Raw genomic sequence first — 83231 nt, 5'->3', positions numbered from 1 at the left:
GAGCGCGGTAAGGAACAGGGGATCGCCTCCGGCGGTGACCACCCGCAGCGTCGTGGTGAGCCACAGATCGCGGTGGGTTGCGAGCCACCGTGCCGCGGGTTGGTCGATTCCCGCGATGCCGTCGCCCTCGAGCACGTCGTCGAGGACCTCGGTGAAGCCCACCGCGAGAGCCGCCACCACGACGAACCCCAGGAGCAGCGCCACACCGGCGACCTCGTCCGCGGGCAACCGGGCGGCCAACGGCCATCCCCTCGCGCTGACCCGGTCGCGCGCCCAGGTCAGTGCCCGGCCGATCACCTCGGCACCGGACACCCGCGCCCACAGTCGGCGCAGCGCAAGCCCGCACCGCCCGACCCAGATCGCCGCCCCCGTGAGCAGCACCAGAACCACCACGGTGCCGGCGCTGACCACGCCGAAGCCGGGTTGACCCATACCTATTGGCTACAGGAGGTAGCGGTAGGCCGGCGAGCCCGGCTCGAGGGCCTCGACGTGAATTTCCGTCGCCCGCATCCGCGCCATCAGCCCGTCCAGACCCGCGGCCGATCCCAGTTCGATCCCGACCAGCGCCTCACCGGTCTCCCGGTTGTTGCGCTTGACGTACTCGAACAGCGTGATGTCGTCGTTGGGGCCGAGCACCTCGTCGAGGAACCGGCGCAGGGCGCCGGGCTCCTGCGGGAAGTCCACCAGGAAGTAGTGCTTGAGGCCGAGGTGCACCAGCGAGCGCTCCAGCACCTCGCCGTAGCGCGACACGTCGTTGTTGCCGCCCGAGATGAGGCATACCACCGTGGACCCGGGCTCGACGTTCGCCTCCAGCAGGCCCGCGACCGACAGCGCGCCCGCCGGCTCGGCGATGATGCCCTCGTTCTGATACAGGTCCAGCATTGCCGTGCACACCGCGCCCTCGTCGACCGCGGTGATCGACACCATGTCACCGGCGGCGGCCAGCGCGGCATAGGTCAGGGTCCCCGCCCGTTCCACCGCGGCGCCGTCGACGAACTGGTCGACGTGGTTCAGCGTCACCGGCTCGCCGGCGGCCAGCGCGGCCATCATGGCCGCGGCGCCGGCGGGCTCGACGCCGAGGACCGCGGTGTTCGTCGTCCGTTCGGCCAGGTAGGTGGTGATGCCGGAGATGCAGCCGCCGCCACCCACCGGGACCACGACCAGGTCGGGCTCCTCGTCGAGTTGGTCGAGGAGCTCCAGCGCGATGGTGCCCTGCCCAGCCATGGTGCGCGGGTCGTCGTAGGGCGGCACCAGCGTGGCGCCGGTGCGTCGGACGTCGTCGAGCGCCGCCTCGGCGGCCAGGTCGTAGGTCGACCCACCCACGATCAGCTCGATGAACTCCCCGCCGTGGTAGCGGATTCGGTCGCGCTTTTGTTTGGGGGTCTTGGCCGGCACGTAGACGCGGCCGTGCACCCCGAGCGCGCGGCAGGCGTAGGCGAAGCCCTGCGCGTGGTTGCCCGCCGACGAGCACACGACGCCGGCGTCCAGCTCCTCCGCGGAGAGCTGCACCAGCAGGTTGTACGCGCCGCGCAGCTTGTAGGAGCGCACCACCTGCAGGTCTTCGCGCTTGAGGTAGACCTGCGCGCCGGTGATCGCCGACAGCCGATCGCTCGGCTGCAGCGGGGTGGGCGTGACCACCGGGGCGATTCGCTGCGCCGCCGCGTCAATGTCGGCCGCGGACAGCGGCGACCTGCTCGGGCTCTGGCTCAGTTCAGCGGACACCGATCAATGGTCCCATGCCGCCCTCAGCTGACCGGCGTGAGCACGAACACCGGGATCTGGCGGTCGGTCTTTTTCTGGTACTCGGCGTAGTCGGGCCACGCCTCGACGGCACGCTCCCACCAGGTGGCCTTCTCGTCGCCGAAAACCTCGCGGGCGTCGTAATCGCGGGTGACGGCGCCGTCCTGCAGCTCGACGCGAGGGTTTTTCTTGATGTTGTGGTACCAAACGGGGTGCTTCGGGGCCCCGCCCAGCGAGGCGACGACGGCATACTCGCCGTCGTGCTCGACGCGCATGAGCGGGGTCTTGCGGATTTTGCCGGTCTTGGCCCCGACCGTGGTCAGCAGGATGATGGGTTTCCCCTTCATGTCCGCGGCCTCGGTTCCGCCGGACGCGGCGTATTTGTCGGCTTGTTCGCGCGACCAATCCCAGGGGCTCGGCGCGTATTCACCTGTAAGCGGCATGGCAAGAACCCTACTCCCGTTGCAGGTCAGGCACTTTGGGAGATGTCAACTGTTTATTCCCCCCAAGCGACGTCGTTTTCAAAGCCACACAGACTGGGAGCATGCACCTTCACTTGAGCTTTGGTTCGGCCGCCAACCAGAGTCCATCAGGGCTCGCGGCCTGGTAAACCGCCTCTACCCCGGTTATCGAGGCAACTGCCACAAACGGAACCTAAAGAAGACTGTCCAAAGCTGTGACGGTGCGTTCCACCGTGTCGATCGCGTCTGACGCATCAGCATCTGACAGAGCTAGGTATGTGGATACGGCGCTTGGATCCATATCGCACCGGTGGGCTATCTGATTCCGGCGACGGACGACAACGCTCAACGCAATCTTCGCGGGCTCCGCACCGCTCTGTCCAAAGGCGGATGACCAGATCGCCCCGATACCGACCATCGCGAATGCCTTCGCGATGTCATCCGGCTTTTGAAAAGTTTCCATGCTCAAGCGCTCGTTTACGAGAACCTTCGATCTCATCTGCAACTCAAGAGTGTTCGGCGCTGAGATGAGATCACTAACCGCGCCGAAGTGTAGGCCCACCTTTGTGTTGCTACCCCCAGGCCGGACGCCCATCACGATTTCGACGGCCCGGTCCAGAACAACGTCGTGGACATAGGCGTCGAGCGCCGCAACGGCCTGTACGAGCGCAGCGCGATACACGTCCGTCAAGTCGAGGGGTGTGAGGCCGGACAGCGCTTGGCCCAATCCAACCAGTTCCCGTGCCCGTGAAATATTGGCAGCGAACTGAGCGAATCGAGGCGTCGCCATCGGGGAGCTAGACCTCAGACTCGGTCAGTGACTCCACGCGCTTTGCAAGCTCTGTAAAGGTCTCGCGGAAGCTGTCAATATTGGCTTCCTGGTTTCCCCACAACTTTCCCGCGCGACCTACTTCTGCCTGCGTCAAAGTGAAGACTGGCTTCCTCTCCTGCTGAGAGTGAGCGATCAGGGTGTTGAAGTCGGGAATTTCGGCCAGAACGAAATGATCGTCCATACCAACGTCTCGGTACGCCTGCTCCGGCAGCATGGCCCCAGCCCCTTCGAGCGCCGGCACCAAGGTGTCCGAGATCGCGTCATTCAATTTATCGAAGTACTTCTGAAACGCCTTCGTAGGCTTACCGCTCTTTAAGCGAAACCGCTGCACTACGACACCGAGAAACTTGAGATTGGGGGCAACGAACGGGTAATCAGCGTCGGCGAGCACCTCCAAGTTTGCCGCGCGCTCCGCCCAATTGATCCATCTAGGCACGACACGCGAAAGCGAGTCGATCGCCATCACAGAAAACACGTCGGGGCTGCAGGGCACCATAAAATAGTCCGCGGTTGCTACTAAATTCTGATTTACCGCGCCCAAACCAGGGCTGAGGTCGAGGATCACGCAATCAGCGTCGTACTTGTCCGCCGTCAGCCTAAAAAGGTGCCGGAAGCTCCCCGGTTGATTGCGAAGCCCTTGAAGCGACTCGGATAACTGCTGCGCAATACCAAGCGACGTTTCGTCCTCGGCAAGAGCTACGTGGCCCGGAATTTAGAATAGACCTTCTCGCCCAGGGACTTCGATGCAGTCGACAGCAGCGAGGGGCTTCGGTTGGGACTTGAACGCTGGTTCCAGAGCATCTTTCAGGTTTCGGCCAGGATTACTCTTGTAAAAGTCATCAAGCGCATCTTCACCGCTCAGGTCCAAGACCATACCGGTCAGATTGCACTGAGGGTCCGCATCGACCAGGATTACCTTCCTGCCTTGGGAGGCCAACATCCACCCCAAGTTGAAGCAGGTGGTCGTCTTGCTCACGCCGCCCTTGTTGTTGAACATTGCGATAGTCGTAGCCATCAGTCCCCAATCGCGCGTTTCCATCTTTTGGGCCGGCCTAGCCTAGCCGAATAGGCCGACACTAAAGGTGAGTTCGGAGTCGTGTCCTCGCGCGATTCGAACCTAAAGCCGAAGACTCCGCTCGAAGTTTGCACCCCTTACGCGACCTCGATTCACTCCCAGGGCGACGGTGCGTATTCACCTGTAAGAGGCATGTCACCGACTCTACGGCGCGGCACCCGTCAGGTAGCGCGCGAGCACCGGTCGCAGCCACGCGGTCAGCGTCGCGTCGTCCATCCCGACCAGCGCCGGCACCCCGACGACGTAGCGGGCCATCGCGATGCCCAGCACCTGCGAGCCCACCATCGCGGCCCGCTCGGCGGCGCGGTCGGGAGTGACGGCGGCCAGCGCCGGGGCCACCTGCTCGGCGAACACCTCCAGCAGCGCGTCGGCCGCGGCGCGATTGGTCGCGGCCGCGCGCAGCAGCGGCAGGAAGGATCCGTCCGGGTCCCACACCTTGACCAGCAGCGGCACCAGCAGGTCCGCCATCCGCTCGGGTTCGACACCGGAGAGGTCGGGAAAGGTGACCTCGAGCCGCGAGACCTCGGCGAAAAGGTCGGCCTTGCTGCCGAAGTAATGCATGACTAGCGCGGGATCGAAGCCGGCCTCCGACGCGATCGAGCGGATGGTGGTCCGCTCGAAGCCGCGGGCGGCGAACTGCGCCCGCGCGGCGCTCAGGATCGTCGCACGGGTGGCCTGCCCGTCGCGGGTCTTCGTTGGCATGGCGAAATTGTATTCAACAACTGTTGACACCGCCAGCACGCGCGCCTAGCGTTGAGTTCAACAACTGTTGAAATCGATTCGTGGGGAGCCCGCCATGACCGTGACCGTCATCCAGATTGGGCTCGATCCCGATGTGATCGATTACTCGGCACCGGATTTCGCCCAGTTCCCGGGTCTGTCCAGGGACACGCTGCGGGCCGCCAACGACGACAACGTCGCGGCGTTGCGCGCGGCCGGCTACGACGTTGACAACTGCCTCGTCGACTTCGGCACGACGGGCGCCGAAAAAGCCCGCCGATGGCTGGCAGCCAAGCGCTACGACGCGGTGCTGATCGGGGCCGGGATCCGCCTGGTCGCGAGCAACACGCTGCTTTTCGAGTCGATCGTCAACGCCGCCCACGCGACGCAGCCCGGCTGCCGCTTCGTGTTCAACCGTGCGGCGGTGTCGACGCCCGGCGACGTCCGCCGCTGGTACCCCGAGCCGGAAGGAGCGGCGCGATGAACCACGTCGACGTCCTGGTGGTTGGCGCGGGTCCCACGGGCCTGACCGCCGCGGGCGACCTAGCCCGCGCCGGGCGATCGGTCGCCGTGCTGGAGCGCTGGCCAAGCGAAAACCCCTCCAGCCGCGCGTTCGCCACCATGGCCCGGACGCTGGAAGTGCTCGACGCGCGCGGCGTGGCCGACGAGGTGCTCGCGCTCGGGCACCGCGCGCCGGGCGTGCGGCTGTTCGCCGGCGCCCACATCGACCTGACCCATCTCGACTCGCCGTACCCGTTCGTGCTGGTCACCCCGCAGAGCAACGTCGATGCGGCCTTGCGCCGATACGCGCTGGCCGAGGGGGCCGACCTGCGCCGCGGCATCGAGGTGATCGCGCTCGACCAGGACACCGACGGCGTCACCGTGACCGCCCGTCCCAAGGACGACGACGATCCCGCGCATCGGCAGACCTGGCGGTCGCGGTATGTGATCGGCGCCGACGGTGCGCACAGCACCGTTCGAAGGTTGGTGGGGGCAGACTTTCCCGGCAAGACGGTGCTGACGTCGATCGTGCTGGCCGATGTCAGGCTGGCCGACGGACCCTCCGACGGCGGCCTGACCGTCGGAGCCACCGGGGACGTCCTGGGGTTCCTGGCGCCCTACGGCCGAGCGGACGGCGCGTGGTATCGGGCCATGGTGTGGGACCGCGACCACCAAGTGCCCGACACCGAGCCCGTCGACGACGGCGAGATCGTCGACGTCCTCGCCCGGGCCATGCACACCGATTTCGGCGTGGTCGACATCGGCTGGAAGTCCCGATTCCATTGCGACGAAAGGCAAGTCGAGCAATACCGGCACGGCCGGGTGTTCTTGGCCGGTGACGCCGCACACGTCCACTCCCCGATGGGCGGTCAGGGCATGAACACCGGGATCCAGGACGCCGCGAACTTGGCGTGGAAGCTCGATGCGGTGCTGGGCGGCGCCGACGATGGGCTGCTGGACACCTACCATGACGAACGCCACCCGATCGGCAGACGGGTGCTGATCCAGTCCGGGCTGATAGCCCGCGCGGTCACGCTGCACCCGCGACCCGCCCGGTGGCTGCGTAACCTGTTGGCGCCCAAACTACTTCGCATTCCCGCGGTCCGGGACCTGGTGGCCGGCAGCTTCGCGGGCACCACACTGCGTTACGGCCGGCGCGGGCCGGTCGGCACCCGCGCCACCCAGATACCGCTGGTCGAGGGGCGGTTGACCGGACTGCAGCGCACCGGCGGGTTCGTGCTCGTGCGCGAACGCGGCGCGGCGCCGGTCGAGGCGCCCGGAATGCTGCAGGCCGAGCGAGCCGACGACGGCCCGGCCGTGCTGGTGCGCCCCGACGGGTACATCGCCTGGGCGGGAGCTTCGGCCGAGGCCCCGGTCCCGGCTACCGCGACCCGGCCAGCTCAGCGATCGCGTTGACCCGCCGCACGGCCGTGGCGATCTCGTCGGCGAATTCGCGGCGCCGCTGGGCGATCGTGGGGTCCTCAAAGCCGTCGACCAGCTCGCGGTGGCGGGCCAATCGCAGCGCGGTCTTGAACAGCTCCATCGACCTCGATTCGGCGTTGGCGATCCGGCGCTGCAGCTCCCACTGCTTGCCCACCTCGAGACACTCGGTGAGAAAGACGTCCTCGTCGAACGATTCGTCGTCGTAGGCGGCCAGCCGGTCGGCGACGATGTGGTACGCGTCCAGGAACGGGCGCAACACCAGGTGCGCCAGCAGCAGGTCGGCCTTTTCCAGCAACCCGCGCACGTCCGCGGCGCGGGCGGACTTGCTGGTGTCCTCCACCCGCCCGATCAGGCGCACCTCGTCGGCCAGTTCCTTCTCGAACTGCGCACGCGCCGAGAACAAGAACTCGAATTTCAGCAACTCGCGCAGGCTCAGCGCAGCGTCGCGAACGCTCGCCGGTGACACCAAGCCGTCGACAGAAGTCTCGGCGTCCTCGGTCGCGGCCAGCAACGCGGTCTCGGCGATGGCGCGATCGACCAGGATGTGGATGGCGGTGTTGCGGTAAAACGCCGCGACCAGGTGCTGGTCGGCCCCGATGCCCCAGACCGGTTCCGTGCCGGCGTCGTAGACGCTGACCACCCCGGAGGCGACGAGCTGATGCAGCGTCCAGCGGATCGTCGAGCGGTTCGTCAGGTCGGCGGCGCCGGCCACCGTCCAGTTCCGCGCCGCGATGTAGCTCGCCAGCGGACGCACGGTGGCCAGCACCTCGCTCACGGACAACGACCGGTCCGCACCCAGCAGCGCGAGGCTGACCACGGCGGTCGGGGTGACCGGGGTCGCGCGGTTGATCCGGTGCTCGACGTCGAGTGCGATGCGCTCGATCTCGGTCCCGGCGCCGGACGCCTCGGCGCGCAACTCCTCCAGGCGCTTGCGCAGCGGCAGCGGTTCGCCGAAGTCGAGGTAGGCGCGCCCCAGGCGCTCGCCCTGTTGACGCGCCAGCCGGACCAGGAACCGGAAGTCCTCCGGCCGTTTGGCCGCACCGTAGGCCTCGGCGGTCATCGCCTCCACCTCGTGCAGCTGGTCGTACACGATCGAGGTCGGCACCAAATAGACCTCGGGACCGTCGATTTCGTCGACGGCGTCGCTGATGTAGCGCAGGATCCCGTACACCGGGGGCCGCAACTTGCCGGTCCGGGTCCGGCCCCCTTCGATCGACCACGTCAGGTTGGCGTGGTTTTGCACCAGCTGGGCGGCGTAGGCGCGCAACACGAACCGGTACACCGGAATGTCCTTGGTCTGACGCCGGATGAAGATCGTTCCCGTGCGCTTGGCCCAGGCGCCCATCGGGAAGAAGTTCAGGTTCGCGCCACCGAAGGTGAGCGCGGGCGAGAGCCGGTTGGCCTGGATCGACTCGGGCAGCAGCAGGCCGTCCAGGTAGGAGCGATGCGAAAAGGCAAACGCCAGAGTCGCTTTGCGGTCCAGCTTGCGCAGCTGCGCGATCTGATCCTCGTCGACCAGGATGTCGTAGGCCCGCATCAACCAGCAGCTGAAGCTGCGCCAGGCCTTGACGGCCCGCTCGTCCAGCGAGGGCGCCATCTCGCGCAGGTAGCCGGCCGCCTCAGCGCGCACGTCGTCGCGGTCGCGTCCGAGTTCCTCCGCCAACTTGGTCAGCCGCTCGTCATACCATGGGGCCGCGAGCAGCTCGACCACCTCGTCGGGATCGGTCGGCAACGCCGTCGTCGATTCGTCCACTATTCCGGTGCGCTGCAGCAGCTTTCGCACCCCCGTGCGTCCGATTTCGCGCGCTGACACCGCCGGTCCCCCTCTCACGCCGGCTGCGCGGTCGCGGCTTCGGCGGGCTCGTGCACTTCGGGATGCAGGTCGGGAGAATAGAGTTCCTCGATCTCGCCCGCGTACTTCGCCATGATCGGCTTGCGCTTGAGCTTCATCGTGAGCGTGATCTCGTCCCCGCCCGGCTCCCACAGGGTGGGCAGCACCCGGAAGCGCTTGATCTGTTCCACCCGAGACAGTTTGGCGTTGCCCTCGGCCACGCCCGCGGCGATCTGGGCGATGACGTCCGGATGGTTCGCCAACGCGGACGGAGACGCATCGTCCAGCCCATGCTGGGCCGCGTAGGGGCCGACCGAGTCGGCGTCAAAGACCATCAGTGCGGCGTTGTACGGTCGGCCGTCCCCGATCGTGATCATCACGCCGACCATCGGGCAGGCGGCCAGGACGGTGTTCTCGATGTTGGCCGGCGACATGTTCTTTCCGGCCGCATTGATGATCAACTCCTTCTTGCGGTCGACCACCCGCATAAACCCGTCGGCGTCGACCTCGAAGATGTCACCGGTGTGCAGCCAACCGTCCTCGTCGATCGCTTCGGCGGTCTTGGCGGGTTCCTTTCGGTAGCCCTTCATCACCAGCGGGCCGCGGACCAGGAACTCGCCGTCGTCGGCGATCTTGCCCTCCAGGCCGGGAAGCAACTTGCCGACCGTGCCGAGCCGGGCGTCGCGCGGATTGCTCACGGTCGCCACGCAACTCAGCTCCGACATGCCCCAGACCTCGGCGATCGGAATGCCGATGCTGAGGAAGAAGGCCAGCGTCTCGATGGGAATCGGCGCCGCACCGGACACCGCCCAGCGGAGTTCCCCGAAGCCCAGCCGCTCCCGCAGCTTTGACAACACCAGTTCGTCGGCCTTGGTCCACTCGGCGGCCAGTTCGTCCGGCATCTCCTCGCCGGCCACCAGGGCCGCGGCCCGGCGGGCGGCCACCGACATCGCCCACTGCAACGCCTGCCGCTTGACCTCGTCGGTCTCGTGGCTGACGGCGAATTCGATTGCGGCCTTGAGCTTTTCCCAAACGCGCGGCACCGCGCCCCACACGGTGGGCCGCACGTCGGGTAGCGCGGCGGCGATCGCGCGCGCGTCGGAGACTACGGTGACCTGGGTGCCGTTCACCTCCAGGCCGTACAGCGCCATTACCCGGTCGGCGATGTGCGCCGTCGGGAGGAACGACGTGCCGCGGTCGCCGAATTGGGTCGGCAGTACCGAGTTGAGGGCGAACATCTCGAACAGCAGATTGGCGTGCGTCATCTCCACGCCCTTGGGGTTCCCGGTGGTCCCGGACGTGTAGATGAGCGTGACGACGTCGTCGGGTTGCACCGCGCGCCAGGTGGATTCGAAATCGAAATCCGCGCGCGCGGCGGCATACAGGTCGTCGAGCGAGATGGTGCCCGGCGGCGAACCGTCGATGCAGACGATGTGCTCGATGGGGGCGCCGCTGGCGCGAATGCGGTCGACGTACTGCTCCTCGCAGATCGCGACCTTGGTGCCGGCGTTGTCGAACAGGTAGGTCAGCTGCTCGGCGGGCAGCGTGTTGTACACCGAAAACGAAACGGCGCCAAGGTGTTGGGCGCCGATCTCCAATGGGTAGAACTCGACCCGGTTGGCCATCATCAGCGACACCGTGTCGCCCGGCCCCACCCCCAGTCCCGCCAGGCCGGCCGCGACCTTGCGCACCTGCTCCGCGAGCTCGCGCCAGGTCAGCGTCTGGGTCTCGCCGGGGGTCCTCAGCGCGACGGCATCCGGCTCGATCGTCGCGGTGCGCTGGAACGCCTCACAGAGGGTGGCCGGGCCTTCGGTTGTCGTCATTCGGTGAGCGTACGTCCGTGGCCAATGGCGCGGAACACATCACCGGGCATCCGGTCGCCAGAGCTGCACCGTGCTCGTCGCGCCGCCGGGCAATTCGAGCAGTTCGATGGGGGTGCCGTCGGGATCGTAGATGAAGAACATCCGCACCCCGCCGATGTCGACGGGCGGCTCGGCCCGGACGTCGGGATGGTGGCGCCGGACGGTGTCGTAGGTGGCGTCGAGATCGTCGACCCGGAACGACATGTTCGTGTAGCCCAGGTGCGGGCCGCTCGGGGACTCGGGCACGTCCCCCAACGACAGCAGCTCGACCATGGCGGCACCGATCAGGCCGCCGATCATGCGACCCTGCTGCGCCGCCCCGCCGGTCACCGAGTCCAATCCGGCGCCGGCCAGCTCGACGTCGAACACGACGTCCATGCCCAGCACCGCGGTGTAGAACTCGCGCGACGCCTCGATGTCGGAGACGCCGACGCAGATGTGGGAGAAGTTCTGCACGGCGATCGGGTGCGAGTGGGTCATTGCGGCTCCTCCTAGATCGCGTACGGCACCGGCGGCGCGGTGTGAATCCCGCAGGTGCAGGCGTCGATCGAGGGGCACGTGCAGCGCATCCCCCACTCGATGACGGCGCGAGCGCGGGCCAGCGACTCCAGCTGCGCGTCGATCTCGGCCAGCTTGGCCTCGGCCAGGGCCCGGCTGGCGGGCCGCCCGGGTGCGTCGTCGGCGAACAGCAGCTGGATCTCTTCCAGCGCAAATCCGGCGGACTTGCACAGGCGGATCACCTCGAGCCGCGCCAGCACCGAATCGTCGTAGCGGCGCTGGCCACCCAGCCGCGCCGGCGCCGAAACCAGGCCGATCTGCTCGTAATAGCGCAGCGTGGTGGCCGCCACCCCCGCCCGGCGCGCCACCTCCCCGATCGTCAGGCTTGGGGCCATCGCCGCCTCCCGAAACTCGATGCTTGACTTAGAGCTAACTCTAAGTCGTTGACTGGGGGCATGCATACTCCAGCGCTCGACGAGCTGAGCCACGCTCGCTACCTCCTGCTCCGGTCCTTCCGCCGCGACGGAACGCCGGTCGACACCCCGATCTGGTTCGGGCTGGACGGCGAGGGGCTGGTGTTCCGGACCAAGGTGGGGCCGAAGACCCGGCGGCTGGCGGCGCGCCGCGACGTCGAACTCGCCGCCTGCGACTACCGGGGCCGCGTGCGCCCGGGCGCGTCGACGCTGGCCGGCCGGGCGACGATCCTGTCGGGCGCGGACGCCGAGCGGGCCAACCGCGTCCTGCACAAGCGCTATGGCTGGCAGTGGAACGTCGTCCCGCTGATCAAGATTCCGGGCGTGACCAACGTCCACCAGGGCCTGTCGCTCCGCGAAAAGCTGCACCGCGCCCGCGACCGTCGCGTGTGGGCCGACAGCGCGATCGTGCGGGTGGAGCTGCCATGACCGCCACGAAGGCCGGGGTGCCCGACCCGGTCCGCTCCCCCACCGTCCTCCAATGCTGCAGCGCCGCAGCCGGACTCGTCCGGGGCATGGTGCGGCCCCGGCGCCCCGACGCGCGGTTCATGCGCAGCATCGCCGACGCGGGATTGCCGAATCCCCGCCGCACCGTGTCGGTGACCGCGCTACCCCAGGTGCCGCGCCCGGTGCCGACGCCCGCGATCGTCGAGGGCGCGTTTCGCCCCGCGCGCGTGGACAACTCGCTGACGTCGTTCGTCGTGACCCACCCGGAGGCCACCTTCATCGTCGATCCCGCCGTCTGCACCGACGTCGAGCGAAGGGCGATCGCCCAACTGCCCGCGGTGCTGCGTGTCGCGGTCAAGCCGCCCGCGGACACCATGCCCACCGTGACGGCGCTCGCGCGGCTGCCCGAAACGCCGCGACTGGATTTCGCCTTGCCCACCCACGCGCATTGGGACCACGTGTCGGGGCTGCTGGACATGCCGGGCCTTCCGGTGCGCCTGCACCGCAAGGAATTCCAGTGGATCAGCGGCGGCCCTGTCGCGCCGGTGGGCGGGGTGCGGGATTCGCTGCGCGATCGGCCCCTCACCGAATACGACCTGGACGGTCCGTCGGTGCTGACGTTCGCCGCGAGCCACGACCTCTTCGGCGACAACTCCGTCCTGCTGGTGGACTTGGCCGGCCACACCCCGGGCAGCGTCGGCGTGCTCGCCCACACCGCCCGGGGCTGGATCCTGATCGCCGGCGACGCCGCCTGGCACCAACTGCAAATCGAGAAGGTCCGCCAAAAGTCAAGCTACCCCGGCGCTTTGGTCGACGTGGATCGCGACGAGACCTTCCAGACGCTGCAGCGGCTGCACCTGGCGCGCCGGGCGGTGACGATCATCCCGACCCACGACCACCAGGCGGCGCTGAGGTTGTCGTGATCGCTGCGAACATAGCGTGCCGGCGCGGGCGGATGCGAGAGCATGTTGCTCGAGGCACTTATTGGACGCGGACCGAGGAAACATCGACGGTGATGATCGCGAGGCGTTGGTCGGCGGTGCCATCGTCGCCGCGCCGGTAGATGCGGCGGCGGGTTGGGAAGACGAAGTCGTCGAACGTCTTGTAGTCGTCGGCGTAGTGCGCGACGGGAGCATTGCCGGTCGCATCGGCGGCGTAGTCCATCCGTCGCAGCATGAAGTGTTCGTCGTAGTAGAAAACCTGATCGGGATTGTGGTTGGGCATGTTCGGCGGAAAGTGCACGGCGAGGCGCCGCCACGTTTCGTCCCCTTCGCGCCACGGCTGGATTTCGCTGGCCTGCACGCCGGGGTAGGTGAGGCTGAACGGCTGGGTGAAGTAGTTCCAGTTTGCAGCGCTGGTGAAGTAAGCGATTTGGATCGCGTCCCACTTGGTGGTCTGCAGGTCAAACGGCGGAAAGCTCGGCCGCGGGTCGGTGCGCTCGTCAACGACCTCGCCGCCGGTGGCTCGAATGGCGAGCAATTCTGGTTCCACGTCGAACACTGCACACTGATCAGGCCCGGGAAAAGGTGTGGTCGTGATGTGTTCGCGGTGGGCATCCATCGAGATCGTGAGCGTGGGCGCCAGGTCCGGCCAGCCCCGGGGGGCCCAAAACGGCCCTCCGACCGCGATCTCGGCGGTGACCGTGTCGACGTGGTCCCAGTTCGCCAGCCCGCCGTGGGCGTCCAGCACACTGTCGAGAAGTTCGCTGCTCATAGGTGTCTCCTTGACGATTGAGGGGTGTTACACGGGCGTGGGAATGGATCGCTTGATGAGATCGGCGACCTCGTTGGGTTGATCCCATTGCGGCCAGTGAGATGCGCGGTCGATCAGGTGCAGTTCCGAGTTCGTGAATAGAGCGCAGATGTGTTGTGCCACATCAGGGGTCAGGTTCGGATCATCGCGGCCGAATATCACCGACACCGGCACTTGGACGGTCTGCAGCCGGGCCGATGCGATCACGGCGTCCTGCCGGTCCAGGGCCGCGGGAAGACCGCCGGTCCATGACCGGATTTCGGCGAGCGCATCCGGCTGGCTGTCGTCGCCGAAAAACTGCGGCACGATCGAGCTGACGCCGATGCCGTCGGGGGGAAGGCTCCTATCGATGCCGAAGCGACGGCCGGTGTAGGCCAACAGCCACAGCCGCTGGTCGGGGTCGTCAACGAGAGCGTCGGTCAACGGCGTCAACGCGGGATCGGCCATCAGAGCGATCATTTCGGGTAACCGGAGATTCGGCTGCCGCCCGTAATACGTGTTCAGCAACACCAGCCGGGCGACGCGTTCCGGGTGGCCCAACGCGAATTCGATGGCTTCGGGTCCCGATGCGTCGTGTCCGACCAGCACCGCCTGCTCGAGTTGCAGGGCGTCGCAGAGGGCCAGGAGCTCTTCTTGACGGCTGATGGCGCTCGATTTTTTAGAATCGCGCCGGCTTGATCGCCCGTAGCCGATCCAGTCGAACGTCACCACTCGCTGCGGGTCGAGTGGACCGATGAGCCGGTTGTAGATACGTGAATCGTCGGGAAATCCGTGCATCGCGACGATCGCCGGAGCGCGGCCCGGATGGTCGCGCACAAACAATTGAGTGCCGTCGTAATCGAGGAATCGTTCGGTCGATTCAGCCATGATGCCGGCCTTGCTCGAGTTCGGCGGGCACCGGCAGCCTGAGCAGCGACAGCAACTCGGCGAGCTTGGCGTCGAGCAGCCGGCCCACCTCGGTGATGCGGGGATCTCCAAAGCTGGCGAACCGTGTCGAGGGTTGGTCGATGCTGAAATGGGTTGCGCCGGAAGAATCCTCATAGATGGCGGTGCGCAGCGGCGCATAGAGCATGACCGCGGGATTGTGGCGATACATCGTCTCCACCACCACGTTATTGCCCATCATGTAGGTCATCACTCGGGTCGTGTGCCCCAGTAGCCGCATCATCGGTGTGGGATCCAAGGACCAAAACCGGGCAAACGTATGCGGTGTGCGCTTTGCCGTGTAGCGCACCACTTCGTCCAGGTCACCCTTTTTCAGCAGGGCCCTCAGTTCGTCCGACCCGATATCGGGGACAAGTGCCTCGTACCGTCGGCACAGATCGTCAAAGCCGCTGTCGCAGTCGACCACCAGGCGATTCACCTGGTGAGTGACGATGCGGGTGCCGGCGCGGCTGGCAACAGACGGCGTCACGGTTCCCTCCCAAATTTGGATCGGTCACCCTCAACACGGTGGGTAGCTGGACATAATTTTAAACTTTATAGACTAGTTAATCAAGTACTAAGTTGAGAAACAGTTCTTCTGCTGGTAGAAACGCTTTGTGGGCGCCCGCAAGAGCTACCGCCAGAACTGCCCGATCGCCAGGAGCCTCGACATGCTCGGTGAGCGCTGGACGCTGCTCATCCTGCGTGAGTTGCTCGCCGGGCCACGCCGCTACAGCGATCTGCGCGCCGAACTGCCGGGCATTGCGACCAACCTGCTGGCCGAGCGACTCAAGGAACTGGAAAAAGCGGGGTTGGTGGATCGCGCCGAGTTCCCGCCGCCGATTGCGCGCACGGTCTACACGCTCAGCGACGCCGGCTGGCAGCGGGTGCTACCTGTCCTGCAGAGCCTCGCCCGGTTCGGCCTGGATCGCCTTGACTGCGTGGACGGTGGCCCGGTCTCGCCGCTGACTGGATTTCTCGCGTTGATCGTGGTCCCTTTCGACCCGATCAGGGCCGCTGGGTTGACGGCGGCCTACCGTATCGACATCGACGGCCGGCGGTTCGAAGTCGCGGTGGATCAGGGTCATCTCACGGCCGCCGCAGGCGAACCGGACGTGACGGTGACCGCGAGCGCCGCGGATCTCGCGACCGCGCGACTCGGCTCCACCGAAGCCATCAGCAAGGCGGCACTGCGGCGAATCAAATTCGACGGTGAACCCGAAGCCATCGAGGCGCTGCGCACCGCGTTCTCCTTGTCGGACGATTAGGAGTAGTCATCCGGTTGAAGCGGCGGGTGTGTCAGTCGGCCACCACCGAACGTGCGGCCAGCCGCACGCTCGGGCGCGAGTGTGCGGCCAGCCGCACGCTCGATAGCTAGAGACCCAGGCAGCCCGGGCCGAGCAGCTCCTTGAGGTCGCCCATCAGCGCCGGCGACGGCGTCACCCGCAGCGAGGCGTCCAGCTCGAGCGTGGTGATCCGGTCCCCGCTGATCAACCGCAGGTGCACCTGCGAGGTCCCGGGGTGGCGGGCCAGCACCTGCTTGAGCGCGCTGACCTTGTCGAAGGTGCACTGGCGCGTCGGCATGCTGACCGCCAGCGGTCGGTCCGGCTGGGCGTTGGAAAAGTCCGGCACCACAAGCTCGTTGGCGATCAACGCGATACGGTCGTCGCGGATCGCGACCTTGGCGTTGATCAACACCACGGCATCGTCGACGATGTCGGCGCCGAAGCTGGAGTACGCATGCGGGAAGAACATCACCTCGATGCCACCGGTGAGGTCCTCCAATTGCGCCGAGGCCCAGGGCATTCCGTTCTTGTTGACCCGCCGGTTCACCGACGCCAGGATGCCGCCCACGCGCACCTGGGTGTCGTTGGGGACGTCGCCGTCGAGGATCGCCGGGATCGCGGTGTCAACCTGCGCGGTCAGCAGGTGCGCCACCCGGTTGAGCGGGTGCCCGGAGACGTACAGCCCCAGCATCTCTCGCTCGAGGGCCAGCTTGTGCTTGTCCTCCCACTCGTCGTCGGGAACCTTGATGGTGAACACGGAGTCGGTGGTGCCGGCGTCTCCGCCCCCGAAGAGGTCGAACTGCCCCATTGCCTCGGCCTTCTTGGTGCCCAGCACGGAGTCGACGGCGTCGGTGTGGACCAGGAACAGGCCCTTGCGGGCGTGGCCGAGCGAATCGAACGCGCCGGCCTTGATCAGCGACTCGGTGACCTTCTTGTTGCACGCCGAGACGTCGATCTTGTTGAGGTAGTCCGAGAAGTCGGTGAACTTGCCCTTCTCGCCGCGGGTGCTGATCAGCGAGCTCACCACGTTGGCGCCGACGTTGCGCACCGCGCCCAGCCCGTAGCGGATGTCGGCGCCCACCGACGCGAAGTTCAGGCCGGATTCGTTGACGTCCGGCGGCAGCACGGTGATGCCCAGCTTGCGGCAGTCGGCGAGGTAGACCGCCGCCTTGTCCTTGTCGTCGCCCACCGAGGTCAGCAGCCCCGCCATGTACTCGGCGGGATAGTTGGCCTTGAGGTAGGCGGTCCAGTAGGAGACCAGGCCGTAGCCCGCGGCGTGCGACTTGTTGAACGCGTAGTCGGCGAACGGAAGGATGGTGTCCCACAACGCCTTGATGGCGCCGGCGGAAAACCCGTTGGCCTTCATGCCGTCGGAGAAGCCCTCGAACTCCTTCTCCAGGACCTCGCGCTTCTTCTTGCCCATCGCCTTACGCAGTATGTCCGCTCGGGCCAGCGAGTAGCTGGCCACCTTCTGCGCGATGCGCATGATCTGCTCCTGATACACGATCAGGCCGTAGGTCTCGGCGAGGATCTCGCGCAGCGGTTCCTCGAGCTCGGGGTGGATGGGTTTGATCGCCTGGCGCCCGTTCTTGCGGTCGGCGTAGTCGTTGTGGGCGTTCATGCCCATCGGCCCGGGCCGGTACAGGGCGATGACGGCGACGACGTCTTCGAACCCGGTCGGCTGCATGCGGCGCAGCAGATCGCGCATGGGCCCGCCGTCGAGCTGGAACACCCCGAGCGTGTCGCCGCGGCCCAGCAGCTCGTAGGTGGCCTTGTCGTCCAGCGGCACGGATTCCAGGTCGAGGTCAATTCCCTTGTTGGCCTTGATGTTCTCGATCGCGTCGCCGATGATCGTCAGGTTGCGCAGCCCCAGGAAGTCCATCTTCAGCAGGCCGATGGCCTCACACGACGGGTAGTCCCAGCCGGTGATGATGGCCCCGTCCTGCGGCCGCTTCCACAGCGGGATCGCCTCCGTCAGCGGCTCGCTGCTCATGATCACCGCGCAGGCGTGCACGCCCGCGTTGCGGATCAGGCCCTCCAGGCCGCGCGCGGTCTGGTAGATGGTGCGGACGTCCGGGTCGGTTTCGATCAGGCCGCGGACCTCGGCGGCCTCCTTGTAGCGCTCGTGGTTCGGGTCGGTGATGCCCGACAGCGGGATGTCCTTGGCCATGATCGCCGGCGGCAGCGCCTTGGTGATCCGGTCGGCGATGGCGAAGCCCGGCTGGCCGTAGTGGATCCGCGCCGAATCCTTCAGCGCCGCTTTGGTTTTGATGGTGCCGAACGTGATCACCTGGGCCACCCGGTCCGAGCCCCACTTGTCGGCGGCGTAGCGCACCATCTCGCCGCGGCGGCGGTCGTCGAAGTCGATGTCGATGTCGGGCATCGAGGTGCGCTCGGGGTTGAGGAACCGCTCGAACAGTAGCCCGTGCGGGATCGGGTCGATGTCGGTGATGCCCAGCGCGTAGGCGACCAGGGATCCGGCGGCCGAGCCCCGGCCGGGCCCGACCCGGATGCCGACCGACCGCGCGTAGTTGATCAGGTCGGCGACGATGAGGAAGTACGACGGGAAGCCCTTGTCGCAGATGACCCCGATCTCGTAGGCCGCCCGCTGCTGGTAGCCGTCCGGTGGGCCCGCGGGAAACCGCCGGGCCAGCCCGGCGTCCACCTCATGGCGCAGCCAGGACGCCTGGTCGTGCCCATCCGGCACCGGGAAGACCGGCATCCGGTCGCGCGGCGCCCACACCTCGTCGTAGGGCTGGACGCGCTCGGCGATCAACAGCGTCGAATCGCAGGCGCCGGGCACCTCGTCGTCCCAGATCTGGCGCATCTCGGCGGCCGACTTCAGGTAGTAGCCGTCGCCGTCGAACTTGAACCGGTTGGGGTCCGACAGCGTCTTACCCGTCTGCACGCACAGCAGCGCCTCGTGGTTGTGGGCGGCGTCGCGGGTCACGTAGTGGCAATCGTTGGTCGCCAACGGCGGGATGCCGAGCTTGCGGCCGATATCCAGCAGCCCCTCGCGGACCCGCCGTTCGATGGACAGCCCATGGTCCATCAGCTCGAGGAAGTAGTTGTCCGGCCCGACGATCTCGCGCCACTTGGCGGCCGACTCCAGCGCCTCGCGGTCGTGTCCGAGGCGCAGCCGGGTCTGCACCTCGCCCGACGGGCAGCCGGTGGTGATGATGATGCCCTCGGCGTGTTCGGCGATGAGCTCGGCGTCCATCCGCGACCACTTGCTCAGCTGGCCCTCGAAGGACGCGAGCGAGGACAGCTTGAACAGGTTGCGCAGGCCGGTGGCGTTCTCGGCCACCATCGTCAGGTGCGTGTAGGAACCGCTGCCGGACACGTCGTCGGCCTTTTGGCTGGGATCGCCCCAGGTGACGCGGCGGGTGTCGAAGCGTGAGCCCGGCGCGATGTACGCCTCCACCCCGATGATGGGCTTGATCCCGGCCTTGGTCGCCTCGTTGTAGAACTCGCTGGCCCCAAACATGTTGCCGTGGTCGGTCATCCCGACCGCGGGCATCTGGAGCCGCTCGACCTCGGCGAGCATCGGCGCGATCTTCGCGGCACCGTCCAGCATCGAGTACTCGGTGTGGTTATGCAGGTGCACGAAGGAATGGTTCATAGGGACGCCAGTCTATGACCGACCACCGACGCAACCCCGGCGTGTCGCGAGTGTGTCTTTAACTCACGCAATCGGTCGCCGCGGATCTAAGGTGGGCGCATGACCCAGACTGCCGACCGGTTCGCGGGTCCGGCGCCGTGGTCGCCGCGCGAGGCCGAGCTGCTCGCGGTGACGTTGCGGCTGTTGCAAGAGCACGGTTACGACGGGTTGACGATCGACGCCGTGGCCAGCGAAGCCCGGGCCAGCAAGGCCACGGTGTACCGGCGCTGGCCGTCGAAGGCCGAACTGGTGCTGGCCGCCTTCATCGAGGGCATCTGCCAGGTCGCGGTCCCGCCCGAAACCGGCACGTTGCGCGGGGACCTGCTGCAGATCGGCGAGAACATCTGCCGGCAGGGCCACCTGAACGCCGGCACCATCCGCGCGGTCCTCGTCGAGGTGTCGCGCGACCCCGCCCTCCGGGACGCCATGCAGCACCAATTCCTCGATCAGCGCAAGGCCACCATCCAGTACATCCTGAGGCAGGCCGTTGACCGCGGCGAAATCGACGAGGCGGCAATCACCGACGAGCTCTGGGACCTGTTGCCCGGATACCTGATCTTCCGCTCGATCATCCCCGGCGAGCCGCCCACGCGTCGCACCGTGCAAGCCCTGGTGGACGGCTTCATCATTCCCGGACTTACCCGATCCAGCGGATATCAGGCCAGTTGATAGATGACCGGAGAAGTGTACGGTCACGTCTCTTGTGCAGTACTGATCAGTACCGTAGGGTCATACCCAACGATCGCGCTCACAGGGCAGCGTGACCGTGGCGCCTGAGCATCGAGAGTCCAACGGGTGAAGGGGATTTCGATCATGTCCCTCGTCAGACGGGGATGGATTCCGCTGGTGGCGGTGCTCGTCGTCGCGCTCACGGGGTTCGCCATCTACCGCCTGCACGGAATCTTCGGCTCCCACTCCAACGTCTCGGCCAACAGCGGCCTGGCCAACGAAATCGTCCCGTTCAACCCCAAGAAGGTGGTCCTCGAGGTCTTCGGCGCGCCGGGCGCCGTGGCGACCATCAACTACCTCGACGTCAACGCGCAACCGCAGCAAGTCAAGAACGCGCCACTCCCCTGGTCGTACACCATCACCTCGACCGAGCCCGCGGTGATCGGCAACGTGGTGGCGCAGGGCACCGGGAACACCCTGGGCTGCCGGATCACCGTCAACGGTGAGGTCAAGGACGAACGCACCGTGAACCAAGTCGACGCCTACACCTTCTGCCTGGATAAGTCGGGATGAGCAACCACCAAGAGACGCGGCCCCGCGTGCCGCACATCATCCGCCGGCTCGCGCTGCCGATCCTGCTGTTCTGGATCGCGCTCGCCGCGATCACCAACATCGCGGTGCCGCAGCTGGAAGAGGTGGGCAAAACCCACAACGTGGCGCTGAACTCCCCGGATGCGCCGTCGCTGAAGGCGATCAAGCGCATCGGCCAGAAGTTTCAGGAATTCGATACCGACAGCCAGGCGATGATCGTCCTGGAAGGCGACAAGCCGCTCGGAGCCGACGCGCACAAGTTCTACGACGCGATGCTCCGCAAGCTCGAGCAGGACAAGAAGCACGTCGAGCACATTCAGGACTTCTGGGGCGACACGCTGACCGCGGCGGGGTCGCAGAGCAACGACGGCAAGGCGGCCTACGTCCAGCTGTTCCTCGCGGGCAATCAGGGCTCGGCGCTGGCCAACGAGGGCGTCGGCGCCGTCCGCGACATCGTCGAGCACATGCAGCCGCCGCCCGGTGTCAGGGTCTATGTGACCGGCGCGGCGCCGCTCATCTCCGATCAGTTCGACATCGGTAGCAAGGGCACCGCCAAGGTCACCGCGATCACCGTCGGGGTGATCGCGGTGATGTTGCTGTTCGTCTACCGCTCCGTCTTCACGATGCTGCTCGTGCTTTTCACCGTGCTGATCGAAATGTCCGCCGCCCGAGGGATCGTCGCCTTCCTGGGGAACGCGGGGATCATCGGGTTGTCGACGTACGCGACGAACCTGCTCACGTTGCTGGTGATCGCCGCCGGAACGGACTACGCGATATTTTTCGTCGGCCGCTATCAGGAGGCGCGCGGGGGCGGCGAGGAGAAAGAGACCGCCTACCACACCATGTACCACGGAACGGCCCACATCGTCCTGGGCTCGGGGCTGACGGTGGCCGGCGCGGTCTTTTGTCTGAGCTTCACCCGGCTGCCCTACTTCCAAAGCCTGGGCATCCCAGCCGCTCTCGGCATCCTCGTGGCGCTCTTCGCCTCGCTCACCCTGGGCCCGGCGGTGCTCACCCTGGGCTCCGCCCTGGGCGTCTTCGAGCCGAAACGCGCGATGCGAACCCGCGGATGGCGGCGGATCGGCACCGCCATCGTCCGCTGGCCCGCCCCCGTGCTCACCGCCGCATGCGCGCTGGCCCTCGTGGGCCTGCTCGCGCTGCCCGGGTACAAGACGAGCTACGACACCCGGCCCTACATGCCCACCAGCGCCCCCGCCAACATCGGTTACACCGCCGCCGAGCGGCACTTCTCCCGCGCCCGGCTGGAGCCCGAATTGCTCATGGTCGAAACGGATCACGACATGCGTGACCCGGCCGACATGCTGATCCTGGACCGGGTAGCCAAGGCGGTGTTCCACGTCCCCGGCATCGCCCAGGTGCAAACCATCACCAGGCCGTTGGGGACCCCGCTCGTGCACAGCTCGCTCGCGTTCGTGATCAGCAATCAGAGCGCCGCCCAGCAGGAAAACCTGACGTATCAACGGGATCGCGCCAACGACCTGCTCACCCAGGCCGGCGAGCTGGCGAAGACGATCAACATCCTCAAGCAGCAGTACGCCCTGCAGCAGCAGCTCGCCGCCGCCACCCACAGCGAGACGCAGAGCTTTCACGACACCGTCGACACGATCCGGGACCTGCGCGACAAGATCGCGAACTTCGACGACTTCTTCCGGCCGATTCGCAGCTATTTCTATTGGGAGAGGCACTGCTTCGACATCCCCGCCTGTTGGGCGATCCGCTCGGTCCTGGACGCGCTCGACGGCGTCGACCAGCTCACGGAGAAGTTCGAGAACCTCACGGCCACCCTGGACAAGCTCGACGAACTGCAGCCGAAACTGGTGGCGCTGATACCGCCCCAAATCGACAGCCAGGAGACCAACCGTCAACTGGCCCTGGCGAGCCACGCCACCCAGGCCGGCATCAACGCCCAGACGCAAGACGCGATCGACAACGCGACGGCGCTGGGGCAGGCCTTCGACACCGCGAAGAACGACGACAGCTTCTACCTGCCCCCCGAGGTGTTCAACAACCCCGACTTCAAGCGGGGGCTGAAACTGTTCCTCTCCCCCGACGGCAAGGCGGCCCGGATGATCGTCACCCATGACGGCGATCCCGCTACGCCGCAAGGCATCTCACACATCGACCCGATCGTCAACGCCGCGCACGAGGCCCTGAAGGGCACGCCGATGGCCGACGCCAAGATCTACGTCGGCGGCACGGCGGCGACGTACAAGGACATCCAGGACGGCGCCAAGTACGACCTGTTCATCGTGGGATTCGCCGCGCTGGCGCTCATCCTGCTGATCATGCTGATCATCACGCGCAGCCTGGTCGCGGCGCTGGTAATCGTTGGGACGGTGGCCCTTTCGCTGGGCGCCTCGTTCGGGCTGTCGGTGCTGGTGTGGCAGTACCTGTTCGGCATCAAACTGTATTGGGTCGTGCTGGCGCTGGCCGTGATCCTGCTCCTGGCGGTCGGATCCGACTACAACCTGCTGTTGATCTCCCGATTCAAGGAGGAGATCCACGCCGGCCTCAAGACCGGCATCATCCGCTCGATGGCCGGGTCCGGCTCGGTGGTCACCTCCGCCGGCCTGGTCTTCGCGGTCACCATGTGCGCGTTCGTGTTCAGCGGTTTTCAGGTGCTCGGCCAGATCGGCACCACCATCGGCCTCGGGCTGTTGTTCGACACGTTGATCGTGCGTTCCTTCATGACACCGTCCGTCGCAACGCTTCTCGGGCGCTGGTTCTGGTGGCCGCAACGGGTGCGCCCACGCCCGGCCAGCACGATGCTGCAGCCCTACGGCTCGCGGGCGGCGGTGCGTCAGCTGCTGCTGTGGGAGGACGACGACACCGCGGTGATGCCTAGCCGTACCGCTCGACAAACTGCTTCAGCGACTTCTCCACGTCTCCCCTGACCGCGCGGGCCGCGGCCGAGCCCACGGGGCCGAACAGCGCGCGCCCGCCCAGCTCGAGGCGCAGGCCCAGCGTCGACCCGCCGTCGGCGGCCCGCACGGAGAGCGTGACGGCGTACTTCGCTCCGCCCTTGCCCGATCCCGACATCGCCACCTCGTGCGGAGGGTCCCACCTCGTCACCGTCCAGGTCACCCGGTTGCGCAGGCCCTTGGAACGCGCCACGCCGACGACCTGAGTGCCCTCGGTGATCTCGTCGGGCAGCTCGCTGCGCCACGCCTCGTGCATGACCAGCCATTCGCCCAATTCCGAAAGGTCCGAAACGTGCTCCCACATCTCCTGCGGGGCCATCGGCATGTCGGCGGTCATCTCAACGGCGGCCATGGTTCTCTCCTACGTCAAGGCGCGGCCGGTTCGCAAGGGCAACGGGCGCTGTAAGAATTTCGCAAGCAGTCGTCCTTACAGTCGGGCCGGCGAACGGAGATACGCATGACGAAGGCATGGCTGATGATGGCCGGCGGTTTTCTCCTCTTCTGCGCGGGCTTCCCCGCGATGCTCGACTGGTCGCGCTACTGGTGGTGTCTGGCCTTTTACGTCATCGGGTTCGCCCTGCTCATCGTCGGCAGGAGGCAACACGATTTGCTGGTGGCCGCCCGGCCCGGCCAAGAGCCACCCACAGCGGTTGCGGACCCGCCCCCCGCGCGCCGCAAGCGCGCCGGGGTCCTGGCCTGGATCGGCGTCGCCTTCGCCATGCTGGTTGGGCTGGCCGGACTGCGCGTGGCCGAGCAGGGCGTGTTGCCCGAGGCCTTGGATCCGGGCACGCCGGCGAGGGCGACCGTCGTCGGCTGCGTCCCGCACGGGCACGAATTCCGCTGCGACGCCAGGTGGACCGTCGGCGGGGCGTCGCGGACCGGCCAGTTGTACCCGCTGGAGAAGTGGGGCGGAGGCTGGGACAAGGTTTACCAAGATCCCCCGGCAGTCGGATCGCAGCTGGACGTTCACGTGCGTGGCGGCCGTGCCTACCAGCCGCCGAACGTGGCCCTCGATATCTGTTTCATCGCCGGGGGGTTGGCGCTGATCGCGGCGGGCGGGGTCCTCTACTGGTATCTGCGGCGCAGATACAGCAGGCGTTAGCCGGCCCGCACCTGCGCTAGTGGCTGGGGCCGCCGCGGAATCGGTTGCCGATCCGAAGCCCGGGCAGCAACAAGGTGCGTGGCACGAACCGGCCGCCGGTGCTGACGACCTTGGGCACGATGCCGGGCACGACGCTGCGCTTGCCGGCGAGCATCCCACCGATGGCGGCCTCGGCGACGTCGTGCGGCGAGACCTGCGCCACCGGGATGCTGAACCGCTCGGCGTTGGCGATCTCGGCCCACTCGGTGGGCACCGGGCCCGGACACAGGACGGTGACCGACACCCCCGTGCCGTGCAGCTCCTCGTGGATGGCTTCGGAGAACGTCTGCACGAAGGCCTTGGTGGCCGAATACACCGCCATGTACGGCAACGGCTGGAACCCGGCGATCGAGGCAATGTTCATCACGGCGCCGGCGCCGCGCTCGACCATGCCCGGCAGGGCGGCATGGGTGAGCTCCATCAGGGTGAGCGCGTTGAGGGTGACCTCTTCGCTTTCGCGGTCGAGCGGCAACTCGTGGAAGACCCCGCTGGTGCCGAAACCCGCGCTGTTGCACAGCCCGGCGATCGGCTCGTTGCGCAGCCGGTCCGCGAGCTTCGCGCGGCCCTTGGCATCGCTGAGGTCCAGCGGCAAGACCTCGACGGCCACCGAGTACTCCTGGCCGACCTCGTTGGCGAGGTCGTCCAGGCGGTCGCGGCGCCGCGCGACCAGCAACAGCGGAAAGCCGCGGCGGGCCAGGCCGCGGGCCAGTTCGGCGCCGATGCCCGAGGAGGCCCCGGTGATGACGACGGTGGTGTCGGTGTCAGGTTTCGGAAGACTCATCGTGTCACCAATGTATCCCTCTGGTCGCGCGGACAAACGTCTCGCTCCGCTTGTCGAAAGGCTCTGCGTCACTGGGTGATTCGCCGCCCTTGGCCGCGTCGGAGTCCTTGAACATGGCGAAGGCGCGGTTGCGCACGCGGTCCATCACCGCCGGGTTGACGGCGTCGGCGACGGCGGCGAACTGCCCGAACGGCGAGCTCGCCCGCCGCGGCCGGTGCACGATCGCATCGGTGATCACGCCGGCCGCCTGGTCGGGCGTCAGCGCGGGGAACTTGTCGTACATGGTGGTCGGGCTGATCATCGGCGTGCGCACCAGCGCCATGTGCACGGTGGTGAACTTGATGTCGTCGTTGACGACTTCGGCCTGCAGCGCGTCGCACAGGCTGTCGAGGGCGGCCTTGCTGGCGATGTAGGCGCCGAAGCGCGGCGCGCGGGTCTGCACGCCGACCGAGGAGACGTTGATGATCTGGCCGAAGCCGCGCTCGCGCATGCCGGGGATGAACTTGAGGATGAGCTGGACCGCGCCGAGGTAGTTCAGCTGCATGGTCCGCTGGTAGTCGTGGATGCGGTCGTACGACAGCTTCAGCGAGCGCCGAATCGACCGCCCCGCGTTGTTGATGAGGATGTCGACGCCGCCGAGGTCGTCGAGCACCTGATCGGCCATCGCGGCGATGGCGTCCATGTCGGTCAGGTCGCAGGGGTACACGTGGGCGGTGCCGCCGTCGCCTTCGATCTCCGAGGCGACCTTCTCCAGGTTCTCCCGGGTCCGGGCCACCAGCACCACCACGCCGCCCGCTTCCGCGATCTTCTTGGCGGCGGCGGCGCCGATGCCCGACGATCCCCCGGTGATGAGGACGGTGCAGCCCTCCACGGCGTCGTTGAGCGTGCGGCCCTGCACCGCGTCCAGCAGATTCCGTAAGTAGAACGGTCGATATCGCCCGGCCGAGTTGGGGGTGTTGATGATGTTGGAGACCGCCGCGAAGGGCTTTTCCACCAAGTGGGTCAAGTCGCCAAGCAGATTCATCGGCTCTCGCTCCTGGGGGGTAATGTGACGTGGGTCATAGAACCAACCTAGGGCATCGGGCGGCCGGCAGCGGAAGATTTGCTCACACAGCTGACCAAATTGTGACCATCACAGAGCAATCCGCTTGTTACACAGGGTAATCCGGGTGTGATCGCTGACTAACTGACGGGCAACGGCCAAATGCTCCAATCGGCGTTATGAAAATGCTGGCCCACTTCCGCAAACCAGAGCCGAACACGATCTACGACCGGATCGGCGGGCACGAGGCCATCGAAGTCGTCGTCGAGGACTTCTACGGTCGCGTGCTCGCCGACAGCCAGCTGGCGGGCTTTTTCACCGGAACCAACATGAACCGCCTCAAGGGCAAACAGGCCGAGTTCTTCGCGGCGGCACTCGGCGGCCGCGAGCCGTACACCGGAGCGCCGATGAAACAGGTCCACCAGGGCCGCGGCATCACGATGCACCACTTCAGCCTGGTGGCCGGGCACCTGGCCGACGCGCTCGCCGCCGCGGGGGTCACCGCCGCGACGGTCACCGAAATCCTCGGCGCCATCGCACCGCTGGCCCCCGAGATCGCCTCCCCGGAGGCCACCAAGGTTTAAGTCCGGCGCGCCCCCGCTGCGCCGAGATTGCCGTGACGGCTGCGATTGGGCGCCAATCACGACCATGGCGGCAATCTCGGTGATCACCCGCAATGACGATTGAGGCGATGGCACCCGATCGACGCGTCGGTGAGAATGCAATGCATGCCCCGCACATTCGAAGATCTGGTGGCCGAAGCCGACTCGGTGAGCGTTGACGGCTGGGACTTCTCCTGGCTCGACGGCCGCGCGACGGAACAACGACCGTCCTGGGGCTTCCAGCGCCTGCTGAGCGGCCGTTTGGCCACGGTGTCGGCCGCGCTGGACATTCACACCGGCGGCGGCGAGGTGTTGGCGGGCGCGGGGCCGTTCCCACCCACCATGGCGGCGATCGAGACGTGGCCGCCGAACGCGGCCCTGGCGACCAAACGCCTGCATCCGCTGGGCGTGGTGCTCGTGGCCACCCGGGACGAGCCGCCGCTGCCCTTCGCCGACGAGGCGTTCGACCTGGTGACCACCCGCCACCCGATCTCGGTGTGGTGGAACGAGATCCTGCGGGTGCTGCGGCCCGGCGGCAGCTACTTCGCGCAGCACATCGGGCCCGCCACCATGGGAGAGCTGGTCGAGTACTTCATCGGGCCGCAGCCCGAGAAATGGGCCGAGTTCCACCCTGACGCCGTGCGCGCGCAGGTGCAGGCGGCGGGCCTGGAGGTGGTGGACCTGCGGATGGAGCGGCTACGCGCCGAGTTCTTCGACATCGGCGCCGTCGTCTATTTCCTGCGCAAGGTGGTGTGGACGGTGCCGGACTTCACCGTCGAGCGTTATCGCGACCGGCTGGCCGAACTGCACGACAAGATCGAGGCCGACGGGTCCTTCGTCGCGCACCCGACGCGGGTGCTGGTCGAGGCCCGCAAGCCCGGCTGATCCCGGTGATCCGTCATCCCTCGTCGCGCAGCACGTCGAGCGCGTGCTGCAGATCGGGCGGGTAGGGGCTGACGATTTCCATCCGCCGGCCGTCCGCCGGGTGGGCGAAGGACAGCGAGCGCGCGTGCAGCCATTGCCGTTCCAGCCCAAGCCTTTTCGCCAGTTTCGGGTCGGCGCCGTAAACCAGGTCGCCGCAGCACGGGTGGTGCAGGGCGGAGAAATGCACCCGGATTTGATGAGTGCGCCCGGTCTCCAGGTGTACGTCGAGCAGGCTGGCGGCGACGTGGGCTTCCAGCGTGTCGTAGTGGGTGAGGCTGTGCCGGCCGTCCTTCGTCACCGCGAACTTCCATTCGCCGCCGCGGTGCCGCCCGATCGGCGCGTCGATCGTCCCGCTGGACGGATCCGGATGCCCCTGCACCAGCGCGTGGTAGCGCTTGTCGACCGTGCGCTGCTTGAACGCCCGCTTGAGCAGGGTGTAGGCGCGCTCGGAGAGCGCGACCACCATCACGCCGGAGGTGCCGACGTCGAGGCGATGCACGATGCCCTGGCGCTCCGGCACCCCGGACGTGGTGATCCGGTAGCCGGCGGCGGCCAGCCCGCCGAGCACCGTTGGTCCGGTCCAGCCGACCGACGCGTGCGCGGCCACCGCCGCCGGTTTGTCGACCGCGACGATGTCGTCGTCGGAATACAGGATGGTCATGCCCTCGATGTCGACGGGCGTGTTTTCCAGCGGCGCCGGCGCGTCGGGCAGGCGCACGTGTAGCCACGCGCCGCCGGTCAGCCGATCGGACTTGCCCGCCTGCACACCGTCGAGTTCCACGCCGCCGTCCTCGGCCAGCGCCGCCGCCGCGGTCCGCGACAGCCCCAGCAGCCGCGACAGCCCGGCGTCCACGCGCATGCCCGCCAGTCCCTCCGGGACGGGCATCGAACGCTCCGTCATCAGTGCTGATCGGCCTTCGGCCGGGCCGCGGCGTCCCCGTTGGCCTTTCGGCGGCCGACGGTGTCGAAGTCGTAGCCGAAGACCGACAGCACCACCAGCAGGATGGCACCGCCGACCACCGAGGGGTCGGCGACGTTGAACACGGGCCACCAGCCGACGGACAGAAAGTCGACGACGTGGCCGCGCAGCGGTCCGGGCGCCCGGAAGAACCGGTCGACCAGGTTGCCCATCGCGCCGCCGAGGATCATGCCGAGCCCGACCGCCCACCACGGCGACACCAGCCGTCGCCCCATCCAGAAGATGCCGACCACCACGCCCGTCGCGATCAGCGTCAGCACCCAGGTGTAGCCGGTGGCCATCGAGAACGCCGCGCCCGAATTGCGCACCAGGGTCCACGTCACCGTGTCGCCGATGATCGACACCGGCTGGCCGGGGGGCAGCAGCTTGACGGCCAGCACCTTGGTCACGACGTCCAGGGTCAGCACCACCGCCGCGACCGACAGCAGCAGGCGCAGCCGCCTCGGGGGCCTGGTGGGCGCGGGTTCGGGTTCGGCCACCTCCCGGGCCGGTCCCGTTGGTTCGTCGGACACGTCACCATCATCCCCTAACCCGAAGGTGCGCGATGATGCCACTGTGTCTTACACGAAGGCCCGGCTCACCGTCATCGCCACCGGAGGCACGATCTCGACCGGCACGGGGGCCGACGGGGTGCGCCGGCCGGCCTACAGCGGCGCGGAGCTGACCTCGGGGCTGGACGTCGACGCCGTCGACCTGCTGGCCCTCGACAGCTCCGAGCTGACGCCGGCTGACTGGGATCGGATCCGCGCCGCGGTCCGCGCCGCGGTCGACGGCGGCGCCGACGGCGTGGTCGTCACGCACGGCACCGACACCATGGAAGAGAGCGCCCTGTGGCTGGACCTCACCCACGCGGGGGACGTCCCGGTCGTGCTCACCGGCGCCATGCGCGGCGCCGACGCGCCCGACGCCGACGGCCCGGCCAATCTGCGCGACGCGCTGGCGGTCGCGGCCAGCCCGGCCGCCCGCGGCCTGGGGGTGCTGGTGTGCTTCGCGGGCCGGGTGCTGCAACCGCTGGGCATGCACAAGGTGGCCACCGAGGACCTCAGCGGCTTCGCCGGCGAACTGGTCGGCAGGGTGGACGGCGCCGGCGTGACCCTGACCGGCCCCAAGGCGCGCCCCTATCTCGGCGATCTCGGTGCCGCCGCGGCGCCCCGCGTCGACATCGTGGCGGCCTACCTCGGGAGTGACTCGGTGGCGCTGGACGCCTGCGTGGCCGCCGGCGCGCGGGGCGTCGTGCTGGAGGCGCTGGGGTCGGGCAACGCCGGAGCGGCGGTCGTCGACGGAGTGCGCCGGCATTGCCGCGACGGCGTGGTCGTCGCGGTGTCCACCCGGGTCCCGGGCGGGCGGGTCGGCGCGGGTTACGGTCCCGGCCACGACATGGCCGCCGCCGGCGCGGTGATGGTCCCGCGGCTGCGGCCGCCGCAGGCGCGGGTGCTGATGATGGCCGCGCTGGCCGCGGGGTTACCCGTCGCCGACGTCATCGACCGCTGGGGTTAGCAGCGCGTCGGCCTGGAGGGCACCGAGGTAGTCAGGCCAGTCCAGGGAGTCGACCGGGTTGGCGCCGGTGAGGTCGTCGGTGTCGGCGGGAAACGTGCGCGCCTGGCCCGGGCCCGAGCCGCGGGTCTCGAAGCGCACCGTCACCACACCGTGGCCGGCGCCCTGCACCCAGCCGTGCCCGAGTGCGCGATGCGCCACATCGTCCCCGATCCGCCACGGCGTGGCCTCCTCGGTCGCCGGCGCGAACATGGCCTCGGTCGCGGTCTCGATGTGCTGCGGGTCGGAAGCCTCCCCCGACAACTCGAGGTCGGGGAACAGCGACTCCTGGCGGACGTCGCTCAATCCCGAAAACCCCACGCCGAGAAGGCGAATCGGCCCGATTTCGCGCGGGTCGAGCAGCAGCCGGTGGGCCACCGCGGTCAGCGCACCGGCCTCGGTGGTCGCGTAGGGCAGCGTCGCCGAGCGGGTCAGCGTGCTCATGTCGGACTTCTTCAGCTTCACCGTGACGGTGCGCGCGCCGCGGCCGTCGCGCAGCAGGCGCTGGTGCGCGTGCTCGGCGATCGGGTCGATCGCGTCGCGCAGCTGCTCGAGGCTGGTCAGGTCGGCGGCGAAGGTCGACTCGGCGCTGATCTGCTTGGCCACCGCGCGCTCGGCGACGGGGCGGTCGTCGATGCCGCGGGCCAGGCGGTGCAGCGCCGGCCCGACCGTCGCGCCCAGGATGTTGGCCACCTCGGCGTCGGTCAGCGCGGCCAGCTCACCGACGGTCTCGATGCCGAGCCGATTCAGCTTTTCCTCGGCGACCGGGCCGATCCCCCACAGCCGCCGCACCGGCAACCCGCCCAGCAGCTCTTGCTCCTCGGCGCGGCGGACCACCCGCACGCCATCGGGTTTGGCCAGCCCGGACGCGATCTTCGCGATCTGCTTGCCCGAGCCCGCCCCGACCGACGCGATCAGGCCGGTCTCGTCGCGAATGCGCCGCCGCAACTGCTCGCAGAAGGCCTCGACGTCCTGGGCCGGCGCCCCAGCGAGCTGCGGCGGCTCGCCGAAACCCTCGTCGACGGACAGCTGCTCGACGACGGGTACCAAGCCGCGCACGGCGTCGAAGACCCGGCGGCTGGCCACCCCGTAGACCACCCCGCGCGGCGGCAGCACCACGGCGGTCACGCCGATCAGTCGGCGGGCCTGATGCATCGGCATGGCCGACCGGGCGCCGAACACGCGCGCCTCGTAGCTGGCCCCGGCCACGACGCCCCGCCCACCCAGGCCGCCGACCAGCACCGGCCGCCCCCGCAGGGTCGGCCGGGTGAGTTGTTCGACGGAGGCGAAAAACGCGTCCATGTCCAGGTGCAGCACCCACCGGGACTCCACAACTGCAAATGCTATTGGGATAACGTCATTTGGTATGGCAATGAACCTCGCGCACCGACGGATTTGCAGCTCGGATCGCTGGGCAAAGCAGGTGGAAGACGACCTGCTGCCGTGGGCGCTGGCCGATGTGGATCTCGGCGACAACACCCTCGAGATCGGACCCGGCTACGGCGCGATTCTGCGGGTGCTGGTCGACAAGACGCCGAAACTGACCTCGGTGGAGATCGACACCCCGATGGCGCAGCGGCTGCAGCGGTTGTATGGCGATCGCGCGCGCATCATCAACGCCGACGGAACCGACACCGGGTTGCCCGACAACGAGTTCAGCTCGGTGGTGTCGTTCACCATGCTCCATCACGTCCCCACCGCCGCACTGCAGGACCGGCTGTTCGCCGAGGCGTTCCGGGTGCTTCGGCCCGGCGGCGTCTTCGCCGGGAGCGACAGCGTGACGTCGTTGCGGTTCCGCCTGCTGCACTTCCGCGACACCTGCAACACGGTCTCACCGGAAACCCTGCCGAACCGCTTGCGGGCGGCGGGTTTTGGGGATGCGGAGGTCGAGGTTCGCGGCGGCCGGCAACGCTGGCGGGCGGTCAAGGGCGCCTGATGGACGACGCGCCGCCTTCGCGATGGGCGCGGCTTCGCCGCCAATGGTCCGAGCGGCTGGAACCCGGTGAGCAAGCCACCGTTCTGGCCTGGGCGTCGTTCACCCTCACCTTCGCCGGGCTGCGCGGACTCACGCATTGGATCCGTGCCGGCCACGGGCCGTCGGGTGGCGGTATGAATCTGGGCGGCAAGCACTTTCACCACTACAACATCGGCATCGGGATGCTCGCGACCGTGGCCGGCGTGGGTCTGCGCGGAACGGAAAAGCAGCGACGACATCCGGCGGCGGCGGTCGCATTCGGTGCCGCGAACGCGATGATCGTCGACGAGCTGGCCCTGCTGCTGGACCTCAAGGACGTCTACTGGGCGCGGGAGGGCCGCGAGAGCGTCGACGTCGCGGTCGGGGTCATCGCCGCCGGCGCGACGGTCGTGGCGGGCCTGCCGTTCTGGCCGCACGCGCATCGCGCGCTGCGATCCCGATAGCGGTTGACGGCGAACAAGTACGAGGCCGGACTCGTCGTCCGGCCTCGTCTTTTGCCCAGCGTCTCACTTCTTGCCAGGGATCACCTGCGGGTGGATCGGCTGCTGCTGAACCGGTTGCGGGTGGATCGGCTGCTGCTGAACCGGCTGGGGGTGGATCGGCTGCTGCTGAACCGGCTCGGGGTGGATCGGCTGCTGCTGGACCGGGTGCGGCTGGCAGGCAAGGCACTGAATTGGTCCGTGGGGGCCACCCTGCTGCTGGCCACCGCCCTGCTGCTGGCCACCGCCCTGCTGCTGGCCACCGCCCTGCTGTTGGCCACCGCCCTGTTGCTGACCGCCGCCCTGCGGGGTGCCACCCGGCTGGTCGCCATCGTGGTCCGTCGGCACGGGCACGGGAATGGGCACCGGCACCACCACCGGCGGGACGTTGACCGTCACGTTCGGCGGGGGCGGCGGGGTGCCGGGGTCGGCCGGTGCCTCGGGCGGGATACCCGGGTCGGCGGGCGGCGCCGCGACGACCGGCGCGGGTGGTGTCCACGCCGGCGCGCCGCCACCGCTGACGGGTCCGCTCGGCAGTTGCGCGGCGTCGGGAGGCGTGGCGATCGACGGCGGCGCCGCCGCGGGCTGCGGTGCAACCGCGCTCGGAGACTGCGGCGTCACCGCGCTGACACTGGAGTTCGGAACGACGACGGCCGGCTTCTCTTGCTTCGAATCCGTCCCGTTGATGAGCATCATGCCAAGCCCCGCGACGACGCCGAGCCCGGCGACCACCGCCGCGCCCACCAGAAGGTTGGTTCCACGCGACCGCGGCTGCGCGGTGCTGGTCGTAGCCGGGAAATCCTCGTAGTTCGCGGGCTCCGACAGGAAGCCGTCTTCGACCGAGGGGTCGCCCAGCGGGCTCGACGCCCACGCCTCCGCGACCGTCAGGTCCTCGTGGGGGATTGCGGCGAAGGTGGCCGACTGGAAGTCTTCGATGGTGCTCATGGCGTGTTCCTTAACTGTGGTTCGCGGCCCCCGTTGGGTCGCTGTTACAGGTAGGAGCAGCCACTCCCGATGACTCGGACACTTTTTTCGGAACTTTTTTGGGAACTTTTTCCCAGCCTTCGCGGCTAGGCCTTGGCGATGCTCACCCGCACGCCGTCGCCGATCTCCGAGCCGTCGGCGGGCTCGCCGAACTCGAAGCTGGTGGCGAGGATCTCCCCCGCGATCAGGCTGCGGTGCGCCTGCGCCCAGTCGGCGCGCTCGCCCGGCACCGACATCACCACGGAAATGCGGTCGGACACGTCCAGCCCGGTCGACTTGCGCAGCTCCTGCAGCTCGCGGATCCGGTCCTTGGCCCAGCCCTCCGCCTCCAGCTCCGGGGTCACCGTGCCGTCGAGAACGACCAGACCGGACCCGTCGGGCAGGGCGGCGGTGTAATCCGGGTCGGCGGCCACCAGCCGGGAGCTGTACTCGTCGGGCTGCAGAACCACGGGGCCCGCGGTCAGGGTGCCGTCGGGGTTGACGACGCCCTCTCCGGCCTTGACCGCCTTGATCGCGGCCTGCACGTCCTTGCCCAGCCGCGGCCCGGCCACCCGCGCGTTGACCGTGAGCTCGAACCGGCCGTACGTGTCGATCGCGTCGGTCAGCTCGACCCGCTTGACGTTGAGCTCGTCGGCGATCAGGTCGACGAACGGCTCGAGCCGCCGCGGGTTCTCCACGGCCACGGTCAGTTTCGGCAACGGCAGGCGCACCCGCAGCTTCTTGGCCTTGCGCAGCGAGGACGCCGCCGAGCAGACCTCCCGGACCTGATCCATCGCGGCGACCAGGCCCGGATCCGCGGGCAGGCCGTCCGCGTCGGGCCAGTCGGTCAAATGCACCGAGCGCCCGAAGGTCAGCCCCCGCCAGATGATCTCGGTCACCGACGGCAGCAGCGGAGCGGCCAGGCGAGCGCTGACCTCCAGCACGGTGTGCAACGTGTCGATGGCGTCGGCGTCCTCTTCCCAAAATCGGGACCGTGACCGCCGGACATACCAATTCGTCAGCGCCTCGGTGAACTGGCGCAGCTGCTCGCACGCCCCCGAGATGTCGCAGACATCCATCGACTCGGTGAGGTCGTCGCGCAGCTCCGCCAGCTTGGCCAGGATGTAGCGGTCCAGCACGTTGGCCGAATCCGTGCGCCAATTACCGACTTTCGGCGCGTAGAGGGCCAAGAAGCTGTAGGCGTTCCACAACGGCAGCAGCACCTGGCGCACGCCCTCGCGGATGCCCTGCTCGGTGACGATCAGGTTGCCCCCGCGCAGGATCGGCGAGGCCATCAGGAACCACCGCATCGCGTCGGAGCCGTCGCGGTCGAACACCTCGGAGACATCGGGGTAGTTGCGCAGCGACTTGCTCATCTTCTGGCCGTCGGAGCCCAGCACAATCCCGTGCGCCACACAGGTTTTGAACGCGGGACGGTCGAACAGCGCGGTGGCCAGCACGTGCAACGTGTAGAACCAGCCGCGCGTCTGCCCGATGTATTCGACGATGAAGTCACCCGGATAGTGGCCGTCGAACCAGTCGCGGTTTTCGAACGGGTAGTGCACCTGCGCGTACGGCATCGAGCCCGAGTCGAACCACACGTCGAGCACGTCGGGGATGCGCCGCATCGTGCTGCGACCCGTGGGGTCGTCGGGGTTGGGCCGGGTCAGCTCGTCGATGTAGGGCCGGTGCAGGTTGGTGGGCCGCACCCCGAAGTCGCGTTCCAGCTCGTCGAGGCTGCCGTACACGTCGACGCGCGGGTAGGCCGGGTCGTCGGACTTCCACACCGGAATCGGCGTGCCCCAGTAGCGGTTTCGCGAGATCGACCAGTCGCGCGCGCCCTGCAGCCACTTGCCGAACTGGCCGTCCTTGACGTGTTCGGGGTACCAGGTGATCTGCTGGTTGAGTTCCACCATGCGGTCCCGGAACTCAGTGACCGCGACGAACCACGACGAGACCGCCCGGTAGATCAGCGGATTGCGGCACCGCCAGCAGTGCGGATAGGGGTGCTCATAGGTCTCGTGGCGGACCAGCACCGCGCCGTTGACCGCCACCGGACCGCTGCCGCTTTTCAGGTCGCGGATGATGTGCGGGTTCGCGTCAAAGACGTGCTGGCCCTGGTAATCCGGGACCGTCGAGTCGAAGCGGCCCCGCGAATCGACCGGGGTGACGGGCCGGATACCGGCAAGGTCGCAGACCGCCATGTCGTCCTCGCCGTAGGCGGGGGCCATGTGCACGATCCCGGTGCCGTCCTCGGTGGTCACGAAGTCGCCGGGCAGCACCTGGAACGCCTTGTCGGTATCCATGAAGTACGGGAACGGCGGCAGGTAGCGGGTGCCGAGCAAATCCGCGCCGCGATAGGTCCCCAGCACCTCGGGCTCTTCACCCAGCTCGCGCGCATAGGCGGCCAGCCGCGCCTCGGCCAGCACGAAACGGCGCTCGCCCGCCCGCGCGACCACGTAGGTCACGTCCGGGTTGACGGCCACCGCGAGGTTCGACGGCAGAGTCCACGGTGTCGTCGTCCACACCAGCAGGTGGGCGCCGTCCAGCTCGCCGCCCGTGACCTTGAAGCCCACCGTCAGAGCCGGGTCCTGGCGGCTCTGGTAGACGTCGTCGTCCATCCGCAGTTCGTGATTGGACAACGGGGTCTCGTCGCGCCAGCAGTACGGCAGCACCCGGTAGCCCTCGTAGGCCAGGCCCTTGTCCCACAGCTGTTTGAACGCCCAGATCACCGACTCCATGTAGCTGGGATCCAGCGTCTTGTAGTCGTTGTCGAAGTCCACCCAGCGGGCCTGGCGCGTCACATAGGCCTGCCACTCGTCGGTGTAGCGCAGCACCGATTCGCGGCAGGCGTCGTTGAACGCGGCGATCCCCATGTCGTCGATCTGGGACTTGTCGTTGATGCCGAGCTGGCGCTCGACCTCCAGTTCGGCGGGCAGCCCATGGGTGTCCCAGCCGAACCGGCGCTCCACCTTGTTGCCGCGCATGGTGCGATACCGCGGCACGATGTCTTTGACGTACCCGGTGAGCAGGTGACCGTAATGGGGCAGGCCGTTGGCGAACGGCGGCCCGTCGTAGAACACGTACTCCGGGGCGCCGTCGCGGCGCGCGATGCTGGCCCGGAAGGTGTCGTCGCGGGCCCAGTAGTCGAGGACCTCGACTTCGAGCGCCGGGAAATCGGGCGCCCCGCCGGCCAGCTTCGGGTACACCTTGACGTCCGCGTTCTCGGTCACGATCTGTGTCGTCTCCTGTGGCCATCATGCTCAGGCCGGGGACGACGACGCGCAAGGTGCGCGAGCGCCGCGGTACCACCCCGCTTGCCGCGCTCTCGCGCGACCGCTCGATGAGGGCTGTGACGGGCCCACCCGTTCGGTTCTACTGAGCCTGCCGGCCGTTCTTCCGAAGGCTCCCCGGTGATCGCCGGATCGATGCCATTGGCTCGATTCTACTCAAACCCCGCACTCCAACGGGCTACCTGGCCTCAGGGCAGGCCTGCGGCCGGGTAGCCCATTGGACGCATCAGGCCCGGACTTCGAGCACACCGGCGCGCCACAGCGCCGCGTACACGTGACGCACGCCCATGGCCAAGAAGTGCGCGGCGCCGTCCACCAGCGGGTCGCTGATGACGATGGTCGTGCGGTTCTTGGGCGTGGGGGCGGGCGCGGGGGCCGGGGCCGTGTCGCGCACCACGGTCAGCTTGGGCGCGACGGTTACCACTTCGTCGTGCAGAACTGCGGTCATGATCGTCTCCTGACGGAATTCAAACGAGCGTTGATTGGACTGACGTGTCCCATCCCGTTGGGGTTCCGATCCGAGAACGCTTGGCCGGTAAGCCTATTAGCGTTGCGGCGACTCAGCCGAGAACGTCGCGCTTCAGGTCGGATCGGGACGGAACACAGCCCGGACTTCGATCCGGACTATCGCTGGAACTCATACGTCCCTCACCTCCTCGACGGTCACGACGCGTGCGGTTGCCCGCGCGATCCACGCGCACCAAAAGGAGTTCAGAATCCGGCCACCGCCGGAGATCCGCACCCCTCTCGTCAGAGCTTTGGCACTACACGACGTGTCCGATAGTTCGGAAGCCACCTGGGCTCAACCCTTAAGCCGGGAGGAGCTGTCCTGACCCGGGGCGTCTTTGGACGTTCGGGGTCAGTGGCCTGTATTCGTGTAGACGCCTCACCTAACGAGGTGCATACGCGACCGATCATGCATGACCGCCGTGACTCGGTCAATGTGATGTGGTCGGTGTCGTCGAATCTTTATGCAGTCATTACGCGCGCACACAGCCTTTAACAAGCTTCCGCGGCGCTACCCCGCGGCGCCCCGCGGGCGCAGCCCGTCGAGCACCAGCGCCACCACGAAATCGGCCACCTGAGCAGCGGTGACGTCGTCGTCGGTGCTCAGCCGCCGTTGCGCCAGCTGGCCGACCAGGGCCGCCAGCGTGTACGCCACCATGCGCGGCGGGGCGCTCACCACCTCGCCGCGCTCCTGGGCGGCGACGATGAAGCTTTCGATGTCGTCGATGAACCGCTCGTAGATCCCGCCGAGGTGCTTTTCGAATCGCTCGCCCAGCGCGCACGGGTCGCGCAGCAGCAGCTTGACCGTCGCCTTGTCGGACTCGAAGAACTCCAGCGTCGCCCGCACCGCGACCCGAAGCGACTCCTCGCGCCCGGCGTCCAGGGCCGGAACCCCCAGCGCGGCAACGACATGGGTACGCAGCGCGTCCTCCTCGGCCGCCATCAACGCGTGGAACAGCTCGTCCTTGGAGTCGAAGTACCAGTAGACCGACCCGTAGGCCAGGCCGGCCCGCTTGGCGATGTCGGCGATCGTCGTGGCGTGAAAACCCTTGCGCGCGAACACTTCTTTGGCGGCCGCCATGATCTGTTCGCGCCGCTGTGACTTGTCCTCGTCACTGACCGCGCGGCGCCGGCGGGCCGCGCTGGTCACGTATCGACCAGGCCGTCGAGTCGGCCGATGGTGTCGATGAACTCCTCGACCATGTCGAGGACCACCGAGCGGGCCGGGCGGACCCGGTCGAGCGAGCCGACCACCTGGCCGACGAAGTACGTCGCCAGCTCGCGCGCCTTGGACTCCGGATTGGTGGCGGCCTGGTTGATGCGCACCTGGGAGCCGGTGACCAGCGCGGTCTGCAGCGGCATGCCGAGCGGATCGGGGGTGTCCGGCCGCGCCCACTCGTCGGTCCAGGCCGTGCGCAGCATCCGCGCCGGTTTGCCGGTCATCGATCGCGAGCGCACCGTGTCCGACGAGCTGGCCGCCAGGAACTTCTCCTTGACCACGGGAACCGTCTCGGCCTCTTCGGTGGTCAGCCACACCGAGCCGCACCACACCCCCTCGGCCCCCAGCGCCAGGGCGGCGGCGACCTGGCGGCCCCGCGCGATCCCGCCGGCCGCGAGCACGGGCACCGGTGCCACCGCATCCACCACCTCGGGCACCAGCACCATGGTCGCCACCTCGCCGGTGTGGCCGCCCGCCTCGGTGCCCTGCGCGACGATCAGGTCGACGCCCGCGGCCGCATGCCGCCGCGCGTGCTGCGTGGTGCCCGCGAGCGCGGCCACCACGACGTCACGGTCATGGGCGCGCTGGACGAGGTCGGCGGGCGGCGGCCCGAGGGCGCTGGCGATCAGCCGAATGTCGTGCTCGAAGGTCACGTCGAGCAGCGGCTCGTAGCCCTTGGGCGAGATGTTGAGTCCCCCGGACGACGCCCTGGGCTCCTTGGTGGGGGCCGCGACGCCGTAGCGGGACAGGATGTCATCGACGAACGCGCGGTGCTCCTCGGGCAGCAGCTCGCGCGCCTGTTTGGCGTCGATCCCGCCCTGTTCGGCGCCGACGTACTTGGGCGGCAACAGCAGGTCGACGCCGTACGGCTTGCCGCCGGTCTGCTCCTCGATCCAGGTCAGCTCGTTGTGCAGGCGCTCGGGACTGTGCGCGACGGCGCCGAGGATCCCGAACCCGCCCGCGTTGGTGACCGCGGCGACCACGTCGCGACAGTGGCTGAAGGCGCAGATCGGAAATTCAACGCCGAGCATCTCGGCGACCCTGGTTCGCATTGCCCGACGCTAAGAGTTACTGACTGATAAGTCAATCGGTTAAGGCGACCGGCCGTCCGGCGGCCAGCTGGACACGCCGTCTTCCAACGGGACCTGGAGGCTGCGCAGGATCGACGCGACCATCCGCCACGCGCCGATGGCCGTGACGAGCTCTATGAGAACCGTTGTATCGCTTTGTAATTCGCGCTCGCACGCGGCCCAGCTTTCGGCGCTTACCGCGCCGTCGTGCACCACGTCGTCGGTGGCGGCCAGCACGGCGCGCTCGGCCGGCCCGAAGCCCTGATAGCCCCGCCAATCGCGCACGCCGAGGAGGTCGTCGGCGCTCACGCCCAGCCCCGAGGCGACCCGCCAGTGCTGCGTCCACTCGTAGTCGCAGGCGGTGAGCCAGCCGATCCGCATGATGACCAGCTCGCGCAACCGCGGGTCCAGGGTGCCGTGCCAGAGCATGGTGGCGAGCAGGTCGTTGAGGCCGCGCGCCAGGGGCGGATGGTTCAGCAGCACCTGGAAGATGCTGAGCTCCGCCATGTAGTCGGGCACCGCGGCCTCGTCGGCGGCGGCTTTGGCCACGTCAAGCGGCAGTCTGGGGACTCGGGGCTGCCCGATGGGTGGGGTCATGGCGTGAGCACTCCGTGCACTGGTGGACACCTCGCGTTCACCGGCAATCGTAGCCACCGGCGGCGGATGTCCGACCCAAAGACCGGCGAACGAAAAGCCCGGAGCCCCAACGCCGCAACGCCGAGCGCGCCGCTGAAAACGACGGTTCCGGCGCGGGCGGCGTCGGGGGCGCGTGCGCGAATACCTTTGGCGCCCCGCGGGATACCCCGACGACGTCGACGTCGGGGCGGCGCGTTCGGCGGCGCCGCGCGATCTTCGCCAGCGAATGAATTCAAAGCCCCGGCCCGTCGTGATCGGTCCGTGATCGGTCCCACGGACGGCACAGGCGCCGGCCGCCCGGGGTGTCGGTTCGGCCTCGAACCGACACGGCAATCACGGCAAAGTATGAGTCTCGCCACAATTTAGTCGGGACTTAAGTTGCAATCTTAAAGATTTCAGCGATTTCCCTGCGGAGTTTCGCAATGGCCCCTACCATGGCGTGATTACGCATCCTCGATGCCGCGCATCGGTGCGTCCAATTTTGGTCTCGTCCCCGGCCCCCGCGGGTCGGGTTGGTGCACGCTGGTCCCCGACCCACGGTGCCGACAACGCCCGTGGTCGGCACCGGTTCGGCCCGGCAAACGCCGGAGACCTTGTCGGACAGCGCCTCTGGCGGCAACGCCGGTATAACACAATCGCCAAATACCGTCCCAAAAGTATGCGTCTGGCCGTTTGACCAAGCCTGGCGTCGACCGGCCGCGACCAGGCCATTGTTAAATTTTTGTACGTTCGCACGATTTTTCCACGCGTGAGAAGCGAAGCCGCTACGCTGCTGATCGCGCCATGTTGTTACGGGTGGGCTTCGATGTGGGGGTCGGTGGGTTTTTTGCGCGTTGCGGCGGAGTTGCCAGCTCGCACAAAAAAATTCGACGAGATTTCTCGAAGCCCAGATAAGAGCGAGCAGCAGTGATAGGAACTTGTGGATAGGCAAGGAGAGGTGAAGGACAGTGGATAAGGCAGGCGTGACTCCGGTTGCCGTCATCGGGATGGCATGCCGGCTGCCAGGGGGCATCAACTCACCTGACCTCTTCTGGGAAGCGTTGCTCCGCGGCGACGACCTTGTCAAAGAAATCCCCGCCGAGCGCTGGGACGTCGACTACTACTACGACCCCGAGCCGGGCGTGCCTGGCCGGTCCGTCTGCAAGTGGGGATCGTTCCTGGACAACGTCGGCGACTTCGACCCCGAGTTCTTCGGCATCACCGAAAAAGAAGCCACCGCGATGGATCCCCAGCACCGGTTGCTGATGGAAACCGCGTGGGAGGCCATGGAACATGCCGGCCTCACCAAAGACACCATGGCCGAGGAAACGGGTGTTTTCGTCGGATTGAACTACGGCGACTACCAATTCGTGCACGCCGCCACCGACGCCTTCGACGGACCGTACGGAAACCCGGGCACCATCTCCTGCATGGCGTCCGGGCGCATCGCCTACGCGCTCGGCCTGCACGGCCCCGCGGTCACGATCGACACCGCGTGCTCTTCCGGCCTGTTCGCGATCCACCAGGCCTGCCGCAGCCTCAACGACGGCGAGAGCAACCTCGCGTTCGCCGGCGGCGTGAACGTGATGATGGAGCCGCGCCGGTCCGCGTCCGCGTCGGCGGGGGGCATGCTCTCGGGCACCGGGCACTGCTACGCGTTCGACGTCAAGGCCGACGGCTTCGTCTCCGGCGAGGGCTGCGTCGTGCTGCTGCTCAAGCGGTTGACCGACGCGCAGCGCGACGGCGACCGGATCCTCGGTGTGATCCGCGCCACGGCCGCCAACCAGGACGGCCACACCATGAACATCGCGATGCCGTCCGGCGAGGCGCAGGCCGCGGTTTACCGCGCGGCGCTCGCGGCGGCCGGCGTCGACGCCGGCACCGTCGGCATGGTCGAGGCGCACGGCACGGGTACTTCCGTCGGTGACCCGATCGAATACGGCAGCCTGGCCGAGGTCTACGGCATCGGCAACCCCTGCGTGCTCGGCGCCTCGAAGACGAACTTCGGGCACACCCAGGCGGCCGCCGGTGCGCTGGGAATGATGAAGGCGGTTCTCTCCGTCCAGCACGGCGTGGTCCCGAAGAACCTGCACTTCGAGAGCCTGCCCGACGAGATGGCCCGGATCGACACCGGATTGTTTGTGCCGCAAGAGATTACGCCGTGGCCGCTGAGCGGCGACCAGCCGCGGCGGGCGGCGGTGTCGGCGTACGGGATCTCCGGCACCAACGTGCACGCCATCGTCGAGGAGGCTCCCGAGCCCATTTCGCGCAACGGCGCGGCGACCCGGCCGGGCCGCGACGGCACCCTGCTGTTCCCGCTGTCGGCCACCTCGGACGACAGCCTGCGCGAAACCGCCGCCCGGCTGGCGGACTGGGTCGAGGCCCACGCCACCGAGGTGGCGGCGCCGGACCTGGCCTACACGCTCGCGCGCAAGCGCGGACACCGCTCGGTGCGCACCACCGTGCTGGCCAGCGACACCCCGGAGCTGCTGGCGGCCCTGCGGGACGTCGCCAACGGTGACGCCCTGTTCCAGGAGGTCGTCGGCCAGGAGGAGCGCGGCCCGGTGTGGGTGTTCTCCGGGCAGGGGTCGCAGTGGGCCACCATGGGCACCGACCTGCTGGCGAACGAGCCCGCGTTCGCGGCGGCCATCGCGGAGATCGAGCCGCTGATCGCCCACGAGTCCGGGTTCTCCGTGACCGAGGCGCTGACCGCCCCCGAGAAGGTCACCGGCATCGACCGGGTGCAGCCGACGATCTTCGCGATGCAGGTCGCGCTGGCGGCCACGATGAAGTCCTACGGCGTCCGGCCCGGCGCGGTGATCGGCCACTCGATGGGCGAGTCCGCGGCGGCCGTCGTCGCCGGAGCGCTGTCGCTCGAGGACGGGGTGCGGGTCATCTGCCGCCGCTCGCGGCTGATGACCAAGATCGCCGGCTCGGGCGCGATGGCATCCGTGGAACTGCCTGCCCAGCAAGTGCTTTCGGAGCTGATGGCTCGCGGCGTCAATGACGCCGTGGTGGCCGTGGTGGCCTCGCCGCAGTCCACCGTCATCGGCGGCGCGACCGAGACGGTCCGCGAGCTGGTCGCGGTGTGGGAGCAGCGCGAGGTGATGGCCCGTGAGGTGGCCGTCGACGTGGCGTCGCATTCGCCGCAGGTCGACCCGATCCTCGACGAGCTCTACGACGTGCTGGCCGAGATCGAGCCGCTCACCCCGGAGGTCCCGTACTACTCGGCCACGTCGTTCGACCCGCGCGAGGAGCCGTACTGCGACGCCAACTACTGGGTCGACAACCTGCGCCACACCGTGCGGTTCTCGGCCGCGGTGCAGGCGGCGCTGGAAGACGGCTACCGCGTGTTCGGCGAGCTCTCGCCCCACCCACTGCTGACCCACGCGGTCGACCAGACCGCCCGCAGCCTGGACATGACGGTCGCCGCGCTCGCCGCGATGCGGCGCGAACAGCCGCTGCCGCACGGGCTGCGCGGCCTGCTGGGTGACCTGTACGCCACCGGTGCCACGGTCGACTTCTCCGTGCTGTACCCGGGCGGTCACCTGGTGGACGCGCCGCTGCCCGCATGGACGCACCGTTCGCTGCTGTTGAGCCGCGAAGGGCACAGCTCGCGCGCGCTGGCCTCCAGCGTCGCGGTGCACCCGCTGATGGGCCAGCACGTGCGCCTGCCCGAGGAGCCGGAGCGCCACGTCTGGCAGGCCGACATCGGCACCGCGACCCTGCCCTGGCTGGCCGACCACCAGGTCCACGGCACCGCCACGCTGCCGGGTGCGGCCTACTGCGAGATGGCGCTGGCCGCGGCCCGCACCGTCTTCGGCGAGGCATCCGAGGTTCGCGACGTCCGCTTCGAGCAGATGCTGATGCTCGACGAGGAAACCCACATCAGCCTCACCGCCACCGCGGAGACGCCCGGCACCCTCACCTTCGCGGTGGAAACCAACGAGGACGGCGTGCAGGCACGACGCGCGTCCGCGGTGCTGCACGACGTCGACGACGAAGACGTGCCGACCGCGCAGGACATCGACGAGCTGCTGGAGACGCACCCGAGCCGGCTGGAGGGCTCCGACCTCCGCGACGCGATGGACCTGTGCGGCATCCAGTACGGCCCGGCCTTCACCGGGCTGGCCGGCGCGCACACCGCCGAGGGAACCGGCACCACGGTGCTCGCCGAGATCGGCCTGCCCAGCGTGATCCGGACCCAGCAGACGAATTACGGGGTCCACCCCGCGCTGCTGGACGCCTGCTTCCAGTCGGTCGCCGCGCACCCCAGCGTCGCCAACGCCAGCCTGGGCGGCCTGCTGTTGCCGCTGGGCGTCCGCCGGCTTCGGGTCCACGGCCCCGTCAGCACCGCCCGCTACTGCTACTCACGGGTGACCTCGGCGAGCGGCGGAGCCGTCGAGGCCGACCTCGACGTACTGGACAAGCACGGCACCGTGCTGCTGACCGTCCGCGGCCTGCAGATGGGCACCGGCATCTCGCCGAGCGGCGAGCGGGCCAAGCTGATGGCCGAGCGCCTGCTGACCGTGGAGTGGCAGCAACGCCAGCTGCCCGAGGCCGCCGCCGAGACCGGCGCGTGGCTGCTGATCAGCACCTCCGACGCCGCCGACCTCGTGGCGACGGCGCTCACCGACGCGATGAAGCTGCACGACGCGGAAGCCAAGACCCTGTCCTGGCCGCAGCAGGCCGACCACCAGGCCATGGCCGGGCGGCTGCGCGACGAGGTCGAGAAGGGCGAGTTCGCCGGCGTGGTCGTGGTCACCGAGCCGAAGAACGGCAACCCGGACGACGAAAGCGCCGTGCGTGGCGGTGATTTGGTCCACCACCTGGTGCGCATCGCCCGCGAGCTGCCGGAGCTCCAGGGCGAGTCGCCCCGGTTGTTCGTCCTCACCCGCAACGCGCAAAAGGTGCTGTCGGAGGACGTTCCCAACCTCGACCAGGGCGGGCTGCGCGGCCTGCTGCGGGTGATCGGCGCCGAGCACCCGCACCTGCACACCACCCACATCGACGTCGACGAGCAGACCGGCGCCGAGCAGGTGGTGCGCCAGCTGCTGATGACGGGCCCGGGAGAGGACGAGACGGCCTGGCGCAACGACGAGTGGTACAGCGCGCGCCTGTGCCCCACCCCGCTGCGTCCCGAGGAGCGGCTGTCCACCGTCATCGATCACGAGACCGCCGGGATGCGCATGCAGATCCGCACGCCGGGTGACCTGCAGACGATGGAGTTCGCCTCCTTCGACCGCGTTCCGCCGGGACCGGGCCAGATCGAGGTGGCCGTCACCGCGTCGAGCATCAACTTCGCCGATGTCCTGAACGCGTTCGGCCGCTACCAGAGCCTGGACAACATCCTGCCGCAGCTGGGCACGGATTTCGCGGGCGTGGTCACCGCCGTCGGACCCGACGTCACCAACCACAAGGTCGGTGACCACGTCGGCGGCATGTCGCCCAATGGCTGCTGGGCCACGTTCGTCACCTGTGACGCGCGCCTGGCCACCACGCTGCCCGAGGGGCTGAGCGACGCGCAGGCGGCCGCGGTGACCACCGCGCACGCCACGGCCTGGTACGGCCTGAACGAACTGGCCCGCATCCAGGCCGGCGACAAGGTGCTGATCCACTCCGGCACCGGCGGGGTCGGCCAGGCGGCGATCGCCATCGCCCGCGCCGCGGGGGCCGAGATCTTCGCCACGGCCGGTAGCGAGCAGCGTCGACAGCTGTTGCGCGACATGGGAATCGAGCATGTCTACGACTCGCGCACCGTCGAGTTCGCCGAGGCGATCCGCCGCGACACCGACGGCTACGGCGTGGACATCGTGCTCAACTCGGTGACCGGTGCGGCGCAGCTGGCCGGGATCAAACTGCTCGCGCTCGGTGGGCGGTTCGTCGAGATCGGCAAGCGCGACATCTACGGGGACACCAAGCTGGGTCTCTTCCCGTTCCGCCGCAACCTGGCGTTCTGGGGCGTCGACCTGGGCCTGATGTCCGTGAGCCACCCCAGCCAGGTCAGCCAGGTGCTGAGCACCGTCTACCGGTTGACCGCCGAGGGTGCGCTGCCGATGCCCGAGAGCACGCACTACCCGCTCTCCGAGGCGGCCACGGCGATTCGCGTGATGAGCGCGGCCGAACACACCGGCAAGCTCATCCTCGACATCCCGCGGGCCGGCCGCAGCAGCGTGGTGCTGCCGCCGGAGCAGGCGCCGGTCTTCCGGCGCGACGGCTCCTACATCATCACCGGTGGCCTGGGTGGCCTCGGGCTGTTCCTGGCCGAGAAGATGGCCGCGGCCGGCGCGGGCCGGATCGTGCTCACCTCGCGTTCCGAGCCCTCGCAGAAGGCGCTTGAAACGATCGAGCTCGTCCGAGCGATAGGTTCTGACGTGATCGTGGAGTGCGGCGACATCGCCCAGGCTGACGTCGCTGCGCGGCTGGTGGCCACGGCGACCGCCACCGGCCTGCCGTTGCGGGGCGTGCTGCACGCGGCCGCGGTGGTCGAGGACGCGACCCTGACCAACATCACCGACGAGCTGATCGACCGCGACTGGGCGCCAAAGGTGTACGGCGCGTGGAACCTGCACGAGGCCACCGCATCCGCGGACCTGGACTGGTTCTGCTCGTTCTCGTCGGCGGCCGCCCTGCTGGGCTCGCCGGGCCAGGGCGCCTACGCCGCGGCCAACAGCTGGCTGGACGCCTTCACCCACTGGCGGCGCGCGCAGGGCTTGCCGGCCACGGCGATCGCCTGGGGTGCCTGGGGCGAGATCGGCCGCGGTGCGGACTTCGCCGAAGGCAGCGGCGCCGCGATCGCTCCCGACGAGGGTGCGTACGCGTTCGAGGCGCTGCTGCGCCACGACCGCGCGTACACGGGCTACAGCCCCCTCATCGGGACGCCGTGGATCGCCTCCTTCGCGGAACGCAGCAAGTTCCTCGAGATGTTCAAGTCGGCCGGCGAAAAGCGTTCGGGCTCAAGCAAACTGCGCGCCGAGCTGTCCGACCTGCCGCTCGACGAGTGGCCCACCCGGCTGCGGCGCCTGCTCTCCGAGCAGATCGGCCTGATCCTGCGCCGCAACATCGACGTGGACCACCCGCTTTCCGAGTACGGCCTCGACTCGCTGGGCAATCTCGAATTGCGCACGCACATCGAGGCGCAGACGGGGGTACGCATCACCTCAGCCGACATCACCACGGTGCGCGGCTTGGCGGATCACCTGTTTTCGAAGCTGGCTCCTAAGGAGGACGCTGCGGCACCCGCGTGAGATAGGTCCTACGTCAAAGTCGACTGCACTGCTTAGGCCGGTATTTAAGGAGGGAAACGTGTTCATAGGTGGAGGCTCTGAGCACGACAGCCTGCGAGTGGGCAACGCGTACGACTGGTACCCGGGCGCGGGTTCGGTCGTGACGTGGCAGCCCACGCCCGGCTGCATCGCGAAGGCTCGCCAGGCGCCGGTGAGCCCGGTGCCGGCCAGCTCCATGCAGGCGGGTCACCTACGCGGGTTCGTCGAGTTCCGCGAGCGCGGGCTGGATTACTCGCGGGCGATCATGGGGTCCTGGGATGTGCCCGGGCGCTGCGACATCCGCGCGATGACCTACGTCATCAACGCGCACATCCGTCGCCACGCGACGTACCACAGCTGGTTCGAGTACACCGACGAGAAGAACATCGTCCGGCACACCCTGAAGAACCCGCGCGACATCAACTTCGTCGCGAAGGAGTACGGCGTGATGACGGAGCTCGAGTGGCGTGAGCACGTGCTCGCGACGCCCGACCCGCTGCAGTGGGACTGCTTCCGGTTCGGCATCGTCCAGCACGAGGACCGCTTCGCGCTGTACGCGGTCGTCGACCACCTGCACTGCGATCCGATGTTGCTCGCCGGGCTGTACGTCGAGATCTTGATGAACTACACCGCGCTCATCGAGGGCAAGGCGCCGGTCGCGCTGCCGCCGGCGGCCAGCTACGACGACTTCTGCATGCGGGAGCACAACATCGTGTCCGGGATGACGCTGGAGTCCCCGGAGGTGCGCAAGTGGATCGAGTTCGCCGAGGCCAACGGCGGGACCCTGCCCGACTTCCCGTTGCCGCTGGGCGACCAGTCGATTCCCTGCGGCGGTGACACCCATGTCGAGCGGCTGCTCGGCCCGGACCAAACGGCCCAGTTCGAGGCGCTGTGCCAGCAGGCGGGCGCCCGGTTCAGCGGTGGCCTGTTCGCCTGCGCCGCCCTGGCTCAATACGAATTGAGCGGCGCGGAAACGTATTACGGGCTTACCCCCACCGACAAGCGGAAGAGCCCGGCGGACTTCATGACGGTGGGCTGGTTCACCGGCGTGGTGCCGTTCACTGTTCCCGTCGACCCGAACTCGTTCGAGGAAACGGCCCGCGCCGCGCAGGCCTCCTTCGACGCGAACATGGATCTGGCGAACGTGCCGTTCGACCGCGTGCTGGAATTGGCTCCCTGGCTACGTAAGCACGGACCGCAGTTCACCATGATGAGCTACATGGACGCGGGCCTTCCTCCGCTGTCCGGCATCGTCGCCACCGCGCTGGACGGCGTGAACGCGACGGCGTTCACCGACGGCCGCAGCCCGGCGTACATGTACTCCACGGTGTTCCGGCTGTTCGACGAGGTCTCCATCATGGTGTCCTACCCGAACAACCCGGTCGCCCGCGAGTCCGTGATTCGCTACACGGAGGCCTTGAAGTCGGTGTTCGACCGGGTCGTCGCGGGCAAGCTGGCCGCGGTTCCGGTTCGCGTAGCCAGGTAAGCTGCGAAGCGCTTCGTCCTCGAGCGAAGTGGAAGGCGAAGCTCCGTCGATGAAGTTTGTCTTGGCGGCCCACGGTACCCGCGGCGACATCGAGCCCGGCGCCACGGTGGGCGTGGAACTGCGGCGCCGCGGGCACGATGTCCGAATGGCGGTGCCGCCCAACCTGGTTGACTTCGTCGAGTCGGCCGGGGTGCCCGCCGTCCCCTACGGTCCGGACACGCGCGAGCAGGTGGTGGCCGTCGCGGACTTCACCCACAACGCCTTCAAGCCCCAGAACCCGGTCAACTTCATGCACACCTTCAGGTCGCTCTTCGTCGAGGGCTGGGCGGAGATGAGCCGGACGCTAACCTCGCTGGCCGACGGGGCGGACCTGCTGCTGACGGGCCAGACCTACCACGGGGTCGTGGCGAATGTCGCGGAATACCACGACATTCCGGTGGCGGGGCTACATCACTTCCCGGTGCGGGTCAACGGTCAGATCGGCGTTCCGTTTCTGCCGTCGCCGGCGCCGGCCGTCCGCACCACGCTGTCGGCGGGCTGGTGGCTGTATTCGCGTTTCACCAAGCCGGACGAGGACGCGCAGCGGCGCGAACTGGGCCTGCCGCGCACCACGGTTCCCGCGTGGCAGCGGATGGCCGGGACACTCGAAATCCAGGCCTACGACCGGGCGCTGTTCCCCGGCCTCGCGGCGGAGTGGGATGGCAAGCGCCCCTTCGTGGGTTCGCTGACCCTGGAGTTGGCCGCGGACACCGACGACGAGGTCGCGTCGTGGATCGCGGCGGGGAAGCCGCCGATTTACTTCGGTTTCGGCAGCACACCGGTCCGGTCCCCCGCCGAGACGGTGGCCATGATCGCCGACGCCTGCGCCGAGCTGGGCGAACGGGCCCTGATCTGCTCGCGGGCGCGGGACCGCGGCGTTCCCGATTTCGACCACGTGAAGGTCGTCGCGGCGGTCAATCACGCCGCCATATTTCCGACCTGTCGCGCGGTCGTGCACCACGGCGGCTCCGGCACCACGGCGGCGGGGTTGCGCGCGGGCGTCCCGGCGCTGATCCTCTGGATCACCTCCGATCAGCCGATCTGGGCGGCCCAGGTCAAACGGCTGAAAGTCGGTTCCGCCAAGAAACTTTCGCACATGACCCGCAAATCGTTGGTCAGGCAGCTGCGCAAGATCCTCGCACCGGACTGCGTGGCCCGGGCCCGCGAGATCGCGCCGCAGATGTCCAGACCGGCCGTCGGCGTGGTTGCCGCCGCCGACCTGCTGGAGCAGACCGTCCGCGTCGGCGTCTGAAACGGCCCGTGCCGCTAGGGGTTCCGGCTGGCGGCGGCGTCGTGCCCGACGAGCGGGAAAGACCTGTACCACTTGCGGTGGTGCGCCGCGCCCATCTCGCGCAGGATTCCCATGGCCGCGAACCAGCCGTGCGTCTTGCGCAACCCCAGGATCATCGCGCGGCTGGAGCCCCAGTGGTACTTCAGGCCGCCGAAGTGGACCTTCGCGGTCCTGCGCCCAAAATGGTTGACGTAGGCCATTTCCGTCGTGTAGACACCGAATCCGGCTTTTCGTGCCCGCAGCGCGAGGTCGAGATCCAGCCCCCAGCCGTAGCGCCCGAAGGTGTCGAGATCCATTCCCCCGACGGCGTCCCAGCATTCCCGCGACATCACCAGCGCCGTCCCCTCGATGGCGGGCACCACCCGATACCGCGGCTGCGGAACGTAACTCGCGGCGTCCGGTATCCCCTCGATCACCGCGTACGGGAACCCGATGTTGAACAGCGGCCCCACCATCCCGACGTCCGCGGGCAGGCGCGGGTCGAGCAGGGCGGCGACGAATCCCCGGGAGAGCCGGGTGTCGTTGTTGAGCGTCATCGCGTGGGAGTAGCCCTCCGCGAACGCAGTTCGGAACCCGAGCTCGCTGCCCCCGGCCCAGCCCAGGTTCGTGCCGGGCGTGGCCACGCGCTCGTTGCCGACCTTGGGGTAATCGCCGCGATTGTCGACGATCAGGTAGTCGGCGCCCTCGCGCTCCAAATCGGCTATCAGCGCGTGTGTGTACTCGTGCTGCCCGTAAACCGGCACGGTGATCAGTAAGGACACCACCGGAGCGTACCCCGGGCCGCGCGACCCCGCGGGACGTTCCGGCATCAGCCGAAACCCTCGCGTCGGGCGGCTTTTTCCAGCAGATCGGCGGCGTTGGCGACGCTCTCGGCGGGCTTGGTCATCCGCGAGGCGATGTCACGCGCCCGGCTGACGTACGCGGGCGCGAGGATCGACGCGAGGTCGGCGACCAGCGTTTTGCGGGTGGTGCTGGAGAATCGCCGCGCCGAGCCGACTTTCAGCTGTTTGACCTGGGCCGCCCAGATCGGCTGATCGGAGGTGATCCAGAGGATCAGCGCCGGGACGCCCGCGCGCAACCCCGCCGCCGTGGTGCCGGAGCCGCCGTGGTGCACGACCGCGCGACAGGTCGGAAATATGGCGGCGTGATTGACCGCCGCGACGACCTTCACGTGGTCGAAATCGGGAACGCCGCGGTCCCGCGCCCGCGAGCAGATCAGGGCCCGTTCGCCCAGCTCCGCGCAGGCCCCGCCGATCATGGTGACCAGATCCGCGAGCGACCCGACGGGCATGCTGCCGAACCCGAAATAGATCGGCGGCGTTCCGGCGGTGATCCAGGACGCGACCTCGTCGTCGGCGTCGGTCGGCGACTCCATGGTCAACGCGCCGACGAACGGCCGCCGGGCACCCCACTCCGCCGCCAGCCCGGGGAAGCACAGCTCGTCGTAGGCCTGGATCTCCAACGCGCCCTGTTCTGACATGCGTTGCGGCGCGGGGCAAGTCGCCTTCGGCAGACCCAGATCCCGGCGCTGCTCGTCCTCGGCGCCCCGGGTGAACCGCCAGTACATCCAGTCGAGGGTTTTCATCGTCGAGCGCACCACCGGCGCGGGCAGTCGCGCGGGAAAAGCCACCTGGCCGTTGGGCCGCATCGGGTAGAAGTGCAGCGCAGCCAGCGGAATGTCGTAGCGCTCGGCCACATTGGCGGCGATCTCCTGATAGAGCTGGCCGGTCAGCAGCAGGTCGACCCCGTCCGCGAGCGTCTTGAGCGCGGCGCCCAGCTCCTCGTAGCCCGCCCTGACCGGCTCCATGGCCTCGCGCGCCAACTTGACCGGATTTTGGATCTTCCACGAGTTATGCAGGAAGTCCTCGTCGAGCTGCTGCTGGGAATCCCGCTGCCCGTAGGCGACGGCGGGCAGCCCGGCGGACTCGACGAAACCAATCAGGTTGGGCGGCACCGCCACCCGCACCTCGTGCCCGCGACGCTGCAGCTCCCGGCCGATGGCGGCGCACGGCTCGATATCGCCGCGAGTTCCGTAGCTCGCCAACGCAAACTTCATGACGGAGTCGAGCCCATCAATCCTTGACGAAGTGATAGACGCGATAAGAGAAGCCCCCGGCGCGGCGCAGATCCCAATCCATCACCCCGACGCCGTAACGGATCAGGGAGTTCATGAATCCCGGCAATCGGTCGCTGATCTGCTGCTGGGTCCGGTGCGTGTTGGCGTCCAGCCCGCGCTTGGCCTCGGCGTCGATGTCCCGTTCCGAGACCTTGCGCAGCGGCGCGGCGGCCAGCGCCGCCTCCCACTCGGCGACGACAGGAGCGCGACGCGAATCGGTGTACAGGAAATGCCCCCCGGGCCGCAGCACACGCGCCACCTCCTCGAGGAACCGAGCGAAGTGGGGGTACTGGTGGGAGGCCTCGACGTTGACCACCGCGTCGAACGAGCCGTCGGGGAAGGGCAGGTTCTCCGCGTCGCCCTGCACGAAATCCAGGCCGGGCAGCTGGTGCCGTTCCCGGCACTTGTCGATGCTGGCGGGGTTGAGGTCCAACCCCGTGTAGGCGGCCGGGCCGAGGTTTCGCACGATGTAGGACGCGCCCCCGCCCGCCCCGCAACTGACCTCCAGCACCTTCTTGCCGGTGAGATCGGTCTGCGAGGCGGTCACGTGATAGAGCTGGATGCAGTACCGGTTGGGTTCGTCGGATGCCGCCAACGGCAGGCCCATCGGCGGGTCCTCTTCGTAGCCGAAGTTGAAGAAGACCACGTCGTCGCCGACCTGGCGGGTGCCAAGGGGCAGAAAGTACTTCGTGGTGAGCTTGCCGACCAGTGGGTTGGATTGCAGGCGGTATTTGAGAGCCACGGGGAGAGTGTTGCACGGATCCGCGGCGCTACGCGCCGAATAGCCGCCTTGACCTCTTCGAGACCCGCAATTGCGGGCCTGACCAGCGCGTTCACTTCAAGATCACAGCAATGTCACGGTCACCGTTTAGATCTTGATTACCCCACGCGAGTGTGGGCTGGATTGTAGGGTGGTTGGGTGTCGAGCCGGACTGGCACGGGCGAGGCAGCCAAGCCTGGGGGAATCTTCGACCGCATAGGCGACATCGTCGTGCGGTGGCCCCTGCTTGTCATCGCCGCGTGGATCGGGTTCGCGGTCACCCTGGCACTGGTCTTCCCCCCGCTGCCGGTGCAGGCCAGCAAGCGCGAGCCGAAGGCCTTGCCCGACAACGCCCCGACGGTGGTCGTCAACCAGGAAATGGCCAAGGCCTTCGCCATGCCCGGCGCCCCCAAAGCCCCCGGAGACGCCAAGAAGGCGGGAGACGCCGCCGGGGCCGGCGGCGGCGACAATCCGCTGGGCGGCGGCGGTTCCCTGCTGATGATCCTGCTCAGCGACGAGAACGGCATCACACCCGCCGACGAGGCCCTCTACGCCAGGCTGGTGGACAAGCTGCGCCAGGACACGGCCGACAAGCTGACGGTGCAGGACTTCCTGACCAACCCCCAGATGCGCGAGGTCCTGGCCAGCAAGGACGGCAAGGCCTTCATCCTGCCGATCTCGTTCCCCGGCGCGGGCACCGCGCCGTCGACGATCGCGGCCTACCACCACGTCAAAGACATCGCCAAAGAGGTCACCGCGGGAACCTCGCTGACCGCCCACGTCAGCGGGCCGCTGGCCACGATCGCCGATGCGACCGAAATGGCGCTGGAAGACGCCCATTTCATTGAGATCGGCACCGTGGTCTCGGTGCTGCTCATTCTTTTCATGATCTATCGCAACATCATCACGATGTTGGTGCCGCTGATCAACATCGGTGCGTCCATCGGGACGTCGCAGGGCGTCCTGTCCGGGCTGAGCGAGATCGGCCTGCCGTTCGCCCTGCAGACCCTGGTCCTGATGACCGCCGTCATGGTCGGGGCGGGAACGGACTATGCCGTCTTCCTGATCAGCCGCTATCACGACTACGTGCGAAAGGGCCACCCGTCCGACGAAGCCGTGAAGATGGCGTTGATGTCGATCGGCAAGGTGATCGCCGCGTCGGCGGCCACCGTCGCGGTCGCGTTCCTCGCGATGGTCTTCACCAAGCTGGAAGTGTTTTCGACTGTCGGCCCGGCGATTTCGATTTCGGTCATCGTGGCGTTCCTGTGTGCCGTCACGCTGTTGCCGGCGCTGTTGGTGCTGGCCGGGCGTCGCGGCTGGATCAAGCCCCGACGCGAGCTGACCACCCGGATGTGGCGCATCATGGGCACCCGCGTCGTGCGCCGGCCCCGCATCCACCTGGTCGGCAGCCTGATCGTGCTCATCGGTTTGGCCAGTTGCACGGCCGTGATGCGGTTCAACTACGACGACCTCAAGACGATGCCCGCGTCCGTGGACAGCTCCAAGGGCTATGACGTGATGAATCGCCATTTCCCGGCGAACGCGCTGACACCGATGGTGCTGTTCATCAAATCGCCATCGCACGACTTGAGGACGCCGGCCGCCCTCGCCGACCTGGAGCAGATGGCCGCCCGGGTGAGCCAACTGCCCGACATCACGATGGTGCGCGGCCTGACCCGGCCCAACGGCGAACCGCTGGAGCAGACCAAGATCTCGTTCCAGGCCGGTGAGGTCGGCAGCAAGCTCGATGACGGATCCCGCCAGATCAACGAGCACGGGAACGACCTGGACCGGCTGGTCAACGGCTCCAATCAGTTGGCCGACGCCCTGGCGATGCTGCGCGATCAGGTCAGCGGCGCCCTGACCAGCCTCGGCCCGGCGGTCTCGGCGCTGACGGCGATGGAGCAAATGGCCGGTGGCGACCGCACCATCGCCGCGCTCGACCAGGGCGCCGCCCTCACCGGGCAGATGAAGACCCTCGGCGACAACCTCAACATGTCCACCGTGAACACCGAGAACATCGCCGCGTGGGCCAGCCCGATGCTGAACGCCCTCAACAACAGCCCGGAATGCAACACCGACCCGGGGTGCGTGAGCTCACGGTCCGGTTTGGCCGCGATGGTGCAGGCAAACAACGACGGCACCCTCAACTCGATCAAGATCATGGCCCACAACCTGCAAGCGGCCGGCAAAACGCAGACGGTCGGGCAGACGTTGAACACCGCCCAGCAAGGCCTGTCCCAGGCCTCCGCCGCCATGAAGACGATCAGGGACCTGCAGACCACCATGAGCCAGGCGCAACAGGGCGCCAACGCGCTCGCCGACGGCAGCCGCGCGATCGCGGGTGGGGTGAAACAACTCGTCGATTCGACCAGGCAGATCGGCAGCGGCCTCAACGAGGCGTCGCAATTCCTGCTGAGCATGAAGCACGACACCGACAACAAGCCGTCGATGTCCGGTTTCAATATCCCCCCGCAGATCCTGACGAGGGACGAGTTCAAGCAGGGCGCGGCGATCTTCCTGTCCCCCGACGGGCACGCGGCGCGGTACCTGATCCAGAGCGGGCTCAACCCGTTCTCCACCGATGCCATGGATCAGATCCCGAAGATCATCAAGGCCGCGCAGTCGGCGCAGCCCAACACCGAACTGTCGGACGCCACGGTGCAGGTGGCGGGTGTGCCGAGCGGTCTCGCCGACACGCGTGACTATTACAACAACGACATCGGCTACATCGTCTTCGCCACGATCATGATCGTGTTCCTGATCCTGGTCGGCCTGCTGCGGGCGGTCGTCGCGCCGCTGTACCTGATCGGGTCGGTGCTGCTGTCGTACCTGTCGGCAATGGGCTTGGGCGTCCTGGTGTTCCAGCTGCTGCTCGGGCAGAACCTGCACTGGAGCCTGCCCGGGCTGTCCTTCATCCTGCTCGTCGCGGTCGGCGCGGACTACAACATGCTGCTCATCTCGCGCATCCGCGACGAATCCCCGCACGGCGTGCGGGTCGGCGTCATTCGCACCGTCGGTTCGACCGGGGGCGTCATCACGTCGGCCGGCCTGATCTTCGCCGCCTCGATGTTCGGGTTGATGAGCGCCAGCATCTACACCATGGCCGAGGCCGGCTTCATCCTCGGGATGGGCATCCTGATCGACACGTTCCTGGTGCGCTCGATCACGGTGCCGGCCATGGCCGCGCTGATCGGCCAAAAGAACTGGTGGCCTTCGCATCTCGGCAAGACCCCCGCCCAGGTTTACGCGGCCCACCAGAAGAAGCAGCACCAGCTGAATCAGCTGGCGGACCAGCTGGTCAAGATGAAGGTGATCCCCAGCCCGGCCGCCCTGGCCCCGGCGGCCGCTTCCCCGGCGGCGAACGGTGCCCCTCAACCGTTGATCCCCGACGACCTGCTCGTTCGCCTGAAACTCGTCCCGCCGGGGCACAAGCCGCGGACCAAGTCGCGCGGGACACGGCCCGCCGGCGCCGCCCCCGCCAAGACCGGGAAACGGCCGAAGCGCCAACGCCTTTCCAACCACGCGCTCCCGCTGTTCGACCTCAGCCGCGTGCCGGGCCAGGTGACCGACGATCTGCGCGATTCGGCGCCGGATTACACCACGCCCACCAACGGCAACGGCAAGCACAAGAGCGATCGCTACCTCGGCCACTCACTGCCGCTGTTCGGCCAGGACTTCCTGTCGCCCCGGCCGATCACCGTCGGCGCCAACGGGAATGGGCACTCGAACGGCAACGGGCACGGCGACCAATCGGCCGACGACGACCTCGGCAACCCGCTGCCGCTGTTCGGGACGAGCGCCCCGTCGCAGCGGGGCGCCAACGGCAACGGGCACGGCAAGCGCCCGCTGCTCTAGCCTCGGGAATCTTTGACTAGCCGTCCAACCGGACGAACTCGTCCTGCCGGTAGAGCTCGACGCACTGCGACCGGCGGATCTTGCCGCTGGTGGTGATGGGAATCGAACCCGGCGATACCAGAACGAGGTCCGCCACCTTCAGGCCGTGAGACTTCGAAATCGCCGACGTCACTTCACGTTTGACGCCGCGCAGCTTGTCCGCGGCCTCCTCCTCGGAGCCGCCGCGCTTCTTCATCTCGATGATCGCCACCAGCTTCTCGACGCCCTTGTCGGGGACGGCGATCGCCGCGCAACGGCCCGCGGTGATCTCCTGGATGGTCGCCTCGATGTCGTCGGGAGAATGGTTGCGCCCGTACACGATCAACAGGTCCTTGATCCGGCCGATGATGAACATCTCGCCCGTTGAGAAGAAGCCCGAGTCGCCCGTTCTCAGCCACGGCCCCTCGGGTGTGCCCTGCGACGGCTCGACGATCTTCGCGCCGAAGGTGCGGGCGGTCTCCTCCGGCTTCTGCCAATAGCCGGCGGCGACGTTCTCGCCGTGCACCCAGATCTCGCCGACCGTCCCCTCCGGGCACTCGCGACCGGTGTCGGGGTCGACGATGCGGTGCAGCATCGATTTGGGGTCACCGTAACTGACGAGCGGTGTGCCGCTTCCGCTTTCACACCGCACCGCCTCGCCACCGGGCAGTTTCTCGGAATCGAAATAGCCGATCTCGGGCGGGTCGCCCACCTGGCGGGTCGACATGTACACCGTGGCCTCCGCCATGCCGTAGCAGGGCCGCAGCGCCCGGGGGTCGAAGTTGAAGGGGGCGAACCGGTCCGTGAATCGCTTGAGCGTCGCCGGCTGCACGCGCTCGCTGCCGTTGAGGATCGTGTGAACGACGCCGAGGTCGTGCCCGACCATGTCGTCGTCGGAGGTCTTGCGCACCGCGAGCTCGTAGGCGAAGTTCGGCCCGGCCGAGATCGTGCAGTCGTGCTGGGCCATCATGTGCATCCAGCGGGCCGGTCGCTGCAAAAAGCCCACCGGGCTGGACAGCACCGTCGGTACGCCGGCCAGGATCGGCATGATGATCCCCAACAGCAGGCCCATGTCGTGGTAGAGCGGCAGCCAGGTCACCACCGTCATGCCGGGAGGCGCCACCCCGCCCTCGGGCGCGAAGAAGTCGCCCATGATCTGCTCGAAGTTGGCGAAGACGTTCTTGCTCGAGACCATGACACCCGCGGGCGTACGGGTGGAGCCGGACGTGTACTGCAGGTAGATGAAGTCCGACCCGTCGATGGCGCCGGGCCGGGGCCGCGGGCCGGTGGGCCGCTGCCGAGTCTCCAGGTCCAGCAAATCGAGTTCGACGATCGTGGGCGCGGATTGCCCCTGCTGCGACTGCACGGACGCGGCGACGTTGTCGATGACCGCGGACGTCGTCAGGACGACGGCGGGCGAGGTGTCGGCCAGCACCGAGATGGTCCGTTCGTCGTGCGCACCGCCGTAGGGAACCGAAAGCGGTACGGCGACAAGCCCGGCCTGCAGGGCGCCGAGAAAGCCCAGGATGTAATCGAGTCCATTGGGGGCGAGGATGAGCGCCCGATCGCCGGTCGACGCGCCGGCCCTCAGCTGTTCGCCGAGGTTGACAACGCGCTTGTATAGCTGCGACCACGTCAGGGTGTGTGCGACGCCGTCCCAATCCTGGTCGTAATCAAGGAATGTGAACGCTGCGTCGTTGGGCTGCAGGCTCGCGCGTTCGCGCAGCACAGCGGGTATGGATGACTGAACCACGGACAACACACTACCTTCGTCGAAAGGATTTCCGGCCCGGAACGGGCAGGTTACAACCGGCACGACCCCCGGTCTCCCCCGCGCGCAAAGCGCTCCGCCCCTGGTGGCGAATAAACTACCGTGTACGCGGTGGACAATCGACTCGCACACATGGACCAGGCGTCGTTCCTTGGTCTGCGGGCGCTTGGCTACGGGGCGCACGTGCAGTTCAACTGGGTTTACAACCGCCCCGCAAACATCGACGGTTTGCGCCGGTTTCACCGAAATCTCGGATACGGGTTGCTGGGGCGGCTGGTCGAGCCCTCCCCGCTGCCCTTCGCGCGTGACCGGTGGGTCGTCTCCCGGGGGCCCGAAGACATCGATATCGCCGAAACACCGCGCCCCCGCGCGGATCTGAACGCGTGGCTCCACGAGCGGGCGTGCCTGCCCCTGGATCCCGAATACGGACCCGGCTGGCACATCGGCGTCCTCCCCCTCGATGACGGGGGGACCGCGGTTTGCCTGACGACGTCGCACACCCTCGTCGACGGGCTCGGCATCCTGCAGGCGATCTCGGACGCGGCGACGGGACGGACGCGCCACCTGGGCTACCCGCACCGCGGTTCGCGCCGCCGCGGGCGGGCCGCGCTGCGGGACGCCCGGCAAACGATCGCGTCGGCTCCCGAGCTGGCACGGGCGGTGGCGGCCACGGTGCGCATCGCCCGGCACCGGCGCAAGGACGTCGTCGCCTCGATGACGTCGTCACCGCCTTCGCCGCGCAGGGCTGCCCACGACCCGCCCGTCGCGGTGCCCTATCTGACGGCCTACGTCGACGTGGCTTCCTGGGACGCGTGCGCGAAAGGCATTGGCGGAAACAGCTTCACGCTACTGGCTGGATTCGCGGGCAGGCTCGGCGCGCGAATGGGGCGCGTCTGCGACGACGGGACGGTCACGCTGGCGTTCCCGGTCAGCGACCGCACCGAGGACGACACCCGTGGCAATGCGGTGGTGTTCCCCACCATTTCCGTCGACCCGGCGCACCTGTCCTCCGACCTCGGCGAGGTCCGGCTCAAGTTCAAGCAGGCGTTCGCCGACCTGACGGAGATCACCGCGGAGCTGCTGGGGCCGCTTCCGCTGGCATCGCTGGCGCCGAAATGGGCCGCGCGGCGCGCGGCGGGGATGGGATTGGGCGCCGCCAGCCTTCCGATCGGGTGCTCCAACGTCGGGGACATGCCCCCCGCGACGAACCGCCCGGACGGAACCGAGGCCGACTACACCTCCGGGCGGCTGATCGAACCGGGCATCAACCGGCGCGCCCTCGAACGCATGGGTGGCCAGCTGTTCGTCGCTTCGGGGCGGGTGCACGGAAAGATCTTCCTGGCGGTCAACGCCTACCTGGGCGGCCGGACGAACTCCCAAACCGCGCTGCGCGAGGACGTCTCACGCACGTTGGACGAATTCGGCCTGGCCGCGGAGATCCACGGCTAGCGCGCGAGCGCGGGAAAACTCGCGAAAAGGCGCCCCCGCCAAGGTCTTCAGATGCGACGCGCGCTGCGGCCCGAAGGCCGCGATCTCCACGACCAGCGCCAGCCACGCGGGAAACCACCAGAGTCGTGCGAGGATTCGGATCGAGCGAGGCGACGCCGGATCGACGGCCAGCCAACTGAGAATGCGCAGCTGATCGAGCAGGTAGCCGCGGGACTTCATCAGGTGCGTGGTTTCGGTCCCCTTCATGTGGCTGCGCACCGACAGTTCCCGTGGCACAAAGCAAACGGTCGATCGCAGCATCAGGCGCAACCAGAACTCCACGTCGACGAGCTGGTAGATGTCGGTGCGCAGGCCGCCCGCGTCGAGTGCCAGCTGGCGCCGAAACATCACGCAGGTCGGTTCGCCCACCCAGTTTTCCTTCGCGCCGCGCAGCGCGACCTGGCGCACCAGCGAGGGGCCGTCGTTGCGTTCGCGCAGGTTACGGAAGTGCGAGTGCATCTTGCCGTATCGGCGCTGCCACCGCTCGTCGTCGCCCACCACCTGCCGGGGCGCGAACGCGAGCCCGACCGCCGGGTCCTCGAAGCAGCGCGCGAGCGTCGCCAGGGCGCCGGGAAGCAGCCAGTCGTCGCCGTGCACGAACTGGACGCAGGTGCCGCGCGCCAGCTCCAGGCATTTGTTGTGGTTCCCGTTGAGGCCGAGGCGGGGCCGGTTCTTGACCAGCCGGTCCCCGGGCCGCAGCAGCGCGGCGGCGACGGCGGCGCCGTCGTCCGAGGAATCGTCGTCGGCGACGATGATCTCGAACTCGACACCGTCCTGGTCCAGGATGCTGCGCAGGCAACGTTCGATGGTGGCGGCGTTGTTGTACATCGGCACACACACCGAGACCTGCGGGTTCACCGGCGGATCGTCAGCCTGGCCGGGATTCACCGATGCGATGCCCTTAGTCCGCTATCAGAGAGCGGCGATACCCTGCGTCACCCATGCGACCCCCCCAATGCCGAGTATGGCTTGGGTGATCTTCATACGGTAAGTCAGCAGCCAGGTCTGGATCTTCAGCATCAGCGCCAAAGTCTTCTCAGGCATTACCAAGTAGCTGACCAGGGGAATCTCGACGACCGCAAGCACCATAAACGTGAACACGATGAAGACGGAGAACTGGGTGAAGATGCCCGTGCCCGAGGCCATGATGAAGGTAAGCAAAATCACACCCTCGTAGGGGGGGAAAGTCGATGCCGCGCCGACCACAAACGCCGGCCAGAGCGCATCGCCGCTCAGCATCTCGTGGGTGCGCGCGCCGAGGCGCGCGAATCTGCTCTTCGGGCGCTCGTCCTCCACCAGGACTGCAGTGTTGCCGCCGCCAATAGTCGGCGGCCCCACAGCGACCCGAGCCGCCGCCCGTTCGCGGGCCAACATGACCGCCAGAATCACCAGCGAGAGCACGCCGACGGTGATCATGAGGCGTGCGCCGGAGAAGATGACGACCGCTGACCTGACCTCCGCAATAGCGGAAGAGGCGGCTCGAATGGCCGCCAACGCGACGTCGCGCAGGCCTAGCAACACAATTGTCGCGATGGCGACACCCGATGCGATGCCGCCCAGCCAGAAAGCGAACAGGTTCAGCATGGGGCGCCGTCGGGACACCATCACGACGGCAAGCCCCAGCCGCACGGGATCGATCGCCATCCCCAAGCCGGCTACCACCAGTAAGGCCCACATCATTGAGGACGCTACCTTGCAGTCGCGTATCCCGTGGCGTTACCGGCGAATTCGTTCGTTCCGCTCCTGACGGGTTCTGCGCGGTTGGGCCGCGACGACCGGGCGCAGGCGATGTGATCTACGACTCGGTCGACGTCGCCTCTGGGTATCGCTCTTGGCCGATCGGGTCGCGCCAGATTCGGGGATATGCGATACGGAAATATGCGTAGAACTTGATGCGGATGGATGGCCGTTCGATTCCGAGCTGCCATCTGCGGCCGGGGAGTGCCCGCCCCTTTCGCCGCCGCCAAGATTGCAGGTCAATGAAGGTGAAATAGGAGTTTCCGAGCCTGCCGGTCCTCAAGATCCCCCCTGCGCGTTGCCAATCAGGATGAGGGCTGAACCGTAGCACGCAGCGCCGGTAAGCCGGCGCGAAAATCACGGACGAGCGGCCCGCCCGCTCGAGGTTGTGGCTGCCCTCAGCTGAGACTGCGATAGATCCGGGCCGTCTCGGTCGCGCACTTTTCCCAGGAGAACGCGGTGAGCCGCGCGTAACCCCGCGTCCGCAGTTCCGTCTGCAATCCTTCGGTCGTCGCAACGCGCTCCAGTGTCGCCCGCAACTGCTCGACGTCGTCCGGCTCGAAATATAAGCCGGCGTCCCCGACCACCTCGGGGATCGAGCCCGCATTACTACACACGACCGGGCAGCCGTGGCTCATCGCTTCGAGCGGAGGAATGCCGAAGCCCTCATACCTCGACGGATATACGAATGCCGCTGCTTCCCGATAGCGTGCTGCCAGCTCCCCGTCGGACCCGGATTCGAAGCGCACCCTACCGGCGATGCCGAGCCGGGCGAGTTCCTCTTCCTCCTCGGGCAGTGGCGGATTTCCACCGAAGGCGATGAGCTCGAAGTCCCGCAGCACCGCAGAGCTCGCGTACGCCCGCAAGACAGTCGTGAAGTTCTTGTATCCCCTGCGATGTCCCACGTAGAGGAGCGTGGACCGGGGTTTACCGCCGTCCGCCTCCGTCATGCCCGTCTCAGTCGTCATCGAGTAGCCAAGGTGCACAACACTTGTCCGTGCAGGATCGACACCGAGAAGGCGCACGAGGTCGCGCCGCGTCGTCTCCGAAATGCAGATCACGTGATCGGCCCGATCGACCGCGGCGCGCTTGGCGGCGGTGACCTGTTCGGCGTCGGGAAACTCGTCGGCGAAAAGCTCGTAGATCATGTCGTAGACCGTCACCACCCGGCGCCGGCCCTTACCGACCGGCTTCGTGGCGAAATAGGTCTCGTGCACGATGTCCGGGTCGATTCCTCGCCACGCCACTGGCACGGCGAAACGGTTCACCACGTCGACGACGCGCGCGATGCTTTTGGACGTGTAAGGCACATATCTGCCCCGAACGGTCGCACGCGCCGGTTCCACCGCCAGATAGCTGTTGATGTACAGCGGCGCGATGATAGACACGTCCGACACGGTGTCACTCGGTAGGCGACTGGCCAGCTCGAAGAAGTACCGGGAAACGCCGCCATAGCGCTGCTGCGCGAAGATCTGGTGGTCGAACGCGACTTTCACTAGCCCTCAGCCCGCGCCGACTCGGCCTCGACCATGGCCTTGACCACGTCGCGCATTGTGTAAGTCGCCGACCAGCCGAGGGTGTTGCGTGCCCTAGAGGCATCGCCTAACCCTTCGGCAAGATCCGAAGGGCGCCGGAGTCCCACCGAAAGATCCGTGTGCTCACGCCAATCGAGGCCGACCGCGGCGAAGGCGGTCGCCGCGAACTCCTCCAGGGTGTGGCTCTCCCCCGTCGCGATCACAAAATCCGATCCGGTGGGCTGTTGAAGCATGCGCCACATCGCGTCAACGTATTCTGGGGCCCACCCCCAATCCCGCTTGATCGCAATGTTGCCCAGGGTGAGGCGCGAGCGCTCGCCCCTGGCGATGCGGACGGCCGCCGCCACGATCTTCTTCGTCACGAAGCGCTCGGGACGCAGCGGGGATTCGTGATTGAACAAGAGTCCGGTGCTCGCGTGCAGCCCGTAGGCGACTCGGTAGTTCGCGACCAGCCAGTGAGCCGACGCCTTGGCCACCGCATAGGGGCTGCAGGGGCGGAACGGTGTGTCCTCGTTGGCCGCGAGTCCGCCGGTGTCTCCGAAACATTCGCTCGACCCCGCGTTGTAGAACCGGATCGGCTTGTCCAGAAAGCGAATCGCTTCGAGCAGATTGACCGTGCCCACGGCGATGCTCTCGAGCGTCTCGACCGGCTGCTCGAATGACAGGCCGACGGAGCTCTGCCCGGCCACGTTGTAGATCTCGTCGGGGTCGGTCCTGCGGAGCACGTTCAGCACGCTGCGAAAATCATTGGTCGCCATGGACTCCAGCTGCACGCGATCACGGACTCCGAGTCGGACCAGGTTTGGGAATCCACCGACCTGCGCGTCGCGCGAGGTGCCAAATACTTCGTATCCCTTGTCCAGCAGGAGCTGCGCCAAATAGGCGCCATCCTGGCCCGAAATGCCGCAAATGAGGGCTCTCATTTCCTCTCCTCACCCGCTTCGGCGTCCCGCGGTGAGTGCGGCGATCTGTGTAAGGTACTACCCTTCATCGGCCCCGATCAGCATCTCGAGGTCGGCGCAGGTTGGACACGGTAAAGAACCTCCCAGGAGTCTTCTGCACATCCGCCGGCAGGAAAACCAGAACGATGACAACCTACGCCACGGCCACCGCGATGGGGGGCGCTCCCGAGCCCACGCCCTAAATATCACCACAAGGCCGCCAACTGCGCTTATGGCAGCAACGCATTCCTACCACCGCGGGCAACAACATGATCCACGACACCTAGCCGGTCGGACGAGCATGGCCGTTGCTCAACGTCTGGCTGCCCTCGACATCTACTATGAGGCGACAGTGAGCCGTCGTTATGGCACAACGAGGAGCGAGACGCCACCATGGGACGCGTGGGGATCCGATGAAGCGAGCCCTGATAACCGGAATCACCGGGCAGGACGGTTCCTATCTGGCGGAACTGCTGCTCAGCAAGGGCTATGAGGTCCACGGGCTGATACGCCGAGCCTCCACGTTCAACACGTCCCGGATCGATCACCTCTATGTCGATCCGCACGACCCCAATGCGCGCTTGTTCCTGCATTACGGGGACCTCATTGATGGAACCCGCCTGGTTACGTTGCTCAGCACCATCGAACCCGACGAGGTGTACAACCTCGCGGCGCAGTCGCACGTGCGCGTCAGCTTCGACGAACCCGTGCATACGGGCGACACAACCGGCATGGGATCCATGCGACTGCTCGAAGCCGTCCGGCTTTCCAAGGTGCACTGCCGCTTCTATCAGGCGTCCTCGTCGGAGATGTTCGGCGCGTCGCCGCCACCGCAGAACGAACTGACGCCGTTCTATCCGCGCTCGCCGTACGGCGCGGCGAAGGTCTACTCGTACTGGGCAACCCGCAACTACCGGGAAGCGTACGGTTTGTTCGCGGTCAACGGCATCTTGTTCAACCACGAATCCCCAAGGCGCGGTGAGACGTTCGTGACCCGCAAGATCACCCGGGCCGTGGCCCGCATCAAGGCGGGTGTTCAGTCCGAGCTGTTCATGGGCAATTTGGATGCGGTCCGCGACTGGGGATACGCGCCGGAGTACGTCGAAGGCATGTGGCGGATGCTGCAGGCGCCCGAGCCGGAGGACTTCGTACTTGCGACGGGGCGCGGCTACACCGTGCGCGAGTTCGCCCAGGAGGCATTCGAGCATGCCGGACTGGATTGGGAGAAGCACATCAAGTTCGACGAGCGCTACCTGCGGCCCACTGAGGTGGACGCGCTGATCGGCGATGCGTCGAAGGCCGCCGAGACGCTCGGCTGGACCGCGTCGGTGCACACCGGCGATCTGGCGCGGCTCATGGTGGACGCCGATATCGCGGCGCTGGAGTGCGAGGGCAAGCCCTGGATCGACAAGCCGACGCTCGCCGGTCGGACATGAGCGCGGACGCGCAAATCGGCGAGCTCGACCGCACGGCTCCGGTGTACATCGCCGGGCACCGCGGGCTGGTCGGGTCGGCCCTGTTACGCAATTTTCAGGCGGCGGGGTTCACCAATCTCCTGGTGCGATCCCGTGCCGAACTCGACCTGACCGATCGCGCCGCGACCTTCGACTTCATCCACCAGTCGCGGCCCCAGGTCGTCATCGACGCCGCGGCCAGGGTCGGCGGCATCATGGCCAACAGCACCTACCCCGCCGACTTCCTGTCGGAAAACCTGCAGATTCAGGTGAACCTGCTCGACGCCGCCGTGGCGGCGCGCGTGCCCCGGCTGCTGTTCCTCGGGTCCTCTTGCATCTACCCGAAATACAGCCCGCAGCCCATCACCGAGAGCGCCCTGCTCACCGGTCCGCTGGAGCCGACGAACGACGCCTACGCGATCGCCAAGATCGCCGGCATCCTTCAGGTGCAGGCGGTCCGGCGCCAATACGGCCTGCCGTGGATCTCGGCGATGCCCACCAACCTGTACGGGCCGAGTGACAACTTCTCCCCGTCCGGCTCGCATCTGCTCCCGGCGCTGATCCAGAGGTATGAAGAGGCCAAAGCCAGCGGCGCACCGGAGGTGACGAACTGGGGTACGGGCACTCCACGGCGCGAGTTGCTGCACGTCGACGACCTGGCGAGCGCGTGTCTGTACCTGCTGGAACACTTCGACGGGCCGACTCAGGTGAACGTGGGCACCGGCGTGGACCACACCATCAGCGAGATCGCCGGCATGGTCGCCGCCGCGGTGGGTTACACCGGCGAAACCCGCTGGGACCCAACCAAGCCCGACGGCACACCGCGCAAACTGCTCGACGTTTCGGTGTTGCGGGACACGGGATGGCGGCCCACCATCGCGCTGCGCGACGGCATCGAGGCAACCGTCGCGTGGTATCGCGAGAACGCCGCCACGGTAAGGAAATGAAGCTTTCGCAGCGTGCTCGCGACATCGTGCGTCGCGCCGGCATCGAGGTGTCGCGCTACCACCCCGAACTGGACTGGAAGCGAAATTTCATGCATCAGCTCGAGGCGCAGCGCGTGGACGTCGTTCTCGACGTCGGTGCCAACTCGGGGCAATACGCCGCCGGTCTCCGTGCGGCGGGCTTCGAGGGCCGCATGGTTTCCTTCGAACCGTTGGCCGGGCCGTTTTCGGTGTTGGAGGGGAAAACACAGACCGATCCGCGCTGGGAGTGCCGGCGCTGCGCGCTGGGTGACGCCGACGGCACCATCTCGATCAATGTCGCGGGCAACGCCGGCGAGAGCAGCTCGGTGTTGCCGATGCTGAAAAGCCATCAGGACGCCTTCCCTCCGGCGAATTACGTTGGCACCGAAGATGTCCCAGTGCACCGACTGGATTCACTCGCGCCGGAGCTCCTGCGGGGATCGGAGGCGGTTTTCCTGAAGATCGACGTGCAGGGGTTCGAGAAGCAGGTGCTCGCCGGTGCCGAGTCGACGGTGCGGGACCGCTGCGTGGGCATGCAACTGGAGCTGTCCTTCCTGCCCCTGTACGAGGGCGGGTTGCTCATCCGCGAGGCCCTCGACATCGCCTATTCGTTGGGCTTCACACTGACCGGGTTGTCACCCTGCTTCACCGACATGCGCAACGGCCGAACGTTGCAGGCCGACGGCATCTTCTTCCGGGCGAAAGACTGATCGGAATGCCTGCCGCACATCAGTTTTCGATCATCGTCCCCACCTTCAACGTGGCGACCACCCTGCCCGCATGCCTCGACAGCATCACCGGCCAGACCTGCGACGACTACGAGCTGGTCCTGGTCGACGGCGGGTCGACGGACGGAACTCCCGACATCGCGAGCGGCTACGCCCCGGCCCTGGGCGGGCGCCTGGTCATTCACAGCGGTCCCGATCGGGGCGCCTACGATGCGATGAACTACGGCGTCGAGCTGGCCTCGGGGGGGTGGTTGCTCTTCCTGGGCGCCGACGACAGCCTCTACGCGGTGGACACCCTGGCCAAGGTGGCCGCGTTCATCGGCGACCACGAGCCCAGCGACCTGGTCTACGGCGACGTGATGCTGCGCTCGAAGTCGTCGCGCTACGCCGGCGCCTTCGACCTCGATCGGCTGCTGTTCGAGCAGAACATCTGCCACCAGGCGATCTTCTACCGCCGCGAACTCTTCGCCGGCATCGGGCCGTACAACCTGCGCTACCCGCTGTGGGCCGACTGGGACTTCAACATCCGCTGCTTCTCCAACCCGGCGCTGGTCACCCGGTACATGGACGTCGTCGTCGCCGACTACAACGACATGTCCGGGCTCAGCAAGCGGGAGGACGAGGAGTTCAAGAAGCTGCTGCCGCGGTTCATCGGGGCATCGGCCAAGGAGATGATTCGCCGAAAGCTGCCCTCGCGGCGAAAAGCCGTCGGCCGCTGACGTATTCGCGCTACGAACGGCTCAGTGATCCCGGCCCCGCGGCGTCGCCCTCCGGACTAGCAGCTTGAGCGCCGAAGCGGCGTTATTCAGGGGATGCCGCAAGGCCGCCGAATGAGCGGCCGCCCGGATCCTTGCCTCGAGCCCGTCCATGTCAGAGCTCGCCATCACGGTCGCCGGGTGGCTCAACGGCAGCTCCAGCTCCGCGGCGTCGAGCGAAGAATAGATACTGTCCCCTTGTGAATGCGTAGCCTCAGCGTGAAATCCAATGTTCCGTACCAGGTTCCGGGCGGGAGCAACGCAGAGGCCCGAGTTCGCCCAGATGCTGTAAACCCATGGGTAGTCCCATGTATCGACGTTGCCGTCGTAAAAGCTTTGGAAGGCGCACTCCCAGTGGTAGCGCTCGCTCTTATCCTGGAAGTACTGGTCGAAGAGCTTCCTGTCCCTGATTTCGGGCCAGTTCGTCATGTTGGGGTCGTATTTCGCCCAAGCTCGCCTCCAGGTGGCCCAACCCCACAGATGCGAATACCGCGTGAAGTAATAGCTCTCCGCCGTCCCGGCGCGTCCGAACAGATGGTTGTTTCCGGAGATCATCATCACGCGCTCGTCACTCTCGTAGCGATCGAGCAACTCGGCGCAGTATTCGAAAAATGAGGCGGAGGGCACGCAGTCGTCCTCGACGATGATCGCCCTCTCGACGAGCTCGAAGGCCCAGGTTAGGCCGGAGGAGACCCGGCGGCCGCAGCCCATGTTGGTCTCCGAGAAATTGCGGTGGACCTCGCAGTCCCAGTCGACTGCGTCGATGATCGCGCGCGTCGCGGCGCACTTTGCAGCCTCTCCAGGTCGATCCGCCCGGGGGCCGTCGGCGATCACGAGGAGCGTCCTCGGCTTCGCGGCCCTGATCGTCTCGAAGACCTGCCTAGTGGTGTCCGGCCTGTTGAAGATGATGAAGATAACCGGGATCGTCGTCACTGTCCCATCCTTGCCGCTACTCTGAGGAGAGTCAGCGAAATGCGGATTAATGCCCCCAAGAGGCCCTTTTCCTCGAAATGCGTGCTGACCCTATAGAGGTCGCCGAGAGGCCGTCAAGACCGCACGTTGCTTACCAACTGGAAAGCCCAGCCGCTCACAAGATCCCTGCGGCCGCAAGCGTGGACCGGCGCAAGAAACCTGACGCCACCGGCAGAACCCCGTTGTCAGGGATGTCCCCGGTAGGCTCCGACGCACCATGACAGACAAATTTGGATCACTGAGGCGGCCATTGCGTTCGTCGATAACGGCGATACGCGACAGGGTGGACAAGGCGAGCTTGGCCAAGGGTGTGCGCTCCTACTCCCAGGAAGGCGAGGACCGGATCCTCGACAGACTGTTGGCGTCGGCGCCGAAGGGCTTTTACGTCGATGTCGGCGCCCACCACCCAATCCGGTTCTCCAACACCTTCCTGTTCTACCGCCGCGGATGGCGCGGTGTGAACATCGACGCCATGCCCGGCTCCATGCGTCTGTTCGACAAGTATCGATCGCGTGATACGAACATCGAGGCCGGCATCGGGCTTGAGACGGCCACGATTCCGTTTTACGTGTTCAACGAGCCGGCACTCAATTCGTTCGATCGAGAGCTGGCGGAGAGCCGCAATGTCGCCCCTTGGAAGATCACGAAGGTCATCGATGTTCGCGTGTCGCCGCTCAGCGAAGCGCTGCGCGGTCGCCTGCCCAGCGAAAATATGCCGTCCTTCTTGACGGTCGACGTCGAAGGCCGGGACCTAGAGGCCCTCAAATCCAACGATTGGTCGACCTTTCGACCGACCTATGTCCTCGCGGAATCCGTCGGCATGACCATGGAGGAGGCGATCCAGGGACCCGTGTCGTCCTTCATGGCATCCGTCGGATACGACGTTATCGCGAAGACCGCCAACACGGTGTTCTATCAGCTCGAGGAGTAGCCCAACGCGCCCTTGAAAAACTCGATCGTCCGCGCGCCCCCCTGTTCGAACGAGAATCGTGGACGCCAGCCGAGCCTGGACTCGGCCAGGCCGATGTCCGGCTTGCGCCTGCGCGGGTCGTCCGGCCGCACGGCCAGAAACACGGTCTCCGAGGCGGATCCGGTCATCTCCTTGATGATGCTCGCGACCTCCAGCACGGTGAGTTCGGCCGGACTGCCGAGGTTGACCGGCCCGGTGAACGAGGGGTCGCTCGCTGCCATTCGCACCAGCCCGTCCACCAGGTCGTCGACGTAGCAGAAGCAACGGGTCTGGGTGCCGTCGCCGAAAATCGTGATCGGTTCGCCCCGGAGCGCCTGGACGATGAAGGTGGAGATGATCCGGCCGTCTTCGGGATCCATCCGCGGGCCGTAGGTGTTGAAGATGCGGACGACCTTGATTCGTACGCCGTAGCAACGCGCGTACTCGAGCATCAGCGTCTCCGCGACCCGCTTGCCCTCTTCGTAGCAGCTGCGTACGCCGAAGCAGTTGACGTTGCCCCAGTAACCCTCGGGCTGGGGATGGATCATCGGGTCCCCGTAGACCTCGCTGGTCGAGGACTGGAGCATCGTCGCGCCCTTCCCGCGCGCCAGTTCGAGCAGGTTGCGCACCCCGACGTAGTTGGTCTCGAGGGTGAAGAGGGGGTCGCGCTGGTAGGTGAGCGGCGATGCGGGGCAGGCCATGTTGAAGATGACATCCAGGGCGCCCGCCGCCCTCGCGTCTAGCGGCCGGGTGATGTCGTGCTCGAAGAAATCGAAGCCCGGGTCATCCTCGAGGTGCCTGATGTTCTCGCGCGTGCCCGTGGCGAAGCTGTCCAGCCCGAGAACTTCGAAGCCGTCGCGGCGAAGACGATCACAGAGGTGGGATCCCAGGAAGCCGGCGGCGCCGGCGACGAGGGCTCTCATCGATCCTCCTAAGTTTTTAGTTCCGGCCCATGCCGTAGTACTCAAAGCCCTCGGCCCGCAGGCGCTTTGGGTCGTAGATGTTGCGGCCGTCGAACACGACGTAGCCTCGCATCACCGACTTGAGGCGCGGCCACGACGGCCGCTGGAACTGTTTCCACTCGGTGACCAGCAGCAGCGCGTCGGCGTCCTCGGCGGCCTCGTACATGTTGCCGGCGTATTCGATCGAATCGCCGAGCGCCTTTTTTGCCTGCTCGGTCGCTTCGGGGTCGAAGGCGCGCACGGTCGCCCCGAGTTCGACCAGCTTGCTGGCGATCACGATGGACGGCGCCTCGCGCATGTCGTCGGTCTGGGGCTTGAAGCTCAGGCCCCAGAGCGCGAAGCGCAGGCCCTCCAGGCTCGTCGCCGGCGACTGGCCGCCGAAATGGGCGACGATTTTCGAGACCAGGGTGGCTTTTTGCCCGCGGTTCACGCCGTCGACCGCGCGCAGCAGGCCCATGTCCGCGCCCAGGCTGGCGCCGGTGTGGATAAGCGCCCGAACGTCTTTCGGCAAGCACGAGCCGCCGTAGCCGACCCCGGGAAACAGGAATTCGTACCGAATGCGCCGGTCCGCACCGATCGCCTCCCGCACTGCCGAAATGTCGGCGCCGGCCTTCTCGCACAGGTTCGAGATCTCGTTGATGAACGAAATCTTGGTCGCGAGGAAGCAGTTGGCCGCGTATTTGGTCATCTCGGCGCTTCTGATGTCCATGGTGATCAAGGGATTGAAGGTGCGCAGATACGGCTCGTAGACCTCGCGCATGATCTCGAGGGCGCGTTTCGAGTCGCCGCCGATCACCACGCGGTCGGGCTTCATGAAGTCGGCGATCGCGGTGCCCTCTTTGAGGAACTCGGGGTTGGAGACGATGTCGAATTCGTGCTTGGCCTTTTTGGCGATGATCGCTCGAACCTCGTCGGACGTGCCGACCGGGACGGTCGACTTGTCGACCACGACCTTGTAGCGATCCAGGTACGACCCGATGTCATCCGCCACGGAATAGACGTAGGAGAGATCGGCCTCGCCGGTTTCGCTCATGGGCGTCGCGACGGCGATGAATATCACGTCGCCGTGCTCGACCCCGCGGCGCGTGTCGGTCGTGAAGTCGATCAACCCGCTCTCCCGGTTCCGGGCGATCAGCTCCGTCAGGCCGGGCTCGAAGATCGGCACCCCTCCGGCGAGCAGCAGGTCGATCTTGGCCTGATCGATATCCACGCAGACGACGTCGTTGCCGCTGTCGGCGAGGCACGCGCCCGTAACGAGGCCAACGTAGCCACATCCGATGACCGAAACCTTCAAGATGACCCCCTTGTGTCCCGAACGGTCGCCGCCCATATTGCCGCAAGCGCGCGAGCTCCATGCGCGATTGGCATCAAATGAGCTGGCAGTTGCGGAAGCCCCACTCCCGCTTCGCAGTTTGGGAGCACTGACGGCGCGTTTGCGGTTGTAGCTGTCCGGTTTGCGCTGGCCGCGGTGGAGCAGGTCGATGGGTCCACCCCGCTCTAACCCTTCACACCCAAAGCCCCTTCAGCAATCGGTTTCCGCTGTGAGGAGCTGTCCGGCCGACGCCTGCCAGGGGGAGCCTTTGCGGGCTTGCCAGGCTCGTTTCGCTGCGTCCCAAAGCAACTCAGGGTTGCCTGTGAGAACGATTCGCGGCCGGCGGCACTTCAGACGAAGTTTAGGCTGATGACTTCGTTATCCACCTCACCACGGCTTGGGCGGGGACGCCTGGCTATCCTGATAGAACGACGTGTTCACTGTTTTCGCCATGTATCGGTAGCCCACCGACGCCATGAACACCGAGACTGGGCATTCGACCGCTTCGTCGATCGTCAAATTAAACGTCTCAGCCAGCACGTACCGTGGACGGAACGCTGTCCAGTCGTTGGATTGCAGCACTTCCAAGTCAAGGCCCTCGACATCGACGTTCAGAACCGATGGATAGTCCATGCCGGGCGGCGGTAGGTGGTCGCGTATCAGATCGCTGAGCGGCGACACCTGAACGTCAACGACTTCCTTGATTCGGTGAGGGCCTTCGGCGTCACGGGATTTGGAGAGTTCCTGGTCGAACGAATTCACGGCGGGATCGCTGAACACGTAGAACGGGATGGTGCCGGGGACCAGTCCGACACCGGATTCGATGTTGATGTCTCGCGGCCGGTACTTCCTGAACAGGCGCATAGAGCCCGGCGCGGCGTCTATGTTCACGCCCCGCCAGCCCTTGCGGTACAGCAAATATGTATTAGAGAAACGCATCGGATGGTGGGCGCCCACGTCGACGTAGAAGCCTTTCTCTTCACTTGGGAACAAAAGGCTGGTCAAGACTTGATCTTCGCCATCCTGGGCGAAGCAGGGCCGGTTGAACAGGGTGGTCGGCCTTCGCCTAACAATGAACATGGCGGTACACCGTACATGCTCGCGGGCAACTTGCCGATACGAACGACATCAGGGTTGCAAGCGTGGCTCGGCACAGGTGAGGCTGCGCGGCATCCACGAGCTGCGGGTAGACCCCGACACCGTCCTTGTCCGCGACCGGCCATCGCTTGCTATCGGTCATCATGATGAGCATGCTCCACACGAAGACGACCGACGGTAACCACCCGCCGCCGAGCCCTCGACGTCTACAATGAAGCGACGGTGACCCCGGCGCCGTAGCAAACAGCACGGAATGAGACCGCTGCGACGATGCGACGCCGGACAAGCGTCAGGGGGTCACCGCTATGGTCGTGGCACCGGTAAGTTGCACCGGTGAAACGTCCTGGGATCCAAAGAAACCGGATGGGACACCACGCAAGCTGGTGGATGTTTCGGCTTGGCGCGAGGCGGGATGGGTGCCAAAGCCCCGAAAGCCGGCATCCGGGCCACGGCGGGCTGGTATCGCGCGGATGGGGTCGGATGTCCTTGAAAATATTGATTATTCACAACGAGGAACGGGAACGGCTGAATTACCTGGTTCCTCGAGCCGAAGGTCTCACTAAAGCCTTTCAATCGGCCGCAGGGCCTTGTGCGCTCGAGCTCATCGGTCCCGAGGAGCGTGGACGGAAAGAGAACTTGGTGCCCAACACCTTGAGCAACCGATTGAAGAGGGCGAGAGACGCTGCTCGGCTGTTTGCGGAGGTCGAACGAAGCACACCCGCGCCGAACGGACAGGCGCGAAAAATGAATATCCGCCTGACGAAGTTTATAGAAATGATCAAGTATAAAAGGCCGATAACCATCGAGCAGGATGTCATGACCGGACATGCTGAATGTTGGAAGAGAGTCGCCGAGGGACGCGGCTCCGGCATCGTCATGGAAAGTGACACTGTTTTTCGTGAAGATTCCACTGCCAAGCTCATCAATTTGACTGCGTGGCTCAAGGAAGACGGGCGCGATGAGAAGCCGTTCTACATTGATCTAGCGGCAGGCTGTGACAGGCATCAAATACTCAACGCGTGGTGCTTTGAGGAAAAATATGGCTGCAAGCAGCTCAATATCGAAGGCTTCGAGGATACCACTGTCTTTCTTCTCCCGGAGCTCACGAACAACACCGGCTGTGCTTACTACATAAACGCGAAATTCGCCCAAAGACTTTACGCATGGTACAAGAATCATCGGCCAATGATGACCGCGGATTGGACGACCATGCTTTGGGCGGCGGTTGATAAGAAGAACCTTGACGAAATAACCTGCATTCATTCCGAGCCTCCCATCCTCGTTCATGGCTCGGCTACGGGTGCTTACCAGCCCTGGGCAGCAGAGCTGTAACCATGGTCGCGGCGGTGCGGGTCAGTCGTCCTGCACCGATCTGACCGTCCGGTAGCGGCGTGCGGTGCGGACGAATTCCTTGATGGTCCAACCGGTTTGGTGCTCAATCCAGTGCCTTGGCCTCGGTGCGCACGGCATCCCGTGCACATCACCTCACTGCAGTCACGATCTCCGGTGTTCGATCATTACCAGTCGACCATCATTCCGAGCGGATTCTTCCGCGGCAGCGATCGCCCGGACGATCGCAACTTCGCTTTCAAGCCCAGTCGTGTCCAGCGTTCCCGCACCCAACGCGCCGATGAACGCCCGAAGTTCGCCCGTCAGGGGCGGTTCTTCGCCATAGGCGGGGTGCGACGTACCTCCGGAATCGTGCAGCGAAAGCTTGCGGTCGGCGGTGTCGTCGAAGGTGAGCGCGTTCTGCGCGCCGACGATTGTCATGCGGTGACGCTTCACCGGCGAGATCCAGCTGGCGTTCGCGAAGAACGGGACGCCGTCGACCACGAACCTGGCGATCGCCGCATCGAACCGCGACGGTTCGCCGACGCCCCAGGCCTGCGCGACCGCGGGATTTGCCCCAAACAGCGCCTGCGCCATGGAAAGACCGTGCGGAAGCCAGTCCCACAACACCGACGAGTCGGTTCGCCGCTGGTGATTCATCCCCTCCCAGAACACGGCCCGCACGATGCCGACTTCGGGCAGAAGTTTCTTCGCGGCTTGAAACGCCGGGTTGTGCAACTGCACGTGCCCCACCACAACGGGGGCGCCGGAACGCGACGCCGCCTCGCGGACGCGGATCGCGTCGGCGACCGTGGTCGCCATCGGCTTTTCGACGAACGTCGGCACGCCCGCCTCGATGAACGGGACCGCGACTTCCGCGTGAGTCGCCGACGGTGTCGCGATCAGAACCCCATCGGGCTGCTGCCGGAGAATGAGATCGAGATTCTTCGACTCGTCGATCACCTCCACGTCGCGCATCGTCGCCAGCGTGCGGACGATGTTGGTGCCCCATTTTCCGCGGCCGACTACGGCGACTCGCATGCGCCCTTCCGGTAAGACGGCTGGTCTTTGGCCCAGTCGACGAATCGCGCGAGCCCGTCTTCCACGTCCACCTGCGGCTGATAGTCCAGCTGCTCGTGGGCTTTGGTGAGGTCCGGGCAGCGCCGCTGGGGCTCGCCGGCCGGGTAGGAGTCGGGGTAGTCGATGCGCTGAAATGTCGAGCCCGGGACGAGCTTTCCGTACAGTTCGGCCAGGTTGAGCATCGAGATTTCGTTCGCGGCGTTGCCGATGTTGTAGGGCTCGCCGGGGTGACCCCTGAGCAGGACCTTCAAAAACCCGGTGATCGCGTCCGTGATGTAGCAGAACGTCCGCGTCTGCAGCCCGTCCCCGTGCACCGGAATCGCCTCGCCGTTCAGCGCCTGGTAGGTGAACATGGGAACGACGCGGCGATCGTTGTGCTTCATCCCGGGCCCGAACACGTTGAACGGTCGGACGATCGTCACCGGTAGGTCGTACTTCTGGTGATAGACCGTCGCGATCGTTTCCGCCAGTCGTTTGGACTCGTCGTAGCACGCCCGGGGGCCGACGCTCGAGACGTGACCGTGGTACGTCTCGGGGGTAGGGACGAAGCGGGGATCGGGGTCGCCGTAGATTTCGCTCGAACTGAAGAACAGGAAACCTTCCAGCCCTGGGTTTTTGCGTCCCAGGTTGAGCAAATTCTCGATGCCCGACACGGCGCTCTCGATGGTTTCGAGCGGATACTTCATGTAATAGACCGGCGAGGCCAGCCCGGCCGCGTGCATGATGAAATGGATGTCTTCGCGCACGGGCAGCGGATAGGTGACGTCGGCCCACACCTCGGCGATGTTCTCGTCGCGCTCGGCGGTGCTGGGGTCGCCGGTGATGAAGTTGTCGACCGAGAGCACCCGCACGGGCTCTTCGAGGATTGTGTCGTTGAGCCGCTTGAACACCCGGAGAAAGTGCTTGCCGAGGAAACCCGCACCGCCACTTAGCAGTACGGTTTTTCCCGACAAGCGATGGGCGTCGGCACCGAGCCCCTGGATGATCGCCTCGGTGTCGCGGCGGACGATGAAATGTTCAGGCATACAAGGAACCTTCTGCTAGGTGAGATCTGTGGGAGGGATGGGCTTCAAGTAGCGGTACGCGCCGTCGGTCTTCTTCTTGATGTCCTCGATGTATTCGTATGCGAAGACGACGAGCACGTCGGGCTTGTGTTCGTCCAGGTGGCTCTTGGGGACGATCGGGATGTGCGTGCCCGGGGTGAACTTGTTCTGCTTCAGGGGGCTGTCGTCGACGGTGAACGGGATTTCGCTGGGCCCGATCTTGCCGTAGTTGCAGATCGTCGCCACCCGCGCCGGCGAACCGTAACCGGCGATCTGCAGACCGGCTTGCCGGTATTCCGCCAGGCGATCTTTGAACGCGGCCATCTGAATGTCCACGTTGCGCCGGAACTCGTTCAAGGTGTCCAGCGTCAAATCCTCCTCCTCGCGCGCGAGGAATCGGACCGTTGCATCGGAGGGGGTTTGCCGGCCCTCTCGTTGCACGAACACCTGCAATGAGCCGCCGTGCGGCGTGATCTCGCGCACGTCGGCGATGAACATGCCGTGCGCGGCGAACAACTTCGCGAGCGATGTGAGGGAGTAGTAGAAAATCCGGTCCAGATAGAACCGCTCGAACTGCGTCGTGGCCAAAATGGATCCGATGTATTCGACCTCGACGATGAACGTGCCGTCATCGGTGAGCAGTCGCTTCACGGTCTCGATGAATCCGCTCGGGTCCTCGAGGTGGGTGAAGACGCTGCTGGCGACGATGACGTCGGCCTTTCCATGGGACGCTTCGATCGCCTCGGCGGCCGCCATGTCGAAGAAGGCCGTCATCGTTTCGAGGCCCTCGTCGTTGGCGATCTTCGACACGTTGATCGATGGCTCGACGCCGAGCGCTTTGACGCCCAACTTCTGCAGCGGCCGCAGCAGCACCCCGTCGTTGGAGCCGACATCGACCACAAAATTTGCCGACGAGAGTTTTTGGGCCAGGTCCTCGAAATGGCTCACGAGGGCGCGGTTGACCGAGGAGAGATAGTAGTAGTCCTCGAACATCCTCTCGCGCGAGATGACCGTGCCGAGTTGGACGTTCTTGCACGTCGGGCAGAAGAACACCTGCAACGGAAAGAATTCCTCCGCGGCAAATTGAGCTTCCGTGGGGTATTTATTCGCGAGCGGTTGCTGTCCAAGGTTGAGAAACTCGACGGCGGCGGGTTCGCCGCACAATCGACATTCCATTGTCGTAGTTGGCGATGCGGGCATATTCAGCTCCTGTTTGCCTCGTTTTGCGAATCGATCCCACTGCAATGCGTGCGGGCGGTGTTCGTCCGTTGGATGATGATCGTCTCCATGACAAGGTCGTAGGGATAGTACGTTACTGGCCGGCTTGTGGGTCGCCATCGCGATGGCCACCGAAGCCGAAATCACCTGCTCGGCAGCCCCCGTCGTGCTGCGACCGCGAAGAATAGGCTCACCCCCAGTGCCAGCAGTGCCGGGCCGGCCGCGAGTGTGAGACGGACCGCGGTCGCGGTGCCACCGGCCAGCGAGCCTTTGAGCCACATGTGGCCGCGGGCCGCGTCGTTGCGGGCGTCGGCGGGCCGGAATTCGTGCGGCAGGATCGCCCTGATGTCGGGGTCGCCCAGCAGCGTGGCCAGCCGCTGGGGAGATGGATAGGTGAGGTCGAACATGTGGCGGTGCCCGCCATTTCCCTTGAGATCGAGGGCATTTCGGGTGGCGAGGTAGGTCTGGACGTCGACCTCCTGTTGGTGTGCCGATTCGCCCCACCCGATGGCACCGACCACCGACACCCAGCCCAGTGCCCCGACACCGGTGGTGACGGCGAACACCCAGGTGACGACGGCCGGCTTCGCGTATCGGCCGAACCGCGCGACCCGAGCCCCGTCCAGGAGCGAGAGCATCGCCATGAGCGCCACGGGATAGACGAACAGGACGATGTCGAGATACCGCACCGCGACGGAGGCGCCGCGGCCGTACGCGAGAAGCACGAGCTGGATGCAGAGCCAGCCGCTGATCGCGACAGCGACCCAGGCCCGATCGGAGATGACCGGGCGGCGCTTCAGCGTGTACAGACAGAACCAGACCATCGGAACCAATCCGACGATCGACTGGCCGCCGACCAGCAGCAGGCCCTGGATAAACGTCCACGGGGTGGTGCTCATCGGACGCGCGGACGATGTTGCCCACACGATCATCGCCACGGCGATCGCCGCGAGCACGGCAACGCCGGCGAACTCGCGACCGCCCCGCTTCCTGGCGTTGGTCGCCAACTGCACGCTCACGATCGCGCCGGCCGCGAGAACGGTGGCCACCCCGGTCGCGAACGAGAAGTAGCTGAGCACCGCCGCGGCCGCCCCGCAAAACCAGCGCGCCGAGAACGGCCGCGCGGAGGCGAAGGCGACCAGAGCCGCGATGCCGAAGAACAGCGCGAGGTACACCTGGCTCTGAAAACCCGACAGCGTGTTCTCGTAACCGATCGGAAGCGCAAACAGGATTGCCGTGAAGCATGCGAGCAGCAAGCGTCGTCGCACCGTCACCAGGCGCATCAGCAGCGCCGCGAGCCAGGTGATCGCCGCGGTGTGCACGATCGCGCCGAAAATCATTTCGAGCCGCGTGTTCCACTCGCCGGCCAGCTCGAGGTGCAGCAGCGCGAGCAGGCGAAAGACGAAGATCCGGTGTTCGTTGTGCGGGGCGAAGAGATTCGCGACCGAAAGCGTGCCCTTCAGGTACGGCGAATAAAGAAACGCCGCCTCGCCGTCCCATTGGTCGAAGAAGGGCATCGGCGACGCGAGGGCCGAGATGGTGACGAGCTTGGCGCCCAACACCGTACAGGCGACCGCTGCCAGCAAGGCGATCGTGGTTTTCCGTCCCGCCGGTGCATCGCCGGAGGCGCCGGCCGACTCGGTGGCCTCCGTTACCTCGGCCGAACTCGCTTTCACGCTCGGGCCTTTCCGTGCCGCCGTAGCAGTCGAACCGCTGCCAGTGACGCCATCCCGCCGCCCGTCCACTGCAAAAGCGGGCGCCGCATGGCCAATCCGTACCAGTGCAGGTACGCGGGCAACCAGCCGACCAGATCGAACTTGCTGGTGCCCGCGGTTCGGTCATCCCAGCTGCTGGGGACTTCGTCGATCCGATAGCCGAGCAGGTGCGCCTTGGTCGTGAGCTCGAGCCCCACCTCGAAGCCGCGCCCACTCTCCACCGGAACCTCCTGGAGGAAGCGGCGGCTGTAGGCGCGGAAGTTCGTGGTCGCGTCGTGCGTCGGTAGGCGGCCCACGTAATGCAGGCTGAGCCCCGCGGTCCGCGACATCAGCGTCTTCAACCGGGGCCCGCCGCGCTGCGTGCCGCCGGGCATGTACCGCGACCCGCTGACCACATCGGCGCCCTCTTCGCGAATCTTGGCCACCATCAACGGAATTACGGACGGCGGATCCGACAGGTCGGCCATGCTGGTGACGACCACGTCGCCGCGCGCGGCCGCGAAGCCGGCGATCAACGCGTTCGCCACACCCTTACCGAGCGAGTTGCGAACCAGCCGCACGCTTTCGGGCCGGTCGGGCATGGCGTCCAGCGCCGGCAGCGTGCTGTCCTCGTCGAAGTCGTAGCAGACGAGCAGTTCGTGCGGGGTGTCCGCCAGCGCCTCGGTGAGCCGCCTGACGCACACCTGAATGTTTTCGCCCTCGTTGTAGACCGGGATGACCACACTCGCCAAACGCTGATCGCCGCCGTCGGGCGCCGGCTTGCGGGCGCGAATTACGAACTGCTTGCCCAGGATTCGCCACGCCGGCCGGGAGCGCAGAAACAGGCGCACCAGAATCGGCGCCTGCGGCAACGGCGAAGACGACGTGTACGGCAAGAACCTGTCGTAGCTTTCGGCGATCTCGAAGTCGCAGGACGCCAGCAGCTCGGTCAGCGAGCGATCGCTGATCGGCACGATGTGATCCCAGAAATCCCAATAGTCGCCGGGGACGAAGCGGATGTTCGGCCCCATCGCGATGAGATGCCCGCCCGGCTTGAGCACCCGGCGGGCCGCGGCGATGGTCCGCTCGACTTGTTCCTTGCTTCGCAGGTGTTCCAGCAGGTTGCTGGTGAAGACGACGTCTACCGATCCCTCCGGGAGAAAGTCGAGGTCGTCGGCTCGACCCTGGTGAAACTCGACCCCGGGGTCCAGCATGCCCGCGCTGTCCGGGTTCACATCGACGCCGATCCGGCGCGCGGCGTGCACGTGGTTCAGGAACTCCCCGTAGCCACAGCCAAGGTCGACCACCGTGTCGCTGCGCCGGATCCACGCCTGGAAAAAGTCCTGGACCAGCACCGCCCAGATGGCCGACCGCGACTCCAGGGCGTGACCGAACCGATTGCGGTAGAGCTGTTGAACGTCGGGTTTACCCGCGATGCGCATGGCGTTCAGGTGACAAACGGGGCACGTCAGATCGTCCCGCCCTCGACGGCGTTGACGACCCAGGGGATGACCTCGTCGAGCATCGAATCGAGAGTGGTGGCCGCCTCGAAGCCGAGCACCTCGGATGCCTTGTGGACATCGGGCGAGCGCAACTGAACGTCATGCTCGAACGGCGGATCGCTCTCGTACCGGAACGGGGTGTCGGGACGCATCTTCTTCCAGATCACTTCCGCCAGCTCCAACACCGTGGTGGCTTCGGGCGTCGAGAGGTTGAAGTCCCCGTTCAGCGCGGCCGGGTGCTCCATGCAGGTGCGGATGCCCCGGGCCAGGTCGCCGCCGTAGGTGTAGTGCCGGACCTGGGTGCCGTCGCCCAGGATGTGCAACGGGTCCTGACCCTTGGCGACCTTCTGGATTAGGTCCGGCACGACGTGGCTCATAGCGAGTTTGACATTGCCGCTTGGGATTTCGCGGCCACCGAGCGCCCGCTGTTCGCCGGTCCCCACGCAGTTGAAGGGGCGGATGATCGTGTACGGCAGGCCGTACTGCTCGTAGGCGCCGTGTGCGAAATACTCGCAGGCCAGCTTTTGAAAGCCGTAAGTGCTTGTCGGCGGCGGGCATTCGGTGATGTGCTTTTCCGGCGTCGGGAAAATGGTGGCGTTTTCGAACACCATCGACGAGCTGATCACGTTGATCTTCTTGAGCCAGCCTTTGCGATAGGCGTAGATGGCGGTATCGAAATGCGCGGCGGCGAGGCGTTCGTTCTCGGCCAGCAGGTCGTAGGCGTACTCGTGGAAATAGGTGATGCCGCCGATCCGGGCCGCGCTCGCCACCATCTGATCGCAGCCCTCGACGAGTTGGAACATCAGATCCAGGTCTTTGACATCGCCCTCGACGAAGTGGTAGCGCGGGTGATCGTCGTAGCTCTTCTTGACCTTGCCGTACTTCGAGTAGTTGTCGATGCCGACGACCTCATGGCCGGCACGCAGCAGCTCGTCGACCACGTATCCGTTGATGAATCCCGCGCTACCGGTTACCAGAACTTTCACTTGGCCGGTGTCCCGGTGCCGAGCGTCGCCAACGGGGTCCCGTTCTTC

The 83231-nt window shown here is 66.9% G+C and carries 69 protein-coding genes, 2 pseudogenes and 1 riboswitch; of the genes and pseudogenes, 26 read left to right on the top strand and 45 right to left on the bottom strand.

Going from position 1 to position 83231, the window contains the following annotated elements; genetic code table 11:
• The 7 genes and pseudogenes from A5655_RS28080 to A5655_RS25860 form a co-directional block, all read right to left on the bottom strand.
• A pseudogene (locus A5655_RS28080) lies at positions 1 to 432 on the bottom strand (PAP2 family protein); the annotation flags it as partial.
• 9 nt (positions 433 to 441) lie between these two features.
• Positions 442 to 1722 (bottom strand): threonine ammonia-lyase, encoded by a 1281-nt coding sequence (gene ilvA / locus A5655_RS25880; protein ID WP_067015618.1) that lies wholly within the window; start codon positions 1720 to 1722, stop codon positions 442 to 444.
• Between the two features lie 23 nt (positions 1723 to 1745).
• Positions 1746 to 2183 carry a nitroreductase family deazaflavin-dependent oxidoreductase gene (locus A5655_RS25875; RefSeq protein WP_067015615.1) on the bottom strand — a complete coding sequence of 146 codons (438 nt, stop codon included), beginning with the start codon at positions 2181 to 2183 and terminating at the stop codon, positions 1746 to 1748.
• A 211-nt stretch (positions 2184 to 2394) separates the two neighbouring features.
• Complete coding sequence (locus A5655_RS25870; protein ID WP_067015612.1) at positions 2395 to 2928, bottom strand: hypothetical protein; 534 nt, start codon at positions 2926 to 2928, stop codon at positions 2395 to 2397.
• Between the two features lie 70 nt (positions 2929 to 2998).
• Positions 2999 to 3700, bottom strand: coding sequence for an AAA family ATPase (locus tag A5655_RS25865; protein ID WP_255362038.1), 702 nt, complete (start codon positions 3698 to 3700; stop codon positions 2999 to 3001).
• A 45-nt stretch (positions 3701 to 3745) separates the two neighbouring features.
• Positions 3746 to 4030, bottom strand: a complete 285-nt coding sequence (locus A5655_RS28430; protein ID WP_231999277.1) for a ParA family protein — start codon at positions 4028 to 4030, stop codon at positions 3746 to 3748.
• Positions 4031 to 4252: 222 nt separating this feature from the next.
• The gene (locus A5655_RS25860) at positions 4253 to 4810 is read right to left on the bottom strand and encodes a TetR family transcriptional regulator (RefSeq protein ID WP_067015653.1); all 558 of its coding nucleotides are present in this window, start codon (positions 4808 to 4810) and stop codon (positions 4253 to 4255) included.
• A gap of 94 nt (positions 4811 to 4904) precedes the next feature.
• Here A5655_RS25860 and A5655_RS25855 point away from each other — a divergent pair, with 94 nt between their 5' ends.
• Together A5655_RS25855 and A5655_RS25850 are read left to right on the top strand one after the other, a co-directional pair.
• A complete protein-coding gene (locus tag A5655_RS25855) occupies positions 4905 to 5312 on the top strand; it encodes a hypothetical protein (RefSeq protein ID WP_067015609.1) in 408 nt (135 codons plus the stop codon).
• Positions 5309 to 6745 carry an FAD-dependent oxidoreductase gene (locus A5655_RS25850; protein WP_067015606.1) on the top strand — a complete coding sequence of 479 codons (1437 nt, stop codon included), beginning with the start codon at positions 5309 to 5311 and terminating at the stop codon, positions 6743 to 6745. Before A5655_RS25855 ends, A5655_RS25850 begins: the two co-directional genes overlap by 4 nt.
• Here A5655_RS25850 and A5655_RS25845 read toward each other — a convergent pair.
• From A5655_RS25845 to A5655_RS25830, 4 genes are read right to left on the bottom strand one after another with little or no spacing between them, the layout of a single operon-like run.
• A complete protein-coding gene (locus A5655_RS25845; protein WP_156765038.1) occupies positions 6711 to 8585 on the bottom strand; it encodes a lysophospholipid acyltransferase in 1875 nt (624 codons plus the stop codon). The two genes, A5655_RS25850 and A5655_RS25845, sit on opposite strands and share 35 nt — an antisense overlap.
• A 14-nt stretch (positions 8586 to 8599) precedes the next feature.
• Positions 8600 to 10426, bottom strand: coding sequence for a fatty acid--CoA ligase FadD11 (gene fadD11, locus A5655_RS25840; protein WP_067015599.1), 1827 nt, complete (start codon positions 10424 to 10426; stop codon positions 8600 to 8602).
• Between the two features lie 39 nt (positions 10427 to 10465).
• The gene (locus A5655_RS25835) at positions 10466 to 10945 is read right to left on the bottom strand and encodes a VOC family protein (RefSeq protein WP_067015596.1); all 480 of its coding nucleotides are present in this window, start codon (positions 10943 to 10945) and stop codon (positions 10466 to 10468) included.
• Positions 10946 to 10956: 11 nt separating this feature from the next.
• On the bottom strand, positions 10957 to 11358 hold the full coding sequence (locus A5655_RS25830) for a helix-turn-helix domain-containing protein (RefSeq protein WP_067015594.1): 402 nt from the start codon (positions 11356 to 11358) through the stop codon (positions 10957 to 10959).
• A gap of 60 nt (positions 11359 to 11418) precedes the next feature.
• On the opposite strand from A5655_RS25830, the gene A5655_RS25825 reads away from it, so the two are divergent.
• Positions 11419 to 11865, top strand: a complete 447-nt coding sequence (locus A5655_RS25825) for a PPOX class F420-dependent oxidoreductase (protein WP_067015591.1) — start codon at positions 11419 to 11421, stop codon at positions 11863 to 11865.
• Positions 11862 to 12806 carry an MBL fold metallo-hydrolase gene (locus A5655_RS25820; RefSeq protein WP_067015588.1) on the top strand — a complete coding sequence of 315 codons (945 nt, stop codon included), beginning with the start codon at positions 11862 to 11864 and terminating at the stop codon, positions 12804 to 12806. The genes A5655_RS25825 and A5655_RS25820 overlap by 4 nt, the downstream gene beginning before the upstream one ends.
• A 58-nt stretch (positions 12807 to 12864) precedes the next feature.
• Here the strand turns inward: A5655_RS25820 and A5655_RS25815 are convergent, their stop codons facing one another.
• From A5655_RS25815 to A5655_RS25805, 3 genes are read right to left on the bottom strand one after another with little or no spacing between them, the layout of a single operon-like run.
• Positions 12865 to 13596, bottom strand: a complete 732-nt coding sequence (locus tag A5655_RS25815) for a hypothetical protein (protein ID WP_067015585.1) — start codon at positions 13594 to 13596, stop codon at positions 12865 to 12867.
• 27 nt (positions 13597 to 13623) lie between these two features.
• On the bottom strand, positions 13624 to 14502 hold the full coding sequence (locus A5655_RS25810; protein WP_067015582.1) for an alpha/beta fold hydrolase: 879 nt from the start codon (positions 14500 to 14502) through the stop codon (positions 13624 to 13626).
• Positions 14495 to 15049: a DUF302 domain-containing protein gene (locus A5655_RS25805; RefSeq protein ID WP_082978890.1), complete on the bottom strand. Its 555-nt coding sequence runs from the start codon at positions 15047 to 15049 to the stop codon at positions 14495 to 14497. Before A5655_RS25805 ends, A5655_RS25810 begins: the two co-directional genes overlap by 8 nt.
• A 181-nt stretch (positions 15050 to 15230) precedes the next feature.
• Between A5655_RS25805 and A5655_RS25800 the strand changes: the two genes are divergently transcribed.
• A complete protein-coding gene (locus A5655_RS25800) occupies positions 15231 to 15827 on the top strand; it encodes a helix-turn-helix domain-containing protein (RefSeq protein ID WP_067015650.1) in 597 nt (198 codons plus the stop codon).
• A gap of 106 nt (positions 15828 to 15933) precedes the next feature.
• Here A5655_RS25800 and dnaE read toward each other — a convergent pair whose 3' ends face one another.
• Positions 15934 to 19467, bottom strand: coding sequence for a DNA polymerase III subunit alpha (dnaE, locus tag A5655_RS25795; protein ID WP_067015577.1), 3534 nt, complete (start codon positions 19465 to 19467; stop codon positions 15934 to 15936).
• 99 nt (positions 19468 to 19566) lie between these two features.
• Between dnaE and A5655_RS25790 the strand changes: the two genes are divergently transcribed.
• From A5655_RS25790 to A5655_RS25780, 3 genes are all read left to right on the top strand, one after another.
• Complete coding sequence (locus tag A5655_RS25790; protein ID WP_067015574.1) at positions 19567 to 20175, top strand: TetR/AcrR family transcriptional regulator; 609 nt, start codon at positions 19567 to 19569, stop codon at positions 20173 to 20175.
• Between the two features lie 144 nt (positions 20176 to 20319).
• The gene (locus tag A5655_RS25785) at positions 20320 to 20748 is read left to right on the top strand and encodes an MmpS family transport accessory protein (RefSeq protein WP_369807252.1); all 429 of its coding nucleotides are present in this window, start codon (positions 20320 to 20322) and stop codon (positions 20746 to 20748) included.
• Positions 20745 to 23681, top strand: coding sequence for an RND family transporter (locus A5655_RS25780; protein WP_067015571.1), 2937 nt, complete (start codon positions 20745 to 20747; stop codon positions 23679 to 23681). The genes A5655_RS25785 and A5655_RS25780 overlap by 4 nt, the downstream gene beginning before the upstream one ends.
• Here A5655_RS25780 and A5655_RS25775 read toward each other — a convergent pair.
• Positions 23629 to 24060, bottom strand: a complete 432-nt coding sequence (locus A5655_RS25775; RefSeq protein WP_067015568.1) for an SRPBCC family protein — start codon at positions 24058 to 24060, stop codon at positions 23629 to 23631. The genes A5655_RS25780 and A5655_RS25775 overlap by 53 nt on opposite strands.
• Positions 24061 to 24165: 105 nt before the next feature.
• Here A5655_RS25775 and A5655_RS25770 point away from each other — a divergent pair, with 105 nt between their 5' ends.
• Positions 24166 to 24810: a hypothetical protein gene (locus tag A5655_RS25770; RefSeq protein WP_067015565.1), complete on the top strand. Its 645-nt coding sequence runs from the start codon at positions 24166 to 24168 to the stop codon at positions 24808 to 24810.
• Between the two features lie 16 nt (positions 24811 to 24826).
• Here the strand turns inward: A5655_RS25770 and A5655_RS25765 are convergent, their stop codons facing one another.
• A complete protein-coding gene (locus tag A5655_RS25765) occupies positions 24827 to 25630 on the bottom strand; it encodes an SDR family oxidoreductase (protein ID WP_067015562.1) in 804 nt (267 codons plus the stop codon).
• A 4-nt stretch (positions 25631 to 25634) separates the two neighbouring features.
• Positions 25635 to 26654: an SDR family NAD(P)-dependent oxidoreductase gene (locus A5655_RS25760; RefSeq protein ID WP_067015559.1), complete on the bottom strand. Its 1020-nt coding sequence runs from the start codon at positions 26652 to 26654 to the stop codon at positions 25635 to 25637.
• Positions 26655 to 26851: 197 nt separating this feature from the next.
• Between A5655_RS25760 and A5655_RS25755 the strand changes: the two genes are divergently transcribed.
• On the top strand, positions 26852 to 27256 hold the full coding sequence (locus A5655_RS25755) for a group 1 truncated hemoglobin (RefSeq protein WP_067015556.1): 405 nt from the start codon (positions 26852 to 26854) through the stop codon (positions 27254 to 27256).
• Positions 27257 to 27400: 144 nt separating this feature from the next.
• Positions 27401 to 28159, top strand: coding sequence for a methyltransferase domain-containing protein (locus A5655_RS25750; RefSeq protein ID WP_067015554.1), 759 nt, complete (start codon positions 27401 to 27403; stop codon positions 28157 to 28159).
• Positions 28160 to 28172: 13 nt separating this feature from the next.
• On the opposite strand, the gene A5655_RS25745 is transcribed toward A5655_RS25750, so the two are convergent.
• The gene (locus A5655_RS25745) at positions 28173 to 29099 is read right to left on the bottom strand and encodes an RluA family pseudouridine synthase (protein WP_067015551.1); all 927 of its coding nucleotides are present in this window, start codon (positions 29097 to 29099) and stop codon (positions 28173 to 28175) included.
• The gene (gene lspA / locus A5655_RS25740) at positions 29099 to 29689 is read right to left on the bottom strand and encodes a signal peptidase II (protein ID WP_067015547.1); all 591 of its coding nucleotides are present in this window, start codon (positions 29687 to 29689) and stop codon (positions 29099 to 29101) included. Before lspA ends, A5655_RS25745 begins: the two co-directional genes overlap by 1 nt.
• Before the next feature lie 43 nt (positions 29690 to 29732).
• Here lspA and A5655_RS25735 point away from each other — a divergent pair, with 43 nt between their 5' ends.
• A complete protein-coding gene (locus A5655_RS25735) occupies positions 29733 to 30674 on the top strand; it encodes an asparaginase (RefSeq protein WP_369807251.1) in 942 nt (313 codons plus the stop codon).
• On the opposite strand, the gene A5655_RS25730 is transcribed toward A5655_RS25735, so the two are convergent.
• On the bottom strand, positions 30639 to 32027 hold the full coding sequence (locus A5655_RS25730) for a DNA polymerase IV (protein WP_197508804.1): 1389 nt from the start codon (positions 32025 to 32027) through the stop codon (positions 30639 to 30641). The genes A5655_RS25735 and A5655_RS25730 overlap by 36 nt on opposite strands.
• 49 nt (positions 32028 to 32076) lie before the next feature.
• Here A5655_RS25730 and A5655_RS25725 point away from each other — a divergent pair, with 49 nt between their 5' ends.
• The gene (locus A5655_RS25725; protein WP_067015538.1) at positions 32077 to 32646 is read left to right on the top strand and encodes a class I SAM-dependent methyltransferase; all 570 of its coding nucleotides are present in this window, start codon (positions 32077 to 32079) and stop codon (positions 32644 to 32646) included.
• Entirely contained in the window at positions 32646 to 33128 is a 483-nt protein-coding gene (locus tag A5655_RS25720) for a hypothetical protein (RefSeq protein ID WP_067015535.1), read from the top strand. Before A5655_RS25725 ends, A5655_RS25720 begins: the two co-directional genes overlap by 1 nt.
• A 63-nt stretch (positions 33129 to 33191) precedes the next feature.
• Here the strand turns inward: A5655_RS25720 and A5655_RS25715 are convergent, their stop codons facing one another.
• From A5655_RS25715 to A5655_RS25690, 6 genes are all read right to left on the bottom strand, one after another.
• On the bottom strand, positions 33192 to 34109 hold the full coding sequence (locus A5655_RS25715) for a hypothetical protein (protein ID WP_067015533.1): 918 nt from the start codon (positions 34107 to 34109) through the stop codon (positions 33192 to 33194).
• A 125-nt stretch (positions 34110 to 34234) separates the two neighbouring features.
• Complete coding sequence (gene ileS, locus A5655_RS25710; protein WP_369807254.1) at positions 34235 to 37336, bottom strand: isoleucine--tRNA ligase; 3102 nt, start codon at positions 37334 to 37336, stop codon at positions 34235 to 34237.
• A gap of 310 nt (positions 37337 to 37646) precedes the next feature.
• Positions 37647 to 37868 carry an Rv1535 family protein gene (locus tag A5655_RS25705; protein WP_067015527.1) on the bottom strand — a complete coding sequence of 74 codons (222 nt, stop codon included), beginning with the start codon at positions 37866 to 37868 and terminating at the stop codon, positions 37647 to 37649.
• Between the two features lie 287 nt (positions 37869 to 38155).
• Positions 38156 to 38325, bottom strand: a riboswitch (M-box (ykoK) riboswitch).
• 113 nt (positions 38326 to 38438) lie between these two features.
• Complete coding sequence (locus A5655_RS25700) at positions 38439 to 39077, bottom strand: TetR/AcrR family transcriptional regulator (protein WP_067015524.1); 639 nt, start codon at positions 39075 to 39077, stop codon at positions 38439 to 38441.
• Entirely contained in the window at positions 39074 to 40198 is a 1125-nt protein-coding gene (locus A5655_RS25695; protein WP_067015521.1) for a nitronate monooxygenase family protein, read from the bottom strand. The genes A5655_RS25700 and A5655_RS25695 overlap by 4 nt, the downstream gene beginning before the upstream one ends.
• A 39-nt stretch (positions 40199 to 40237) precedes the next feature.
• A complete protein-coding gene (locus A5655_RS25690) occupies positions 40238 to 40801 on the bottom strand; it encodes a carboxymuconolactone decarboxylase family protein (RefSeq protein WP_156765040.1) in 564 nt (187 codons plus the stop codon).
• A 998-nt stretch (positions 40802 to 41799) separates the two neighbouring features.
• On the opposite strand from A5655_RS25690, the gene pks2 reads away from it, so the two are divergent.
• The 3 genes from pks2 to A5655_RS25675 are packed head-to-tail and all read left to right on the top strand — an operon-like array spanning position 41800 to position 50873.
• A complete protein-coding gene (pks2, locus tag A5655_RS25685; protein ID WP_067015515.1) occupies positions 41800 to 48078 on the top strand; it encodes a type I polyketide synthase in 6279 nt (2092 codons plus the stop codon).
• Between the two features lie 58 nt (positions 48079 to 48136).
• The gene (locus A5655_RS25680) at positions 48137 to 49582 is read left to right on the top strand and encodes a condensation domain-containing protein (RefSeq protein WP_082978889.1); all 1446 of its coding nucleotides are present in this window, start codon (positions 48137 to 48139) and stop codon (positions 49580 to 49582) included.
• Positions 49583 to 49631: 49 nt separating this feature from the next.
• On the top strand, positions 49632 to 50873 hold the full coding sequence (locus A5655_RS25675) for a glycosyltransferase (RefSeq protein ID WP_067015512.1): 1242 nt from the start codon (positions 49632 to 49634) through the stop codon (positions 50871 to 50873).
• A 14-nt stretch (positions 50874 to 50887) separates the two neighbouring features.
• Here A5655_RS25675 and A5655_RS25670 read toward each other — a convergent pair whose 3' ends face one another.
• The 3 genes from A5655_RS25670 to A5655_RS25660 are packed head-to-tail and all read right to left on the bottom strand — an operon-like array spanning position 50888 to position 53737.
• A complete protein-coding gene (locus tag A5655_RS25670) occupies positions 50888 to 51721 on the bottom strand; it encodes a hypothetical protein (protein WP_067015509.1) in 834 nt (277 codons plus the stop codon).
• On the bottom strand, positions 51721 to 52968 hold the full coding sequence (locus tag A5655_RS25665) for a glycosyltransferase (protein ID WP_067015507.1): 1248 nt from the start codon (positions 52966 to 52968) through the stop codon (positions 51721 to 51723). Before A5655_RS25665 ends, A5655_RS25670 begins: the two co-directional genes overlap by 1 nt.
• Before the next feature lie 16 nt (positions 52969 to 52984).
• A complete protein-coding gene (locus A5655_RS25660) occupies positions 52985 to 53737 on the bottom strand; it encodes a phthiotriol/phenolphthiotriol dimycocerosates methyltransferase (RefSeq protein WP_369807253.1) in 753 nt (250 codons plus the stop codon).
• Positions 53738 to 53947: 210 nt separating this feature from the next.
• Here A5655_RS25660 and A5655_RS25655 point away from each other — a divergent pair, with 210 nt between their 5' ends.
• Positions 53948 to 57646: an RND family transporter gene (locus tag A5655_RS25655; RefSeq protein ID WP_082978887.1), complete on the top strand. Its 3699-nt coding sequence runs from the start codon at positions 53948 to 53950 to the stop codon at positions 57644 to 57646.
• Positions 57647 to 57662: 16 nt separating this feature from the next.
• Here the strand turns inward: A5655_RS25655 and A5655_RS25650 are convergent, their stop codons facing one another.
• Positions 57663 to 59417, bottom strand: coding sequence for an AMP-binding protein (locus tag A5655_RS25650; RefSeq protein ID WP_067015636.1), 1755 nt, complete (start codon positions 59415 to 59417; stop codon positions 57663 to 57665).
• Positions 59418 to 59546: 129 nt separating this feature from the next.
• Here A5655_RS25650 and A5655_RS25645 point away from each other — a divergent pair, with 129 nt between their 5' ends.
• Positions 59547 to 60884, top strand: a complete 1338-nt coding sequence (locus A5655_RS25645; RefSeq protein ID WP_231999276.1) for a hypothetical protein — start codon at positions 59547 to 59549, stop codon at positions 60882 to 60884.
• Here the strand turns inward: A5655_RS25645 and A5655_RS25640 are convergent.
• The 4 genes from A5655_RS25640 to A5655_RS25625 form a co-directional block, all read right to left on the bottom strand.
• Positions 60837 to 61820 carry a glycosyltransferase family 2 protein gene (locus A5655_RS25640; RefSeq protein ID WP_067015498.1) on the bottom strand — a complete coding sequence of 328 codons (984 nt, stop codon included), beginning with the start codon at positions 61818 to 61820 and terminating at the stop codon, positions 60837 to 60839. The two genes, A5655_RS25645 and A5655_RS25640, sit on opposite strands and share 48 nt — an antisense overlap.
• A gap of 15 nt (positions 61821 to 61835) precedes the next feature.
• The gene (locus A5655_RS25635; protein ID WP_067015633.1) at positions 61836 to 62600 is read right to left on the bottom strand and encodes a GAP family protein; all 765 of its coding nucleotides are present in this window, start codon (positions 62598 to 62600) and stop codon (positions 61836 to 61838) included.
• A 458-nt stretch (positions 62601 to 63058) separates the two neighbouring features.
• Positions 63059 to 64156, bottom strand: coding sequence for a glycosyltransferase family 1 protein (locus tag A5655_RS25630; protein ID WP_067015495.1), 1098 nt, complete (start codon positions 64154 to 64156; stop codon positions 63059 to 63061).
• Entirely contained in the window at positions 64156 to 65118 is a 963-nt protein-coding gene (locus A5655_RS25625; protein ID WP_067015492.1) for a GDP-mannose 4,6-dehydratase, read from the bottom strand. Before A5655_RS25625 ends, A5655_RS25630 begins: the two co-directional genes overlap by 1 nt.
• A gap of 431 nt (positions 65119 to 65549) precedes the next feature.
• Between A5655_RS25625 and gmd the strand changes: the two genes are divergently transcribed.
• Genes gmd through A5655_RS25605 form a run of 4 tightly spaced genes read left to right on the top strand, consistent with a single transcriptional unit; the run spans position 65550 to position 69002 of the window.
• Entirely contained in the window at positions 65550 to 66572 is a 1023-nt protein-coding gene (gmd, locus tag A5655_RS25620; RefSeq protein ID WP_067015489.1) for a GDP-mannose 4,6-dehydratase, read from the top strand.
• Positions 66569 to 67537 (top strand): GDP-L-fucose synthase, encoded by a 969-nt coding sequence (locus A5655_RS25615; protein ID WP_067015486.1) that lies wholly within the window; start codon positions 66569 to 66571, stop codon positions 67535 to 67537. The genes gmd and A5655_RS25615 overlap by 4 nt, the downstream gene beginning before the upstream one ends.
• Positions 67534 to 68265: an FkbM family methyltransferase gene (locus tag A5655_RS25610; RefSeq protein ID WP_067015483.1), complete on the top strand. Its 732-nt coding sequence runs from the start codon at positions 67534 to 67536 to the stop codon at positions 68263 to 68265. The genes A5655_RS25615 and A5655_RS25610 overlap by 4 nt, the downstream gene beginning before the upstream one ends.
• Before the next feature lie 5 nt (positions 68266 to 68270).
• Positions 68271 to 69002, top strand: coding sequence for a glycosyltransferase family 2 protein (locus A5655_RS25605; protein WP_067015479.1), 732 nt, complete (start codon positions 68271 to 68273; stop codon positions 69000 to 69002).
• 21 nt (positions 69003 to 69023) lie between these two features.
• Here A5655_RS25605 and A5655_RS25600 read toward each other — a convergent pair whose 3' ends face one another.
• Complete coding sequence (locus tag A5655_RS25600; RefSeq protein ID WP_231999274.1) at positions 69024 to 69971, bottom strand: methyltransferase type 11; 948 nt, start codon at positions 69969 to 69971, stop codon at positions 69024 to 69026.
• A gap of 322 nt (positions 69972 to 70293) precedes the next feature.
• On the opposite strand from A5655_RS25600, the gene A5655_RS25595 reads away from it, so the two are divergent.
• Positions 70294 to 70941, top strand: a complete 648-nt coding sequence (locus A5655_RS25595; RefSeq protein ID WP_197508801.1) for an FkbM family methyltransferase — start codon at positions 70294 to 70296, stop codon at positions 70939 to 70941.
• On the opposite strand, the gene A5655_RS25590 is transcribed toward A5655_RS25595, so the two are convergent.
• The 3 genes from A5655_RS25590 to A5655_RS25580 all read right to left on the bottom strand — a co-directional run bounded on the left by A5655_RS25590 (position 70926) and on the right by A5655_RS25580 (position 74313).
• A complete protein-coding gene (locus A5655_RS25590) occupies positions 70926 to 71882 on the bottom strand; it encodes a UDP-glucuronic acid decarboxylase family protein (RefSeq protein WP_067015476.1) in 957 nt (318 codons plus the stop codon). The genes A5655_RS25595 and A5655_RS25590 overlap by 16 nt on opposite strands.
• Positions 71883 to 71898: 16 nt before the next feature.
• Positions 71899 to 73215, bottom strand: coding sequence for a UDP-glucose/GDP-mannose dehydrogenase family protein (locus tag A5655_RS25585; protein ID WP_067015624.1), 1317 nt, complete (start codon positions 73213 to 73215; stop codon positions 71899 to 71901).
• Between the two features lie 405 nt (positions 73216 to 73620).
• Positions 73621 to 74313, bottom strand: coding sequence for an FkbM family methyltransferase (locus tag A5655_RS25580; RefSeq protein ID WP_067015473.1), 693 nt, complete (start codon positions 74311 to 74313; stop codon positions 73621 to 73623).
• Between the two features lie 344 nt (positions 74314 to 74657).
• Here A5655_RS25580 and A5655_RS29055 point away from each other — a divergent pair.
• Both A5655_RS29055 and A5655_RS25575 read left to right on the top strand, forming a co-directional pair.
• Positions 74658 to 74821, top strand: a pseudogene (locus tag A5655_RS29055) (GDP-L-fucose synthase); the annotation flags it as partial.
• Positions 74812 to 75663 (top strand): hypothetical protein, encoded by an 852-nt coding sequence (locus A5655_RS25575; protein ID WP_156765037.1) that lies wholly within the window; start codon positions 74812 to 74814, stop codon positions 75661 to 75663. The pseudogene A5655_RS29055 and the gene A5655_RS25575, both read left to right, overlap by 10 nt.
• Positions 75664 to 75825: 162 nt before the next feature.
• Here A5655_RS25575 and A5655_RS25570 read toward each other — a convergent pair whose 3' ends face one another.
• From A5655_RS25570 to A5655_RS25545, 6 genes are all read right to left on the bottom strand, one after another.
• The gene (locus tag A5655_RS25570; protein WP_197508799.1) at positions 75826 to 76638 is read right to left on the bottom strand and encodes a Gfo/Idh/MocA family protein; all 813 of its coding nucleotides are present in this window, start codon (positions 76636 to 76638) and stop codon (positions 75826 to 75828) included.
• Between the two features lie 47 nt (positions 76639 to 76685).
• The gene (locus A5655_RS25565; protein WP_067015464.1) at positions 76686 to 77765 is read right to left on the bottom strand and encodes an NAD-dependent epimerase/dehydratase family protein; all 1080 of its coding nucleotides are present in this window, start codon (positions 77763 to 77765) and stop codon (positions 76686 to 76688) included.
• A 15-nt stretch (positions 77766 to 77780) separates the two neighbouring features.
• A complete protein-coding gene (locus A5655_RS25560) occupies positions 77781 to 79133 on the bottom strand; it encodes a class I SAM-dependent methyltransferase (RefSeq protein ID WP_197508798.1) in 1353 nt (450 codons plus the stop codon).
• Positions 79134 to 79144: 11 nt separating this feature from the next.
• Complete coding sequence (locus A5655_RS25555; protein ID WP_067015459.1) at positions 79145 to 80677, bottom strand: hypothetical protein; 1533 nt, start codon at positions 80675 to 80677, stop codon at positions 79145 to 79147.
• On the bottom strand, positions 80674 to 82137 hold the full coding sequence (locus A5655_RS25550) for a glycosyltransferase (RefSeq protein WP_067015457.1): 1464 nt from the start codon (positions 82135 to 82137) through the stop codon (positions 80674 to 80676). The genes A5655_RS25555 and A5655_RS25550 overlap by 4 nt, the downstream gene beginning before the upstream one ends.
• Positions 82138 to 82163: 26 nt before the next feature.
• Positions 82164 to 83231: NAD(P)-dependent oxidoreductase (locus A5655_RS25545; RefSeq protein ID WP_231999273.1), on the bottom strand; the 1068-nt coding region annotated here is incomplete at its 5' end.

It is taken from the genome of Mycobacterium sp. 1081908.1, from assembly GCF_001673535.1.
GTDB lineage: Bacteria > Actinomycetota > Actinomycetes > Mycobacteriales > Mycobacteriaceae > Mycobacterium.
This window is presented reverse-complemented; position numbering and strand designations above follow the sequence as displayed.

Coding starts and splice junctions, on each gene's coding strand:
- A5655_RS25875 (WP_067015615.1), bottom strand. CDS start 2,183: ATGCCGCTTACAGGTGAATACGCGCCGAGCCCCTGGGATTGGTCGCGC.
- A5655_RS28430 (WP_231999277.1), bottom strand. CDS start 4,030: ATGTTCAACAACAAGGGCGGCGTGAGCAAGACGACCACCTGCTTCAAC.
- A5655_RS25860 (WP_067015653.1), bottom strand. CDS start 4,810: ATGCCAACGAAGACCCGCGACGGGCAGGCCACCCGTGCGACGATCCTG.
- A5655_RS25855 (WP_067015609.1), top strand. CDS start 4,905: ATGACCGTGACCGTCATCCAGATTGGGCTCGATCCCGATGTGATCGAT.
- A5655_RS25850 (WP_067015606.1), top strand. CDS start 5,309: ATGAACCACGTCGACGTCCTGGTGGTTGGCGCGGGTCCCACGGGCCTG.
- fadD11 (WP_067015599.1), bottom strand. CDS start 10,426: ATGACGACAACCGAAGGCCCGGCCACCCTCTGTGAGGCGTTCCAGCGC.
- A5655_RS25835 (WP_067015596.1), bottom strand. CDS start 10,945: ATGACCCACTCGCACCCGATCGCCGTGCAGAACTTCTCCCACATCTGC.
- A5655_RS25830 (WP_067015594.1), bottom strand. CDS start 11,358: ATGGCCCCAAGCCTGACGATCGGGGAGGTGGCGCGCCGGGCGGGGGTG.
- A5655_RS25825 (WP_067015591.1), top strand. CDS start 11,419: ATGCATACTCCAGCGCTCGACGAGCTGAGCCACGCTCGCTACCTCCTG.
- A5655_RS25820 (WP_067015588.1), top strand. CDS start 11,862: ATGACCGCCACGAAGGCCGGGGTGCCCGACCCGGTCCGCTCCCCCACC.
- A5655_RS25815 (WP_067015585.1), bottom strand. CDS start 13,596: ATGAGCAGCGAACTTCTCGACAGTGTGCTGGACGCCCACGGCGGGCTG.
- A5655_RS25810 (WP_067015582.1), bottom strand. CDS start 14,502: ATGGCTGAATCGACCGAACGATTCCTCGATTACGACGGCACTCAATTG.
- A5655_RS25800 (WP_067015650.1), top strand. CDS start 15,231: ATGCTCGGTGAGCGCTGGACGCTGCTCATCCTGCGTGAGTTGCTCGCC.
- dnaE (WP_067015577.1), bottom strand. CDS start 19,467: ATGAACCATTCCTTCGTGCACCTGCATAACCACACCGAGTACTCGATG.
- A5655_RS25790 (WP_067015574.1), top strand. CDS start 19,567: ATGACCCAGACTGCCGACCGGTTCGCGGGTCCGGCGCCGTGGTCGCCG.
- A5655_RS25785 (WP_369807252.1), top strand. CDS start 20,320: ATGTCCCTCGTCAGACGGGGATGGATTCCGCTGGTGGCGGTGCTCGTC.
- A5655_RS25780 (WP_067015571.1), top strand. CDS start 20,745: ATGAGCAACCACCAAGAGACGCGGCCCCGCGTGCCGCACATCATCCGC.
- A5655_RS25775 (WP_067015568.1), bottom strand. CDS start 24,060: ATGGCCGCCGTTGAGATGACCGCCGACATGCCGATGGCCCCGCAGGAG.
- A5655_RS25770 (WP_067015565.1), top strand. CDS start 24,166: ATGACGAAGGCATGGCTGATGATGGCCGGCGGTTTTCTCCTCTTCTGC.
- A5655_RS25765 (WP_067015562.1), bottom strand. CDS start 25,630: ATGAGTCTTCCGAAACCTGACACCGACACCACCGTCGTCATCACCGGG.
- A5655_RS25760 (WP_067015559.1), bottom strand. CDS start 26,654: ATGAATCTGCTTGGCGACTTGACCCACTTGGTGGAAAAGCCCTTCGCG.
- A5655_RS25755 (WP_067015556.1), top strand. CDS start 26,852: ATGAAAATGCTGGCCCACTTCCGCAAACCAGAGCCGAACACGATCTAC.
- A5655_RS25750 (WP_067015554.1), top strand. CDS start 27,401: ATGCCCCGCACATTCGAAGATCTGGTGGCCGAAGCCGACTCGGTGAGC.
- A5655_RS25745 (WP_067015551.1), bottom strand. CDS start 29,099: ATGACGGAGCGTTCGATGCCCGTCCCGGAGGGACTGGCGGGCATGCGC.
- A5655_RS25725 (WP_067015538.1), top strand. CDS start 32,077: ATGGCAATGAACCTCGCGCACCGACGGATTTGCAGCTCGGATCGCTGG.
- A5655_RS25720 (WP_067015535.1), top strand. CDS start 32,646: ATGGACGACGCGCCGCCTTCGCGATGGGCGCGGCTTCGCCGCCAATGG.
- A5655_RS25715 (WP_067015533.1), bottom strand. CDS start 34,109: ATGAGCACCATCGAAGACTTCCAGTCGGCCACCTTCGCCGCAATCCCC.
- A5655_RS25705 (WP_067015527.1), bottom strand. CDS start 37,868: ATGACCGCAGTTCTGCACGACGAAGTGGTAACCGTCGCGCCCAAGCTG.
- A5655_RS25695 (WP_067015521.1), bottom strand. CDS start 40,198: ATGCGAACCAGGGTCGCCGAGATGCTCGGCGTTGAATTTCCGATCTGC.
- A5655_RS25675 (WP_067015512.1), top strand. CDS start 49,632: ATGAAGTTTGTCTTGGCGGCCCACGGTACCCGCGGCGACATCGAGCCC.
- A5655_RS25670 (WP_067015509.1), bottom strand. CDS start 51,721: ATGCCGGAACGTCCCGCGGGGTCGCGCGGCCCGGGGTACGCTCCGGTG.
- A5655_RS25665 (WP_067015507.1), bottom strand. CDS start 52,968: ATGAAGTTTGCGTTGGCGAGCTACGGAACTCGCGGCGATATCGAGCCG.
- A5655_RS25635 (WP_067015633.1), bottom strand. CDS start 62,600: ATGTGGGCCTTACTGGTGGTAGCCGGCTTGGGGATGGCGATCGATCCC.
- A5655_RS25625 (WP_067015492.1), bottom strand. CDS start 65,118: ATGAGAGCCCTCATTTGCGGCATTTCGGGCCAGGATGGCGCCTATTTG.
- gmd (WP_067015489.1), top strand. CDS start 65,550: ATGAAGCGAGCCCTGATAACCGGAATCACCGGGCAGGACGGTTCCTAT.
- A5655_RS25615 (WP_067015486.1), top strand. CDS start 66,569: ATGAGCGCGGACGCGCAAATCGGCGAGCTCGACCGCACGGCTCCGGTG.
- A5655_RS25610 (WP_067015483.1), top strand. CDS start 67,534: ATGAAGCTTTCGCAGCGTGCTCGCGACATCGTGCGTCGCGCCGGCATC.
- A5655_RS25605 (WP_067015479.1), top strand. CDS start 68,271: ATGCCTGCCGCACATCAGTTTTCGATCATCGTCCCCACCTTCAACGTG.
- A5655_RS25590 (WP_067015476.1), bottom strand. CDS start 71,882: ATGAGAGCCCTCGTCGCCGGCGCCGCCGGCTTCCTGGGATCCCACCTC.
- A5655_RS25580 (WP_067015473.1), bottom strand. CDS start 74,313: ATGTTCATTGTTAGGCGAAGGCCGACCACCCTGTTCAACCGGCCCTGC.
- A5655_RS25575 (WP_156765037.1), top strand. CDS start 74,812: ATGTCCTTGAAAATATTGATTATTCACAACGAGGAACGGGAACGGCTG.
- A5655_RS25570 (WP_197508799.1), bottom strand. CDS start 76,638: ATGCGCGACGTGGAGGTGATCGACGAGTCGAAGAATCTCGATCTCATT.
- A5655_RS25565 (WP_067015464.1), bottom strand. CDS start 77,765: ATGCCTGAACATTTCATCGTCCGCCGCGACACCGAGGCGATCATCCAG.
- A5655_RS25550 (WP_067015457.1), bottom strand. CDS start 82,137: ATGCGCATCGCGGGTAAACCCGACGTTCAACAGCTCTACCGCAATCGG.